At 74.7% G+C, this 115,343-nt stretch carries 54 protein-coding genes and 1 pseudogene (2 of these 55 cut by a window edge); 33 read left to right on the top strand and 22 right to left on the bottom strand.

Annotated features, from left to right (window positions below):
* The 8 genes from DER29_RS32060 to DER29_RS32025 form a co-directional block, all read right to left on the bottom strand.
* Positions 1-18,304, bottom strand: partial view of a non-ribosomal peptide synthetase gene (locus DER29_RS32060; RefSeq protein ID WP_121401349.1) — the 5' portion only. The gene continues 5,036 nt to the left of window position 1, outside the view; only the first 18,304 of its 23,340 coding nucleotides appear in the window; it begins with the start codon at positions 18,302-18,304; its stop codon lies off the left edge, out of view.
* Positions 18,301-23,313, bottom strand: a complete 5,013-nt coding sequence (locus DER29_RS32055; protein ID WP_121401348.1) for a non-ribosomal peptide synthetase — start codon at positions 23,311-23,313, stop codon at positions 18,301-18,303. The genes DER29_RS32060 and DER29_RS32055 overlap by 4 nt, the downstream gene beginning before the upstream one ends.
* Before the next feature lie 66 nt (positions 23,314-23,379).
* Positions 23,380-23,586: an MbtH family NRPS accessory protein gene (locus DER29_RS32050; protein ID WP_121401347.1), complete on the bottom strand. Its 207-nt coding sequence runs from the start codon at positions 23,584-23,586 to the stop codon at positions 23,380-23,382.
* Positions 23,583-24,620, bottom strand: coding sequence for a 2,3-diaminopropionate biosynthesis protein SbnB (gene sbnB, locus DER29_RS32045; protein ID WP_121401346.1), 1,038 nt, complete (start codon positions 24,618-24,620; stop codon positions 23,583-23,585). Before sbnB ends, DER29_RS32050 begins: the two co-directional genes overlap by 4 nt.
* Positions 24,614-25,594: a 2,3-diaminopropionate biosynthesis protein SbnA gene (gene sbnA / locus DER29_RS32040; protein ID WP_121401345.1), complete on the bottom strand. Its 981-nt coding sequence runs from the start codon at positions 25,592-25,594 to the stop codon at positions 24,614-24,616. The genes sbnB and sbnA overlap by 7 nt, the downstream gene beginning before the upstream one ends.
* Before the next feature lie 98 nt (positions 25,595-25,692).
* The gene (locus DER29_RS32035) at positions 25,693-27,054 is read right to left on the bottom strand and encodes a condensation domain-containing protein (protein ID WP_121401344.1); all 1,362 of its coding nucleotides are present in this window, start codon (positions 27,052-27,054) and stop codon (positions 25,693-25,695) included.
* Entirely contained in the window at positions 27,051-27,290 is a 240-nt protein-coding gene (locus DER29_RS36035) for an acyl carrier protein (protein ID WP_101410848.1), read from the bottom strand. Before DER29_RS36035 ends, DER29_RS32035 begins: the two co-directional genes overlap by 4 nt.
* Before the next feature lie 24 nt (positions 27,291-27,314).
* Positions 27,315-28,271 carry a beta-ketoacyl-ACP synthase III gene (locus DER29_RS32025; protein WP_121401343.1) on the bottom strand — a complete coding sequence of 319 codons (957 nt, stop codon included), beginning with the start codon at positions 28,269-28,271 and terminating at the stop codon, positions 27,315-27,317.
* Between the two features lie 179 nt (positions 28,272-28,450).
* Here DER29_RS32025 and DER29_RS32020 point away from each other — a divergent pair, with 179 nt between their 5' ends.
* Positions 28,451-29,287, top strand: coding sequence for an SDR family oxidoreductase (locus DER29_RS32020; protein ID WP_121401342.1), 837 nt, complete (start codon positions 28,451-28,453; stop codon positions 29,285-29,287).
* Here the strand turns inward: DER29_RS32020 and fabG are convergent.
* The 4 genes from fabG to DER29_RS32000 form a co-directional block, all read right to left on the bottom strand.
* Positions 29,259-30,005, bottom strand: coding sequence for a 3-oxoacyl-ACP reductase FabG (gene fabG, locus DER29_RS32015; RefSeq protein ID WP_121401341.1), 747 nt, complete (start codon positions 30,003-30,005; stop codon positions 29,259-29,261). The two genes, DER29_RS32020 and fabG, sit on opposite strands and share 29 nt — an antisense overlap.
* Positions 30,002-30,514 carry a 3-hydroxyacyl-ACP dehydratase FabZ family protein gene (locus DER29_RS32010; RefSeq protein WP_121401340.1) on the bottom strand — a complete coding sequence of 171 codons (513 nt, stop codon included), beginning with the start codon at positions 30,512-30,514 and terminating at the stop codon, positions 30,002-30,004. The genes fabG and DER29_RS32010 overlap by 4 nt, the downstream gene beginning before the upstream one ends.
* Before the next feature lie 5 nt (positions 30,515-30,519).
* Positions 30,520-30,885: a hypothetical protein gene (locus DER29_RS32005; protein ID WP_148710164.1), complete on the bottom strand. Its 366-nt coding sequence runs from the start codon at positions 30,883-30,885 to the stop codon at positions 30,520-30,522.
* A gap of 67 nt (positions 30,886-30,952) precedes the next feature.
* Positions 30,953-32,770: an AfsR/SARP family transcriptional regulator gene (locus tag DER29_RS32000; RefSeq protein ID WP_121401338.1), complete on the bottom strand. Its 1,818-nt coding sequence runs from the start codon at positions 32,768-32,770 to the stop codon at positions 30,953-30,955.
* A 308-nt stretch (positions 32,771-33,078) separates the two neighbouring features.
* On the opposite strand from DER29_RS32000, the gene lanM reads away from it, so the two are divergent.
* The 6 genes from lanM (at position 33,079) to DER29_RS31970 (ending at position 44,930) form a co-directional block, all read left to right on the top strand.
* Positions 33,079-36,396 (top strand): type 2 lanthipeptide synthetase LanM family protein, encoded by a 3,318-nt coding sequence (gene lanM, locus DER29_RS31995; protein WP_233600292.1) that lies wholly within the window; start codon positions 33,079-33,081, stop codon positions 36,394-36,396.
* Between the two features lie 85 nt (positions 36,397-36,481).
* On the top strand, positions 36,482-36,718 hold the full coding sequence (locus tag DER29_RS31990; protein ID WP_121401337.1) for a hypothetical protein: 237 nt from the start codon (positions 36,482-36,484) through the stop codon (positions 36,716-36,718).
* 81 nt (positions 36,719-36,799) lie between these two features.
* Complete coding sequence (locus tag DER29_RS31985) at positions 36,800-39,700, top strand: AAA family ATPase (RefSeq protein ID WP_233600291.1); 2,901 nt, start codon at positions 36,800-36,802, stop codon at positions 39,698-39,700.
* 168 nt (positions 39,701-39,868) lie between these two features.
* Entirely contained in the window at positions 39,869-41,695 is a 1,827-nt protein-coding gene (locus tag DER29_RS31980; RefSeq protein WP_233600290.1) for a right-handed parallel beta-helix repeat-containing protein, read from the top strand.
* Positions 41,696-41,835: 140 nt separating this feature from the next.
* Positions 41,836-43,275, top strand: coding sequence for a hypothetical protein (locus DER29_RS31975; protein ID WP_121401335.1), 1,440 nt, complete (start codon positions 41,836-41,838; stop codon positions 43,273-43,275).
* A gap of 260 nt (positions 43,276-43,535) precedes the next feature.
* Entirely contained in the window at positions 43,536-44,930 is a 1,395-nt protein-coding gene (locus DER29_RS31970) for an N-acetylmuramoyl-L-alanine amidase (protein WP_148710163.1), read from the top strand.
* 49 nt (positions 44,931-44,979) lie between these two features.
* Here the strand turns inward: DER29_RS31970 and DER29_RS31965 are convergent, their stop codons facing one another.
* Positions 44,980-45,879 carry a serine hydrolase gene (locus tag DER29_RS31965; RefSeq protein WP_121401333.1) on the bottom strand — a complete coding sequence of 300 codons (900 nt, stop codon included), beginning with the start codon at positions 45,877-45,879 and terminating at the stop codon, positions 44,980-44,982.
* 115 nt (positions 45,880-45,994) lie between these two features.
* Between DER29_RS31965 and DER29_RS31960 the strand changes: the two genes are divergently transcribed.
* Positions 45,995-48,256 carry a catalase gene (locus tag DER29_RS31960; RefSeq protein WP_121401332.1) on the top strand — a complete coding sequence of 754 codons (2,262 nt, stop codon included), beginning with the start codon at positions 45,995-45,997 and terminating at the stop codon, positions 48,254-48,256.
* Between the two features lie 109 nt (positions 48,257-48,365).
* On the opposite strand, the gene DER29_RS34980 is transcribed toward DER29_RS31960, so the two are convergent.
* Both DER29_RS34980 and DER29_RS36440 read right to left on the bottom strand, forming a co-directional pair.
* On the bottom strand, positions 48,366-48,629 hold the full coding sequence (locus DER29_RS34980) for a peptidoglycan-binding protein (protein WP_199729637.1): 264 nt from the start codon (positions 48,627-48,629) through the stop codon (positions 48,366-48,368).
* Positions 48,630-48,811: 182 nt separating this feature from the next.
* Positions 48,812-48,952 (bottom strand): annotated as a pseudogene (locus tag DER29_RS36440) (M23 family metallopeptidase); the annotation flags it as partial.
* Between DER29_RS36440 and DER29_RS34970 the strand changes: the two are divergent.
* Positions 48,951-49,268, top strand: a complete 318-nt coding sequence (locus DER29_RS34970; protein ID WP_199729636.1) for a hypothetical protein — start codon at positions 48,951-48,953, stop codon at positions 49,266-49,268. The pseudogene DER29_RS36440 and the gene DER29_RS34970 sit on opposite strands and share 2 nt — an antisense overlap.
* Positions 49,269-49,370: 102 nt before the next feature.
* Here the strand turns inward: DER29_RS34970 and DER29_RS31950 are convergent, their stop codons facing one another.
* The 3 genes from DER29_RS31950 to DER29_RS31940 all read right to left on the bottom strand — a co-directional run bounded on the left by DER29_RS31950 (position 49,371) and on the right by DER29_RS31940 (position 55,111).
* Complete coding sequence (locus DER29_RS31950) at positions 49,371-49,793, bottom strand: hypothetical protein (protein ID WP_121401331.1); 423 nt, start codon at positions 49,791-49,793, stop codon at positions 49,371-49,373.
* A 243-nt stretch (positions 49,794-50,036) separates the two neighbouring features.
* Positions 50,037-54,380, bottom strand: coding sequence for a S8 family serine peptidase (locus DER29_RS31945; protein ID WP_148710162.1), 4,344 nt, complete (start codon positions 54,378-54,380; stop codon positions 50,037-50,039).
* A 200-nt stretch (positions 54,381-54,580) separates the two neighbouring features.
* Complete coding sequence (locus tag DER29_RS31940; protein WP_121401482.1) at positions 54,581-55,111, bottom strand: adenylate kinase; 531 nt, start codon at positions 55,109-55,111, stop codon at positions 54,581-54,583.
* 360 nt (positions 55,112-55,471) lie between these two features.
* Here DER29_RS31940 and DER29_RS31935 point away from each other — a divergent pair, with 360 nt between their 5' ends.
* The gene (locus DER29_RS31935) at positions 55,472-56,554 is read left to right on the top strand and encodes an esterase-like activity of phytase family protein (RefSeq protein ID WP_233600289.1); all 1,083 of its coding nucleotides are present in this window, start codon (positions 55,472-55,474) and stop codon (positions 56,552-56,554) included.
* 135 nt (positions 56,555-56,689) lie between these two features.
* Here DER29_RS31935 and DER29_RS31930 read toward each other — a convergent pair whose 3' ends face one another.
* The gene (locus tag DER29_RS31930; protein ID WP_121401328.1) at positions 56,690-57,841 is read right to left on the bottom strand and encodes a M20/M25/M40 family metallo-hydrolase; all 1,152 of its coding nucleotides are present in this window, start codon (positions 57,839-57,841) and stop codon (positions 56,690-56,692) included.
* A gap of 98 nt (positions 57,842-57,939) precedes the next feature.
* On the opposite strand from DER29_RS31930, the gene DER29_RS31925 reads away from it, so the two are divergent.
* The 14 genes from DER29_RS31925 to DER29_RS31860 all read left to right on the top strand — a co-directional run bounded on the left by DER29_RS31925 (position 57,940) and on the right by DER29_RS31860 (position 101,616).
* Entirely contained in the window at positions 57,940-58,638 is a 699-nt protein-coding gene (locus DER29_RS31925; RefSeq protein WP_121401327.1) for a GNAT family N-acetyltransferase, read from the top strand.
* Positions 58,639-58,641: 3 nt separating this feature from the next.
* On the top strand, positions 58,642-59,277 hold the full coding sequence (locus DER29_RS31920) for a MurR/RpiR family transcriptional regulator (RefSeq protein WP_121401326.1): 636 nt from the start codon (positions 58,642-58,644) through the stop codon (positions 59,275-59,277).
* Between the two features lie 93 nt (positions 59,278-59,370).
* Positions 59,371-60,501 (top strand): o-succinylbenzoate synthase, encoded by a 1,131-nt coding sequence (menC, locus tag DER29_RS31915; RefSeq protein WP_121401325.1) that lies wholly within the window; start codon positions 59,371-59,373, stop codon positions 60,499-60,501.
* Between the two features lie 138 nt (positions 60,502-60,639).
* Positions 60,640-61,941, top strand: coding sequence for an MFS transporter (locus DER29_RS31910; protein WP_121401324.1), 1,302 nt, complete (start codon positions 60,640-60,642; stop codon positions 61,939-61,941).
* 70 nt (positions 61,942-62,011) lie between these two features.
* Positions 62,012-62,230, top strand: coding sequence for an MbtH family protein (locus tag DER29_RS31905; protein WP_121401323.1), 219 nt, complete (start codon positions 62,012-62,014; stop codon positions 62,228-62,230).
* Between the two features lie 21 nt (positions 62,231-62,251).
* Positions 62,252-67,729 carry a non-ribosomal peptide synthetase gene (locus tag DER29_RS31900; RefSeq protein WP_121401322.1) on the top strand — a complete coding sequence of 1,826 codons (5,478 nt, stop codon included), beginning with the start codon at positions 62,252-62,254 and terminating at the stop codon, positions 67,727-67,729.
* 1 nt (position 67,730) lies between these two features.
* Positions 67,731-71,036, top strand: coding sequence for a non-ribosomal peptide synthetase (locus DER29_RS31895; RefSeq protein WP_121401321.1), 3,306 nt, complete (start codon positions 67,731-67,733; stop codon positions 71,034-71,036).
* Positions 71,033-71,704, top strand: a complete 672-nt coding sequence (locus tag DER29_RS31890; protein WP_148710161.1) for a SpcZ — start codon at positions 71,033-71,035, stop codon at positions 71,702-71,704. Before DER29_RS31895 ends, DER29_RS31890 begins: the two co-directional genes overlap by 4 nt.
* 129 nt (positions 71,705-71,833) lie before the next feature.
* A complete protein-coding gene (locus tag DER29_RS31885; protein WP_158619128.1) occupies positions 71,834-85,432 on the top strand; it encodes a non-ribosomal peptide synthetase in 13,599 nt (4,532 codons plus the stop codon).
* On the top strand, positions 85,429-89,487 hold the full coding sequence (locus tag DER29_RS31880; RefSeq protein ID WP_121401318.1) for a non-ribosomal peptide synthetase: 4,059 nt from the start codon (positions 85,429-85,431) through the stop codon (positions 89,485-89,487). Before DER29_RS31885 ends, DER29_RS31880 begins: the two co-directional genes overlap by 4 nt.
* Positions 89,487-98,987, top strand: a complete 9,501-nt coding sequence (locus DER29_RS31875) for a non-ribosomal peptide synthetase (RefSeq protein WP_121401317.1) — start codon at positions 89,487-89,489, stop codon at positions 98,985-98,987. The genes DER29_RS31880 and DER29_RS31875 overlap by 1 nt, the downstream gene beginning before the upstream one ends.
* Positions 98,984-100,060, top strand: a complete 1,077-nt coding sequence (locus DER29_RS31870) for a GSCFA domain-containing protein (protein WP_121401316.1) — start codon at positions 98,984-98,986, stop codon at positions 100,058-100,060. The genes DER29_RS31875 and DER29_RS31870 overlap by 4 nt, the downstream gene beginning before the upstream one ends.
* Complete coding sequence (locus DER29_RS31865) at positions 100,023-100,718, top strand: hypothetical protein (RefSeq protein WP_199729635.1); 696 nt, start codon at positions 100,023-100,025, stop codon at positions 100,716-100,718. Before DER29_RS31870 ends, DER29_RS31865 begins: the two co-directional genes overlap by 38 nt.
* A gap of 22 nt (positions 100,719-100,740) precedes the next feature.
* Entirely contained in the window at positions 100,741-101,616 is an 876-nt protein-coding gene (locus DER29_RS31860; protein ID WP_121401315.1) for a TauD/TfdA family dioxygenase, read from the top strand.
* Positions 101,617-101,780: 164 nt separating this feature from the next.
* On the opposite strand, the gene DER29_RS31855 is transcribed toward DER29_RS31860, so the two are convergent.
* Positions 101,781-102,836 (bottom strand): NAD(P)/FAD-dependent oxidoreductase, encoded by a 1,056-nt coding sequence (locus DER29_RS31855; protein WP_121401314.1) that lies wholly within the window; start codon positions 102,834-102,836, stop codon positions 101,781-101,783.
* Between the two features lie 272 nt (positions 102,837-103,108).
* Between DER29_RS31855 and DER29_RS31850 the strand changes: the two genes are divergently transcribed.
* The 6 genes from DER29_RS31850 to DER29_RS31825 are packed head-to-tail and all read left to right on the top strand — an operon-like array spanning position 103,109 to position 108,212.
* Positions 103,109-103,750 carry a hypothetical protein gene (locus tag DER29_RS31850; protein WP_121401313.1) on the top strand — a complete coding sequence of 214 codons (642 nt, stop codon included), beginning with the start codon at positions 103,109-103,111 and terminating at the stop codon, positions 103,748-103,750.
* Positions 103,723-104,766 carry a transglutaminase domain-containing protein gene (locus tag DER29_RS31845; RefSeq protein WP_121401312.1) on the top strand — a complete coding sequence of 348 codons (1,044 nt, stop codon included), beginning with the start codon at positions 103,723-103,725 and terminating at the stop codon, positions 104,764-104,766. Before DER29_RS31850 ends, DER29_RS31845 begins: the two co-directional genes overlap by 28 nt.
* On the top strand, positions 104,763-105,035 hold the full coding sequence (locus DER29_RS31840) for an acyl carrier protein (protein ID WP_121401311.1): 273 nt from the start codon (positions 104,763-104,765) through the stop codon (positions 105,033-105,035). Before DER29_RS31845 ends, DER29_RS31840 begins: the two co-directional genes overlap by 4 nt.
* A gap of 2 nt (positions 105,036-105,037) precedes the next feature.
* Positions 105,038-105,289, top strand: coding sequence for an acyl carrier protein (locus DER29_RS31835; RefSeq protein WP_121401310.1), 252 nt, complete (start codon positions 105,038-105,040; stop codon positions 105,287-105,289).
* Positions 105,286-106,839, top strand: coding sequence for a long-chain-fatty-acid--CoA ligase (locus tag DER29_RS31830; RefSeq protein ID WP_121401309.1), 1,554 nt, complete (start codon positions 105,286-105,288; stop codon positions 106,837-106,839). The genes DER29_RS31835 and DER29_RS31830 overlap by 4 nt, the downstream gene beginning before the upstream one ends.
* A 59-nt stretch (positions 106,840-106,898) precedes the next feature.
* Positions 106,899-108,212, top strand: a complete 1,314-nt coding sequence (locus tag DER29_RS31825) for an SDR family oxidoreductase (RefSeq protein WP_121401308.1) — start codon at positions 106,899-106,901, stop codon at positions 108,210-108,212.
* Between the two features lie 58 nt (positions 108,213-108,270).
* Here the strand turns inward: DER29_RS31825 and DER29_RS31820 are convergent, their stop codons facing one another.
* Positions 108,271-109,212, bottom strand: coding sequence for a LysR family transcriptional regulator (locus DER29_RS31820; RefSeq protein ID WP_121401307.1), 942 nt, complete (start codon positions 109,210-109,212; stop codon positions 108,271-108,273).
* Positions 109,213-109,340: 128 nt separating this feature from the next.
* Here DER29_RS31820 and DER29_RS31815 point away from each other — a divergent pair, with 128 nt between their 5' ends.
* From DER29_RS31815 to DER29_RS31805, 3 genes are all read left to right on the top strand, one after another.
* Positions 109,341-110,588 (top strand): MFS transporter, encoded by a 1,248-nt coding sequence (locus DER29_RS31815; RefSeq protein WP_199729634.1) that lies wholly within the window; start codon positions 109,341-109,343, stop codon positions 110,586-110,588.
* 997 nt (positions 110,589-111,585) lie between these two features.
* A complete protein-coding gene (locus DER29_RS36145; RefSeq protein WP_121401306.1) occupies positions 111,586-112,737 on the top strand; it encodes a SagB/ThcOx family dehydrogenase in 1,152 nt (383 codons plus the stop codon).
* Between the two features lie 136 nt (positions 112,738-112,873).
* On the top strand, positions 112,874-114,148 hold the full coding sequence (locus tag DER29_RS31805; RefSeq protein ID WP_148710160.1) for an MFS transporter: 1,275 nt from the start codon (positions 112,874-112,876) through the stop codon (positions 114,146-114,148).
* 78 nt (positions 114,149-114,226) lie between these two features.
* Here DER29_RS31805 and DER29_RS31800 read toward each other — a convergent pair whose 3' ends face one another.
* On the bottom strand, positions 114,227-115,343 hold the 3' portion of the coding sequence (locus DER29_RS31800; RefSeq protein ID WP_233600288.1) for a cellulase family glycosylhydrolase. It continues 1,013 nt past the right edge of the window; the window shows 1,117 of its 2,130 coding nt (coding positions 1,014-2,130); its start codon lies off the right edge, out of view; its stop codon occupies positions 114,227-114,229.

The raw sequence follows: 115,343 nt of genomic DNA, 5'->3' as shown, positions 1-115,343 counted from the left end.
CCCGGGTGATGCGGTGGTAGGTGGAGTAGACGGTGGTCTCGGTGATCCCGTACATGTTGACCAGCGCCACCCGGGCCAGCCCGAGGCGGGCGGCCCACGGCGCGAGGTCGGCGAAGTCGAGCTTCTCCCCCGCGACCACCACCGCACGCAGCGACAGGTCCCGGATGCCGGGGGCGTCCTCGGCGGCGAGCCGGACGAGCCCGCGCAGCGCCGTCGGGGTCTGCGCCAGCATGGTGACCCGCTGCCTCACCAGCAGGTCCAGCAGGTCCTGCGGCACCCGGGCCACCTCGCGGGGCACCAGCACCAGCCGGCTGCCGTGCAGCAGCGCCCCCCACAGCTCCCAGACGGAGACGTCGAAGGCGTACGAGTGGAACAGCGCCCACACGTCGGTCTCGTCGACCGCGTAGTGCTCCTGCGCCGCGTCGAGCAGGCGCAGCACGTTGGCGTCGCTCACGCAGACGCCCTTGGGCCGGCCGGTCGAGCCGGAGGTGTAGATGACGTAGAGCAGGTCGTCCGGGTCGCGGGCGACGCCCGGATCGGTCTCCGGCTGCCCGGCCAGGTCGCCGGCGTCCAGCAGCACCCGCCGCCCGTCGAAGCCGGCGAGCAGCTCGGCCTGGGCGGAGGTGGTGACCACGGTCCGCGCCCCGGCGTCGGCCAGCATGTAGGCGATCCGCTCGGCGGGCTGGGCCGGGTCCAGCGGCAGGTACGCCGCCCCCGCCTTGAGCACGCCGAGCAGCGCGGGCACCAGGTCCGCGTCCCGGTCGAGGCAGACCCCGACGACGGTCTCCCGGCCGGCGCCGGCCGCGCGCAGGTGGTGCGCCAGCCGGTTGGCGGCGGCGTCGACCTGGGCGTACGTCAGCTCGACGGTGCCGGCCACCACCGCCACGGCCTGCGGATCGCGGGCCAGCTGGGCCTGGAACAGCTCGACCACGGTGCCGGTGACCGGCTCGTCCGCGCCGGTGTCGGTGACGCCGAGCAGCCGGTCGCGCTCGCCCCCGGGCACGCAGACCGCCTGGCAGTCGCCGTCGGGGTCGGCGACCATCGCCTCCAGCACCGCCCGGTACATGCCGGCAATCCGGTCCAGGTTGGCCTGGCTGACCAGCCCCGCCCGCGCGGAGAGCGCGTAGCGGCCCCGCTGGGCGAAGCAGGAGAGGTCGAACTCGGTGGCGCCCTCGCCGGCGTTGCCCGTGACCACCGGGCCGGAGCCGTCGCCGCCCTGCGTCGCGCGGGTGAAGTCCTGGTAGTTGAACAGGACGTGCAGCAGCCGGTGGCCGGCCTCGCGCTGCATCTCGGCCAGCGGGAACCGCCGGTGCGGCCACATCGCGACCTCCCGGTCGAACACCGCGGCGACGAGGTCCCGCCAGCTGCGGGCGGACCGGTCGTACGGGAACGGCACCGTGTTGAGGTACATGCCCTGCACCCGGTCGGCGCCGAGCACCTCGGGCCGGGCGTCGCAGACGAGGCCGGCGTGGAAGCCCGGCTCGCCGGTGAGCTGGCTGAGCACCTTCAGGTGCGCGGCGTGCAGCACCGCCTTCACCGACACGTCGGTGTCGCGGGCCAGGGCGCGCAGCGCCTCGTCCAGGTCGGTGAAGTCGACCGTGGCGTCGACCGTGGCGTCCGGCGCGTCCGGCTCGCCCCAGCCGGTGGGCAGGGTGAACGGGGCGCGCCCGTCCCACACGGACCGCCAGTGCTCCCGGTCGGCGGTCGACTCCAGCGCGGCGAGCTCGGCGGCGATGAAGTCGGCGTAGCGCACGGGCGGCACGTCGCCCGACGCCGGGGTACGGCCGTCGACCAGCTCGGCGTAGGCGTCGAGCACCTCGGTGACCAGCCGCGCGCTGCTCCAGCCCTCGGTGACGACGTGGCTGATGGTGAAGGTGAACCACCAGCTCTCGTCGCTATCCGGGTGCGCCGTGACGCGCAGCAGCGGCGCGGTGGAGACGTCGAACGGGCGGGCCCGCTCGGCGGCGACGAACTCCGCGAAGAGCGCGGCGTGCCGCTCGGCCGGGACGTCCCGGCCGTCCTCGACGCGCACGTCGGGTTCGGCGTGGGCGTGCACGAGCTGCATCGGCACCGAGTAGCCGACCAGGTCGAACGACGTGCGCAGGATCTCGTGCCGGGCGACCACGGCGCGGACCGCGCCGCGCAGCGCCTCGGCGTCGAACGGCCGCCCGTCGCGGACCTGGTGGGCCAGCACGCTGTGGTAGACCGCGCGGTCGCCGCTGACCGCCGACTCCACCAGCATGCCGAGCTGGGTGCGCGACGCCGGGTAGGCGTCGACCAGGCCGCCGGGCAGCCGGGCCCGGTCGGCGGAATCGATCAGCGCGTACGGCGCGACCGGGCGGAACTCGTCGGTGTCGGCGTCGCCCAGCGCGGCGGCCAGCCGGCGTACGGTGCGGTGCGCGAAGACGTCCCGCACGCTGGTGCGGTGCCCGGCGGCGCGCAGCGTGCCGACCAGGGTGACCGCGAGCATCGAGTCGCCGCCGAGGTCGAAGAAGCTGTCGGTGACGCCGACGCGGGCCACGCCGAGCACCCGCGCCCAGATCCCGGCGATCTCCTCCTCCACGTCGCCGGCCGGGGCCTGGTACTCCCCGGTGGCGTACGAGCCGGCGTCGGGGGCCGGCAGCTGGCGCCGGTCGACCTTGCCGTTCGGGTCCTTCGGGATGGCGTCGACGGTGACGTAGGCGGCCGGGACCATCGCCTCGGGCAGCGCGGCGAGCAGCCGCTCCCGCAGCCGGGCCGGGGCCGGCGCGTCGCCGGTGGCGGGCAGCACGTACCCGACGAGGGTGCGGCGGCCGTCGTGCTCGCGTACGGCGGCGACCGCGTCGGCGACGCCGGGGCAGGCCCGCAGGGCCGTCTCGATCTCGCCCAGCTCGATCCGTACGCCGTGCAGCTTGACCTGCGAGTCGAGCCGGCCCAGGAAGTCCACGGCGCCGTCCGGTCGCCACGCCGCCGCGTCCCCGGTGCGGTAGAGCCGCGACCCGGGCGGGCCGTACGGGTCCGGCACGAACTTCTCGGCCGTCAGTCCGGGCCGGCCCAGGTAGCCCCGGGCCAGCCCCGTCCCGCCGACGCACAGCTCGCCGGGCACGCCGACCGGCACCGGGTCGAGCCGCCCGTCGAGGACGTACAGCCGCAGGTTCGGGTGGGGCGTGCCGAGCGGCACCCGGGACAGCCCGGCCAGGGCGTCGGCGGTGCACCGCCAGCTGCTCACGTCGACGGTGGCCTCGGCCGGCCCGTACGTGTTGTGCAGCTCGCAGCCGGGCAGCGCGGCCAGGAACGCCCGCGCCACGTCGACGGCGATCTCCTCGCCGCCGACGGCCACCGACCGCAGCGACCGGCACCCGGCCAGCCCCTCGGCGAGCAGCGCCGGGAGCATCGACGGCACGAAGTGGACGGTGGTGACGCCCTCGCGGGCCATCAGCTCGCACAGGTACGCGGGGTCGCGGTGCCCGCCGGGGCGGGCCACCACGATCCGGGCGCCCGCCGACAGGGCCGCGTAGACCTCTCCCGGCGAGACGTCGAAGCCGATCTCGGTCTTCTGGAGCACGACGGCGTCGGAGTCCAGCCGGTAGACCTGCGCGCCGACGTGCTCGGTGCGGTTGACCAGGGCCCGGTGCGACAGCAGCGAGCCCTTGGGGCGGCCGGTGGAGCCCGAGGTGTAGATGACGACGCTGCCGTTGTCGGGGCCGGTGAGCGGTTCCGGGTCGGTCGGCGGCCGGTCGGCCCCGGCGTCCGGGTCGTCCAGCAGCACCACCGTGGCCTCGACCGGCGGCAGCTGCGCCCGCAGGTCGGCGGTGGTGAGCAGCACCGGCGCCGCCGCGTCGGCGAGCATGAACGCCAACCGCTCCGCCGGGTACGACGGGTCCAACGGCAGGTACACCCCGCCGGCCTTGTGCACCGCCAGCATCGCCACGACCTGCTCGACCGAGCGGTGCGCACACACCCCGACCAGGACCTCCGGCCCCACCCCCAGCTCGCGCAGGTGGTGCGCCAACCGGTTCGCCCGGCCGTTGAGCTGCCCGTACGAGAACGACACGCCCTCGGCCGTGATCGCCACCGCGTCCGGCCGCCGCGCCGCCTGCGCCTCGAACGCCGCCGGCACGTACCCGCCGACCTCGACGGTCCGGCCCGGGGTGAACCGGGCGATGTCGGCACGCTCCCCCGCCGGCAGGCGCGGCGCCGCCGCGTCCCCGTCCGGGGCGGTCACCATCGCCGTCAGCACCTCGCGGAACATCGCCCCGATCCGCACCAGGGCGGCCGGGTCGGCGCTCCGGCTGTCGCTGACCAGGCGGACGGTGCCGCCGCCCGCCCCGACCGACAGGCCGAACTCGGTGGCCCCGGGCCCGCCGACCTCGACGAGGTCCGTGCCGGGCGCCTCGGCCGCCGCGCCGCCGTCCTGCCGGGTCTCGACGTAGCCGAAGACGACGTCGATCGGGCGGGATCCGGCGTCGGCCAGCCGCGCCACGGCCGGCAGCGGGTACCGCCGGTGCGGCCACAGCTCCACCTCGCGGTCGAAGACCGACCGCACCAGCTCCCGCCACGTCCCGGCCGTCCGGGCGTGCGGGAACGGCAGCACGTTGATGTACATCCCGTGCACCCGCTCCGCGCCCCGCACCTCCGGCCGGGCGTCGCACACCAGGCCCGTGTAGAAGGCGAACCCGCTGGTGAGCTGGCTCATCACCTTCAGGTGCGCGGCGTGCAGCACCGCCTTGACCGAGGTGCCGGTGTCGCTGGCGAGGCGTCGGACCGCCGCGTCCAGGTCGTTGACGTCCACGGTGTACCGGCAGACCACCGCCGCGCCGGAACGGTCACCGAACGCGTCCGGGAGGGTCAGCTTCGGCCGACCGGTCACCACCGCCCGCCAGTGCTCGGCGGTCTCCGGCGAGCGCAGCGCCGCCAGCTCGCCGGCGACGTGGTCGGCGTACCGGACGGCGGGGGGCTCGACCGGCGTCGGCGCCTCGCCGCGGCTGCGCCGCCCGTACTCGCCGAGCAGCTCGGCGAGCAGGGCGTTGAGGTCCCAGCCGCCGGTGACCAGGTGACTCACCGCGAGGGTCAGCCACCAGGCCCCGGCGCCGTCGGTGTGCGCGGCGACCCGCAGCAGCGGGGACTCCGACTCCAGGTCGAAGGGGGTACGCCGCTCGGCGGCCAGGTGCTCGGAGTGGCCGGCGGCCGGGTGCACGGCGACCGGCACGGCGGCGCTCGCGCGCACCAGCTGCATCGGCACCGAGTAGCCGGTCAGGTCGACCGAGGTACGCAGCGTCTCGTGCCGGGCGACCAGCGCGTCGACCGTCGCCTGGAGCGCGTCGGCGTCGCACGGCCGCCCGTCGTCGACCCGGATCGACTGCACGATGTGGTACAGCGACCTGTCGGGGTCCTTCTGGATCTCCACGGCCATGCCGACCTGGGCCTGCGTCGCCGGGTAGGCGTCGACCAACCCGGCCGGCAGCTTGGCCCGGTCGGCGGCGTCGATCAGCGCGTACGGCTCGACGGGGCGAAAGGCCCCCTCCTTGGGGGTCTCGGCCTCGGCGAGGGCGGCGACCAGGCGGCGGATCGTGCGGTGCGCGAAGATGTCCCGCACCGTGACGTCGTGGCCGGCCGCGCGCAGCGACCCGACCAGGGTCACCGCGGTCATCGAGTCGCCGCCGAGGTCGAAGAAGCTCTCGGTGACGCTGACCCGGTCGAGGTCGAGGACCCAGGACCAGACGCCGGCCATCGCCGACTCGACCGGGCCGTTGGGCCGCTCGTAGCGGCCCCGGGCGTAGGACTTCGCGTCCGGCGCCGGCAGTTGCCGCCGGTCCACCTTGCCGTGCGGATCCACCGGTACGGCGTCGATGGCGACGTAGGCGGCCGGGACCATCGCCTCCGGCAGCTCGGCCAGCAGCCGTTCCCGCAGCTCACCCGGGGTGGGCGCGGAGCCGCCGTCGGCGACGAGGTAGCCGACGAGGGTGCGCCGGCCGTCCTGCTCGCGGACCGCGGCGACCGCGTCGGTCACCCCGGGGCAGGCCCGCAGGGCCGTCTCGATCTCCCCCAGCTCGATGCGTACGCCGTGCAGCTTGACCTGCGAGTCGATGCGGCCCAGGAAGTCGACGGTCCCGTCGGGCCGCCACGCCGCCGCGTCCCCGGTGCGGTACAGCCGCGACCCGGGCGGGCCGTACGGGTCCGGCACGAAGCGCTGCGCGGTCGTGCCCGGCGCCCCGAGGTAGCCCCGGGCCAGTCCGAGTCCGCCGACGCACAGCTCGCCGCGCACCCCGACCGGCACCGGTTGCAGGTCCTCGTCGAGCACTCGGACGGTGAGGTTGGTGAACGGGGTGCCGAGCGGCACCCGGGACAGCCCGCGCAGGGCGTCGGCGGTGCAGAGCCAGCTCGTGACGTCGACGGTGGTCTCGGCCGGGCCGTACGTGTTGTGCAGCTCGCAGCCGGGCAGCGCGGCCAGGAACGCCCGCGCCACGTCGACGGCGATCTCCTCGCCGCCCACCGCCACCGACCGCAGCGACCGACACGCGCCGATCCCCTCGGCCAGCAGCGCCGACAGCATGCTCGGCACCAGCTCGACGGCGGTGACGCCCTCGCGGACGATCAGCTCCCGCAGGTACGCCGGGTCCCGGTGCCCGCCGGGACGGGCCACCACGATCCGGGCGCCCGCCGACAGGGCCGCGTAGACCTCGGCCGGGGAGACGTCGAAGCCGATCTCGGTCTTCTGGAGCAGCACCGCCCCCTCGTCGAGGCGGTTGATCCGGCGGCCGGCGTACGCGGAGCGGTTGACCATCCCCCGGTGCGGCACGAGGACGCCCTTGGGCTGGCCGGTCGAGCCAGAGGTGTAGATGACGTAGCAGCCGCTGTCGGCGTGGGTGCGCGGCTCGGGGTCGGTGGCCGGCTGGCCCGCCCAGGCGTCCGGGCCGTCCAGCAGCACGGTGACCGCCTCGGCCGCCGGGAGCTGACCGCTCAGCTCGGCGGTGGTGAGCAGCACCGGGGCCGCCGCGTCGGCGAGCATGAACGCCAGCCGCTCCGCCGGGTACGACGGGTCCAACGGCAGGTACACCCCGCCGGCCTTGTGCACCGCCAGCATCGCCACGACCTGCTCGACCGACCGGTGCGCACACACCCCGACCAGGACCTCCGGCCCCACCCCCAGCTCGCGCAGGTGGTGCGCCAGCCGGTTCGCCCGGGCGTTCAGGTCCCGGTAGCTCACGCGGGTGCCGTCGCAGGTGAGCGCCACCGCGTCCGGCCGCCGCGCCGCCTGCGCCTCGAACGCCGCCGGGGCGTACCCGCCGACCTCGACGGTTCCGCCGGAAGACCAGCCCTCGATCTCGTCGCGCTCCGACGCCGGCAGCCGGACGGCGACCGCGTCGCCCTCGGGGTCGGCAACCATCGCCGTCAGCACCTGGCGGAACATCGCCCCCACCCGGGCCAGCGCGGCGGGGCCGAAGACGTGGCTGTCGCCGACCAGGTCGAGGAAGCCGCCGGCGGCGGTCACCTGGAGGGCGAACTCGGTGCCGCCCTCCCCGGCGATGGCCTCGAAGTCGACGGACTCGTCGGCGACGGCCCCGGCGCGGCGGAACTCGGTGTAGTCGAAGACGACGTCGATCGGGCGGGATCCGGCACCGGCCATCCGCTGCACCGCCGGCAGCGGGTACCTCCGGTGCGGCCACAGCTCCACCTCGCGGTCGAAGACCGACCGCACCAGCTCCCGCCACGTCCCCGTTGTCCGGGCGTGCGCGAACGGCAGCACGTTGATGTACATCCCGTGCACCCGCTCCGCGCCCCGCACCTCCGGCCGCGCGTCGCACACCAGGCCCGTGTAGAACCGTCCCTGGTCGGTGAGCTGGCTCATCACCTTCAGGTGCGCGGCGTGCAGCACCGACTTGGGCGACACGTCGAGGGTCGACGCGAGCGCGCGCAGCTTCGGCTCCAGGTCCTGGTAGCTGACCCGGGTGCGCAGGCTCTCCCGTGGGCCGTCGGTGCGGCCCCAGCCGTCCGGCGTGGTGAAGCCGGCGTACTCAACGACGACGCGCCGCCAGTACGCCTCGTCCTCGCCGCCCTTCAGCGCCGCCAGTTCGGCGGCGACGAAGTCGGCGTAGCGCACGGCGATCGGCTCCGGCGACTCGGGCACCATGCCGGCGCTGCGCCGCTCGTAGCAGCCGATCAGCTCGACCAGGAGGGTGTTCAGGTCCCAGCCGCCGGTGACCAGGTGGCTGACGGCGACGGTGAGCCACCAGCCCCGCCCGTCGGTGCGGTGCGCGGCGACCCGCAGCAGGGGCGCCGGCTGGTCCAGCTCGAAGGGCCGGGCCCGCTCCGCGTCCACGTACGCCCGCAGCCGGGCCTCGACGTCCCCGCCGGTCAGCTCCGTCACCCGCACGTCGACAGGCGCCTCGGCGTGCACGAGCTGCATCGGCACCGAATAGCTCGTGAGGTCGAACGAGGTACGCAGGGTCTCGTGCCGGCCGACCACGTCCCGCACCGCCGCCCGCAGCGCGTCGGCCGAGAACGGCCGTCCACTGTGCACCCGGAAGCAGCGGACGATGTGGTACAGCGACTTGTCCGGGTCCTTCTGGATCTCCACCGCCATGCCGACCTGCGCCTGCACGGCCGGGTACGCGTCGGCGAGCCCGGCGGGCAGGGCGGCCCGGTCGGCGGCGGTCAGCAGGGAGAAGGGCGCGACGGCCTGGAAGGCCGGCGCCGCCGGGGCGGCGTCCTTGGCGCCGAGGTGCCCGGCCAGGGCGGCGACCGTGCGGTGCACGAAGACGTCCCGGACGGCCACCCCGAAGCCGGCCGCCCGCAGCGCGCCGACCAGGGCGACCGCGCGCAGCGAGTCGCCGCCGAGGTCGAAGAAGCTGTCCTGGGTGCTGACCTGTTCGAGGTTGAGCACCTGGCCCCAGATGCCGGCCAGCCTCTCCTCCAGCTCGGTGGCCGGGGCGACGTGCGCCCGCGCGACCGGCACCGCGGCGTCCCAGAGGGCGGCCCGGTCGACCTTGCCGTTGGCGTTGAGCGGGATCGTCTCCACGGCGACGAAATCGGCCGGGATCATGTACTCCGGCAGCTGTTCCGCGCACCGCTGCCGTACCCGGTCGAGCAGACCGGGGGTCGCCGGCAGGGTCGGCCGGTAGAACGCCACCAGCCGGGCGTCGCCCTCGGCGGCCGAGCCCGAGACCAGGGCGACCGCGTCGCCGACCCCGTCGGTGCCCTCCAGGACCGACTCGATCTCGCCGAGTTCGATCCGGTAGCCGCGGATCTTCACCTGGTGGTCGATCCGGCCGACGAACTCCACCGCCCCGTCGGGCATCCGGCGCACCAGATCCCCGGTCCGGTAAAGCCGCGCCCCGCCACCGGCGCCGGCCTCGTCTCCGGCTGCGGCGAACGGGTCCGGCACGAAGCGCTCCGCCGTCAACGCCGGTTGGCCCGCGTAGCCCCGGGCCACACCCACACCACCGACGTACAACTCGCCGACCACACCCACCGGGGACAGGTGCAGATCCCGGTTCAACACGTACATCGTCATGCCCGGCAACGCCCGACCGATCGGCACCACCGGACCCGCCTGCTCGGCCACGACCGGGAAGATGCAGGTACCCACACTCGCCTCGGTCGGCCCGTACTCGTTGACCAGACCGCCCGGACCCAGAAGCGTCAACCACCGGTTCGCCAACGCCGCCGGCAACGCCTCACCAGCGACCACCACCACCGCCGCCAACGACGCCAACGCCTCATCCGACAACTGCCGACCAAGAATCTCCAGATGACCCGGCGTCAACTTCAAGAAACTGAACGGCCCCGACGACGCCAACACCGCACCCAACTCGGCCAGGTCCACATCCTGACCCACCATCACCACCCGCTGACCCGCCACCAACGGCGCCCACAAATTAGGCACCTGCAAGTCGAACGCCACCGACGAGAACACCGCACAACCACCCGCACCACGCGACGCCAACTCACCCGCCGCCCACCGCACATGATTCGCCAGCCCCCGGTGCGTCACCTGCACACCCTTCGGCCGACCCGTCGACCCCGACGTGAAAATCACGTACGCCAGATCGTCCAGGTCGATCGGCCCGGGCAGGGCCGCGCGCGCGGCACCGTCGGCAGTGGCCTCCTCGACGCCGTCGTCCAGGGTCTCGTCCACCCGGAGCACGTCGACCCCGGCGCCGGCGAACCGGTCGGCGTACCGGTGCGAGGTCACCGCGACCCGGGCACCGGCGTCGGCGAGCATGGCGGCGATGCGGCCCGGCGGATACGACGGATCCACCGGCACGAACGCCGCACCCGCCTTCCACACCCCCAGCATCGACGCCACCAACTCCACACCACGGTCCAGCAGCACACCCACCACCGCACCGGCACCCACACCCTGGCCGACCAGGCGCCGCCCGATCACGGCGGCGCGGGCGTCCAGGCCCGCGAAGTCGACCGACCGGTCGCCCGGCTCGGACACGGCCTCCGCCGACGGCGCCTCGGCCACGCGCGCCTCGAACTCCGCCAGCACCGAACGCGACACGGGCTGCACCGCCGACGCCCCGTCGGCCAGCACCACCGACACCTCACCCGCCGGCAGGCACACCACCGACGCGTCACCGTCCACGTCGGCGGCCATCGCCTCCAACACCGCGCGGTACATGCCACCGAGGCGCAGGACGTTGGGGTAGCTGACCTGGTGCGGTCGGGCCAGGATGTTGAGGACGCCGCCGAGCGTGGAGACGTGCAGGCCGAACTCGCCGCTGGCCTCGTAGATCGCGTCGTCGAAGTCGACCCGCTCGGTGTCGACCTGCTCGAAGTCGAGGTAGTTGAAGAGGATCTCGATCGGCCGGCGCCCGTCGCCGAGGCGCTGCACGGCCGGCAGCGGGTAGCGGCGGTGCGGCCACAGCTCCAGCTCCCCGGCGTACGTGCCCCGGATCAGCTCGCGCCAGGTCCGCGCGCCCGCGTCGTGCACGAACGGCAGCGTGTTCAGGTGCATCCCGTAGACCCGGTCGGCGCCGGTGACCTCGGGCCGGCCGTGGCTGACCAGCCCGCTGGTGAACACGGGCTCGGCGGTGAGCTGGCTCATCACCTTCAGGTGCGCCGCCAGCAGCACGCTCTTCAGCGACGTGTCGGTACGGCTGGCCAGCACGCGCAGGTCGTCCATCAGGTCGTGCAGGGGCACGCGGGTGCCGCACTCGTACTCCGGGACCGACTCGTCCTCGCCCCAGCCGGCGGGCAGCTCGAAGACCGGCCGGGCGACGACGCCCTGCCAGTAGTCGCGGTCCTCGGCCGACGCCAGCGCCTCGATCTCGCCGGCCACGAAGTCGGCGTAGCGGACCGGGGGCGCCTCGAACGCGGCCGGCGCGCCGGTGTCGCGCAGGCTGCGGTAGTTGTTCAGGATCTCCATCAGCAGCGAGTGGTGGCTCCAGCCCTCGAGGATGCCGTGCGACATGGTCAGCACGAACCACCACGTGTCGTTGCGGCCGGCCGCCCCGGCGATGCGCATCTGCGGGACCTCGTCGGGGGTGAAGGGCCGGGACCGCTCGGCGGCCAGGTACGCCCGCAGCCGGTTCTCGGCCTCCTCGTCCGTGCCGTCGCGCAGGTCGAGCAGCGTGACGTCGACGGGCGCCTCTGCGTGCACGAGCTGCATCGGCACCGAGAAGCCGGTCAGGTCGAACGACGTACGCAGGATCTCGTGCCGGTCCACGACGGTCCGCACGGCCCGGCGCAGCGCGTCGCCGTCGAAGGCGTGCTCGTCGCGGATCGGGAACGCCGACACGTTGTGGTAGGTGCGTCGCTCCGAGTCGGAGAGGGTGACCACCAGCATGGCGAGCTGCACCTGCGCGCACGGGTACGCGTCGGCGAGCCCGGCGGGCAGGGCGGCCCGGTCGGCGTCGTCGAGCAGGCTGAACGGGGCGACCGCCCGGAAGGCGGGCGCGGCCCCGACGTCGTCGCCGCCGGTGAGGTGCTGCGCCAGGGCCGCGACCGTGCGGTGCACGAAGACGTCGCGCACCGAGACCGGGTGCCCGGCGCCGCGCAGCGCGCCCACGAGCGCGATGGCGCTGATGGAGTGCCCGCCGAGGTCGAAGAAGCTCTCCTGGGTGCTGACCTGCTCCAACTGGAGCACCCGACCCCAGATCTCCGCCAGCTGTGCCTCCAGCTCCGTCGCCGGGGCGACGTGCTGCCGGTGCGCCGGCACCGCGGCGTCCCACAGGGCGGCCCGGTCGACCTTGCCGTTGGCGTTGAGCGGGATCGCCTCCACGGCGACGAACTCGGCCGGGACCATGTACTCGGGCAGGTGCTCCGCGCACCGCTGCCGGATCCGGTCCGCCAGCTCCGTGGCCGGCGCGCCCGGCCGGTAGAACACCACCAGCCGGTCCGACTCGCCGACCAGGGCGACCGCGTCGCCGACCCCGTCGGTGCCCTCGACGACTGACTCGATCTCGCCGAGTTCGATCCGGTAGCCGCGGATCTTCACCTGGTGGTCGATCCGGCCGACGAACTCCACCGCCCCGTCGGGCATCCGGCGCACCAGATCCCCGGTCCGGTAAAGCCGCGCACCCGCCGCACCGAACGGGTCCGGCACGAAGCGCTCCGCCGTCAACGCCGGCTGGCCCGCGTAGCCCCGGGCCACACCCACACCACCGACGTACAACTCGCCGACCACACCCACCGGGGACAGGTGCAGATCCCGGTTCAACACGTACATCGTCATGCCCGGCAACGCCCGACCGATCGGCACCACCGGACCCGCCTGCTCGGCCACGACCGGGAAGATGCAGGTACCCACACTCGCCTCGGTCGGCCCGTACTCGTTGACCAGACCGCCCGGACCCAGAAGCGTCAACCACCGGTTCGCCAACGCCGCCGGCAACGCCTCACCAGCGACCACCACCACCGCCGCCAACGACGCCAACGCCTCATCCGACAACTGCCGACCAAGAATCTCCAGATGACCCGGCGTCAACTTCAAGAAACTGAACGGCCCCGACGACGCCAACACCGCACCCAACTCGGCCAGGTCCACATCCTGACCCACCATCACCACCCGCTGACCCGCCACCAACGGCGCCCACAAATTAGGCACCTGCAAGTCGAACGCCACCGACGAGAACACCGCACAACCACCCGCACCACGCGACGCCAACTCACCCGCCGCCCACCGCACATGATTCGCCAACCCCCGGTGCGTCACCTGCACACCCTTCGGCCGACCCGTCGACCCCGACGTGAAAATCACGTACGCCAGCTCGTCGAGATCCGTGGCGCGGACCGGCAGGGGCGCGGTGCTCTCCCCGATCTCCTCGACGCGCACCACCTCCACGCTGACCGGGGCGAACCGGTCGGCGTACCGGTGCGAGGTCACCGCGACCCGGGCGCCCGCGTCGGCGAGCATGGCGGCGATGCGGCCCGGCGGATACGACGGATCCACCGGCACGAACGCCGCACCCGCCTTCCACACCCCCAACATCGACGCCACCAGCTCCACACCACGGTCCAGCAGCACACCCACCACCGCACCGGCACCGACACCCCGGGCGGCCAGCCACCGGGCGACGTTCTCCGCCCGCGCGTCCAGGGCCGCGAAGTCGACCGAGCGGTCGCCCGGCACCGACACGGCCTCCGTCGACGGCGCCTCCGCCGCCCGCGCCTCGAACTCGGCCAGCACCGAACGCGACACCGGCGCCACCGCCGACGCCCCGTCGGCCAGCACCACCGACACGTCACCCGCCGGCAGGCACACCACCGACGCGTCACCGTCCACGTCGGCGACCATCGCCTCCAACACCGCCCGGTACATGCCACCGAGGCGGGCGACCTGCGCGACGCCGAGGTGGCGCAGGTTGGCCTCCAGGGTGATGAAGCCGAGCCGGCTGATCACGCCCAGCGGGAACTCGTTCGGGCTGTCGTCGATCGAGTCGGCGTAGTCGATCTCGTCGGTGTCGATCTGGTGGAAGTCGTGGAAGCTGAACCGGACGTCGAGCATCCGGCCGCCGTCGCCGACCTCCCGCTGGAGCACCGGCAGCGGGTACCGGCGGTGCGGCCACAGCTCCAGTTCCCCGGCGAACGTCCGGGCGATCAGCTCACGCCAGGTCCGCGCGCCCGCGTCGTGCACGAACGGCACCGTGTTCAGGTGCATCCCGTAGACCCGGTCGGCGCCGGCGACCTCGGGACGGATGTTGCACACCAGTCCGGTGAAGAAGGAGCCCGATTCCGTCAGCTGGCTCATCACCTTCAGGTGCGCGGCCAGCATCACCGACTTGAACGGCACGGCGGTCTGGCGGGCCAGCGCCCGCAGGCCCGGCTCCAGGTCGTGCAGCGGCACCCAGTGGTCGTACTGGGCGCCCTCCTCGGCGGCCGGGTCGCCCCAGCCCTCCGGTAGGACGAACCGGTCCCGGCCGGCGACCCGGTCATGCCAGAAGGCGCGGTCGGGTCCGTCGCCGGTGGAGCGCAGCTCGGCGGCGACCGCGTCGGCGAAGCGCACCGGCGGCGCCGGGCGCGGCTCGACCGGCAGCCCGTCGCGGATCCGGTGGTACGCGCCGACCAGCTCCATCATCAGGGAGTGGTAGCTCCAGCCGTCCATGATCGGGTGGCACTCGGTGAGGGTGAGCCACCAGCTGCCGTCCGCGCAGACCCGCGCGTGCAGCCGGAACAGCGCCGGCTGGCCGAGGTCGAACATGTCGGCCCGCTCGGCGGCGATGAAGTCGCGCAGCTCCCGCTCCAGGCCGGCCCGGTCGGTGGCCTGCGCCCGGTCCATGCCGACGGGCATCTCGGCGGTGGCGTGCACGAGCTGCATCGGCACCGAGTAGCCGGTCAGGTCGAACGACGTGCGCAGCACCTCGTGCCGCCGCACCAGCAGCGCGGCGGCTTCACGGAACGCGTCGAGGGAGAACTCGCCGGAGTCGGGGATGCGGTAGGTGGTGGCGTTGAGGTAGTGGTTGTGCTCGTCGGCGAGCATCTCCGCGAGCATGCCGAGCTGCACCTGGGTGCACGGGTACGCGTCGACGACGCCGTCGGGCAGCGCGGCCCGGTCGGCCTCGGAGATCAGCGCGAACGCCTCGACAGCCGGCTCCGGCGCGGCCGGCGCGGGGCGGCCGGTGAGGAACTCCGCCAGCTCGGCGATGCTGCGGCGCTCGAAAAGGTCGCGCACCTGCACGTCGAAGCCGGCGGCCCGGATGGCGGCGGCGAGCGCCACGGCGCGGATCGAGTCGCCGCCGACGTCGAAGAAGCCGTCCTCGACGCCGACCCGCTCCAGGCCGAGCAGCTCCGCCCAGATCACGGCGAGCCGCTCCTCCACCTCCGTACGCGGCGCCAGGTAGGGCCGGTCGGTGGCGGTGACCGTACGGTCGGGCGCGGGCAGCGCCCGCTTGTCGAGCTTGCCGTTGACGGTCAGCGGCAGCCGGGCCAGCGGCACGAACGCCGACGGGATCATGTACTCGGGCAGGGTGCGGGCCAGCGCCGCGCGCACCTGCCCCGGCCGGGGCAGCTCCGCCTGCTCGTCGACGACCGAGTACGCCACCAGCCGCCGGTCGCCGGGGGTGTCCTCGCGGACGACCACCACGGCCTCCCGCACCCCGGGCAGGGCCGAGATGGCGGCCTCGATCTCGCCCAGCTCGACCCGGTAGCCCCGGATCTTGACCTGGTCGTCGATCCGGCCGACGAACTCCAGGCTGCCGTCGGCGCGCCGGCGGGCCAGGTCGCCGCTGCGGTAGAGGCGGGCGCCGGGCGGGCCGAACGGGTCGGGCACGAACCGCTGGGCGGTCAGCCCGGGCCGGTTCAGATAACCCCGGGCCACGCCGGGCCCGCCGACGTGGATCTCGCCGGTGACGCCGACCGGCACCGGATTGCCGTACGGGTCGAGCAGGTGGATGCTCAGGTCGGCCAGCGGGACGCCGATCGGGTTGGCGGTGCCGGCCAGGTCGTCGGGGCGCACCTCGTAGTAGGTGGCGTGCACGGTGATCTCGGTGATGCCGTAGAGGTTCAGCAGCCGGGGCGCGGTCAGCCCGCGACGGGCCACCCAGGGGCCGAGGTCGGCGTACTCCAGCCTCTCCCCGGCGAAGACGACCGCGCGCAGCGCGAGCCGGTCGATGCGGGGGTCGCCGTCGCGGGCCAGTCCCACCAGGCCGCGGAAGGCCGTCGGGGTCTGGTTGAGCACGGTGACCTGCTCCTCGACCAGGAGGTCGAGCAGGTCCCCGGGGGAACGGGTGACCTCGCGGGGCACCACCACCAGGCGACCGCCGTGCAGCAGGGCGCCCCACAGCTCCCACACCGACACGTCGAAGGCGTAGGAGTGGAACAGCGGCCACACGTCGGCGGGGCCGAAGTTCAGCTCGTCCTGCGCCACGGTCGTCAGGCGCAGCACGTTGGCGTGCGTCAGGAAGACGCCCTTGGGGCGGCCGGTCGACCCGGAGGTGTAGATGACGTAGATCAGGTTCTCGGGGTCGACGGCGACGCCCGGGTCGGTGCCGGGACGGCCGGCGATCTCCCCGGCGTGGGCGGGGTCGTCCAGCACCACCACGACGCCGTCGAAGTCGGCGAACCGCGCCCGGTGGGCCTCGGTGGTCACCACGATCCGCGCGCCCGCGTCGGCGAGCATGAAGTCGAGCCGGTCGGCGGGGACGCCGGGCTCCACCGGCAGGTACGCCGACCCGGACTTCAGCACGCCGAGCAGGGTGGAAACCAGCTCCGCGCGGCGGTCCAGGCAGACCGCCACCAGCCGCTCCGGGCCGGCGCCGAGGGCCCGCAGGTGGTGCGCCAGCCGGTTCGCGGTGGCGTCCACTTCGGCGTACGTCCAGCGTCGCGCGCCGTCCACGACGGCGGTCGCGTCGGTGTGGGCGGCGGCGGTGGCGGCGAAGACGCCGTGCACCGTGCCGGTCACCGCGGCGGCGGGGCGGGCCGGGGCGGGGGTCGCCGCCGCCAGCTCGGCGTCGTCGAGGATGCGCAGCTCGGAGATCCGGGCGTGCGGGTCGGCCCCGACGTGCTCCAGCAGCCGGCCGAGGTGGTCGGCCATCCGCCGCACCGTGGCCCGGTCGAACAGCGCGGTCGCGTACTCCAGGTGCCCGCGCAGCCGGCCGTCGGCGCCCTCGACGACGTGCAGTTGCAGGTCGACCTTGGCGACCCGGGTGGGCAGCCAGAGCGTCTCGGCGGCGAGGCCGGCCGGCCAGGTACCGCCGGGGGCGTCCTCGCCGAGGGTGAAGGCGACCTGGTAGAGCGGGGTGCGGGACAGGTCCCGTTCCGGTTCGAACTCGTCGACCAGCAGCGCGAACGGCACGTCGGCGTGCGCGAAGGCGTCCCGCACGGTGGCGCGGGTGCCGCGCAGCAGGTCGGCGAAGGTGGGGTCCCCCGTCCAGCTGCCCCGCAGGACCAGGTTGTCGATCCCGTACCCGACCAGGTTGCGCAGCTCGGCGCGGTCGCGCACGGAGGTCACGCTGCCCACGGGGATGTCGGTCCGGCCGGTGTGGCGCGACAGCAGCGCCTGGAAGGCGGTGAGCAGGGTGACGAAGAGGGTGGTCTCCGCGCCGCGGGCGATCTCCCGCAGCGCGGTGGAGAGGTCGGCGGAGAGCGCGAACGGGACCGACGCGCCCCGCCAGTCGCGCACGCGGGGCCGGGGCCGGTCGGCGGGCAGCTCCAGCGGGGCGATGCCGGCGAGGCGGTCGCGCCAGTGCTCCAGGTGCCGCTCCAGCGGCTCGCCGCGCAGCCGGTCGCGCTGCCACGCCGCGAAGTCGGCGAACTGCACGGCCGGCGGCGTCAACGGCGACCGCTCGCCCCGGACGAACGCGCCGTACAGCTCGGCCAGGTCGCCGAGGAGCACCGCCGTGGAGGGCGCGTCGCAGGCGATGTGGTGGATCACCAGCACCAGCAGGTGCTCGGCGGGACCGAGGCGCAGCAGCGTCGCCCGTACCGGCCACTCGGTGGCCAGGTCGAAGCCGGTGGCCGCCAGGTCGGTCATCAGCGCGACGGCCCGGTCCTCCCGTTCGGCCTCCGGCACGGCGGTCAGGTCGACCAGCGGCAGTTCCTGCGGCCGGGGCTCGTCGACGACCTGCACCGGCGTCAGGTCGGCCATCGCGTACCGGGTGCGCAGGATCTCGTGCCGGGCGATCAGGGCGTTCCACGCCCGGCCCAGCGTGGCCCGGTCCAGCGGGCCGCGCAGCCGCAGCGCCGAGGAGACCAGGTACTCCGGGCTGGTGGGGTCCAGCCGGTTGAGGAACCACATCTGCTGCTGGCCGAAGGAGAGCGGCAGGTCGCCCGAGCGGTCGACGGTCGGGATCCCGGCGCGCCGACCGGCGGCCCTGCCCGCCAGCCGGCGTTGGACGAGCGACTCGCGCAGGTTGGGCTGGTTCGCGGTCGAGGTCATGCCTGGTGCTCCTTGGTCTGCCGCAGGTCTTCGGTCAGGTCGGCGTCGGAAAGTGCGTCCACCTCGGCCCGGATGAGGTCCTCCACCGCGACCGCCATCGCCTCGACGGTCGGGTGCTCGAAGACGAGCCGCAGCGACACGTCGAGGTCGAACTCCTCCTGGAGGCCGGCGACCAGCCGGCCCGCCAGCACGGAGTGCCCGCCCATGGCGAAGAAGTTGTGCCGCACGCCGACGGGCACGCCCAGCAGGTCGCTCCAGATCGCGCAGAGGCGTTCCTCGACGACCGTGCGCGGCGCGACGAGGGCGTCCTCGGCGCCGGCGGCGCCGGTCGACACGGCGTGGGAGAGCAGGTCGAGCAGGGCGGCGCGGTCCACCTTGCCGTTGGCGTTGAGCGGGATCTCGGCCACCGGCACGAGCAGGCTCGGCGTCATGTAGTCGGGCAGCAGCCGGGCGCAGTGCGCGGCCAGGTCGGGCGCCTCGCCCCGGTGGAAGGCGACCAGCCGTTCCTCGTGGACGATGACCGCGCACCGGGTCACCCCGGGGTGTTCCTCGACGACCGCGCGGATCTCGCCGAGTTCGATCCGGTAGCCGCGCACCTTCACCTGGTCGTCGACCCGGCCGACGAAGTCCATCACCCCGTCCGGGCGCATCCGGACCAGGTCCCCGCTGCGGTAGAGCCGGCTGCCCGGCGGCCCGTACGGGTCGGGCACGAACTTCTCCGCGGTGAGGTCCGGTCGGCCGGCGTACCCGGTGGACAGGCACTCGCCGCCGATGTACAGCTCACCGACGACCCCGACCGGCAGCAGCCGCAGCGCGTCGTCGAGCACCCGGACGGTGGTGTTCGCCATCGCCCGGCCGATCGGCACGATGTCGGTCGTCTGCGGCGTCCGCACCGGGTGGGCCGTCATGATGACCGTGGTCTCGGTCGGCCCGTAGCTGTTGGTGAGGCCACCCGGCCCGAGCCGGTCCAGCCACCGGTTGGCGATCTCCCCGCGCAGCGCCGCGCCGGCCGTCCAGATCAGACCGGAGAGCTGGCCCGCCTGCTCGTCGTCGAGCTGCTCGGTGAGCAGCTCCAGGTGCGGCGGAGTCATGATGAACCGGTCGAACGGGCCGGCCTTGACGAGCAGGGCGCCCAGCTCGGCGATGTCGAGGGCGGCGGGCAGCAGCGTCACCGACTGCCCCGAGACCAGCGGGCTGAACAGGTTGGGGATGGACAGGTCGAAGGCGATGGTGGTGAACAGCGGCGCGCCGTCGCCCCGCCCCGCGCGTGCCCCCCGGTCGCCCAGGGCCTCGGTCTCGACGGCGCAGGCGAGGAAGTTGGACACCGCCCGGTGCGGCAGGAGCACGCCCTTGGGGCGGCCGGTCGAGCCGGAGGTGAACAGCACGTAGGCCGTCTCGGCCGGGTCGGTGTCCCGGTCCGGCCGGTGGGTGGGGCCGGCGCAGACCATCAGCCGGTGGGTGTCCACGTGCAGGGTCGGCACGGTGAACCTGGGCGCGTACGCCGCCTGGGTGACGCCCAGCTCCACGCCGGCGGTGGCGAGCATGTGCCCGATCCGCTCGGCGGGGTACGACGGGTCGAGCGGCAGCACGGCCGCCCCCGCCTTCCAGGTGCCGAGGATCGCCGCGACCAGGTCGACACCCCGGTCCAGCAGCACGGCCACCACCGCGCCCCGGGTGACACCCGAGCGCCGCAGGTGGTGGGCGAACTGGTTGGCCCGGTCGTCCAGCGCCGCGTAGGTGGTGGTGAGGTCGCCGTGGCGCAGGGCCACCGCGTCCGGCGTCCGACGGCGCTGGGCCTCGAAGAGGTCGCAGACCGTCGCGGTGGAGCGGGGCACGGTGGGCCCGTGCGCCTCGTGCAGGAGCAGGTGCCGCTCGCCCGGCGAGAGCAGGTCGAGGTCGTCGAGCGGGGTCCGTGGCTCGGCCACCGCCGCGGCGAGCAGCCGGACGAAGTGGTCGGCCATCCGCCGGACGGTCGGCTCGTCGAACAGGGCGGTGGCGTACTCCAGGCTGCCGGCCAGGGTGCCGTCGGGGCGGGGCCAGACGTGCATGGTGAGGTCGGTCTTGGCGATCCGGGCCGCCCGGCGCAGCGCGTCCAGCAGGGCCTCGTCGTCGGTCGACTGGCCGGTGATGCCGCCCTCCTGGGCGTTGAGCATCACCTGGTAGAGCGGGGTGCGGGAGAGGTCGCGGACGTCGACGAGTTCGTCGACCACCCGCTCGAAGGGCAGGTCCTGGTGAGCGAGGGCGGCCAGGGTCCGGGACCGCACGGCCTGCACGGCCGCCTCGAACGGCGCGGCCGGGTCCAGGGTGCAGCGCACCACCACGGGGTTGAGGAAGACCCCGGCGATCTGCTCCGCCTCGGGGGGCCGGCGACCGGAGGTGGGCGCGCCGACGGCGACGTCCCACTGCCCGCTGTAGCGGGCCAGCAGCGTGGCGAAGCCCGCCAGCATGGTCATGAACGGGGTCGCCGAGCAGCGCCGGCCCAGCGCGGTCAGCTTCTCCGCGAGCTCCGCCGGCACCTCGAACTCGACGTGCGCCCCGCGCGGGTCGCGCTCGGCCGGCCGGGGCCGGTCCAGCGGGAGGGCCAGCTCGGGCACCCCCGCCAGGTGTTCGCGCCAGAAGCCGAGCTCCCGCTCGACCCGGTCGTCGGTGAGGTACCGGTGCTGCCAGGCCGCGTAGTCGGCGTAGTGCACCGTCAGCTCCGGCAGGTCGGGCTCCCGGCCGGCGGCGCCCGCCGCGCAGAGTTCCCGCAGGTCCCGCTCCAGGACCCCGGCGGTGGTCGCGTCGGAGGCGATGTGGTGCAGGGCCACCAGCAGCAGGTGGTCCGCCCCGGCCGAGGTGACCAGGGTGGCCCGCCACAGCGGCCCGGTGCGCAGGTCGAAGCCCCGGCCGAGCTGCGCGTCGACGAGGTCGACGAGCGGGGTCTCGGCCGCGTCGCAAACCGTGAGGTCGACGGGGCCGGGCGGATCGACGCGCTGGTGCGGCTCGCCGTCGCGGGTCAGGTAGCGGGTGCGCAGCGCCTCGTGCCGGGCCTCCAGCGCGGTCAGCGCCGCCCGTACGGTCTCGGGCGCCAGCGAGCCGGGCAGGCGCAGGTAGAGCGGCACCACCCACTCGGGGCTGCCCGGGTGCAGCTGGTCCAGCAGCCACAACCGCCGCTGGGCCGGAGAGAGTGGCAGGGGGCCGGTCCGGGGCACCGGGACCACCGCCGACGTCGCGGAGGCGCCGCCGGTCAGCAGGGCGGCCTGCGCCTCGACGGTGGTCGCGGCGAGCAGCTCCCTCAGCTCGATCCGCACGCCGGACTCGGCGGCGAGGCGGCTGGCGAGGCGGACGGTCACCAGCGACGACCCGCCGAGCTGGAAGAGGTCGTCGTGCACCCCCACCCGGTCGACGTCGAGCAGCTCCTGCCAGAGCCGGGCGACCAGCCGCTCGGCGTCGGTGCGCGGGGCCAGGTAGGCCGTCGCGTCGACGGTCTCGACGGGCGGCAGCGCGGCCCGGTCGACCTTCCCGCCGGTGGTGAGCGGGAACTCCGCCACCGGGACGAACACGGCCGGCACCAGGGCGTCGGGCAGCCGGTCGGTCAGGAAGGACCGCAGCTGCGCGGCGGTCAGGGGGCGCCGGCCGGCGACGTACGCGGCCAGCCGGGGGCTGCCGCCGGGCTCGGCGAAGCCGACGACGACCGCCCGCCGCACGTCCGGGTGGGCGGCCAGCGCGGCCTCCACCTCGCCCGGCTCGATGCGTACCCCATTGATCTTGAGCTGGTCGTCGGCGCGGCCGACGAACTCCAGGCTCCGGTCCGAGCGCCACCGGACCTGGTCGCCGGTGCGGTAGAGCCGCGCGCCGGGCGGCCCGTACTCGTCCGGCACGAACCGCTCCGCGGTCAGGTCGGGCCGGTTGAGGTAGCCGCGGCCGAGCCCGGCCCCGCCCACGTACAGGTCGCCGACCACGCCGATCGGCACCGGCCGCCGGTTCGCGTCCAGCGCCTGGAGGCGGAGGTTGTCCAGCGGCCGGCCGATCGGCACCGGCCCGGTGCGCTGGGCGAGGTCGACCGGCTGGGCGGTCACGTCGATGGCGCACTCGGTCGGGCCGTAGGTGTTCCAGACCCGTGTCGCGGGCGCCACCGCCAGCCGCTGGCACAGCTCGGCGTGCAGCGGCTCGCCGGCGGAGAAGACCAGCCGCAGCGAGGTGCACCTCGGCCAGTCCGGCTCCTCGGTCACCAGTTGCAGCACCGACGGCACGCCCTGGAGCACGGTCGCCCGGTACCGGACGACCGCCGCCACCAGGGCGGCCGGATCGCGTTCGGCGCCGTCCGGCGCGAGCGCCACCGTCGCCCCGCAGATCAGCGGGGCAAAGAACTCCCAGCCGGCGGCGTCGAAGCTCACCGCGGTCTTCTGCAGCACCCGGTCCGCCGGGGACAGGCCGTGCTGCCGGACCGTCCAGGCCACCCGGTTGCCGATGGCCCCGTGGGTGACGACCACGCCCTTGGGGCGGCCGGTCGAGCCGGAGGTGTAGATGACGTACGCCGCGTTGTCGGGGTCGATGCGGACCGGCGGCGCGGTGTCCGGTCCGGCCGCGATCCGGGACCGGTCCGCGTCCAGGCAGACCACGTGGGACGGCCCGGCCAGCGCGTCGTCGCGCAGGTCGGCCTGGGTGAGCACGACGTCCACCCCGGTGTCGGCGACGATCCACCGGCGCCGGTCGGCCGGGTGCGCCGGGTCCAGCGGCAGGTACGCGCCGCCGGCCCGCCACACCCCGAGCAGGGCGACCACGAGGTCGATCCCCCGGCGCAGGTACACGCCGACCGTCGACTCCGGACCGACGCCCAGCCCGACCAGGTGCTGGGCGAGCTGGTTGGCGCGCCTGTCGAGTTCGGCGTAGCCGACCCGTACGTCGCCGGCGAGCACCGCGGTCGCGTCGGGCGTCGCCGCGGCCTGGCGGGCGATCAGGTCCGGCAGGACGACGGGATCGACCGTGCCCGCTCCGGCGGCCGGCAGGGTGGACAGAGGGGTGCTCATCGGGGTGCTCCTCCGGGGTGGGGGGTCGATCGCGGACGGCCGGGGGTCACGCCTGCCGTGGGCCTGTCAGACGGACGCGCCGTCCATGCGCAGGCGCAGGCTCTTCGGCCGCATGTCGGTCCAGAGCTCGTTGATCCGGCTGAGGCACTCGTCGCGGGTGCCCTCGGTGCCCTCGGCCCGCCAGCCGGCCGGCAGCGCCCGGTCGCTCCACCAGATCGAGTACTGCTCCTCGTCGTTGAGCACCACCAGGTAGCTGCGGTCGTCGTCGCTCATGTTCTCTCCCTCGTGGGTTCCACGGTCGCCACGGCGGCGGCCGGTACGGGTGTGAAGTCGTCGATCCGCACGCCGAGGCCACGCCGGGCCGCCGTGCGGCGGACGTGTTCGGCCAGCGCGATGTCCAGCACGCCCAGCCCGAACGGCGAGACCACCACCGGTCCGGGGGCGTCGGCCGGGGGCAGCGCCGCACCGCCGGCCAACCGGCCGATCGTGGTGTGGATGAAGTCCCGGCCCCCGGTGAGCTGCTCGGCCAGGTGCAGCGAGGTGCGCTCCCGGCACACGTGGTCGGGGTCGTCGACGACGTTGCGGGCCGCCAGCACCGCCCGGGGGTGCAGGTCCCGCAGCGACAGGTGCAGCACCACGCTCTCCGGCTGGCAGGCGGTCAGCTCCAGGTGCGGTTCGCTGGCGGTGGTGGCGATCGAGACCAGCCGGTGGGCGGCCAGGGCCTGCTCGGCGCTCGCCACCACGCTGATCGTCGTGGCCGGCAGCAGGGCCGCCGCCCGCGCGGCGAACGCCTCGGCCCGGCGCGGGTCGGTGTCGTGCAGCACCAGCGAGGCCGGCGGCGCCAGGGCGACCGTCAGGAAGCGCAGCACCTGCTCGTTGATCAGCCCGCAGCCGATCAGCGCCAGGCCGTCCGGGCGGCGTCCGGCGGTCAGCAGCTGCGCGGCGAGGGCCGCGCCGGCCGCGGTACGCCGGGCGGAGACGACCGATCCCTCGATGACCGCCTCGGGCCGGCCGGTCTCCAGCGAGTTGAGCACGATGGCGGCGCTGGCGCGGTCCAGGCCCCGGTCGATGTTCGCGGGGAACGAGGAGATCCACTTCATGCCGGCGGCCGGCGGGTCGGCGCCCAGGTACGCGGGCAGCCCGATGATGCGGTTGCGGGCGTTGTCGGGGAAGCGCAGGAAGACCGAGTGCGGCACGCTCGTGCGGCCCTGCTCGTGCAGCAGGTACGCCTGCCGGACGAGGTCGATGACCCGGGCCTCGTCGCCGTCTAGCACGTCCCGGACCACGGCATAGCCGATGATCAGCATTTGTCGCCCTTCCACAGGTGGCTGACCTCGCCGAACTGTTCGGTCACCCAGCGATCGGAGTAGATGGTGTCGAGGTAGCGGTCGCCGTTGTCCGGGAAGATCAGGACGCTGGTGCTCCCGGCGGGCAGGTCCGCCATGCGGCGCCGCAGCGCGGCCACCGTCGCCCCGGAGGAACCGCCGGCGAGGATGGCCTCCCGCACCGCCAGCAACCGGCAGCCGACCACGCAGTCGAGGTCGGAGACGTGCAGCACCTCGTCCGGCCTGGCGTTGGCGGCCAGCGGGGGCACCACCGAGGCGCCGTGTCCGGGGATCAGCCGGGGCGCGGTCGGGTGGCCGAAGATCGCGCTGCCGACGGCGTCGACCGCGACGATCCGGGTGGGGTGGCCGTTCTCGCGCAGGTAGTCGGCGCAGCCGACCAGGGTGCCGCAGGTGCCGGTGGAGCAGAACAGGTAGTCGACCCGGCCGTCCAGCTCGGTCATGATCTCGGCCATGGTCTGCCGCTGGGCCCGGGCGTTGAGCGGGTTGGTGTACTGGTCCGGGCGGTAGGCGCCGGGCACGGTCTCCACCAGCTCGCGTACCCGGCGGCGCCGGACCGCGAGGTACTCGCCGGTCACCGGGTCGGGATGCTCGATCATGTCGATCTCGGCCTGGTACGCGGCCAGCACCGCCAGGTTCTGCCGGGTGGTCTTCGGGTCCACCACGCAGATGAACCGGATCCCGAAGTACGCGCAGATCTGGGCCAGGCCGATGGCGAGGTTGCCGGAGCTGGACTCCACCACCACGGACCGGCCGGGCACCAGTTCGCCGGATTCGATCTTTCCGCGCAGCATGTTCAGCGCGGCCCGGTCCTTGATGCTCCCACCCGGATTGAACTGTTCGAGTTTCGCGTACGCCCGGGCGGGAAATTCGGGAAACAACCGGTCCAGGCGCACCAGGGGCGTGTTGCCGACCGTGGAGAGAATTCCCTGATCCATTTCAACCCCCTCTCCGGGCTGACGGAAGGTCACCCGCATCCGCCGTGCGGGCGTCGAGCGGCGCCCCGTCGACGACGGGCGCCGGGTGACCGAGGTGCTCAGCTCATGCCGAGTTCGAGCAGCATCCGCTCGTCGACGTCGCCCGCCAGGCGGGCGTCGGCCACCGTGGCGGCCGGGTCGGCGCAGGCGGCGCCGAGCAGGGCCAGGTACTGGTCGAAGAGCCGCTCGACGGTGGCGCGGTCGAGCAGGTCCGTGTCGTAGTTGAACTCGGTGCGCAGGGCCAGGTCGGGCAGCTGGTGCACCGTCACGGCGAGGTCGAACTGGCCCTCGTCGTACGGCACCACCACCTGGCGGACCCGGTGCCCGACGAACCCGTTGCTGGTGTCGGACAGGGTGTCGCCGTGCTGCCGGGTGAGCAGCGTGATGGTGACCCGCACCAGCGGGTCCCGGTCCCGGCGGGCCGCCTGGACCAGCGGGAACGGGTAGGCGGCGCGCGCCACCCCGTCCGAGAGCTGGCGTCCCGCGGCGGAGATCGCCGCCGCGAAGGTGGTGTCCGGGGCGAACGACGAGCGCAGCACCACCGGGTTCACCAGCATCCCGACCACCTCCCGCAGCGCCCGTCCCCGCCGCACCGAGACCGGGCAGCCGATGGTGAACTCACGCTGCCCGGTGCACCGGTGCAGCAGCGCCTCGAAGACGCCGAGCAGGACGCTGAACGGGGTGACCGCCAGGGCGGCGGCCGTCGCGCGTACCTGCCGGGCGACGTCGTCCGGCAGCATCCGGGCCACGGACGCGCCCCGGTAGGACCGGGTGGCGGAACGGGGCCGGTCGGTGGGCAGGGTGGCGGCGGTGGCCCCGGCGCAGGTGCGGGCCCAGTGCTCGGCCAGCTCGGCGCTGCGGGGACCGGCCAGCATGGCCTGCTCCCGCGCGACGAACTCGTCGTAGCGGGGTCGCGTCGGCCAGTCGACCGCGCCCCCGCCCCGCAGCACCCGGTACGCGTCGCCGAGGTCCCGCCAGATCAGGTACTGCGAGAGCCCGTCGGTGGCGATGTGGTGGATGACCAGCACCAGCGCGCAATCCGTGCGCCGGCGCAGCAGCACCACCCGCAGGGGGCCGTCCTGTTCGAGCCGGAGCGGCTGCTCGCCGGCAGCGTGGATGAGCGTACGCAGCGCCGCGTCGTCCACGTCGCCGACGTCGCGGACCTCGATCGCGTCGGAGCCGATGGGATCGACCAGCCGCACCGGCCCCGCTCCGGTCTCGGCGAACCGGGACCGGAGCAGGTCGTGCCGGTCCTGCACGGCGACGAGGGCGGCCCGCAGCACGTCGGTGTCGAGGACCGGCTCGGCGAGCACGGCCGTCACCACGTTGCTGGTCGAGCTCTCGGGCGCGAGTCGGTACAGCGCCCACTGCGCGGCCTGACCGACGGACAGCTCCCGGGCGTCCCCGTCGCCGGCGTTCACTTGGCGCCGAGCACGAAGTCGGTCAGGTCCCGGACGCGGACGAAGTTGCCGACCTCCTCGTCCGGCACCTCGATGTCGAAGTGCACCTCGGCGGCGCCGAGCAGGTCGACCAGCTTGAGCGAGTCGAGGCCCAGGTCCACGAAGGTGTCGTCGGCGGAGATCGGCCGGTCCGGCTCCTCGGTCATCAGCTTGCGGGTCAGCTGCTCGACGTCGGCGGCCACCTGGTCAACGGTCATGTCAGTGTCCTTTCGGGAGGGTGTTCAGGGCATCCGGACGATCTGGCCGGCGTACGCGAGGCCGGCGCCGAAGCCGAGCAGCAGCGCCTTGTCGCCGGGCTTGGTCCGGCCGCTCTCGTGCAGCCGGCTCAGCGCGAGCGGCACCGAGGCCGCCGAGGTGTTCCCCGTGTCGATCACGTCCCGGGCGACCTTCTCCTCCGGGATCTCCAGGATCTCGGCGAGCTGCTCGATGATCCGCAGGTTCGCCTGGTGCGGCACGAACCAGTCGATCTCCGACAGGTCGATCCCGGCGCGGGCGCAGGCCTCCCGCGCGACCGGGGGGATGTTCTTGGTGGACCACCGGTAGACCAGCGGCCCGTTCATCGAGGCGTACTCCTTGCCGTCCTTGGCCCACTTCGTGCCGAGGATCGGGGCCCGCCGGCCGTCGCTGCCCCACACCACGGGGCCGATGTCCTGGTTCTCGGAGCGGGAGATCACCGCGGCGCCCGCGCCGTCGCCAAAGATGACGTAGGTCGCCGGGTCCTCGGGGTCGATGAACTCGGTGAGGTGTTCGGCGCCGACGACCAGCACGTTGCGCGCCTCGCCGAGGCGCACCGCGTTGGACGCGACCGACACCGAGTAGGCGAAGCCCGCGCAGGCGGCGTTCAGGTCGAACGCGCCGGTCGCCGGGATGCCGATCCGGTGGGCGACCTCCGGCGCGCCGCCCGGGATCCGGTCCCGCTTGGTGGCGGTGGCCAGGATGAGCAGGTCGACCTCGGAGGGGTCGACGTTCGCCATCGCCAGCGCCTTCGCGCCGGCCTCCGCCGACATCACCGGCACGGTCTCCCCGGGACCGGCGGCGTGCCGGGTCTTGATGCCCGTGCGCTCCTCGATCCACTCCGTGGTCACGTCCGTACGCAGTGCGATGTCCGGGTTGGTGACCACGCGGGTGGGCCGATAGGCGCCGAGCCCGGTGATCGCCGAACCGAAGATGCTCGACATCGTTCTCCCTTCGTCAACCCGGACGGCAGCCGCGTCGAGGACTGCCGGGAGAAAGGCTCGGGCAGCCGCCTCATAGCTTCTCTACATATCGACGCGGCATAGGAATGCCATAGCCGGCGGGGGAAGTCTGCGTCGGGCGCGGACCGCCGAGGCCCGAAGGCCGAGCGAGAAGGTCCAGGATGAGAGACTTCACTGACAGGGTGGCGGTGGTCACCGGCGCCGGCTCGGGCATCGGCCGCGCGCTCGCCGTCGAGCTGGCCGCCCGGGGGGCCCGGCTCGCCGTCTCCGACGTGGACGACGAGGGGCTGCGCGAGACCGTACGGTGCTGCGCGGGCCTCGACGGCCAGGTGCGCGGGTACCGGTTGGACGTGACGGACCGGGCCGCGGTGCTGGCGCACGCCGAGCGGGTCGACGCCGACTTCGGCCGCGCCGACCTGGTCGTCAACAACGCCGGGGTGACCCTGCTCGCCTCGGTCGCCGACGGGGCCTGGGAAGACCTCGAATGGGTGATGAACGTCGACTTCTGGGGGGTCGTGCACGGCACGCGGGCGTTCCTGCCGCTGCTGACGGCGTCGCGCGGGCACCTGGTCAACGTCTCCAGTGTGCTGGGGCTGGCCGGCGCGCCGATGCAGAGCGGGTACAACGCCGCCAAGTTCGCCGTCCGGGGCTTCACGGAGGCGGTGGCGCAGGAGCTGCGGGCCGACGGGGTGCCGGTCAGGGTGAGCTGCGTGCATCCCGGCCGGATCAGGACGAACATCATGCGCAACGCCCGCAACGACGGGCTGCGCGACTACCAGGCGGTGCGGGAGCACTTCGAGCGCTCGGTCGACATCTCGGCGGAGTACGCCGCCCGCGCCATCCTGCGCGGGGTGGCCCGCAACCGGGCCCGGATCCTGGTCGGGGCGGACGCCTACCGCACCGAGATCCTGACCCGGCTGCTCGGGCCGTGGTACCCGCGGGTGGCCGCCGGCCGTGGCCGGCGGCCGGTCACATCGACAGGCCGCCGTCCACGGTGACCACCTGACCGGTCAGGTACGACGCCCGGGAGGAGAGCAGGAACGCCACCACGTCGGCGATCTCCTCGCTGCGCCCGAGCCGGCCCAGGGCCACCCGGTCCCGGGCGATCGCGCCCAGCTCGTCGGAGAGGGCGGCGATCATGTCCGTGTCGACGTAGCCGGGCGCCACCACGTTCGCCCGGATGTCGTACCGGCCGACCTCCTTGGCCAGCGCCTTGGTGAAGCCGATGATCCCGGCCTTCGAGGCGGAGTAGTTCGTCTGCATCGCGTTGCCGGCCACCCCGGACACCGAGGAGACCGTGACGATCGACCCGCGACGCCTGCGCATCATCCGGCGGATCACCGCGCGGCAGACGTGGTAGGTGCCGTCGAGGTTCACCTCCATCACGGAGCGCCAGTCGGCGTCGGCCATCAGGGCCAGCGGCCGGTCCCGGATGATCCCCGCGACGGTGACCACCGCCTCGGGGTCACCCAGCTCCCGCTCGGCGGTCGACACGAAGTCCCGCACCGCGGCGGCGTCGGCGACGTCGACCGCCAGCGCGAGCACGCGCCCGCCCTCCGCGGCCGCCTGCGCGACCACCTCGTCGGCGGCGTCCTTGCTGGACTGGTAGCACATGGCCACGTCGTAGCCGTCCCCAACCAGCCGCAGCACCACCGCCCGGCCGATGCCCCGGGAGCCGCCCGTGACCAGGGCGACGGGCCGCCCACCGGCGCTCACCGCGCCGCCCCGGACGCCGCCGGGGCCGGCTCGGCCGGCTGCGCGGGGGCCGCCGCGCGGGACTCCCGGGTCGCCGCGTCGAGAGACGCCCGCAGGGACTCCACCGATCGCATCGCACCGACCAGGCGGCCCACCCGCAGCACCACGGTGGACCCGACGACGCTCTCGCCGGTGACGAAGGCGGTGTCGGCGACCAGCCGGTTCATGGTCACATGGTGCTCCACCGTCTCCCCGGGCAGCACCGGCCGCCCGAACCGGATGTGCTCGAAGACGCCGGCCACCGGCACGCCGTCGGTCAGCACGTCCGGCATCGGCCGGTCGTGCCGGATCAGCACCAGCGCCGCCTGCCCCCAGGATTCCAGCAGCAGCGACATCGGCAGCGCCCGGTCACCGGTGACGGTCAGCGAGCCCACCAGCCGCCGCCGGGGCACCAGCTCGGTGACCCGGTCGACCAGCAGCATCGGCGGCCGGTGCGGGATGATCCGCCTGATCTCCTCGATCCCCATCATGGGGCTCACTCCTCGCTCGCGTAGCGCAGCAGCACCTCGGCGACCGGCACCGCGGCGGCGGCGACCTCGCCCCGCCACAGGTCGCCGCTGCGGCGGATGGTCACGACGAGTTCGTCGTCGCCCCGGAAGGGCAGCAGGAACCGGCAGCTGACGATCTCGGTGAGCGTCAGCCCGGGGGCCGCGGCGCGGACCGCCCGGTGCACGAACTCGAAGATGTGGACCCCGGGCAGCAACGGAAATCCCGGGTAGTGGCCGGCGAAGACCGGATCGCCGAGGTCGGGGCGGATCCTGGCCACGATCGTGTCGGGTGCGACGTGCTCCACGTCGATGGGAACGGCCGTCGCGCAGTCGGCCGATGTCAGGGCTTTCACCAGGCCACCATGGGGTCGGCGGCTATATCTTCTCTACTGTCCCGGCCCGCCGTGGGCCGGCCTCGGGTCAGTTGCCCACCGCGCTCAGCGCCCCGGCGCCGGCCACCAGCACCCGGTCGGCCTGGTCGGCCTTCTCCCGGGCGAAGACGCGGACGAGGTCGTGGAAGCGGAACCGCTGCCGCCGGCCGCCGTCGGACTCGACGATCTCCAGCAGCCGGGCGTCGACCAGGTTCTCCCCCACCTCCTCGCCGGCGTGCCGGGACACGCCCAGCACCTCCGCGGTGCACCAGCTGGGGAAGGCCGGCGTGCGCAGCAGCGCCAGTCGGCGCAGGGCGAGCTGGCCCAGGTCGGCCAGCTGGTGGTAGCTGCTGTCCAGCCGTTCCCGGACGTCCATCGAGCCCAGCCGGAGCTCGTCCAGCCGGTACCGCTCGTCGGCGAGCCGGTCCGCCAGGTACCCGAGCGACCAGTGCGGGCGCGCCAGCAGCCGGGATCCGGCGACCCGGACGCCGAGCGAGAGCCGGCCGCACAGCTCGACGATCCGGCCGGCCGCCTCGGCCTCCTCGGCGACCCGCTGCGCCCCGATGATCCGGCCGAGCAGCGCGAGCGCCTGCCGCCGGTCGAGGGTGCCGACCTCGATCGACGTGGCGCCGGCCAGCTCGGGCATGCGGAGCCGGCTGGTGACGATGACCTGACAGCCGGGGTCGCCGGGCAGCAGCGGGCTCACCTGCGCGTAGTCCGCGGTGCCGTCGAGCATGACCAGCAGCCGCCGGCCGGCGAGCTGGCTGCGGTAGAGCCGGACCCGCTCGTCGAGCCCCTTCGGGATCGCCGACTCGGCGTGGCCGAGGCTGCGCAGGAACCAGCCGAGCACGTCGTACGGCTCGACGGCGTTGCCCCGCGCGCGACCGAGGTCGGCGTAGAGCTGACCGTCGGGGAAGGCGGTCCGGGTGAGGTGGGCAGCGTGCAGGGCGAGCGTGCTCTTGCCGACGCCGGCCATCCCGGTGACCACGGCGACCGGCGGGCAGGCCCTCGGCTCGGCGGTCAGCACCCGGAGCAGCCCGTTCAGCTCCTCCTCCCGCCCGGCGAAGTCACCGACGCCGGGCGGGAGCATCGCGGGCCGCACCCCGTGCCAGCTCGGCTCCGCGACGACCGCCGGGGCCGGGGGGCCGGCGAGGATCGACCGGTACGCCTCCGTGAGCAGCGGCCCCGGGTCGACGCCCAGTTCGTCGGCGAGCACCCGGCGGCCCTCGTGGTAGGCGGCCAGCGCGTCGGCCTGCCGGTCGCTGTGCAGCAGGGCGGTCATCAGCTGGCCCCGCAGCCCCTCGTGCAGCGGGTGCTTGGCGACGAGCTGGGTGATCTCGGGGACCAGCCGGACGTGGCGCCCCAGCCGCAGGTCGGCCTCGATCCGGCTCTCCAGGACCGCCATCCGCACCTCCGCCATGCGGTGCGCCTCGGCCGCCGCGAGGTGCTCGGTCACGTTGGACAGCGCGGGGCCGCGCCACAGCGACATGGCGGCGTGCAGCCGCTCGGCGGCCTCGGCGTGCCGCCCGTCGCGCAGTGCCTCCCGCCCGGCCTCGGCCAGGCGCTCGAACTCGTCGAGGTCGAGCCGGGCGGCGCCGATCCTGATCTGGTACCCCGACCACTGCCGGACGATGTCCACCTCGGCGCCGAGGTACTTGCGCAGCCGCGAGACGTAGTTGTAGAGCTGGGCGGCGAAGGTGGCCGGCGGGCGCTCCCCCCAGAGCAGCTCGCACAGCCGGGTGTCCGGCACGGTACGCCCCTCGGCGAGCAGCAACGCCGCGAGCACGGTGCGCTGCTTCGCACCGTCCAGCGCCACCTCCGAGTCACCCCTCCAGGCCCCCACCGGCCCCAGTACCCGAAACTCCATCCCTGGCTCCGTTCATCGCGCCGCCCCGGGTAGAACAGTCGCCCGAAGACTCATCGGCACCGGCACGGTCCACATGCGTGGGCGGCACTCAATTTCCCGTCGACGTCACGCTGACAGTTCAGTTGATCACTGATCGTGACTAGGATGGGGCGGGTCGCACGTGGAGCGGGAAGCCGCCGCCGACCCGGTCGGTCCCGCCGTCCGCGGGCCCCGGCGGGCTCGCGCGCACCGGCGCGGCCAGCAACGGGGCACGAATGTGAGTAGTTTCCACGCATGACCTCCGCGCTCCCCTCTGGCACCGTGCAACGGTGACCTCGACTCCCCTGGCCGGCGCCACCGATCACGCCTGCTCCGGCGTACGGCTGGCCCCGCACTGGTGGGCCTCGGGGCTCGCGCTGCACGAACGCGTGCCCGGCCCGGCCGGGGGCCCACCGGGCCGACGCCCCGCCGACGCCCGGCGCGACGCGGACGGCCCGGATGCGGGCGACCCGGGCAACGCCGACGCCGCGCGCGGCGCGGTCGGCACGGCCACCGACGGCCCCGACGGCACGGGCGACGCCGGAGGCGCGGGCGACGCCGGAGGCGCGGGCGACGTCGACCGGCGGCTGGCCCGGTGGCGGGACGGGCACGGGCCGGGCCTCGGGGCGCGCCTCGCCGAGGTCGGCCTGGACGAGGCGGCGCTGCGCGCGCTGCTGGCCGAGGACCGGTCCGCGCTCGCCGCCAGGACGACCCGCCCGGGATGGGCGCATAGCGTCGAGGCGGCCCTGGCCGCCGCGGCCACGCCCCGGCCGCCGGCCGACCCGGCGGACTGGCGGGCCGCCCTCGCCGCGCCCCTGCGGCCGTTCGTCGACGTCGCCGCCGACCGGTTCCTCGCCGGAGCCCGTCCGGTCGCGACGGAGCAGACGGTCGACCTGGCCGCCCTCACCGACCAGTTCGCCGCCGCGCTGGGTCGGCGCCTGCTCGCCGTCGCGGCCCGCACGCTGGTCTCGGAGCTGCACCGACGCCGGGCGGCCGGCCGGCTCGCCGGCGCCGACGGCCGGGCCCGCTTCGCCGACTTCGTGGCGCAGCTCTGCGACCCCGCCGGGCTGGTCGAGCTGGTCGACCGCTACCCCGTGCTGGCCCGCCTGCTGGCGCAGGCCGGCACGGCGGCCGCCCGGTCCGGGCTCGAACTCCTGACCCGGTTCGTCGCCGACCGCGACGACCTGGTGGGGACCCTGCTCGGCGGTGACGACCCCGGCCCGCTCGTCGCGGTCCGCAGCAACCTGGGCGACGCCCACACCGGTGGCCGTACGACCACCGTGCTGCGCTTCGCGAACGGCCGACGCGTCGTCTACAAGCCGCGCGACCTGGCCTCCCAGGTCCGCTTCACCGGGTTCGTCGACTGGCTGGAGCGGCGGGCGCCGGGGCTGGGGCTGCGCGGGGTCGCCGCCCTGACCCGGCCCGGCTACGGCTGGTCGGAGTACGTGGACGCGACGGCGCTGGGCCACCCGGGGCAGGCGGACGGGTTCTACCGCCGGCAGGGCGCCCTGGTCGCGCTGCTGCACGCCCTGCACGCCACGGACATGCACTACGAGAACCTGATCGCCGCCGGCGACACACCGGTCGTGGTGGACACCGAGACGCTGTTCCATCCCGCGCTGGGCGAGCCGGTGGGCAGCGGCGACCCGGCGGCGGACCTGCTGACCGCCTCGGTGCACCGGACCGGCCTGATGCCGGTGATCGTCGTCGGCGACCAGGGGGCGATGGACCTGTCCGGCGTCGGCGGCGACCGGGGCGGGACCGCACCCGTCAGCGCGCTCGACTGGGCCGACCCGGGCACCGACCGGATGCGGCTGACCCGCCGGGCCGTCGACTTCGCCGGCGGCCGCAACCGCCCCCGCGTCGGCGACTCCCCGGTCGATCCCGTCGCCCACGAGCCGGCGCTGCGGGCGGGGTTCCGGCGGGCGTACGAGACGATCCGGGCGCACCGGCGGGAGTTCACCGAACTGGTCGCGTCCTGCGCCGACGTCCCGGTACGGCTGGTCGCCCGGCCCACCTCGGCGTACCACACCCTGCTCACCGAGACCACCCACCCGGACGTGCTCGGCGACGCGCTGGAGCGCGACCGCGCGTTCGGCGTCCTCTGGTCCAGCGTGGACGGGCACCCCTTCCTCGCCCAGTTCCCGCGACACGAGGTGGCCGCGCTGTGGGCGGGCGACGTCCCGCTGTTCGAGGGCACTCCGGGCAGCCGCACCGTCCGGGTCGCCGGGGGCGGCGAACCGCTGCCCGTGCCGCTGGCCCGCTGCGGGCTCGACGCCGCGCTGCGCAAGATCGCCGCGCTGGACGAGGCCGACCGGCGGCACCAGGAGTGGATCGTCGCGGCGACGCTGGCGACCCGTCGCCCGGTCGACGGCCGGCACGTCGGCGCACCGACGTCCCGGCCGGTCGCGGACGCCGCCGCGTCGCCGGAGCGCCTGCTCGCCACGGCGTGCGCGCTCGCCGACGAGATCCAGGCCCGGAGCGTGACCGGCGCGGACCGGGTGAACTGGCTCGGCCTGGAGCTGGTGGACGACCGGCAGTGGCTCGTCCTGCCGATGGGGGCCGGGCTGGCCAACGGGCACCTCGGGGTCGCGCTCTTCCTCGGCCAGCTCGCCGCGGTGACCGGCACCGCCCGCTACGCCGAGCTGGCCCACCGGGCCGTCGCCGGGGTGCCGGGGCTGTTCCGGTTGCTCGGCGCGCGCCCGGACCTGACCGCCGCGATCGGCCCCGGCGGGCTGTACGGCCTCGGCGGCATCGCGTACGGCCTCGCCCGACTGTCCACCCTGCTGGCCGACCCCGGGCTCGCCGGACAGGCTCGCGTGGCGGTCGACCTGGCCGCCGCCGCCAGCGCGGACTCGGCGGCCCTGTCCTGGGCCGACGGCGGCGCGGGCTGCCTCGCCGCCATGGACGCGGTGCACGCCGAGCTGGGCCACGCGCCGGCGGCGGCGCTCGCCCGGGGCTGGGCCGACCGGCTCGTGGACGTGATCGAGCGGGACGACCTGCCGACGGAGCCGGGCTTCGCCGACGGGCTGGCCGGCATCGGCTGGGCGCTGGGCCGGTACGCCCGCACCGGTGGCGCCCGCTACGCCCGGGCGGGCCGGCGCGCGCTGCGCCGGGCGGGCACCCCCGGCGGCGACGGGCCGGCGGGGTACGGCTGGTGTCGCGGCGCGGCCGGCCTCGCGCTCGCCCACCACGCCCTCGCCCCCGACGCCGGCACCCCCGACGCCCCTGCGCCCGGCACCCGGGGCGTGGCCGACCGGGTCGTGCCGCCGGGCGGCGGACCCGGACCCGCGCCCGACGGGACGGTAGGCCTGCTCACCGACCGCCCGCTGCTCGACGACCTCAGCCTCTGCCACGGCGAGCTGGGCGTCGCCGAGGCGACCGGTGTCCTCGACGGCGGTGGCGCGGCGCGGCGACGTGCCGGTCGGATCCTGGACGCCGTCGACCGGTACGGGGCGTCCTGCGGGACCCCGGGCAACGTGTCCACCCCCGGGCTGCTCACCGGCCTCGCCGGCATCGGGTACGGGCTGCTCCGGCTCTCCGGGGCCGGGCCGGTGCCGTCGGTGCTGCTGCTGGAACCGACCCCTGAACCGGGCCCCACGGGTTGAGGACCGCCGGGCGAGCGACGACGATCTCCAGAGGAGCCGCCAGCTCCGCAGCGACCGACGAAGTCACCAACAGGAGGAATGACAGTTGTCCGAGAACCAGCTCCCCCCGTACCGCGTCGACGAGACCGACTCCGCGGCGCCCGTCGACGACCCGGCCGGAGCGATGTGGCTGCAGCCCGTCGTGACGTTCGGGATCCGTGCGGCCGCCCTCGCCAGCCTGGTCGTGCCCGTGGGCATGGTGATCGGCGGTCTCGTCGGTGACGCCGGCGCGGCGGCGGACGCCGCGCCCCTGACGACCTGCTGCCCCGAGAAGCCGATGTGATGACGGCGCGGTAGCCGCCCGGGGCCGCGTCGACCAGCACCGCGTTGGGCCGGGCCTGCCTCCTCGGATAGCGTGCGCAGTGTGTACCGCTCCTCGAAGTTCATCGGCAGGGACGCCGAACTGCGCGCGGTGCTGAACAGCCTCGAATCGGCGCGGGCGGGGCGGGGCGGCGCGGTCTTCGTGGTCGGCGAGAGCGGCGTGGGCAAGTCCCGCCTCGCGTCGAGGGTCGCGGAGCTGGCCACCGCGGCGGGCATGCGGGTGATGCGGGGCCGGGGCAGCACGATCGGTACCGCGGTGCCGCTGCGCCCGCTGACCGAGGCGCTGCTGTCGCTGCTCCGGTCCGGGCCGGTCGACCCCACCGTGCTCGGACCGTACGGCCCGATCCTCGGCCGGCTCGTCCCCGACTGGGGCCGGCCGCCGGCCGACCAGGAGAACGCGTCCCTGGTGATCCTGGCCGAGGCCGTCCTCCGGTTGACCGGGGTGGCCGGCGCGGGGCGGGGTTGCCTGATGCTGCTGGACGACCTCCAGGACGCGGACACGGAGACGTTGGCCGTGCTGGAGTACCTGATCGACAACCTCGCCCTGCAACCGACCCTGCTGCTGGGGGCGATCAGGGCCGAGCCCTGCGCCGCGTCGACGATCGCCCGGTCGGCCGCCCAACGCGGTCAGTGCACCCTCATCGAGTTGGGCCGGCTCGACGACGACGGGCTGCGGCAGATGGTCGGCGCCTGCCTCGACGCCGACCCGGAGCGGGTGCCGGCGGCCGCGCACGCCCTCGTCGCGACGGGCAGTGCCGGCAACCCCTTCCTGATCGAGGAACTCGTCGCCGGCATGGTCGACGGTGCGCTGCTGATCGGCGGCCCGCAGGGCTGGCGGCTGTCCGAGAAGCTGCCCGCCGCCCTGCCGAGCACCCTGGCGCGGGGCATGGCGCAGGGGGTCGAGCAGCTCGGTCCACAGGCCCGGGAGCTGCTCTCGATGGGCGCGCTGCTGGGCCAGCGGTTTCCGCTGGCCGTGGTGCAGGCGGCCACCGGGCTGAGCGACCACGACGTGCTCGACCACCTGTGCGGCGACGTCGCCGGGCGGCTGGTCACGGTCGACGACCAGCTCACCGACTGGTACGCCTTCCGGCACCGGCTCACCCGGGAGGCGTTGCTCAGCCTCCTCGGCCCCGCCGACCGCGCCCGGCTCGCCCAGCGGATGACCGACGCGGTGGAGGCGGTCTTCCCCGGTCTGCCTGGCGAATGGTGCCAGGTGTCGGCCACCCTGCACCTGGAGGCCGACAACCCGGAGGCGGCCGGCCGGCTGTTCACCGAGGCGGGCCGGCGGGCGATCGCGCAGGGCGGCGCCACCACCGCGGTCTCCCTGCTCGACCGCGCGATCGGCCTGCTCGGCGACAATCCCGTGGCCCGCGCGGCCGCCCTCGAAGCCCTGCTGCACGCCCTGGCGGAGGCGGGCCTGGTCGAGCGGGCACTCGCGTCGGTCAGCACCCTCGACCAGATCGGTGGCGTCGACCCGCGCCGGCGGGCGCAGCTGCACACCCGGCTGGCCTGGGCCGCGACGGTCGCCGGCCGCTCGGCCGAGGGGCTGGCACAGGTGGAGCAGGCGCGCGCCCTGCTCGGCCCGGACGCCGCCGCGGAGGACACCGCGCCGGTCGACGTGGTCGCCGCCCACCTGGTGCTGGACACCGCCGGGCAGGACCAGCTCGCCACCGCCGAGGCGCTGGCCCGCCGGGCCGCCACCGTCGCCGAGACCGTCCCCCTGCCGGTGGTGGCCTGCCAGGCCTGGCAGCTGCTCGGCGCGTTGATCCGGCACCGCGACCCGGCGGAGGCGACGCGGTGCCTGGAACGGGCCCTGGCCATCGCCGCGCAGCACCGGCTGCCGATCTGGGAGATCCACGCGCTGATCCGGCTCGGCAACGACGACGCGCTGCGCAACGCGCGCCTGGACCGGCTCGAACAGGCCCGGGAGCGGGCCTCGCAGGCCGGCGCGGTGACCGCGCGCCACCAGGCGGAGGCGAGCCTCGCCCTGCACGCCGTGCTGCGGGGCGACTTCGACACCGCGAACGCCCTCGTCCAGCAGGTGCTGGCCGCGACCACCCGGCTGAAGCTGCTGGAGACCACCCAGTACGTGCTGCTGGTCAGCGCGGTGCTCGCGGCGCACCAGGGGCGGCGTCGGGAGATGGAGCACGCGCTGGCCGAGTTCCGCCGGTGGAGCGGCGACCAGGCCCTGCACGCCTCCCGCGTACACGGGCTGGCCAGGGCCTTCTGCGCGCTGCTGGAGGAGGACCGGCCCCGCGCCCTCGACGAGTTGGCCCGCGCGTTCGACGCCGAGGCGCAGAGCCCGACGGTATTCCACCTCTCCGGCCGGCACGGCCTGCACGTGCTGCTCCAGGTCGCCTCCGGCGAGGCCGGGTGGCCGGCCTACGAGGCGGTGCAGGGCGACTCGGCGAGCAGGCTGCGCTGGGATCTGCAGTTCGCCCTCTTCGCGAAGGCGGTGCTGCTCGGCCGGTCCGGTCGGCAGGAGGAGGCGGAGGCGGCGGCGGCCGAGGCGATGCGGGCGGGGGCGCCGTACGCGATGGGCCGGCACCTCGCGTTGCGGCTGGTGTGCGAGTCGGCCCTCGCCGACGGGTGGGGGACGCCGGTGCAGTGGCTGCGCGCCGCCGAGGAGCACTTCCACCGCAGCGACGTGCCGGCCGTGGCCAGCGCCTGCCGGGCCCTGCTGCGCCAGGCCGGCGTACGCATGACGCAGCGCCGCTCCGGTGCGGGCGACATCCCCTCCGGCCTACGGTCGGTGGGCGTGACGGTGCGGGAGTTCGAGGTGCTTCGGCTGCTTGTCGGGCGGCTGAGCAACCGGGAGATCGCCGGCCGGCTGCACCTCTCTCCGCGCACAGTGGAACGGCACGTGTCCAGCCTGCTCGGCAAGACGGGCCTGCCGAACCGGATCGCGCTCAGCGAGTACGCCGCCGAGGTGGAGAGCGGCTGAGCGGCCACGCGGTGCAACATTCCTGCAATCGACAAACGTTGACGTCGATGTCCGGGCGGCTCTAGCGTCACGGAGGGAAAGCCCTTTCCCGCATGGTCCGGCTCCCCGCCGGACGGCGCACCGCCGCCGCCGGCCAGCCCGGACCGCTCCCGCACCAGGAGGACCCCCGTGCGTGACAGGCGCATCAGACGTACCCGCGGCGCGGCCGCCGCGGTCGGCGTGTCGGCGACCGCGCTCGCCCTGGCCGCGACCGTGGTCTCGACGGCCCACGCCGCCACCCTCTTCTCCGACGACTTCGGCGACGGCGACAGCGGCGGCTGGTCGAAGTCGGGCGGAACCTGGTCGGTGACCACCGACGGTTCGCCGGTGCTCCGCCAGTCGAACACCGGTAGCGAGCTGGCCCGGATGTTCGCCGGGCAGACGAGCTGGACCGACTACGAGGTACGGGCCCGGGTCAAGCCGGCCTCGTACGGGCCCGGCGGTCTCGTCGCCATCGCCGCCCGGGCCAGCAGCTCCACGAAGATGTACCGGCTGTCGCTGCTGGCCGACGGCCGCGCGGAACTCCAGGCCGTCAACGGCAGCGCGATCACCGTGCTCGGCTCGGCGGCCGGCGTCGGCGCCACCGGCGCGTGGCACACGCTGCGGATCGAGGCCGCCGGCAGCACCGTGCGCGGATTCGTCGACGGCGTGCGGGTCGGCGACGCGAACGGCACCCTGACCGGCGCCGGGCGGATCGCGCTGGTCACCGCTCACGCCGGCGCGAGCTTCGACGACGTGGTGGTCAGCTCCGGCGGCACCGGCCCGACCACCCCGCCGACCACCGCCGCCCCGACCACCGCTCCCCCGACCACGCCCCCGCCGACCACGCCGCCCCCGACCACGCCGCCGCCGGCCGCCGGCACCCTGGTCGTCGCCACGAACGGCGACGACGCCGCCCCGGGCACCCTGGCCCAGCCGCTGCGGACCATCCAGCGCGCCCACGACCTCGTGCAGCCCGGCGGGACCATCGCCGTGCGCGCAGGCACCTACGCGCCGGCCAGCACCATCAAGATCCTCAAGGACGGCACTGAGTCCCAGCCGATCACCCTCACCGCCTACCAGGGCGAGCGCGTGATCATCGACGGCGAGAACATGCCGTACACCCCCGGGGCCGTGGGTTCCTCGATCCCCCGCGCCGACCGGGGCGCCTTGCACGTCGAGGGCGACTGGTGGCGATTCGTCGACCTGGAGATCGTCAACGGCCCGTACGGCATCTTCGGGGTGGACACCAACAACGGCCGCTACGAGCGCCTGGTGACCCGGGACAACTACGAGACCGGCCTGCACCTGCAGGGCGCCTCGTCGGGCAACCACGTCGTCGATCTCGACAGCTACGGCAACCGCGACCCGCGCAAGAACGGCGAGAGCGCGGACGGTCTGGCCATCAAGGAGGGCTCCGGGACGGGCAACGTCGTCCGGGGCGCCCGGCTGTGGCGCAACGCCGACGACGGCTTCGACGCCTGGCTGTTCCTGTCGCCCGTGCTCATCGAGAACAGCGTCGCCTACGACAACGGCTACAACTACTGGGGCCTGCCCGACTACACCGGGGACGGCAACGGGTTCAAGAACGGCGGCGGCACGGATCCGCGCCCGGCGGTCGCCCACGTCACCCGCAACAGCATGGCCTGGGGCAACTCGGCCGGCGGGTTCATCGACAACGGCAACCCGGGTTCGCTGGTCTTCGAGCGCAACACCGCCTGGGACAACGGCAAGGACGGCTTCAACGTGTCGCGCTCCGCCTCGGTGCTCACCCGCAACCTCGCGGTCGGCAACACCACCGACGTGTCGCTCGGCGCCTCCACCGGCTCCGGCAACTCGTGGAACCTCGGCGGGACGTGGTCGCTCGTCAGCACGGACCCGGCCACGATCACCGGCCCCCGTACGGCGGACGGTGCCATCCCCACCTCCTCGTTCCTGCGCCCGGCCAACGGCGCGGACGTCGGCGCCCGGATCTGAGCCGGACCGGCCGGGGCGGTCGGCGGTGGCTCCGCCGGCTCCCCGGCCGCCCGGCGGCCTCCCGCACCGGCGCGGGACCGTGCCGTGCGGGTCGCCCGTCGGGGCCACCGTCCGGCGCCGCGCGCTGGCAGGATGACCGGATGGACCTCGACACCGGCGCCGGGCTGTTGCACCGGCTGACGTCCTACGAGCCGAGCCGCGAGTGGGACGTGCCCGTGGACGACCCGCGCGTCCGCCAGGACCTCGTCCCGAACGACCCCGAGACCCTGCCGCCGCCCATGAAGGGCTACCCGGAGGGTCCCGCCGTCCTCGCCCTGCCGCGCGACCTGCCCGACCCCGGCGTCCCCGCGACCGCCGTGCTGGCCGGCGTCGCGTCCCCCGCGCAGCCGCTCGACGCGGCGCAGCTCGGCCGCGTGCTCTTCCTCGGCGCCGGCGTCGTGCGCACCGCCGAGCGCAACGGCCGCCCCTTCCTCTACCGCGCCTCCGGCTCGGCGGGGGCGCGGTTCCCGCTGGAGGTCTACGCGAGCACCCGGGGCGTCGCGGGGGTGCCGGACGGCGTGCACTGGTACGACGCGCGGCGGCACGCGCTCGTCCAGGTGGCCCCCGCCGCGACCGGGGCGGTCACGACGCTGGTGGTCACGGGCGTGCCGTGGCGCACGGGCTGGCGCTACGCCGAGCGCGGCTGGCGGCACCTCTACTGGGACGCCGGCACGCTGCTGTCCCAGTTGTCGGCGGCCGCCGACAGCGCCGGCCTGTCGCCGCGGCTGCGGTCGCTCTTCCCGGACGCCACCGTGCGCGCGCTCGTCGGCGCGGACGGGGTGCACGAGTACCCGCTGGCCCTGCTGTCCCTCGGCGACGGTGCGCCGGCGATCGGGCCCACCGGGCCGGCGGTCCCCGGTGAGCTGCCGCCGGTCGAGCTGCCGCTGTGCACCGCCGCCCAGCGCGCGGGCGACCGGGACGTGCTCGGCGCGCCCTGGCCGCGGGCGGAGCCGCTGCCGGCGCACCCGCCGTCCGACCCGCTCGACGAGGTCGTCCGGCGGCGCGGCTCGCAGCGGCGGATGGACAGGTCCCGGACGCTGCCGCGCGCCCTGCTGGAATGGCCCCTGGCGGCGGCCCTGCGCGGCGTGCCGGTGCCGCACTGGGTCGCCGTGCACGGGGTCGACGGGGTGCCGCCCGGCCTCTACCGGTGGCCCGACCTGTCGGCGCCGCTGCGCACCGGTGACCTGCGCGACGAGCTGCTCCGGGTCTGCCTGGACCAGGCGCTCGCCGGCGACGCGGCCTACGTCGTCGTCGCCGCCGCGCCGCTGTCGACCCTCGACGACCGCGGCTACCGCGACGCCCAGCTCGCCACCGGGCTCGTCGAGGGCCGGCTGCACCTCGCGGCGTACGCCCTCGGCGCGGGCGCCTCCGGCATGACCTTTCTCGACTCGGACGTCCCAGGGCTGCTGGGCGAGCCGGACGACCTCGCGGCGCTGCTCTTCACCTGCGTGGGCGTCCCCGAGTACCGGTCGCGCGCGGGCGGGCGACCGGGCGCCCCGGTCGCGGTCCGCCCGGTCGTGCCCCGCGTCGGCGGTTCGTGACGCCGCTCAGCAGGGCGCGCACCGCCGCAGGCACCACCGGCCGGCGGTAGCTCAGCAGGTCGAGGGGGCCGGGACCGCGCCGCCGCGCCCGCTTCCTCGGTGCGCAGGCGCCCACGGACGGCTCGACGCGTCCGCCGATGAAGGTTTCCGCCATCCAGTTACATCGGCCTGGCACCCGTTTACATCAACACCCGTCGCGGTGTACGGTACCGCCACCCGCCGATATTCATCGATGGCGGCGGATATCTGGAGGGGTGCAGATGACTGCTCGACCCGCCGCGCGACGCAGGCGTGGGCTGCTCAGCGCCATGCTGGCCGCGACCCTGGTCCTGACTGCCGAATCAGCCCTGGCCCCCGCGCCGGTGTCGGCCGCCCCGGAGGGTGCCCCACCGGCGTCCGCCCGGCTGGCCACCGCCTTCGACACCGCCGCCGGTCGGTACGACGTCCCCCGCGACCTGCTCGTCGCCCTCGGCTACGCCGAGACCCGCCTGGACGGACACGGCGGCGCCCCGAGCGCGGCGGGCGGCTACGGCATGATGCACCTGGTCAGCAACCCCAGGCTGCACACCCTGGACGAGGCGGCCACGCTGACCGGGCTCAGCCGTGCCGCGCTGCGCACCGACCCCGCCGCGAACATCGCCGGAGCGGCCGCCGTCCTGCGCTCCTACGCCGACCGGGCGGGCCTGACCGCGGCCGAGCGCGACGACGTCGACGAGTGGTACGCCCCGGTCGCCCGCTACGGCGGCGCGTCCCAACCGTCGCTCGCCCGCCTCTACGCGGACGCCGTCTACGACCTGCTCGGCGCCGGCTTCGAGACCGGTCACGCCGGGGTGGCGAAGGTCCCCGGCCGCCAGGTGGCCCCGGAGCGGGACCTGCCGGGCGCCGCGTCGGACGAGGTCGGGATCCTCAGCACCGACTACGGGCCGGCCGCGTGGGCGCCGGCGAGCACCAGCAACTACACGGTGGCCAGCCGACCCACCAGCCACTCCGTCAGGTACATCGTCATCCACGTGACGCAGGGCAGCTACGCCGGCTCGATCAGCTGGTTCCAGAACCCGGCCGCCCAGGCCAGCGCGCACTACACGTTCCGCTCCTCCGACGGGGCGGTCACCCAGTCGGTGCGGGAGAAGGACATCGCCTGGCACGCGGGCAACTGGACCTACAACACCCAGTCCATCGGCATCGAGCACGAGGGGTACGTCGACAACGCGGCCTGGTTCACCGACGCGATGTACCGGGCGTCGGCGACGCTGACCCGCAGCCTCGCCAACAAGTACGGCATCCCGAAGACCAGGACGCACATCATCGGCCACAACGAGGTGCCCGGGGCCACCCACACCGACCCGGGCCCGAACTGGAACTGGGCCTACTACATGCAGCTGGTGAACCAGCAGACCGGTGTCGGCTCCGGCACGGTGAACACCGAGGGGGTGAGCCTCAACGTGCGCTCCGGGCCCGGCACCGGCTACGCCGTCGTGGGTACCGTCGCCGACGGCGCGACCGTCAGCATCTACTGCCAGGCCGTCGGCACCACGGTGACCGGCCCCTACGGCACGAGCAACGTCTGGGACCGCATCGGCACCAACCGGTACGTCTCAGACGCGTACGTCCTGACCGGCCACGACGGCTTCATCCCCGGCGTGCCACGCTGCTGACCACCACGCCCGGTGCCGTCCACTCCCGCGGGTGGACGGCACCGGCGCGTCACAGCCGCGCGACGACGAGTTCGTGGATCGCGGCGAGCAGCTCCTGGTCGCGCTCCGCGTGCGCGGTCACCGTGACGGCGGCCCGCCGCGCGGGGCTGACCACCACGTACTGGCCGTAGCGGCCGTCCAGCCGGTACGTGTCGGCCGGGTCGATCCACACGCCCAGCCCGTATCCGTGGGTGTACGGCTCGCCGTACGTGACGGCGCTCGTGTCGACCCGCTCCCCCGCCATCCGCCGCACGTACCGCGCGGGCAGCACCTGCCGGCCGTTCCACCGGCCCTCCTGCACCAGCAGCTGGGCGAAACGCGCGAGTTCCTCGGTACGGAGGAAGAGGTCGCTCTCCGCGAGGGGATGACCCAGCGGACACGTGTGCCAGGGCGGGTCGTGCAGGTCCAGCGGCGCGAACAGGCGCGGCAGCAGGAACGAGCGCAGGTCGGCCCCGGTGACCCGGGCGACCACCCGACCGAGGGCGTACGGGCCCGAACCCGTGTAGGCGAAGCGGGTGCCGGGCGCGGCGGTGAGCGGCGCGGAGACGATCTCGTGGAGCAGGTCGGCGGCGGTGATCCGCTCGTCGGCGAACCAGCGGTGGCTGGTGCCGCTGGTCATCGTCAACAGTTGGCGGAGCGTGACCGCACCGAGCCCGTCGGCGGCGATCGGCCGCAGCTCGGGCAGGTGGTCCAGGAGGCGGTCGTCGAGACTCAGCCGCCCCTCCGCCTCGGCCAGCCCCACGGCCACGGACGTGAACGTCTTCGCGACGGAGTACAGGTTCACCCGGTCGTCGGAGCGGAAGCGGTGTTCCACGGGCGGGCGGCCCTCGCGGTGGACGCGGATGCCGTACGTGCCCAGCGCACGGTCGCGGTCCGCCCGCACGAAGTCGTCGAGTAGGTCGGCGCTCACGGGCGGACGATACGCGAGACCGCGGTCCGCCGGCGCGTCCCCGTTTCCGCCGCCCGGCTCGGGGTACGGGCCAGGACGCCTGCTCAACAAACGTTTTCGTGGAGGAACTCGCCAGATGGATGCCAGCAAGCCCGCCAAGGCGGTCAAGGACGTGGTGGAGGCCGCAGCCGGGAAGGTGGCCGACGCGCTGACCCCGGACGTGCCCGGCGCGCCGGGCAGCGCCCCGCCAAGCGTCGAGGAGCCGACGACGCCACACGATCCGCTGCCGCCCAAGAAGGAACAGGGCGCCCCGGAGACCCGTACGCCGACCGGCGCGGCGACCGGCGCGCCGACGACGGCGAACGGTCAGCAGGGCGCCTTCCTCACGACGTCGCAGGGGGCGCGGCTGCGCGACACGGACCACTCGCTGAAGGCCGGGCCGCGCGGTCCGGTCCTGCTCCAGGACCACCACCTGCGCGAGAAGATCACCCACTTCGACCACGAGCGCATTCCCGAGCGCGTCGTGCACGCGCGTGGGGCCGGCGCGCACGGCGTCTTCGAGGCCTACGGCACGGCCGAGGGTGTGACGAAGGCCGGCTTCCTGGCGAAGGGCAGGTCGACCAACGTCTTCGTGCGGTTCTCCACCGTCCTCGGTTCGCGCGGCTCGGCCGACACGGTCCGCGACACCCGCGGCTTCGCGACGAAGTTCTACACCGACGAGGGCACCTTCGACCTGGTCGCCAACAACATGCCGGTCTTCTTCATCCAGGACGCCATCAAGTTCCCCGACATCATCCACGCCGGCAAGCCGCACCCCGACCGGGAGATCCCGCAGGCGCAGAGCGCGCACGACACCTTCTGGGACTTCGTCTCCCTGCACACCGAGGCGCAGCACCACACCATGTGGAACATGTCCGACCGGGGCATCCCGCGCTCGTACCGGATGATGGAGGGCTTCGGCGTCCACACGTTCCGGCTCGTCAACGCCGCCGGCGAGACGGCGCTGGCCAAGTTCCACTGGAAGCCCAAGCTGGGCGTGCACTCCCTGACCTGGGAGGAGGCGCAGTTGCTCGGCGGCGTGGACCCGGACTTCCACCGCCGGGACCTCTACGACGCCATCGAGGCCGGCGCCTTCCCCGAGTGGGAGCTGGGCCTCCAGGTCTTTCCCGACACTCCCGAGGAGACCTTCGCCGGGATCGACCTGCTCGACCCGACCAAGATCGTGCCGGAGGAGCTGGCGCCGGTGCAGCCGGTCGGGAAGCTGACGCTCAACCGGACGCCGACGAACTTCTTCGCCGAGACCGAACAGGTCGCCTTCCACGTCGGCCACCTGCCGCCGGGCATCGACGTCACGAACGACCCGCTGTTGCAGGGCAGGCTCTTCTCGTACGTCGACACGCAGCTCACCCGGCTGGGCGGGCCGAACTTCTCGCAGATCCCGATCAACCGCCCACACGCCCCGGTCAACGACATGCTGCGCGACGGCTTCCACCAGCAGGCCGTCCACGCCGGGGTCGCACCGTACCGGCCGAACTCGCTCGACGGCGGCAACCCCTTCCCGGCCGGCGACGAGGACGGCGCGTTCGTCGACGTGCCGGTGACGGTGACGGAGGCGCCCAAGGTACGCGCCAACCCGGTCTCGTTCGACGACCACTACAGCCAGGTCCGCCTGTTCTGGCTGAGCATGTCGCCGGTCGAGAAGGAGCACATCGTCCGCGCCTACACCTTCGAGCTGGGCAAGTGCTACCACCAGGCGATCCGGGAGCGCCAGCTCCGGTGCCTCGCCAACATCGACCCGGCGCTGTGCGCGGAGGTCGCCACCGGGCTGGGTCTGCCCGCGCCGGAGCCGACCGTGCCGCTCGTCGACCCCGCGCCCAGCCCCGCGCTGTCGCAGGTGGGCAGGCAGTGGCCGGCCGACGGCCGCACCGTGGGCATCGTCGTCGACCCCGCCGCCAGGCTCGACGGCGTCGACGAGGTACGCGGGGCGGTCCTCGCGGCCGGCATGGTGCCGCTCCTCGTCGCCCCGCACGGCGGCCTGGTGGGCGGCCTGCCCGTGCAGCGGACCTTCGCCACCGGCCGCTCGGTCGAGTTCGACGTGCTCCTGCTGGCCGGGGCGCCGGCGCCCGCGCCGGACGCGTCGCCGGCGCGCGACGCCAAGGCCGGCGCGGCGGACGCCGCCGCCGTGGATCCGCGGGTGCTGCTTCTGGTCGAGGAGTGCTGGCGGCACGCCAAGGCGATCGGCGCGTGGGGCGCCGGCGTCGACGTGCTGCGGCAGGCGGGGGTCGCCGGCACGCCCGGCGTCGTCACGGGCGGCTCCGGCGCCGAGGTCCTCACCGCCGTGCAGCAGCTGCTGGCCGCCCACCGGGTGTGGGAGAGGTTCCCCGCCTCGGTCGCCTGACGCGCTCGTCCGCCGACGAGGGCCGTCCCCCGCAGCACCGGGAGGACGGCCCTCGTCGCGTCCGCGCCGCGCCGCCGCCCGTGCGGTGGGTGCGGCGGGGCTGTCGCGGTCAGTCCCACCTGTCCTGGTTGAGGAAGCGGGCGAAGCCGCGCCACGAGTTGGGCCCCATGACCCCGTCGATCGGGCCGGTGTAGCCGTGGCCGGAGGCGAGGCGCTGCACGGCGCGCCAGGTGTTCGGGCCGGGCTGGCCGTCGATCGGTCCGGTGTAGCCGTAGGCCCGCATGGCCCGCTGGAGGGCGGCGTAGGTGCCCGGCCCGGGCGCGCCGTCGATGGGGCCGGTGTAACCGGCGGTGAGCCGCAGCCAGTTCTGCATGCGCTGGTAGAAGATGGTGCCGGGGATGCCGTCCTGCTCGGTGGAGGTCTTGGGCAGTCGCCCGGGTGCGGGGTTCTGACCGATGTAGGCCAGCGGGTTGATGCGTACGCCGGCGGGTTGATCATGTGCCAGTGGACGTGCGGCCCGGTCGACGAGCCCGAGCCCGGCGCGCCGGCCGCGCCGCCGGAGAGACCGACGACGGTGCCGCTGGACACGGCCGCGCCGTTGCCGAGCAGGAACTGCGACAGGTGCATGTACTGGCTGCGGTACCCGTCCGCGTGCTGGATGGTGACCGTGTGCCCACCCGTACCGTTGTACGGGATGTTCTGGATGGTGCCCGCGCCGCAGGCGGGTGCCGACCGGCATGCCGAAGTCGACGCCGCCGAGCGAACCCCGGTTCAGGTGGTCCTGCCAGGTGCCGGTGACGGGGTAGCCGGAGAAGGGGTTGTGGATGGCGGGCGCGGCGTACGCGCGGCCGGGAACGGCCAGCCCGGCCAGGGCGCCCGCGCCGAGGGCGGCGCCGAGCAGCACCACGCGGCGGTCGACACCGGCGGCCGCCGGGCCGTCGCCGCAGCATCCGGGTTGGTCGAGACGGTCCATCGCGTGCTCCTGCTGATCGGTACGCCGGTCGGCCAGTGACAATACATAGCCACAAATGAATCTGTCGACCGCCCGCTCCGCCACCGCGTCGGGTCACGGGCGACGTCCCGTCCGGTGCCGCAACCCGCACCGCCAGGCCGCTCAGCCGCCCGGGCAGCGGTTGTCACCGCCGCTGTGCTCCTGGCAGGTCGTCGGCGCCGGGACGGGCGCGGCCGGCGGCCTGAGGGTACGCGCGGCATCCACGACCGCCGGCGTGAGCGCCGCCGCGACCACGACGGCCAGGAACAGGTAGACCAGCCCGGTGCGGCGGTACCGGCAGCCGAACGCCAGCAGCGCGATGACGGCCGGCCCGCCCGCTGCCGTCGCCGCCAGGAACAGCAGCGCCCGGGCGGAGCGCCGCCCGATCTCCGCCGCCCGCGCCCCACCGTTCGAGTGGTGGTCGGCCCACCCTTCCATGCCGATGGTGAACAACCACCACAGCAACGCCAGGCACGCCCCCACCCAGACCACCGTCAGGAGCACGACGGCGTACCGGGACCGGGCGGCGGGTGTCGACGAGGTCATGCCGTACAGCCTGGCGGAGGCATGGCCGCGGGACGTGAGCCCGCGTACTCACCGCGCGGGCGGATCCTTCGCACCCGGGCGCACGCGCGGGGGCCGGGTCGGCGGTGGCCACGTGTCGGACGGCGGTCGTTGCGGCGGGAAGGGCCGCCGCAGTCGAGGACGGCGGCCCGCCGGTGCGGTCGCGACGGCGATCGCACCGGCGGGCCTGGCCCCGTCACCGACGGGCCGGGTCGGGAGGTCCGCTCACCACCCGCGGCACTGGCCGGACGTCGGGCCGCTGACCGTGTTGGCCACCCCGCCGTCCACCGGTGGCGGCTGGTTGCCGACGCACCGCAGCGGCCCGTCGATCCGGTTGCCGGACACCACGACCGGCGTGTCGCCGGTGCGGCTGTCGACCACGCTGACCGGCCCGGTCACCCGCGTCCCGCTGATCAGCACCGAACCGGTGACGCCGGTGACCGACAGCGGGCCGTCGACCGTGCTGCCCGTCAACTCCACCACCGTGGCCCCGGTGGCGGTCACCGGGCCGCTGACGCTGGCGTCGAGCGCGATCAGGCCCGCGCCCTTCGCGACGTTGACCGGTCCGAACACCGTGGCGCCCGGCGCGAGGCAGGTCACCCCACCGTTGACCGGCAGCGGACCCCGACGCTCACCGCTGACGACCTGGGCGCAGGTCTGGTCGGTGACCTCGAGCGTCACCGGCAACGTCGTCAGCGGGTTGGACGGGTCGTCGCTGGTGACGCAGAGCTGGGCCCGGTAGGTACCGGCGGCCAGCCCGGTGCTGTCCATCGAGAGCGTCACCTCGGTGGACCGGCCGGCACCGGTGCCGGCCGACGTGCGGGACGCCGTCAGCCACGGCACCTCGTCGGGCGTCACGCACGGCTGCAGGTCGGGCAGCCGGACGTGGGTGATGAACCGGGCAGCACCCTTGTCGTTCTCGACCTCGACCAGGCGGCCGGAGCGGTCGATCTCGTGGACCCCCTTGGAGCTGGTGGTCAGGATGTTGCCGTTACCGAGCGGGTGGACGCCCTGGTATCCGCTTCCGCCGGGCGGCGTGTAGACGCCGATCAGCTTGCCGTCGCGGTCCATCTCCCAGACTCCCGGGGTGGAGCCGCTGCCCCAGCTCGCCGCGAGCACGTTGCCGTTCGGCAGCTCCACGAGCTGGCCGGGCCAGCTCAGCCCCTGGAAGAAGCGGGCGTTCGCGGCGGAGCCGTCCTTCTTGAAGCTGTGGATGGCGTCACTGTCGCTGGCCGAGACGAGCACGTCGTCGCCGCGGAACAGGATGCCCCACGGTCCCTTCAGCCCGTCGGCCCCCGGCGCGACGAACGTACCCAGGAACTTCCCGTCGGCGTCGAACTCGACCACCGAGTTGGCGTTCGCCTGGGAGGCGACCGTCACCAGCACGGTGCCGCGCGGCGAGAGCGCGATGCCCCGGGTGTTGCCCATGACCGTCGGATCTCCCGCACCGGCGGCGGGGGCGAAGACGCGCCGGAAGCTGCCGTCCAGGCCGTGCTCGGTGACCACCGAGTTGACCTGGTCGGACATGAGGAAGCCGCTGCCGTCCGGCTTGGCGACGACCTGGAACGGCGTGTAGAGGTTGCTGGTCGGGTCGAACTTGAAGTGCGGGATGAACTGCGGGTCGATCTGCTTGCCGGTCTGCGGATCGAACGCCATCACCCCACGGGTCGCGCTGCCCGAGTTGGGGATCAGCAGGACACCGTCACGCAGGAGCTGGATCCGCTCGTCGCTCGGGCCGGCGTCCGGGTCGTCCAGCCGCCAGTCCAGCACGCCGTGCCCGGCGTTGCGTACCGCGAACTTCTGGCTGGTGACCAGCCCGGCCGGCTGCCGTGCGGAGAGCGACTTCGGTGCCACCTCGATCTTCGGCACCGGCACCACCGTCAGTTCCAGCGCGATCGTCGTCGTCGGCTGGTCCTGGTCGTTGCTGGCCAGGCACAGGTCGGCCCGGAACACGCCACCGTCGTCCAGGCCGGTCGAGTCGAGCGTGATCTGGATGTCCTGGCTCTTGAACGCGCCAAGGGTGCCCTGCGCCGGGGTCACCTTGACCCAGGTCGGCCAGGCGCAGTCGGCGCCGTCGCCGGTCGCCCGCCAGGTGAGTTCGGCGCCGCCGGCGTTGCCCACCTTGACGGTGTGGCTCTCGTTCTGCGCGACGTCCATGCTGGAGCTCAGCTCGGTCTTGTCGACCGTCAGGTCCGGGGCCGCGGGAAGGACGGCGACCGGGAAGTGCGCCTGGGCGATCGGCTGCCCGTCCGGCGCGTGCCGGGCGTCGGTGGTCAGGTCGATCGCGCCGAAGAGCCAGTTCTTGCGGGCGGTCCCGGTGACGTCCACGGTGACGGTCAGCTGCTGGCTGGCGCCGGGCGCCAGGGTGAACCGCGTCGGCGCGACCGTGATCCGCGCCCCGGTCGGGGCCTGCGGCGCCACCTGGTAGGTCGCGGCCACCTTGGCCACGCTGGACACCGTCCGGGTGAAGGTGCAGACCTTGAGGCAGTGGTGCTCGACTACGGCCGGCAGGTTCAGCGCCTGCGGGTCGCCACCGGCGTCGGGGTTGGCCGCGACGAAGTTCGCGGCGGTCTCGTCGAGCACGATGCCGGTCCGGGCGGCCTGGGCCAGGTTGATCCGGCCGGAGCCGATGTCGAACGCGTCGGCCGGCGTGCGGCCGTCCTCCTTGACCACCCCGTCGCGGTCCGCGGTGACCGCCAGCGCGGACCGGATCCGCGTCGGCGACCAGTCGGGGTGCAGCGCCGCCAGCAGCGCGCCGGCGCCGGCGACGTGCGGCGACGACATGGACGTGCCCTGCATGAAGGCGTACGTGGCCGGGTTGTCCTTCGCCGCCATGGTGGCGGCGAGGATGTTGCGGCCCGGGGCCGCAACGGTGGGCGCGAGCATGTCGAACTTGCTGGGTCCGCGCGAGCTGAAGTCGGCCACGACGTCGGTCCAGTCGCCGTCGCGCAGCACCTCGCTGCCGGGGTCGACGCGCACGGTGACGGGGCCGTCGGTGGCCGCCGCGTGGTCGCGCAGCCGCTGCCCGTCGGCGAGGGAGACCATCACGGCGGGGATGCTGGTCCCGGCGAGCGCGCCCATCGTGATCGGCGGGCCGCTGTACTGGTTGTGCACGACCACGCCGGTCGCGCCGGCGGCGGTGGCGTTCTTGACCTTCACGGAGAAGTCGCAGCCGCCCCGGGGCAGCAGGGCGACCTTGCCGCTGAACGCCGCTGCCGGGAACGGAACGCAGGCCTGCACGTTGTTCGCGTCGACGGTGCCGGAGTACCGGATCTCACCCTCGATGGGCGGGTTCGGCGAGTTCTCCCCGATCACGGCGGCGATGCCGGTGAGCGCCGCCGGGACGGGCGTCGGGCCCGTCACGTCGAGCCGGTGGGCGATGACCCGCTCGTGGCTGACCGCGGCCACGGACATGTTCCACGGCGCGGTCTTCGCGACGGTGCTGGCGCCCGGGCCGCTGTTGCCGGCGGAGGCGGCGACGAAGATGCCGGCCGAGTACGCCTCCAGGAACGCCTGGTCGACGAGGTCCTTCCACGGGTCGTCGCGACCGGAGATCGAGTAGTTGAGGACGTCCACGCCGTCGGCGATCGCCTGGTCCACGGCGGCGATCGTCGCCGAGGAGAGGCAGCCGAGGGCCATGCAGACCTTGTACGAGATGACGTTGGCCCGCGGCGCGACCCCGGAGACGGTGATCTTGTGCGTGCTGGTGCCGACGGTCATGGTCGCCTCGTGCCGGTTGCCGGCGGCGGTCGAGGCGGTGTGGCTGCCGTGGCCGTTGTCGTCCCGGGCGTCGGTGCCGACCATCGACCAGGCGCCGATCAGCTTGTCGTTGCAGATCGCCTTGTGCTGGGGATGGGTCGGGGCGCAGACGCCGGTGTACGTGCCCGCGCCGTACGGGTTGGTGTGCCGGTAGCCGTCGCCGTCCACGGCCGCGAACGACGGGTGCTCGGGGTTGATGCCCGAGTCGAGGATCCCCACGATGGCACCCTCGCCACGGGTGCCGACGTTCTCCGCCGTCCTGCCCTCCCACACCGCGGGCGACTGGATCAGCGCGTTGCTGGTGTCGGTCGTCAGCTCCAGGACCTCGTCGGGTACGACCGCGCTGACCCCCGGCAGGCCGGACAGGTGCGCCGCCTCGTCCGCGCTGACCTCGACCGCCAGGCCGTTCACCACGTTGCGGTAGGTGTGGGCGACCCGCACCGAGCGGCCCAGGATCGCCTCCATCTCGTCCACCAGCGTGTCCTGCTGCCGCGCCAACTCCTGCGCGTAGGAGGTGCTCGCCGCGGACCGGGTGTCGATCCCGCCGGTGCGTGCCGGCCTCGCCTGCGAGGCGGCCACCACCGACGGCTTGTCCATCTTCACCAGCCAGAGCCCGCTCTTGGGCTGCGCCTTGCTCGACGCCGGGCGGGCTGACGCCTCGGCTGTCGTGTCGCCCGCCGGCAGCGGTGCCGCCACGGCCGGGACGGGGGCCACGGCGAGCAGCATGGTGCTCGCCGCCACCGCCGCGACCAGACGGGCCGGTGTCCGCCGACGGGAGGGGAACCTTCTTCGGAAGGGGGAATGTGCCACGGTGAGCTCCTAAGTCACTGAGCGGCGCGATCGGTGCTGTCTCGCTGCCTCGCCAGAGCCGGGGAGTGCTCGGTGCGGCTGGGTGCGATCGTGTGAAACCTAGGTGATCACGCAGGCCGAGGCAATGGCGTCCGTCCATCCGCGCACCTCACCGGGGGCGCGCGGGGGAACACCGCCCGCCGGGCCCGCGGGACGGGTCCTCATCGTCGGGTCAGTTCGGACAGCCAGCGCTCCAGGGCCGCCGGGGAGCGGAACAGCAGCACCGGCGGTCCGGCCGGATCGGCCTGCCAGGCGCGCATCCGCCGCCGGGCCCGGCCGAACGCGGTGACGTGCCACAGCAGGATCGAGTCCCGGGACAGCACGCTGCGCAGCGACTCGCGGTTGCCGTTGCAGATCTCCTCGCCGCTGACCAGCCGGTGGGCGGTGCGCCGCAGCAGCCGCCAGAAGGAGAGCCAGCGCGGGTAGTCCAGGCCGACGACCAGGTCGGCGCGCGCCAGCACCACGTCGCGCCAGCCGTGGTACGCCCCGTCGAGGATCCAGCGGTCGCGTCGGCAGACCTCCTCGATCCGGCTGCGCTGCTCCGCGACCGGCACCTCCACCCAGCCCGGCTGCCACAGCAGGTCGTCGACCGGGTGCCACGGCGAGCCGAGGCGCTCGGCCATCCGCGCCGCCAGGGTGGACTTGCCGGCGCCGTACACCCCGTAGACGAGGACGCGGGCCGGTGCGGTCATCGCGGCAGCGTACGCCGCCGACGCCGGTCGGGTCCCGGCCCGGTGGCGCCTCGATCCGGGCGGACGCGGGCGGGCGGTGGCGCCACCGGTTCCGGTCGCGGCGACGGCGGTCCGGGTCGCCGGCACGGCGTCGCGGCACGGCGGGCCGCGACCGGGGCCGCGCCACCGGGTCATACACTCATCTCCTGGTCACGCGCCCGGACGCCGCTCACGTCGGGGCCGACGACGCACCGGAGCCGGGCGGACGGCAGCCGGTCCCGGCACACGGCGTGACGCCCGGGTCGGCAGGAGTGGATCGCCGGTGCGCGCACCGGCACCGAATCGCCGGACGGGGCGGACCGGCACTGAAAGGGACTGCTGGTGAGGCGACGAGGCAACGGGACCCGGCGGCTACGGGTCGCGGCGGGGACGGTCGTCGTCCTCGCCGTCGCGACGGCCCCCGGTGGTGCCGTGGCCGACCCGACATCCGCACCGGCCCCCGGGACGCCGGTGTGCGAGGTGCGTGGCGGCCGGCTGAGCGAGATCTCCGGCATGGTCGCCACGGACGACGGCTTCGTCATGATCAACGACGGCGCGGACGACGAGGCCCGCCGCCGCATCTTCTTCCTGGACGATCGGTGCTCCGTCGTGCGGACCGTGTCCTATCCGTCCCGGCCGCGCGACACCGAGGATCTCGCCGTCGGCGCGGACGGCACGGTCTGGGTGGCGGACATCGGGGACAACGACCGGTCGCGGCAGACGATCGCGGTGTGGAAGCTGCCGCCGGGAGCCGACCGGCCGGTGTTGTACCGCATGGCCTATCCGGACGGTCCGCACGACGCCGAGGCCCTGCTCGTGACCGGCGACGACCGGCCGGTGGTCGTGACCAAGTACTCGGCCAACCTGTACGCGCCGAGCGCCGCCCTGCGTACGGGTGCGACGGCGCCGCTGGTGAAGGTGGGGCAGGTCCGGCTGCCGGCCTCCACGACGAGCAACCCGTTCGGGGCGCTCGGTCGCACGGCGGTCACCGGCGCCGCCACCGCACCGGACGGGCACCGGATCGTCCTGCGCACCTACGCGGACGCGTACGAGTTCGACGTGACCGACGGCGACGTGGTCACTGCGTTGACCGGCGGGACGCCACGGATCATCGCGCTGCCCGACGAGCCGCAGGGCGAGTCGGTCACCTACAGCCGCGACGGGCGGTCGCTGCTCACCGTGTCCGAGACCGCCGACCAGCCGCCGGGGACGATGCCCGCGGTCCGGCGCTACCCGCTGCCGGCGGCCGCCGGGTCCCCCGCCCCGTCCAGCACGCCCGGGCCGACGGCCCGCGCCGCCGACGACGGAACCGGTCGCCCCGGCGCCGTGGGGACCTACCTCGTGGCGGCCGGAGCGCTCGGGCTGGCGCTGATCGCCGTGGGGCTGCTCGCGTTGACTCGCGCCCGGCGCGCCAGGTCGCGCTGACCCGCGACCGGGTACCCGGGTCGCGCCGACCCGGACGCGGCGGGTCAGGTCCCGCCACCCGGTGCGCCGGGTGGCGGATCCACGCGGCGGGCCGGGTCGTGCCAGCCGCTGCGGCTTCCGGGGTGCGCGCCCGGGTCAGGCTCCGTCCCCCCGGGACGGAGCCGCGGTGTGCAGGCCGGTGAACAGGGCGGCCAGCAGGTCGCTGCGCGCGTCGATGCCGGCCGCCGAGACCCACTCCTGTCGGGCGTGTGCGCCGCCACCGGGCGGGGCGAGCCCGTCGACGGTGGGGCGGCCGAGCGCACCGGTCGTGTTGGTGTCGGCCGCACCGTCCGCCGGGCGACCGGCGAGGCTGCCCTGACCGAGGTCGGCGGCGATGCCCACGATCCGGTCGAGCAGGTGCGCCCCCGCCTCGTCCGGCCGCCAGGTGGGCCGGTGCGAGAGCAGCCGGGTGTCGAGCCGGGCGCGGTCGCGCACCGGGCGCAGCGACCGCAGGCCGGCGAGGACGGCGTCCTCGTCCGCCGGGTCGCTGAAGCGCAGTCCCAGTTCGACGTGGGCCTCGCCGGCCACCACGTTGGTCCGCCCCCCGCCGGCGATGGTGCCGGTGTTGAGCAGGACCGGCCGGCCCCGCACGAGTGCGCGGAGCCGCACGAGCTGGTCGACGAGCTCGTCGATGGCGTTGACTCCGGCGTCCGGGTCGAGCGCGGCGTGCGCCTCGATCCCGGTTACCTCGATGCGGACCCGGGTGCTGCCGCGTCGGCCGGTCTTGAGGTCGCCGCCGGGGTGCGGCGGCTCCAGGCCGAGCACCGCGCGGGCCCGGGCCGCCTCGGCCCGGACCAGTCCGGTGGCGGTGGGCGAGCCGATCTCCTCGTCGGCGACGACGAGGACCCTGATCTCGGGGCGCGGGGCGCTCTGCCGCTCGACGCGTGCCGCCGCCGCGAGCAGTGCGACGATCCCGGCCTTGGTGTCGTACACGCCCGGGCCGCGGACGACGTCTCCCTCGACGGACCACGGCATGCCGGACAGCGTGCCGACCGGCCAGACGGTGTCGTAGTGGGTCAGCAGCAGCACCGGGTCGCCCGGGATCCCCCGCGCGGGGAGGGTCCAGACCAGATGGTCGCCGCTCGGGTGCGGCACCCGGGCGGTGTCGAAGCCGGCGCGGGCCGCGTCGGCGTCGAGCACGTCGGCCAGCGCGGCCAGCGCCCGCCGGTCACCGGTCGGCGACTCGTGCAGCGTGTAGCGGTGCAGCGCGTCGAGCGCGGCGCGGGAATCTGACGGCGAGGACGACACATACGGACCGTATGGTTCACCATGAGGCCTTGTCAACGGGGTCGAACATCGGCAGCATTGGACACATACGATCGCTATCTTTCACATGGGAGTGGCCGATGACCGCTGACCCGCAGGGGATCGTGGCGCGAGACCTCGCCGGGCTCGCCGAGTGGACGGCGGCCTCGGCGCTCTACCGGGCCGTCTTCGGTTACGAGGGCCCCGAGCACGCCGTCAGCCCCCGCCTCCTGGCCGCGCTGCGCGAGAACGCCGGGACCGCGGTCGGCGCGTTCGACGGGGACGGCTCCCTCATCGGCTTCTGCTACGGCTTCACCGGCGTCGAGCACGGCGAGCTGTACCACTACTCGCAGGCGGCCGTCGTCGACGCGCGGGCGCAGGGGCGCGGCGTCGGGCGCCTGCTCAAGCACGCCCAGGCCGAGGCGGCACGACGCGCGGGCGCGCACACGATGCGGTGGACCTTCGACCCGTACGCGCTGCGCAACGTCCACTTCAACCTGAACGTGCTGGGCGCCGTCGGGATCCGCTTCCTGCCCGACTTCTACGACGACGGCGACAGCGACCGGGTCCTGGTCCGGTGGGACCTCGACCGCCCCGGGGGCGGCACCCGGGCGCCCGGGCACGGGCCCGCGGCCGTGGACTCGCCCGCCGACGACCGTACCGCCGCGCGGAGGCCCGACGACCGGGCGCGACTGCGCCAGGAGCTGGCCGACCGGTTCGCCGCGGGCGGGCGGCTCGTCGGCGTCGCGCGGCGGGCGGAGCGCCCCGGCCGCGTCAGCTACCTGTTCGCACAGGATTGAGGCATGAGCACGAAAAGATCGACGCCCTCGGAGCGCTTCGACCGCAACGTGCAGCGCAGGTCCGCGCAGGTGCTCAAGCAGCGGGTCCTGGAGCAGCAACGCACCGAGTTCGCCACGGCGCTGGCGTGGGCCGCCGAGCAGGACGCCATCGAGCGGGCCGCGGCGCTCATCGTGTCGGCCCGGCGACGGTACCTGCTCGGCCACGGCAAGTCGCTCGGCTTCGCGTCCCTGCTCGCTTCCGACCTCAGCGCCGGGCTCTCCGGCGTCCACCTCGTCGACGGCGCGGCACTGCGGCCCCTCGACCTGCTCAGCGACATCCGCCAGGGCGACCTGCTCGTGGCCGTCTGCATGGCGCGCTACCGGCGCGAGACCATCGACGTCGCCTCCGCCTACGTCCGGCACGGCGGTCAACTGGTCCTCGTCACCGACGCCGAGGACGCGCCGCTGGCCGAGAGCGCCGCCGTCCGCATCGTCATCGGCACCGGCAGCGCCTCCTACGCCAACTCCCCCACCTCGGTGGTGCTCGCGCTGCACCTGCTCGCCACCCTGACCATCGCCAGCTCGAAGGGGGCCGGCCGCCGCCTGCGCGAGCGCGACGCCCTCGCCGCCGAACTCGATCTCTACCAGGAGGAGCCGTGACCGACCGCAGGCGAGGCGGAGGGACCGCCGACGGGCCGCCCGGGACGACCGGGACGACCGGGACGATCACGCCGGGCGCGGCGAGGTGACGGCGTGAGGCGGATCGAGGCGGTGGAGCTGCGCCGGGTCCGGCTGCCGCTCGTGCACCGGTTCCAGACCAGCTCCCACGCCAAGCGCGAGCTGGAACACATCCTGGTCGCGCTCACCGACACCGACGGCGCCGTGGGGTGGGGCGAGATCGCCTCGCCGAGCGGCCCGTTCTACTGCGCCGAGACCGTCGAGAGCTGCTGGGCGGTCGCCCGTGACCACCTCGCGCCGATGGTCCTGCGTACCGGCTGGGAGCACCCGGCGGACCTGGCCGCGACGCTCGGCAGGGTCCGGGGCAACCACTTCGCCCGCGCCGGTTTCGACATCGCCGCCTGGGCGTTGTGGTCGGCCGCCGAAGGCACCTCCCTCGCGCACGCGCTGGGCGGCACGCGCCGCAACGTCGAGGCGGGGGTGTCGCTGGGGATCGAACCCACCGTCGACGACCTCCTCGCGCAGGTGCGGCTGCGGGTCGACGAGGGCTACCGCAGGATCAAGCTCAAGATCGCGCCCGGCTGGGACGTCGATCCGGTGCGGGCCGTGCGCGCGGCACATCCGCGCGTGCCGCTGCACGTCGACGCCAACGGCGCCTACGAGGACACCCCGGAACACCGGGCCGTCCTGGCGGAACTCGACGGCCTGGGCCTGCTGATGATCGAGCAGCCGTTCGCGCCACGGGCGCTCGTCGCGCACGCCGCCCTCCAGGAACGCATCGACACCCCCGTCTGTCTCGACGAGTCCGTCGAGGAGCTGGACGACCTCGTCACCGCGCTGCGCCTGGGCGCCGTACGCGTGCTCAACGTCAAGGTCTCGCGGATGGGTGGGCTGACCCACGCCGTACGGGCGCACGACCTCGCGCGCGAGCACGGCGTCCCGGTGTGGTGCGGCGGCATGCACGAGTTCGGGATCGGACGGGCCGCCAACGTCGCGCTGAGCGCGCTCGCCGGCTTCACGCTCCCCTCGGACGTCTCCGGTTCCGACAAGTACTACGCCCGCGACGTCACCACCCGCCCGATCGTGAGCGCCGACGGGCTCGTCGAGGTGCCCGCCGGGCCCGGGCTCGGGTGGGACGCCGACCTGACGTACATCGGGGAGAGGACCACCGACCGGCTCGTGCTGCGCGCGGACGGCGCGGCGTGACGGGCCCGGCGCGGCTGACGCCGGCGGGCCGGCACGCCGGCCGGCGGTGCACGCCTTCCCCACGGCACCGGGCCCGGGTCCGCGCGCCGGGCCGGCGACGCCACCGGAGGCGACCACCCGGGTAGCCTGACCGGCACCATGGACGGTCACCGATTCGCCGTGTCCCGGCTCCTGCCGCCGCCCGGGCTGCCCCGGGCGATCGCGTACCAGTCCGCCATGGTCGCCGTCGGCAGCGGCACCTTCCTCACCGGCAGCATCGTGTTCTTCACCGAGGTGCTCGGGCTCAGCGCCGTGCAGATCGGGGTCGGCTTCTCGATCGCGGGGCTCGCCGGGGTCGCCACCTCGCTGCCGCTGGGCGCGCTGGCCGACCGGATCGGCGGGCAGCGGTCCTGGGCCGTGGGCGCGCTCGGCTCGGCGCTGACCTTCGCCGCCTATCCGCTCGTGATGTCCTTCGTGGGCTTCGTGGTGCTGATGGTGGTGGCCGCCGTGACCGACTCGTTCGCCAACGCCGGGCGCACCATCTACACCGCCGACGCCATGCCGGCCGGGGACCGGGTGCGGACGATGGCGTACGCGCGCTCGTACCTCAACGCCGGGTTCACCCTCGGCACCGGGCTCGGCGCGGTGGCGCTGGCGTTCGACTCCGCCGCCGCGCTCGTCGCCATGGTGCTGCTCAACTCCGCGTTGTCCCTGCTCAACGCCGGCCTCGTGACCCGGCTACCGGCCGCGCCGGTGGTACGCCACGACCGGGCGGCCACCGCCTCGCGGTGGGCGGTGCTGAAGGACCTGCCCTACGTGACGACCGCCGTGCTCCTCGCCGTCATGATGTTCCACTCGGTGATCCTCGTCGAGATCCTGCCGCTCTGGGCGATCACCCACACCGACGCCCCCAAGCCGCTGCTCGGCGCGATGCTGGCCCTCAACACGGTGCTGGTGATCACGTTGCAGGTGCCGGCGTCGCGCGGCGCGGACTCGCTTCCCGGCGCGGCCCGCCTGATCCGCCGGGGCGCCCTCGTCACCGCGCTCGCCTGCCCGGTGGCCGCGCTCGCGGGCCGGACCGGCGGCGGATGGACCGTCGTCGCGCTCCTCGGCGTCGTGGTGCTGGTGACCACCACCGAGTTGTGGTTCTCGGCGGCGCTCTGGTTCGTCCAGACCAACGTGCCGCCCGCCGCGTCGCGCGGGGTGTACCTCGGCACGGCACAGACGATCAGCTCGGCCGCGGACGTCTTCGCGCCGGTGGGCCTGACCCTTCTGGCGATCCAGACCGGCGGCTGGGGCTGGTGGGTCGTCGCGGCGATCTTCGTGGGCTGCGCGCTGGCCGCCGGCCCGGCCGTCGGCTGGGTCGCCCGGACGTCGCGGATCGACGCCGGCGCCGACGCGCCGCCGCCGTCGTCGTCCACACCGGACTCCGAGGCGGCCGTACGGCCCACCTCCGCGTGACGTCGGAAGATCGACCGATCCTTGACACGGAATCGACGTGGCTGAAATCCTTCCCGGCGAAGGGGGTCCGATGAGCGCTGACGACGACACCCGGACGTACGCCGTGGTCGTGAACGACGAGGAACAGTTCTCGATCTGGTGGGACGACCGTGAACTGCCCGCCGGCTGGCGGCGTGAGGGCACCACCGGGACACGCGGCGAGTGCCTCGCCCGGATCGACGAGGTGTGGACGGACATGCGGCCGCTGTCGTTGCGGCGTTGGATGGACGAGCACGCCGCCACCGGCTGACGCCGCACCGGACGAGGGCGCATGAACGACAGTTGCCAGCGGTATCCGGCCCTCGCCGTGCAACGCGGGATGGTGCTGCAGACCCTCCGGCAGCCCGCCGGAGGGGTGGACGTCCAGCAGGTCACGATCAGGTGGGACGGTCCGCCGGACCGGGACGCGTTCACCGCCGCCTGGCAGGCCGCGACCCGGCGGCACGCGGTGCTGCGTACGGCCTTCGAGGTCGACGGTGACCACGGCGTCGCGCAGGTCGTCCGGTCCACCGTGGCGCCGGACCTGCGGTGGCGGGAGACGACGCTCGATGACTTCCTCCCCGCCGACCGGCACGAGCCCTTCGACGTCGGCCGGGCGCCCCTGCTGCGGGTCACCGCGCTGAGCGACCACCACGTCGTCGTCACCTTCCACCACGCGATCCTCGACGGCCGCTCCACCCGGATGCTGCTCGACGAGGTCCTCGCCGACTACGCCGCGCGCCGGGCCGGCCGGGCGCCGGACCCGCCGCGCCGGCCGCCGTTCGCGGACTTCGTGCACTGGTGGGGCACGCGCGACCCGGGCAGCGGCGACGCGTTCTGGAAGGGGTACCTCGGCGGCGCCCCGATGCCCCGGGCGCTCCCGGGCCGCCTCGACGCGGACCCCGACGCGCGCGGCGTGCCCGTCGCGCACGAGGTCGCCCTCACCCGGCCGGAGTCCGACCGGCTCCGCGCCGCCGCCGCGGCGGCGGGCGTCGGCGTCAGCGCCGTGGTCCACGCGGCCTGGGCGCTGCTGCGCGGCGGCTACGGCGGGGTCGACGACGTCACCTTCGCGGTCACGAGATCCTGCCGGTACGACAGCATCCCGGACGCCGAGAAGATCCTCGGGCTGCTGCTCAACACGGTGCCGCTGCGGATCCGCCTCGATCCACGGTGGACGGTGCGGCGGTTCCTGGCCGACGTGGCGGACCGGATCCGGCGGCTGCGCGAGCACCAGCTCACGCCGGTGCACACCATCCTCGACCAGGCCGGCCTGGCACCCGACACGCCGCTGCTGGACAGCCTGGTGGTCTTCGAGCGGCAGCGGCTGGCCACCGCCCTGGCCGAGGGCGGGCCGGAGAGCGCCCGGCGCTCGGCCCGCGTGCACCGCATGCCCGGCTATCCGCTGACGGTACACGCCTTCGACGAACCGGAGCTGCGCCTCGGCGTGACGTGGGACGGCACCAGGCTGCTGGACGCGTCGGCGCGGCGGATCCTCGCACAGTTGCACGGCACCGTGCGCGAGTTGGCGCAGCGACCGGACGCCCGCCTGGCCGACCTGGACCTCGGCGTCGCCGGCGAGGCGCCCCTGCGCGCCGCCTGGAACGCCACCGGGCGGCCCTACCCCCGCGACGCCTCCGTCCCCGAGGTCTTCGCGACCCGCGTGGCCGGCGACCCGGCCGCCACCGCGCTGGTCCTCGACGACCGCACCGTCTCGTACGCGGAGCTGGACCGGGCGGCCGACCGGCTGGCCTGGACGCTGCGCCGGCACGGGGTCGCCGGGGAGACCCCCGTCGCCGTGCTGCTCCCCCGGGGCGAACCGCTGATCCGGGCCCTGCTGGGCGTGCTCAAGGCCGGCGGGGCCTACCTCCCCGTGGACCCGGCCGCCCCACCCGCCCGGATCGCGGGTCTCCTCGCCGCCAGTGGCACCCGCCTGCTGCTGACCACCTCCGCGACCGCCGCCGGCCTGCCCGATCTGGGCCCGGTCCGGGTGCTGGACGTGGACGCGTCCGCCGGGGAAGCGGCGCCGGCCGGCCCGCCGCCGGGGCGGAGCCACCCGTCGCAGCTCGCCGCCGTCCTGCACACCTCCGGCTCGACCGGGGCGCCCAAGCGGGTCGGGATCACCCACCGGGGCGTGGTGCGGCTGGTGACCGGCCCGGACTTCGCCACCCTCGGCCCCGGCGAGCGGGTGCTCCAGTTCGCCCCGACCGCGTTCGACGCGTCCACCTGGGAAATCTGGGGCGCCCTGCTGACCGGTGCCACGGCGGTGGTCGCGCCGCCGGACCCGGTGGACCTCACCCGGCTGACCGCGTTGATGCGTACCGGCGGGGTCACCGTCGCCTTCCTCACCGCCGGGCTGTTCCGGCAGCTCGCCGAGGAGGACGTCACGGCGCTGGCGGGCGTGCGGCAGCTGCTCACCGGCGGCGACGTGGCCGACCCGGGCGCGGTCCGCGCCGTGCTCGCCGCGCGCGGCGGGCTTCCGCTGGTCAACGCGTACGGGCCGACGGAGAACACGACGCTGACCAGTTGCCACCTGATGAGCGGCGCCGGGCCGGTGGGCGACCGGGTGCCGATCGGCCGTCCCGTGCCGCAGAGCACCGTCCACGTGCTCGACGCAAGCGGCCGGCCGGTGCCGGTCGGGATCGCGGGCGAGCTGTACACCGGCGGCGACGGGCTGGCCCGCGGCTACCTCGGCGACCCGGCGGCGACCGCCCGGGCGTTCGTGCCGGATCCGCTGGTGCCCGGCGGGCGCCTCTACCGGACCGGTGACGTCGTCCGCTGGCGCGCGGACGGGGTGCTGGAGTTCCTCGGCCGCCGCGACGACCAGGTGAAGATCCGGGGGTTCCGGGTCGAGCCGGGCGAGGTGGAGGCGGTACTCAGGACGCACCCGCAGGTCGCCGCGGCGGCGGTGGGCGTACGGGGCGACGGGCCGGAGCGGCACCTGGTCGGCTACGTCACGCCGGCCGGCGCGGCGGTCCCGAGCGCGGCGGGCCTGCGTGAGCACGTCGCCGCCCGGCTGCCGGCCCACCTGGTGCCGGCCGCGTTCGCCGTCCTCGACCGGTTGCCGCTGACCGCGTACGGGAAGGTCGACCGGGCGGCGCTGCCGGCGCCGGGCCTCGCCAGTCCGGATCCGGACGTCGCCGGGCCCGCCACGCCGACCGAACACCGGCTGGCCGGGCTCTGGTCCCGGCTGCTGCCCGGCGGGCCCCCGCCCGCGAGCATCGGGCGGGAGACCGGCTTCTTCACCCTCGGCGGCAACTCGCTGACGGTCACCCGGCTGATGTTCCGGATCCGCGAGGCGTTCGGCGTGGAACTGGGCGTGGGCCCGTTCTACCGGGCACCGACCCTGGCCGCGACGGCGGCGGCGATCGACGCGGCGACCGGATCGGCGCCGGGCGGCCGGGTGGGGACGGGGCCGGCGCTGCGCCGCCGCGACCGGGTGCCGCACCGCAGCGAGCGGGACCTGCCCGCGCACCTGGCCCGGCTGACCGACGGATGGGCCCTGTGGCGGACCGTCTGCCTGCGGGGCGCGGGCCTCCCGGTCGACCTGCTCGCCCCGCTCGGCGACGCGGCGCTCGCCGCCGCCGCGGACCGCGTGGTGGCGGCCCGGGCCGACGGCGACCCGGCCGGCATCGCCGGCGCCGAGGCGGCGTACGCGGCCGCCTACCCGGGGGCGGTCGACCGGCTCACGGTCGCGCTGCACGCGGTGGCGGCCCACCCCCGCTTCCGCGAGGCGGTGGCCTGGCAGAACCCGCACGCGCTGCGCACCGGCGTCGACGCGCTGCTGCGCCGGGGCCCCGGCAACCCGACCCGCAACACCAAGCACCGCCAGCACGAGGCGCTGGTCACCAGCTACCTCCAGCGCTACTGCGCGAAGAACGACACCATCGGCTTCTTCGGGCCGGTCGGCTGGGCGCGGATCGAGCCGGGCACCGGCGTGCGGGTCGACCCCGCCGACCCGCCGGCGCTGCTCGCCGGGCGAACGGTCTACCTGGAGGGGTGGGCGGTCGCCGCGGTGCTGGCCCCGTACGCGGAACGGCTGCGCCCGTGGCTCGTACCCCGGCTCATGCCCTTCCTGGAGCTGGCCGGGACGACGCTGCGGGTGCCGCTCGCCCCGCCGGTGGCGCTGACCGACGCCGAGGCGGCGGTGCTGCGCGCCTGCGACGGGGTCCGCGACGCCGACGAGGTCGCCGGGGCCGTGCTGGCCGAGCCGGGTTCGGGACTGCGGTCGACGCGGGAGGTGCACGAGGTGCTGGAGACGTTGGCCGGGGCCCACCGGATCGCGTGGCGGCCGGAGGTGGCGCCGCACGACACCCGGCCGGAGCGGACCATGCGGGCCCGGCTGGCCCGGGTCACCGACGAGGCCGTGCGCGGGCCGGCGCTAGCCGCCCTGGACGAGCTCTGCGCCGCCCGGGACGCGCTCGCCTCGGCGGCCGGCGACCCGGAGCGGCTGACCGGCGCGATGGCCGACCTGGAGGCCACCTTCACCCGGCTGGCCGGCGTCCCGGCCACCCGGCGCGCCGGCACGATGTACGCCGGCCGCACCCCCGTCTACGAGGAGTGCCTGCGCGCCGGCACGGTCGGCGTCGGCGAGGCGGGCCTGGACGGGATCCGCGACGCGCTCGGCCTGGTGCTGGAGAGCGCGCGCTGGTTCACCGCCGCCGGCGCGACGCTATACCGGCGCCTCTGCGCGGACATCCACCGGCGCCGGGCCGCCGAGCTGGGCACCGACGTGGTCCCGCTGGCCGACTTCTGGCTGCTGGCCGGCGAGGCGCTGTTCCACCCGCCGCAACGGCTGACCGCCCTGCTGACCGCCGCGCTGCACCGGCGCTGGGCCGACGTGCTGCCGCTGCCGGCGGGCGGGCGACGCGTCCGGCTCACGGCGGCGGAGCTGGCTCCGGCGGTGGCCGCCGCCTTCCCGCCGGGGCGGCCCGGCTGGCCGACCGCGCGGCAGCACAGCCCGGACCTGATGCGGGCCGGCGACGAGTGGGTCCTGGGCGAGCTGCACCCGGGCGTCAACACCCTGCGGTACGCCACCTGGGTCGCCTACCACCCGGAGGTGGACGCGCTGCGCGCCGCGCTGGCCCGGGACGTGGGCACCGCGGCGGTCTATCCCGCCGAGACCGGCCAGGAGGGCGGCGTGCCGACCAGGCAGAGCAACGCGCTGACCGGACCCGACGACATCCGGTTGGTGTTCGCGCACGACTCGTTCGGGCACGACCCGCGCCGCAGCCTGCGCGTCGGCGAGTGCGACCTGGTCGACACGCCCGGCGGGCTGCGGGTACGGTCGCGCGACGGGCGGTTCGACGTGGACCTGATGCACGTCCTCGGCGACGTGGTCGGCGCCGGGCTGTCCCAGCTCTTCCGCGTCCTGCCCCCGGCGGCGCACCAGCCCCGGATCACCATCGACTCCCTCGTGGTCAGCCGCGAGGCGTGGACGTTCGCCGCCGCCGACCTCGCCTTCGCCGACACCCGCGACGAGGCGCTGCGGTTCCGGCAGGCGCGGGCCTGGGCGGGCGCCCACGGCCTGCCGCGTCACGTGTTCCTGCGCTGCGCGGGCGAGCGCAAACCGGTCCACGCCGACCTGACCAGCCTCGCCTCGGTCGACCTGGTGTCCCGGTCGGTCCGCCGGGCCCGCCGGCACGCCGGCGACGACGCCACGGTGGCAGTGGTGGAGATGCTGCCGGCGCCGGACCAGCTCTGGCTGACCGGTCCCGACGGCCGGTACACCGCCGAGCTGCGGGTCGTCGCGGTCGACGGGCAGGTGCGTTGAGATGGCCGTCTTCGAGTTCCCGGCGTCGGCCGCGCAACGGCGGATGTGGCTGCTCGACCAGCTCGATCCGGGCCAGCCGACCTATCACGTCGGGTGGGCGGTGTGGCTGGACGGCCCGCTGGACACGGCCGCGCTCGACGGGGCCTGGGCGGCGGCGGTCGAGCGGCACGAGATCCTGCGCACCACCTTCCGGGCCAACGGCGGGCGGCCGATCCAGGTGATCGACGACTCCGCCCGCGCGAGCGCCATCGAGGTCGTGGCCCTGGACGAGCTGCCCGAGGCGGACCGGGAGGCGGCGGCCCGGGTCGCGCTGCGGGAGCACGCCCGCACCCCGCTGCCGCTGGAGCGTGGCCCGCTGACCCGGGTCACGCTGCTGCGGCTCGCCCCGCAGCGGCACGTCCTGGCGCTGGTCGCGCACCACGCGATCGTCGACGGCTGGTCGTTCCGGCTGCTCTTCGACGAGATCTCCGCCGACTACGAGGCGCTGCGCGCCGGCCGGCCGCCCGTCTCGGTCGAGCCGCCCCTGCAGTACGCGGACTTCGCCCTCTGGGAGCGGGAGCACGACGACGCGGGCGGTCACGCCGAGGCGGAACGCTTCTGGCCGGCCGAGCTGGCCGGTGCCCCGCCGGAGGTGCCGCTCCCGGTCGATCACCCGTACCCCGACCGGCTGTCGCCAGCCGCCGGCGAGGTGGCGGTGCCGGTCGACGGGGAGCTGGCCGGGGCGCTGCGCCGCCTGGCGGGGGCGCGGGGCAGCACCCTCTTCACCGTGCTGCTGACCGCGTACGCGGCCCTGCTGTCCCGGCTCAGCGGCGCGGACGAGGTGCTCGTCGGCGTGCCCGTGGCCGGGCGCACCCGGATCGAGACCGAGCCGATGCTGGGCCTGTTCGCCAACACCGTCGCGATCCGGGCGGCGCTGCACGGCGAGCCGACGCTCGCCGAACTGCTCGACCGGCTGCACGCCGCCACCGCGCGCGCCCAGGCCCACCAGGATCTGCCGTTCGCCCGGGTGGTCGAGCTGTGCCGGCCGCAGCGGCAGCCGTCGCGGGCGCCGCTGGTGCAGGTGATGTGCACGGTCGAGGAGGCCCTGGCGCCGCTGGAGCGGGGGGAGCTGCGCTGGCGGCCGGAGCTGGTGCCCACCGGCACCGGCAAGTTCGAGCTGGAGCTGGCCGCCGTCGCCGGCCCCGACGAGCTGACGGTGCGCCTGCGGTACCTCACCGACCTCTTCACCCCGGACAGCGCGGGCCGGTTCGCCGACGCCCTGGGCGCGATCCTGACCGCGCTGGCGACCGCCCCGCAGACCCGCGTCTGCGACGTGGACGTCCTCTCCCCCGCGACGGCGGACCTCGTCACCCGGGTGTGGCCGGCCGCCCGGTCCGGGTCGGTCCCGCCGCCGGGCAGCACCGCGGCGGCGCTCGTGACCGGGATCGACGCCGGCGACCGGGTGGTGATCGCCGGCGACGACGCGACGCTGACCGGTGCCGCGCTGCGCGGGCTCGCGGGCCGGATCGCCACGGGGCTGCGCGGGCTCGGCGTACGGGTCCAGGAGACCGTGGGCATCGTCCTGCCCCGGGGAGCGCGTCCGCTCCCGGCGCTGCTGGGCGTCTGGTGGGTCGGGGCGGCGTACCTGCCGCTCGATCCGACCCACCCGCCGGGGCGGCTGCGCGGGATGCTCGCCGACGCCGGGGTGCGGGTGGTCGTCACGGACAGCGGCGGCGTCCCCGCGCCGCTGCTGGCCGAGCTGGCCGCGTCGGTGACCCTGCTGGACCTGGCCGGGCCGGAGCCGACCGGCGCGGGGACGCGACCGGTGCCGCCGCCGTGCGCGGTGCCGGCGTCGGCGGCGGCGTACGTGCTGTTCACCTCGGGGTCGACCGGCCGGCCGAAGGCGGTCACCGTCACCCAGGGCGCGGTGGCGCACCTGCTGCACGCGTTCCGCGGGATGATCCCGCTGGGGCCGGCCGACCGGGTCCTCTCGGTGAGCCCGTTCGCGTTCGACATCGCCCTGCTCGACCTGCTCCTGCCGCTGCTGTGCGGGGCGCCGGTGGTGGTCGCCGGCGACGACGACGTGATCGACGGCAACCGGCTGCGCCGGCTGCTCACCACGGCCGGGGCCACGATGCTCCAGGCGACGCCGACGACCTGGCGGATGCTGGTCGCGGCCGGCGGGGTGCCGGCGGGGGTGCGGCTGCGCCTCAGCGGCGGGGAGGCGCTGCCCCGGGCCCTCGCCGACGCCCTGGCCGAGCCGGGCACGCGCCTGTGGAACCTCTACGGCCCGACCGAGACGACCGTCTACTCCACCGGGGCCGAGGTCGCGCCGGGGTCGGCGCCGCCGGACCTGGGCCCGGCCCTCGCCGGCAGCCGGGTCTACGTGCTGGACCGGTGGCTGCGGCCGGTGCCGCCGGGTGTCGTCGGCGAGGTCTGCATCGGCGGCGCGGGGGTCGGCCGGGGCTACGCCGGCGCGCCCGGCTGGACCGCCGAGCGGTTCGTGCCCGACCCGTTCACTCCCGGCGGACGGCTCTACCGCAGCGGCGACCTGGGGCGCTGGCTGCCGAGCGGGCGGATCGAGCCGCTGGGGCGGGCCGACCGGCAGGTGAAGGTGCGGGGGTTCCGGGTCGAGACGGCGGAGGTCGAGGCGGTGCTGCGCGGCCACCCGCAGGTCCGCGACGCGGTCGTGACGACCGCGTCCGACGTGGAGCACGACGGCGTGCGGCTGGTGGGGTACGTGGTCACCGACCCGCCCGGGACCGATCCGCCGGCGGGGCTGGCCGAGCACGCGCGCCGGTTCCTGCCCGCGCACATGGTGCCGGCGGTCTTCGTGGCGCTGCCCGAGGTGCCCCGGACCTCGCGCGGCAAGCTGGACCTGCGCGCCCTGCCACCGCCCGGCAGGGGTTCCGGCTCGGGCGAGGCGCCGGTGGCCCCGCGTACCCCGTTGGAGCGGGAGCTGGCGGGGTTGGTGGCCGACCTGCTGGGCCTGCCCGGCCCGGTCGGGGTCGCCGACAACTTCTTCGTCCTGGGCGGGCACTCCGTCAAGGCCACCCAGCTGATGGCCCGGGTCTGGACGACGTACGGGGTCGACCTTCCGGTCCGGACGCTTTTCGACGACCCGACCGTGGCCGGGCTGGCCGCCGCGGTCACCGCCGCCGGGGCGGGCACCCGCGCGGGGTCCGACGCGACACCCGCGGGCGCCGCAGCGGCGGGGGCCGGCGCTCCGGCTCGGCCCGACGGCGCGGGATACCTCGACACGTTGACCGACGACGACGTCGACGACCTCCTCGCCGGCATGGACGGGCCGTCGAGGTGGGACGGGTGAGCGGTCCGCCGCAGCCGCCGGCCTGGCTGGCGGCGGTGCTCGCCGCGCTCGCCGAGGGCCACGACCCGGCCGCGAAGCCGGCCTGGCGTCGGCGGGTCGACGTTGAACTCGACCGGCTCGCCGGCCGGGTGCCGTTCCCGGTCGTGCACGACTGGCACGCGCGCGTGCTCGCCTCGACGCCCGGCGGGGACGCCGGGCGGCTGGTGGGTGACCTGCACCGGCGGGCGCTGGCCGGCGACCGGGTCGGGGCCGACGAGTGGCGCGGCGCGCTCGGGCCCGCCCTGCGTGAGCTGTACCGGGCCGCCTACCCGTACGCCGAGGCCCGGGCGGTCGCGTACGCCAACGCCGAGGTCTACGCGAGCGCCAACGGCTACGGTCCCGACGAGGTGGTCGAGTTCGCCGCGCACTACGCCGACCTCAGCACCGGGGCCAACGCCGAGGCGTTCGCCGACGCCAACGCCCTCGCGAACGCCGACGCGCTGGCGGGCGCCCTGGCGCGGGCCGACGCGGCGGCGTACGCCGAGACGTACCCGGCCGCCCTGGTGCGCGCGTACGCCCTGGCGGCGGCGAACCGGGCCGGCGCGGCGGGTGCGCCGTACGTGCTGCGGGCGGCGTACGGACGGCTCGCCGACGCGCTGGCCGAAAGTCTGAGCCGCGTGTCGGATTGAGGTCTCCGGACCGGTCCGTCGGTCCCTGGTCTCGGCTTGTCGAGTCGTCTACTGTGGATCCACTTCGGCCGATGTCAGGTGGCGCAGTCAGGTGGCGCGGCGGGCCGGCGGGGAATCGAGGGGGCACACTTGCCGGACGACAAACCGACCCGTGTTTCGGCCCCCGGTCGCGTCCCACCGGCACGGACACCCGCCGAGGTCGAGCGCCTGCCGGACCGGTCCGGCCTCCTGCCGCTCTCCTTCGCGCAGCGGCGGCTGTGGTTCCTGGAACGCCTCGGCAGGGTCGGTCACGCCTACCACATGCCCCTCGCCCTCCAACTCGACGGCCGGCTCGACAGGGACGCGCTGCGGGCGGCCCTGGACGCGCTGGTCGCCCGGCACGAGGTCCTGCGTACCCGCATCGTGCCCGACGGCGCCGAGGCGGGCCAACGCATCGACCCGCCCGGGGCCGCGTTCCCGCTCGGGCTCGACGACCTGACCGGGCACGCCGATCCCGGCGCCGCCCTGGCCCGGCTCCAGCAGGAGGAGAGCACCGCCCCGTTCGACCTGGCGGCCGGCCCGCTGTTCCGGGGCCGCCTCGTCGTCCTCGCCCCGGACCGGCACGTGCTCCTGCTGACGATGCACCACATCGTCAGCGACGGGTGGTCGCTGGGGATCCTGACCCGTGAGCTGGGGGTGCTCTACGCCGCGCACCACCACGGCCGGCCCGATCCCCTGCCGCCCCTGCCCGTGCAGTACGCCGACTACGCCGCCTGGCAACGCCAATGGCTCACCGACGGCACCCTGCAACGCCAGGAAAACCACTGGCGACACACCCTCGCCGACGCACCCACCCTGCTCGAACTACCCACCGACCGCCCCCGCCCCACCGAACAGGACCACCACGGCGCCCACCTACCCGTCACCATCGACACCCACCTCACCACCGCCCTGAAAACCCTCACCACCCAACACGGCGGCACCCTCTACATGACCCTGCTCACCGCCTGGGCCATCGTCCTGTCCCGCCTCTCCGGACACCACGACCTCATCATCGGCACCCCCACCGCCAACCGCCGCCGCGCCGAACTCGAAAACCTCATCGGCTTCTTCGTCAACACCCTCGCCCTACGCATCGACCTCACCGACAACCCCACCACCACCCAACTCCTGCACCGCGTCCGCGACCTCACCCTCACCACCCTCGACCACCAGGACCTCCCCTTCGAACAGGTCGTCGAAGCCGTCAACCCCACCCGCAACCTCGCCCACACCCCCCTGTTCCAGGTCATGTTCGCCTGGCAGAACAACGAGGACGTGGACCTGGACCTGCCCGGTGTCGAGGTGACCGCCCTGGCCAGCCCGTGGACCAGCGCCAAGTTCGACCTGACCCTCTCCCTGGCCGAGCACGACGGCCGCATCACCGGCAGCCTGGAGTACGCCACCGCCCTGTTCGACACCGCCACCGCCCAGCGGCACATCCGCTACCTGCGCCACGTCCTCACCCAACTCGTCGCACACCCCGACCAGCCCATCGACCAGCTGACCCTGCTCGACCCGGCGGAGCGCCGCGAACTCCTCGCGGCCTGGGACGACGCGACCGCGTACCCGGTCGGGCGGACGATCCCCGCGCTGTTCGCGCAGCGGGCCGCCGCGACCCCCGACGCGGTGGCCGTGACGTTCGAGGGAACCTCGCTGACCTACCGCGACCTCGACGCGCGCGCCAACCGGCTGGCCCACCACCTGCGCGAGCACGGCGTCGGACCCGACACCCTCGTCGCGGTCTGCCTGGACCGCTCACCCGAGCTGGTCGTCGCGCTGCTGGCCGTCCTCAAGGCCGGCGGCGCGTACGTGCCGCTCGACCCCACCCATCCGGCGGAGCGCCTCACCGAGCTGCTCCGCGACAGCGCCCCGGTCGCCGTCCTCACCCACGCCGCGACCCGCGCCACCCTCGACGGCCTGACCACCGCGCCCCTCGTCGACCTCGACGCCGACGCGCACCGCTGGGCCGACCGCCCCACCACCGACCCCGACCCCGGCACCCGACCCGACCACCTCGCCTACGTCATCTACACCTCCGGCTCCACCGGCCGGCCCAAGGGCGTCATGGTCGAGCACGCCAACGTGGTGCGGCTCTTCTCCGCCACGGCCGGGTGGTTCGGCTTCGGTCCGACGGACGTGTGGAGCCTCTTCCACTCCTTCGCGTTCGACTTCTCCGTCTGGGAGATCTGGGGGGCGCTGCTGCACGGCGGCCGGCTGGTGATCGTCCCCCGCCTGGTCAGCCGCTCCCCCGCCGACTTCCACCGGTTCCTCTGCGACGAGGGCGTCACCGTCCTCAACCAGACCCCCAGCGCGTTCCGCAGCCTGATCGCCGCGCAGGCCGACAGCGCGCGGGCGCACCGGCTGCGTACGGTGGTCTTCGGGGGCGAGGCGCTGGACCCGACGATGCTGCGGCCGTGGTATGCGGACGCGCGCAACGGGCGCACCGAACTGGTCAACATGTACGGCATCACCGAGACCACGGTGCACGTGACCCACCGGCCGTTGACCCCGGCCGACACCGAGCGACCGGGCGTCAGTCCGATCGGGCGGCCCATCGGGGACCTGCGGCTCTACGTGCTCGACGGGCGGGGTGAGCCGGTGCCGCCCGGGGTCGTCGGTGAGCTGCACGTCGGTGGCGCGGGGGTCGCGCGCGGCTACCTCAACCGGCCCGCGCTGACCGCGGAACGATTCCGGCCCAGCCCGTTCGTCGCCGGGGACCGGCTCTACGCCACCGGTGACCTCGTGCGCCACCGCCCCGACGGCGGTCTCGAGTACCTGGGGCGCAACGACTCCCAGGTGCAGATCCGTGGCTACCGCGTCGAGCTGGGCGAGATCGAGGCCCGGCTGGCCGCCTGTCCCGGCGTACGTGACGCGGTGGTGACGGTCACGACCGACGCCACGGGCGAGCCGCGCCTGGTCGGCTACTACACCGCCTCGGTGCGCCGGCTGACCGCCGAGGCGCTGCGGACCCGGCTGGCCGGTGTCCTGCCGGAGCACATGGTCCCGGCCGCGTACGTGCGGGTCGCCGAATGGCCGCTCACGCCCAACGGCAAGCTCGACCACCGGGCGCTGCCCGCACCCGACGGGTCCGCCTTCGCCACCCGGCACTACACCGAGCCGGTCGGTCCGACGGAGACCGCCCTCGCCGCCATCTGGGCCGAGGTGCTCGGCGTCGAGCGGGTCGGCCGGCACGACAACTTCTTCGCGCTGGGCGGGCACTCGCTGCTGGCCCTGCGGGTGCTGGAGCGGATGCGCCGCCAGGGCATGCCCGCCGACGTACGCGCGCTCTTCTCCTCGCCGGTCCTGGCCGACCTGGCCCGCGCGGTGGGTGCCGGCGCGGACCGGGCCGAGGCGACCCCGGACCCGATCCCGGTCGGCTGCGACCGGATCACCCCGGACCTGCTGCCGCTGGTGGAGCTGAGCCAGCCGGAGATCGACGCGGTCGTCGCCACCGTGCCCGGCGGGGCGCCGAACGTGCAGGACGTCTACCCCCTGGCCCCGGTGCAGGAGGGGATGCTCTTCCACCACCTGATGGCCCGCGACCGCGACCCCTACCTGGTCACCACCGTCCTCCGCTTCGCCGACCGGCACCGGTTGGACCGCTACCGCACCGCGCTGGAGGCGGTGATCGCCCGGCACGACGTGCTGCGCACCGGGGTGGTGTGGCACGGGATCAACGAGCCGGTGCAGGTGGTGTGGCGCCGCGCGCCCCTGCCGGTGGAGGAGGTCCCGCTCGACCCGGCGGGCGACGACCCGCTCCGGCAGCTCCGCGAGCACGTCGACCGGCGGTACGCCCGCCTCCCCCTCGACCAGGCCCCCCTGCTGCGGCTGCTGGTCGCGCGGGACCCGCGCGACGGCGCGTGGCTGGCCGTGGAGCTGATCCACCACATCGTCGACGACAACACCTCGCTCAAGCAGCTGCGGGCCGAGGTCCGCGCGTACCTGGCCGGCGAGGGCGACCGGCTGCCGCCGCCGCTGCCCTTCCGTGACTTCGTGGCGCGGATCCGGCGCGGCGCGGACCGGGCCGAGCAGGAGAGCTTCTTCCGCCGGATGCTCTCCGACGTCGACAGCCCGACCGTGCCCTTCGGTCTGCGCGACATCCACGGTGACGGGCACAGCATGCGGGACGCCCGGGTGTGGCTCGGTCCGGAGCTGACGCGGCGGCTGCGGCAGCGAGCCCAGGCCCTCCAGGTCGGGGTGACCAGCCTCTTCCACGTCGCCTGGGGGCAGGTGCTGGCCCGGGCCGGTGGCCGCCGGGACGTCGTCTTCGGCACCGTGCTCTCCGGCCGGATGGACGGCGGCGCGGGCAACGACCGCGTCCTCGGGCCCTTCCTCAACACGCTCCCCCTGCGGGTCACCCTCGACGACACCGGCGTCACGGAGTGCGTGCTGCGCACCCACGAGGCGCTGACCGGGCTGATCCGGCACGAGCACGCGTCGCTGGCGCTGGCCCAGTCGTGCAGCGGGGTGGCGCCGCCGACGCCGCTTTTCACCGCCCTGCTGAACTACCGGCACGCCGAGGTGCTGGCCGAGTCGGACGCCCCCGCGCCGGACCCCGACGCGGACGACCTGACCTACCTGGCCGCGCAGGAGCACGGCAACTACCCGCTCGCGCTGGACGTCGACGACCTGCGCGACGACGTCGTGCTGACCATCGCCGCCGCGGCCGGGGTGGCGCCCGACCGGGTCTGCGCGATGGTCGAGCGGGCCCTGGAGACGCTGGCAGACGCGCTGGAGCGGGCGCCGGACGCGCCGGTGGGCGGGCTCGACGTGCTGCCTCCCGCCGAGCGCCGCCGGCTCGTCGAGGAGGGCAACGACGCCACGGTGGCGTACCCGCCGGGGCGCTGCGTGCACCACCTCGTCGAGGCCCAGGCGGCCCGCGATCCGGAGGCGGTGGCCCTCGTCCTCGGCGACGAGCGGCTCACCTACGGCGAGTTGAACTCGCGGGCCAACCGGCTGGCCCACCACCTGCGCGCCCGGGGCGTCGGGCCGGACCGGCCGGTGGCGATCTGCGTCGAGCGGTCGCTGGACACCGTGGTGGGCCTGCTGGCCGTCCTCAAGGCCGGTGGCGCCTACCTCCCGTTGGACCCGGCCTACCCGGTCGACCGGCTCGCCGCCATGCTGCGCGACAGCACGCCGGTGGCGGCGCTGACCCACGGCCCGGCCCGCGAGCGGCTGCACGCCGCGCTCGCCGGACTCGACACGCCGGTGGTCGACCTGGACCTCGACGCGGCGGCCTGGGCGGAGCTGCCGTCGACCGACCCGGTCGTCGACGGGTTGGGCGCGCACCACCTGGCGTACGTCATCTACACGTCCGGCACCTCGGGCACCGCCAACGGGGTGCTGGTGGAGCACCGGCAGCTGGTGGCCGTCGCCGCCGCCTGGGAGCGCGTCCTCGACCTGCGTCCCGGCCTGGTGCACCTGCAGATGGCGAGTTTCTCCTTCGACGTTTTTACCGCCGACGTGGTGCGGGCCCTCGGCTTCGGCGGGCGGCTGGTGCTCTGCCCGCGTCCGCTGCTGCTGGACAGCGCGGGCCTGTACGCCCTGCTGCGCCACCACGACGTGGACTTCGCCGACTTCGTGCCGGCGGTGCTCAACCCGCTGCTGGACCATCTGGAGTCCACCGGCGGGAGCCTCGCCGCGATGGAGACGGTGGTCTGCGGCTCGGACGCCTGGACCGCCGCGAACGCCGCCCGGCTCCGGGCGCTGTGCGGGCCGCGGGTGCGGATCGTCAACGCGTACGGCGTGACCGAGGCGGCCGTCGACAGCACCTGCCACCTGCTCCCGGCGGACGGCCTCGCCGGGGCGACCTGCCTGCCGATCGGCCGGCCGCTGCCGAACGTGCGCGTCTACCTGCTCGACGTCGAGGGCGAGCCGGTCCCGGACGGGGTGGTCGGGGAGATCCACATCGGCGGCGCGGGCGTGGCACGCGGCTACCTGAACCGGCCCGAGCTGACCGCGCAGCGCTTCCGCGCCAACCCGTTCGTGCCGGGCGAGCGGCTCTACCGCACCGGTGACCTGGGCCGCCGGCTGCCGGGCGGGGAACTGGAGTTCCTGGGCCGCGACGACTTCCAGGTGAAGATCCGGGGCTTCCGCGTCGAGCTGGGCGAGATCGAGGCGCGGCTGGCGGCGACCGAGGGCGTCCGGGAGGCGGTCGTCGTGGCGCGCCCGGACGCCGGCGGCCACCAGCGGCTCATCGCGTACGTGCTGGCCGGGGCGAAGGAGGCGCCGGACGCCGCGCGGCTGCGGGACCGGCTCGCCGGCGAACTGCCCGACCACATGGTGCCCGCCGCGTACGTCCGGCTGGCCGCGTGGCCGCTGACGCCCAACGGCAAGCTCGACCGGGCGGCGCTGCCGGCACCGGACGGGGAGGCGTTCGGCCAGCGCGGGCACGTCGGGCCGGTCGGTCTACTGGAGGCCATGGTCGCCGGCGTCTGGGCCGAGGTGCTGGGCATCGAGCGGGTCGGCCGGCACGACGACTTCTTCGCCCTGGGCGGGCACTCGCTGCTCGCCATGCGGCTGGTGTCCAGGATCCGGCAGGTGCTGGGGCGGGAGGTCTCCCCGGCGGCGCTCTTCGCGGCGCCGGTCCTCACCGCGTTCGTCGCCCGGCTGACGCCGGACGGCCGCGACGTGCTGCCCCCGATCCGCCCGGTCGACCGGGCCGGTGCGCTGGAGCTCTCCTTCGCGCAGCGGCGGTTGTGGTTCCTGGAGCGCCTCGGCGGCCTCGGTCACGCGTACCACATGCCCCTGGCCCTGGAGTTGGCCGGCTGGCTCGATTACGACGCGCTGCGGGCGGCCCTGGACTCCCTGGTGGACCGGCACGAGGCCCTGCGCACCCGCCTCGTCCCCGCCGGCTCCGACGTGCACCAGCACGTCGACCCGCCCGGGGCCGGCTTCACCCTGCACACGCACGACCTCACCGGCGCGCCCGACGCCGCCGCCCGCCTGGCCCGGCTCCAGGACGAGGAGTTCACCGCCCCGTTCGACCTGACGGCCGGTCCCCTGATCCGGGGCCGCCTGGTGACCCTCGCCCCCGACCGGCACGTCCTGCTCGTCACGATGCACCACGTCGTCTCCGACGGGTGGTCCATCGGCGTCCTGACCCGTGAGCTGGGGGTGCTGTACGCCGCGCACCACCACGGCCGGCCCGACCCCCTGCCGCCCCTGCCCGTGCAGTACGCCGACTACGCCGCCTGGCAACGCCAATGGCTCACCGACGGCACCCTGCAACGCCAGGAAAACCACTGGCGACACACCCTCGCCGACGCACCCACCCTGCTCGAACTACCCACCGACCGCCCCCGCCCCACCGAACAGGACCACCACGGCGCCCACCTACCCGTCACCATCGACACCCACCTCACCACCGCCCTGAAAACCCTCACCACCCAACACGGCGGCACCCTCTACATGACCCTGCTCACCGCCTGGGCCATCGTTCTGTCCCGCCTCTCCGGACACCACGACCTCATCATCGGCACCCCCACCGCCAACCGCCGCCGCGCCGAACTCGAAAACCTCATCGGCTTCTTCGTCAACACCCTCGCGCTGCGCATCGACCTCACCGACAACCCCACCACCACCCAACTCCTACACCGCGTCCGCGACCTCACCCTCACCACCCTCGACCACCAGGACCTCCCCTTCGAACAGGTCGTCGAAGCCGTCAACCCCACCCGCAACCTCGCCCACACCCCCCTGTTCCAGGTCATGTTCGCCTGGCAGAACACCGACGACGGCGAGCTGACCCTCCCGGGCCTGCGGGTCACCGCCCTGCCGCCGCCCCACACCACGGCCAAGTTCGACCTCACGCTCGCGCTCGCCGAGCACGACGGCCACATCACGGGCAGCCTGGAGTACGCCACCGCCCTGTTCGACACCGCCACCGCCCAGCGGCACATCCGCTACCTGCGCCACGTCCTCACCCAACTCGTCGCACACCCCGACCAGCCCATCGACCAGCTGACCCTGCTCGACGAGCGGGAACGGGAGCAGGCGCTGCGCCAGGCCGAGCCGTCCCCGGTGGAGCGGGGCGTCGTCGACCGCTTCGCGCAGCGGGTCGCCGCGGCCCCCGACGCGGTGGCCGTGACGTTCGAGGGAGCGTCGCTCAGCTACCGCGACCTCGACGCGCGCGCCAACCGGCTGGCCCACCACCTGCGCGAGCACGGCGTCGGACCCGACACCCTCGTCGCGGTCTGCCTGCGCAGGTCGCCGGAGCTGATCGTCGCGCTGCTGGCCGTCGCCAGGGCCGGCGGCGCGTACCTTCCCCTGGACCCGGCCCACCCCGCCGAGCGCCTGGCCCACCTGCTGGCCGACGGCGCCCCGGTCGCCGTCCTCACCCACGCCGCGACCCGCACCACCCTCGACGGCCTGACCACCGCGCCCCTCGTCGACCTCGACGCCGACGCACACCGCTGGGCCGACCGCCCCACCACCGACCCCGACCCCGGCACCCGACCCGACCACCTCGCCTACGTCATCCACACCTCCGGCTCCACCGGCCAACCCAAGGGCGTGGCGCAGACCTGGCGGTGCCTGGACAACCTGATCGACTGGCAGCTCCGCTACGCCGCCCCGGGCAGCCCGGCCCCGGAACGGGTGCTCCAGTTCGCGTCGATCGGCTTCGACGTCTCCGCGCAGGAGATCTGGAGCACCCTCTGCCAGGGCGGCACGCTGGTGCTGATCGGCGAGGAGCGCGGCCGCGACCTCGGTCAGCTGCGTCACGTCCTCGCCGAGCAGGGCGTCCGGCGGGCGTTCCTGCCGGCGGCCGTGCTGCACCAGCTGGCCGGTCTCACCGGGGCCGTTCCCCCGCTCGCGCCCGGCTGCGAGATCGTCACCGCCGGCGAGGCGCTGCGGGTCAACGACGACGTCCGTGCCCTGGTGGCCGGGCTGGGCGGCCGGTACCTCTACAACCAGTACGGCCCGACCGAGACCCACGTGGTCAGCCAGTTCGCGCTGGCCACCGCGGCGGCGGCCGACTGGCCGGCGCTGCCGCCGATCGGCCGGCCGATCGCCAACGCCCGGCTCTACGTGCTCGACGAGCGGTGCGAGCCGGTGCCGGCCGGCGTGCTCGGCGAGCTCTACATCGGCGGAGCCAGCCTGGCGCGCGGCTACCTCAACCGGCCGGCGGCGACCGCGGCGCGGTTCCTGCCGGATCCGTTCGCCGGGCCCGGCGAGCGGATGTACCGCAGCGGCGACCTGGTCCGCCGCCGGGCCGACGGGACCGTCGAGTTCGTCGGGCGGGCCGACGACCAGGTCAAGGTGCGCGGGTTCCGGGTCGAGCCGGGCGAGGTGGAGAGCGCCCTGCGGCACGTTTCGGGCGTCCGCGAGGCGGCCGTCCTGCTGCGCGAGGACACCCCCGGCGACCCGCACCTGGTCGGCTACCTCGTCGGCGACGTCACCGCCGAGGCGGCCCGCGAGCAGTTGCGGCGCCGACTGCCCGAGCACCTGGTGCCGACCCGCTGGGTGGTGCTGGACCGGCTGCCGCTGACCGCCAACGGCAAGCTGGACCGGCGGGCCCTGCGCGCGCCGGAGCAGGCCGACGTCGCCACCGCCTACGTCGCGCCGCGCGACGACCGGGAGGCCCGGATGGCCGCCATCTGGGCCGAGGTGCTGCGCCGCGACCGGGTCGGCGCGCACGACGACTTCTTCGCGCTGGGCGGCCACTCGCTGCTGGCGACCCGGCTCGTCCACGCGATCAACGAGCGGATGTCGGCGCGGCTGTCGCTGCGTACCCTCTTCCAGAAGCCGGTCCTGGCCGACCTGGCGGCCGAGCTGGCGGGTGCCGGCTCCCCCGCCGCCGACGCCCTCCCGCCGCTCGTCGAAGACCCCGCCGGCCGGCACGAGCCGTTCCCGCTCACCGACATCCAGGAGGCCTACTGGGTGGGCCGCGGGTCCACCATCGAACTCGGCGGCGTCGGCGCGCACGGCTACAGCGAACTGCGGCTGCGCGACTTCGACGAGGAGCGCTTCACCCGCGCGCTGCACCGGCTGATCGACCGCCACGACATGCTCCGCGCGGTCTTCCACGACGGCGTCCAGCGGGTCCTGCCGAGCGTGCCGCGCTACGCGATGGCCCGGCAGGACCTGCGCGGGCTCGACGCGGAGACCGCCGAGCGCCGGCTGGGCGAGACCCGGGAGCGGATGTCCCACCAGGTGTTCGACGCCGGCCGCTGGCCGCTGTTCGAGTTCGCGGTGACGCTGCTCGACGGCGAGGTGCGGCTGCACGTCAGCCTCGACGCGCTGATCCTCGACGCGGCCAGCGGGCAGATCCTGGAACACGAGCTGGCGCTGCTCTACGCCGACCCGGACGTCGACCTGCCGCCGCTCGCGGTGACCTTCCGCGACTACGTCCTGGCCGAGCGGGCCCTGCGGCACACGCCGCGCTACGCGCGGGCCCTCGACTACTGGCGGGAGCGGGTCGGCACGCTGGCCCCCGCGCCGCAGCTACCGCTGGAGCGGCAGCCGGAGAGCGTCGAACGGCCGCGCTTCACCCGCTACGACGAGGTGGTGCCGGCGGAGCGGTGGAGCCGGCTGAAGGCGGTCGCCGGCCGGCACGGGGTGACCCCGTCGGTGCTGCTGGTGACCGCGTTCGCGCAGGTGCTGGCCCGGTGGAGCCGCCAGTCGCGGTTCACGCTGAGCCTGCCGCTGTTCAACCGCCTGCCGCTGCATCCCGGCATCAACGCGGTGATCGGCGACTTCACCTCGCTGGTGCTGCTGGAGGTCGACGTGGCGGCCGGGGTCGACTTCGTGACCCGCGCCCGTACGGTGCAGGAGCAGCTCTGGCAGGACATCGACCACTCGGCGGTCAGCGGCGTACGGGTCAACCGCGAACTCGCCCGCGCCCGGGGCACCCGCCACGCGGCCCTGCCGGTCGTGTTCAACAGCACGCTGGCCGAGGCGGCGCCCGACGTCGGCGACAGCGGCCTCGCGGCGGCGCTCGGCGGTGAGGTGCTGCACGGCATCACCCAGACCCCGCAGGTGTGGATCGACCACACGGTCCTGGAGGCCGGTGGGCGGCTGCACGTGAACTGGGACAGCATCGACGAGCTCTTCCCCGCCGGCCTGGTCGCCGAGATGTTCGCGGCGTACCGGACGCTGCTCGGGCGGCTGGAGGAGCCGGACGCCTGGTACACCACGGTGGACGGGCCGCTCGCCCCGCCGGTGCCACAGGCCCCGCCGGCCGGTCGTGGGCTCCTGCACGAGCTGGTCGACCGGCAGGCGCTGGCGACCCCCGCCGCGCCCGCGGTGCTCGCTCCCGACCGGCGGCTGGACCACGCGACGGTGCGCGTCGAGGCGCGGCGGCTGGCCGGGCGACTCCAGGACCACGGCGTCCGGCCCGGCCAGCTCGTCGCGGTGCTGCTCGACCGGGGCTGGAAGCAGGTCGTCGCCACCCTCGCGGTCCTGCACGCCGGGGGCGCGTACCTGCCGCTCGACCCCGACTGGCCGGCCGAGCGGGTGGCCCGGGTGCTCCAGCGGGCCGGGGCGGGGCTGGTCCTGGTGGAATCGGACCGGGTGGCCCTGCCCGAGGGCGTCGCGCGCCTGGTGGTGGACGCGACCACCGTCGGCGCGGGCGGGCCGGCGCTGCGGCCGGTCGACCTGGCGGAGACCGACGTCGCGTACGTGATCTACACGTCCGGGTCCACCGGCACGCCGAAGGGGGTGACGATCGACCATCGCGGTGCGGTGAACACGCTCCTCGACGTCACCGCGCGCTTCGGCGTCGGGCCGGCCGACCGGGTCCTGGCCGTCAGCGCGCTCAGCTTCGACCTCTCCGTCTTCGACATCTTCGGCACCCTCGCGGTCGGCGCGGCGGTCGTGACGCTCGACCCGGAGCTGGCCCGCGATCCCGCCCACTGGCGGGACGTGTCCCACGCCCACCGGGTCAGCGTGTGGAACTCGGTGCCGGCGCTGGCCGGCATGCTGCTCGACGACGCCGACGCCGGCCATCCGCTGCCGGCGTCGCTGCGGCTGGCCATGCTCTCCGGGGACTGGATCCCGCTCACCCTCCCCGACCGGCTGCGCAAGGCGCTGCCCGGGATCCGGGTCGAGAGCCTCGGTGGTGCCACCGAGGCGTCGATCTGGTCCATCCACCACCCGGTCGACGAGGTCGATCCGGCCTGGCGCAGCATCCCCTACGGCCGCGCGCTGGACCACCAGGGGGTCCACGTGCTGGACGACGCCCTGCGCCCCCGGCCCACCTGGGCCACCGGCGACCTCTGGATCAGTGGCGCCGGGCTGGCCCTGGGCTACTGGCGGGACGAGGCGGCGACGGCGGCCAGCTTCGTCGTGCACCCGGTCACCGGCGAGCGGCTCTACCGCACCGGTGACCTGGGCCGGCTGCGCCCGGACGGGACGATCGAGTTCCTCGGTCGCGAGGACGGCCAGGTCAAGGTGCACGGCTACCGGATCGAGCTGGGTGAGATCGAGGCGGCGTTGGAGGGCCACCCGCAGGTACGCGCCGCCGCGCTGCGGCTGCTCGGCCACGCGCAGGGCGAGAAGCGGCTGGCCGCGTACGTGGTGCCGGACGGTCCCGCGCCGGACCCGGCCGCCCTGGTCGCGTACCTGGAACGGCGGCTGCCGGCGTACATGGTGCCGGCGTCGTTCACCGTCCTCGACGCACTGCCGCTGTCGGCCAACGGCAAGGTCGACCGCGGCCAGCTCCCCGACCCGAAACCGTCGCCGGAGACCGTCGTCGAGGCGCCGGTGCTCACCGACCCGGCCGAGAACCGGCTGGTGGAGATCGTCGCCGAGATCCTCGACCTGCCCGTCGTCGCGCCCGACGCCAACCTGCTGCTGCTCGGCGCCACCTCGATCGACATCGTCCGGATCACCAACGCCCTCTCCGGGGCGTTGGGCTTCCGGCCGAAGCTGGCCCGGCTGATGCGCCAACCGACCCTCGCCGACCTGCTGCGGATGTTCCGCGAGCACACCGCCGAGCGGGCCGTCGTCGCGACCGCGCAGCGGGCCGCCACGGTGGTCGAGGACCCGGCCGCGCGCGCCGCGTTCACGGCGGACGGGCGGGGCCGTCGCGGCTTCGCGCCCGGCACCCCGGCGGTCGCGCTGGCCGCGCCGGCCGACCCGGCGTACGAGCGGCGCTACACCGACTACCGCTCGGTGCGCCGCTTCGACGCGGACCCGGTGCCGGTCGAGGCGCTCGGCCGGCTGCTGGCCGCCCTGCGCGAGCGGGAGGTCGACGGCCGAGCCAAGTTCCAGTACGGCTCGGCCGGCGGCACCTACGCCGTGCAGACGTACGTCCTGGTCCGGGCGGGGCGGGTCGACGGGGTGCCGGGCGGGGCGTACTACCACGACCCGGCGGCGCACCGGCTGCTGGCGCTCGGCCGCGACCGCGAGCTGAGCCCGGACGCCTTCGACTACTTCGTCAACCGGCCGGTCTTCGAGGCCGCCGCGTTCGCGCTCTTCCTGGTCGCGCAGCGCGCGGCCATCGAGCCGCTGTACCAGGAGCAGAGCGCGACCTTCACCGCCATCGAGGCGGGCGCCATGGCCCAGCTGCTGACGATGGCCGCCCCCGACCACGGTCTCGGCCTGTGCGGGATCGGCGCGCTGGACACGGCGGAGCTGGCCGCCCTGTTCGACCTGGAACCCTCCCACCGGCTGGTCTACGCGCTGCTCGGCGGCGACCGGCCCGGGACGGAGCCGCCCGGGCCCGACGCCGCGACCACCGACACGATCACGGTGGAACTGTGAACGCCTTCGAGCTGCTCGACACGCTCAACCGGCACGCGGTGGGACTGCGCGTCGACGGCGACCGCCTGCGCCTCACCGGTTCCCGCGAGGTCCTCACGCCCGACCTGCTGGCCGACCTCAAGCTCCACAAGGAAGAGCTGATCGCGATCCTGACCGGCGCCGACGCGGACACGATCCCCCGCCGGCCGCGACCGGAGGCGCCGGTGCCGGTCGCGTTCGCCCAACGGCAGCTCTGGTTCCTCGACCAGCTCTCCCCCGGCAACCCCTTCTACAACAACCCGGTGGCGTTCGACGTCGTGGGCGCCCTGGACGTGCCGGCGCTGGCCCGCGCCCTGACCGAGGTGGTGCGCCGGCACGAGGCGCTGCGTACCGTCTTCGCCCTGGTCGACGAGGAGCCCTGCCAGGTGGTGCGGCCGGCCGGGCCGGTCGCCCTGCCGGTCACGGACCTCACCGCGCTCCCCCACCCGCAGCGGTCCCGCCGCGCCGACGAGGCCGCCGAGGCCGAGGCGCGGGCGCCGTTCGACCTGGCCGCCGGCCCGCTGGTCCGCAGCCGCCTGCTCCGGCTGGCCCCCGACGCGCACCGCTGGCTGCTCACCGTGCACCACATGGTGGCCGACGGCTGGTCCGTCGGCATCCTGATCGGCGAGGTCGCCGCGCTCTACGACGCGTACGCGCGGGGCGAGGCCGCCGCGCTGGCCGAGCTGCCCGTGCAGTACCCGGACTACACACTGTGGCAGCGCCGGCACCTCGGCGGCGGCGAGCTGGAGCGCCAGCTCGGCTACTGGACGCGGACGCTGGCCGGTGCGCCCGCGCTGCTGGCCCTGCCGACCGACCGGCCCCGGCCGGCGGTGCAGCGCTACCGGGGCGAGACCCACGCCACGACGGTGGACGCAGCGGTGCTCCGCGGGCTGCGCGACGTCGGCCGGGCCGGCGACGCGACGCTCTTCATGACGCTCATGGCCACCCTGTCGGTGCTGCTGTGGCGCTACAGCGGGCAGGACGACGTCTGCGTCGGCACCCCGTTCGCCAACCGCAACCACCGCGACGTGGAGGGCCTGATCGGCCACTTCGTGAACACGGTGGTGATCCGCAACCGGCTGGACCCGGAGCAGCCCTTCGCGGCGCTGCTGGCCGACGTCCGCCGGCACCTGCTCGACGCGTACGCCCATCCCGACCTGCCGTTCGAGCAGCTCGTGGACGCGCTCAACCCGGAACGGCACACCAGCTACTCGCCGCTGTTCCAGGTGATGCTGGTGCTCCAGAACATCCCGCGCGGCCGGCTGGAGCTGCCCGGCCTGGTGCTGCGGCCCCTGTCGAGCAGCACCGGCGCGGCCAAGTTCGACCTGTCGGTCGAGGTGATGGAGCACGCCGACGAGCTGCACGTCCTCTTCGAGTACAACACCGACCTGTTCGACGCCGCGACGATCGCCCGGCTGGCCGGGCACTTCGTCCGCCTGCTCGGTCAGGTGGCGGCCGATCCGGCGGCCCAGGTCGGCGCGCTGCGGCTGCTCGGCCCGGACGAACGGCACCGCCTGCTGGTCGAGTGGAACCGCACCGCGCGACCGCTCACCGGGCCGGCGGACGTGGTGCGGCGGATCGCGGCGCAGGCGCGGCGGCACCCCGGCCGGCTCGCCGTGGCCGACGGCGACGAGCGGCTCGACTACGCCACGCTGGAGCGGCGGGCCAACCGCCTGGGGCACGCGCTGATCGCCCGGGGCGTCCGCCCCGACCAGGTGGTCGGCCTGCACGCGCCGCGCTCGGCCGGGCTGATCGTCGCCATCCTGGGCGTGCTCAAGGCCGGGGCCGCCTACCTGCCGCTGGACCCGGCCCTGCCGCCGGAGCGGCTCGCCGGCATGGTCGCCGACGCCGCGCCGGCGCTGGTGCTCGGCGAGGGTGACCTGGCCGCCGTCGAGGCCGAGGGGCGTTACGACGGCCCGCCCGGCGTCGTCGTGCACCCCGCCAACCTGGCCTACGTGATCTACACGTCGGGCTCGACGGGCCGCCCCAAGGGCGTCGCGGTCGCCCACGGCGGCGTCGTGAACCTGCTCGAGAACTGGGTGTCGCGGCTCGGCGCCGCCGAGGGGGAGGCGGCGGCGCTCTGGTCGAGCGTCGGCTTCGACGTCTCGGTGCAGGAGATCTTCCTGCCGCTGACCACCGGCGGGGCCCTGCACCTCGTACCCGAGGAGTTGCGCGGCGACCCGGTGGCGCTGACGGGCTGGCTGCGCGAGCACCGCGTCGTGCAGGCCTACCTGCCGCCGGCCTTCGTCCGGTGGATCGACGAGGACCCGGCGGCCCGCCTGGCCGGGTTGTCGCTGCGCCAACTGCTGGTCGGGGTCGAACCGCTGCCGGAACAGGGCCTGCACCGCATGCAGGAGGCCCTGCCCGGGCTGCGGGTCCTCAACGGGTACGGGCCGACCGAGACCACCGTCTACAGCACCGCCTACCTCGACCCGCAGCCGTCGGCCCGGCGGTGCCCGATCGGCCGGCCGGTGGCCAACACCCGAGTCCACCTGCTCGACGAGCGGCTGGAGCCGGTGCCGGTCGGGGTCACCGGCGAGATCCACATCGGTGGCGCCGGTGTGGCCCGCGGCTACCTGGGCCGGCCGGGGGCGACCGCCGAGCGGTTCGTCCCCGACCCGTTCGTGGCGGGGGAACGGCTCTACCGCACCGGCGACCTGGCGCGTCTCCTGCCCGACGGGAACATCGAGTACCTCGGCCGCCGCGACGGCCAGGTCAAGATCCGCGGCTTCCGCATCGAGCTGGGCGAGATCGAGGCCGCGCTGCGGGACCGGCCGGACGTACGCGAGGCGGCAGTGCTCGTCGACTCCGACGCCGCCGGCGAGCCGAGGCTGGTCGCCGGGGTCGCCCGGGGCGGGGCGCCGCCGTTGCTGGTCAGCGAGTGGCGTGAGGCGCTGTCGCGGCGGTTGCCCGGCTACATGATCCCGTCGCTCTTCGTGGAGCTGCCGCGGCTGCCGCTGACCACCAACGGCAAGCTCGACCGGGACGAGGTGCTGCGGCTGGCCCGTACCGCCGCGCCCTGGCAGGTCAACCTGGCCAGCCCGCGCGACCAGATCGAGCTGACCCTCTACCAGATCTGGAAGCGCCTGCTGCTGCACCCGGAGATCGGCATCAACGACCGGTTCTTCGACGTGGGCGGCACCTCGATCTCGGCGATCAAGCTGGCCCACGCGATCGGCGAGGCGTTCGGCGAACCGCTACCGGTCCACGAGATCATGCTGCACCCGACGATCGAGGCGCTCGGCGGCCGGCTGCGGCGTGGCGCGTCGGGCCGGCCACCCAGCAACCTGATCGAGTTCCGGCCGGGCGACGGCGCCGGACGGGTCATCTGCGTGCACCCGGCCGGCGGCACCGCGTTCTGCTACCTGTCGCTGGCCAAGGCGCTGCCGGAGTCCCTCGGCGTGTACGGCATCCAGTCCCCGGGGGTGAACCCGGGCGAGGAGTTCCTGCCCACGGTCGAGGCGATGGCCGAGGCGTACCTGGGGCAGGTCGCGCACCTGCTGGACGGGCCGGTGGTGCTCACCGGGCTCTCCTACGGCGGGCTGGTCGCGTACGAGATGGGACGCCGGCTGGCCCTCGCCGGGCATCCCGGGCTGAGCGTGGTGCTGCTGGACACCCTGGGCACCGACGACCCGGCCCACCGGGGCGCGATCGAGCCGGTGGACATGGCCGAGTTCCGCGACAAGCTCATCAAGTTCAACGGCATGTACCCGGGCATCGACGACGCGCAGATCGACCAGTACCACCGCGTCTACAACCACAACCGGTCGACCATGCGCGACTACCCGACCCCCGCGTCGCCGGCCCGGCTGGTGCTGTTGCAGGCCACCGCCGGGCGGGACGAGGCCTTCCTGCGCGAGGTGCGCGCCTTCTGGCGGCGACGCGGCGACGCCGACTTCCTGCTGGATCAGGTGCACTGCGACCACTGGGACATCTTGGAGAGCGCGGTGGTGCTGCGGGTCGCCGCGCTGCTGCGCGCCGAGATGGACCGGATCTCCGACGCCCGTCCGACGACGCCGGCCGTACGGGAGGCGTGATGGTCCCCGGTCCCGGTCTCGCCCACGCCGTGCTCGCCCAGGCCCGCCGTACCCCCGACGCGGTCGCGGTGGTCGACGGCGACCGGCGCCTCAGCTACGCGGACCTGGACGCCGCCAGCGCCGCCGTCGCCCGGTCCCTGCGCCGGGCCGGAACCCGCCCGGGTGAGGCCGTCGCGGTGCAGCTGCCGCGCGGCTGGCGGCTGGTCTGCGTCATGCTCGGCATTCTGCGGCTCGGCGCGACCGTGGTGCCGCTGGACCGGCAGAGCCCGCCCGCGCGCCGGGGGCACATGCTGCGCGACTCGGGCGCCGTGGCGGTGGTCCACGGCCCGGACGTGCCCGGCGGGCTTCCCGACGGGGTCCGGCCGCTGCCGGTGGCGGCGCTGCTCGCGGCGGACGCCCCGCCCGACGCGGACGGGCAGCCGACGCCGGAGGTCGCGCCCGCGCCGGTCGCGTTCGTCTTCTACACCTCGGGCACCACGGGCCGTCCCAAGGGCGTGGAGGTGCGCGACGCGGGCGTCCTGCGGCTGGCCCACCCCGGCTACGTCGCCCTGACCCCGGCGGCCCGCTACGCGAGCCTCGCCAACCCGGCGTTCGACGCGATCAGCTTCGAGGTCTGGGTACCGCTGCTGACCGGCGGCTGCTGCGTCGTGCTCGACGACGAGACGGTGGCGACGCCGCACCTGCTCGACGCCGCGCTGCGCCGGGAGCGGATCGACACGCTCTTCATCACGGTGGCGCTGTTCAACGCGGTGGTCGACGAGCTGCCGCACTGCTTCGCCGACGTCGGCCAGGTGCTGGTCGGCGGCGAGCAGCTCAACGCGCGGCTGATCCGCCGCTGGTACCGCGACAACCCCGCCAGCCGCACCCGGCTGCACAACGTCTACGGGCCCACCGAGGCGACCACGTTCGCCCTGTGCCATCCGGTCCCCCGCGACTTCGACGCGGAGGTGGTGCCGATCGGCCGGGTGCTGCCGGGCACCGACGCACACCTGGTGGTCGACGGCGACCGCCTCGCCGCGCCGGGCGAGGTCGCCGAGCTGTACCTCGGCGGCGCGGCGCTGGCGGCCGGCTACCGCAACCTGCCCGAGGAGACCGCCGCGCGCTTCGTCCGGCTGCCCTGGCTGGACGGCTCCGCCGGCCGCCACTACCGCACCGGCGACCTCGTGCGCGCCGACGCCGCCGGTCGCGTCGAGTACGTCGGTCGGGTCGACCGGCAGGTCAAGGTCCGCGGCTTCCGGGTCGAGCCCGGCGAGGTGGAGCGGCAGATCCTCGCCCACCCAGGGGTCCGGCAGGCGTACGTGTGCACCCGGCGGGACCCGGTGCACGGGACGAACGAGCTGCTGGCGTACCTGGTGACGGCCGCCGACCTGTCGTTCGCGGAGTTCGACCGGCACCTGGCCGCGGCCCTGCCGCCGTATCTGCGCCCGCACCGGGTCCACCGCGTCGGGGCGCTGCCGCTGACCGCGAACGGCAAGGTGGACTCCGACGCGCTGCTGCGGCGCGACGACCCGCCCTGGCGCGAAGGGCACGACGACCCGCACCCACGCGACACACGCGAAGGGCACGACGACCCGCACCCACGCGACGAGCGCGACGGCGGACCTGCCGACGCGGCCGGCGCGGCGTGGCAGCGGGCGGTGCTCGGGCTGGCCGGCGCGGTGCTGGGCGTGGCCGACCTGCGACCGGACGACCGGTGGATCGCCAGCGGCGGGGATTCGCTGAAGGCGCTGCGGCTGCGCTTCGAGATCCAGCGGCGCTGGGGCGCCGAGGTGCCGCAGGCGGTGGTGCTGGGCGGCGACCTCGCCGCGCTGGCCGCGGCGGTCGCGGCGGCCCGCACCGCGACCGGTTCGCCGTACCCGGTGCCGGCTGCCCCGGCCGGTGCCCGGTCCGCGCCGGCCACCTCGGAGCAGCAGCGGCTCTGGCTGTTGCAGCAACGCTCGCTGGCGTCCACCGCCTACCACGTGGGGCTCGCCTTCGAGCTGCGCGGCCGGGTCGACGTCGGCGCGCTGCGGCAGGCGCTGCGCCGGGTGGTGGCGCGACACCCGGCGCTGCGGACCGCCTTCCGGGCCACGCCGGAGGGCCTGCGCCAGGAGGTGGGCGAGCCCTACGACCCGTGGCGCGAGCCCACCGGGGGCGACGACGGCGACGCGGACGGGTGGCGCGAGCGCGCCCGCGCCCTCTTCGCCGCCCCCTTCGACCTCGGGCAGCCGCGCATGCTGCGGGCGTACTGGCTGGCCCGCGACGGCGGCGGGGTGCTGCTGCTGCACCTGCACCACATCGCGGTCGACGGCTGGTCACTCGACGTGCTGTTCCGTGGGCTGTCAGCCGCGTACGCGGCGGCGCTGGCCGGCACGACGGTGACCGAGGACGAGGACGAGCCCGCCCCGACCCCGCTGGACTACGCCCGGTGGCAGGCCGACTGGTTCGCCCAGCCGGCCTACCGGGCGCAGCGCGACGCCCTGCGCGGCCACTACGCCGACGTGGCGGAGGTCGCCGCGCCGCTGCGGCCGATCCGGCAGCGCGGCGGCACCGGGGACCACCTGCTGCGCACGACGATCGACGCGGAAGGCCGCGCCGCCCTCGACCGGCTCGGCGCCGAGCTGGGACTGACCCGCTTCCCGCTGCTGCTGACGCTCTTCGGCTGGGCCGTGTACGGGGTGACCGGCCGCACCCATCCGCGCGTCGCCAGCCCGGTGGCGAACCGGCCCGTGGGCGACTTCGAGGCCAGCGTCGGCATGTTCGCCAACACCGTGCTGCTCCCCCTGGCGCTGGCACCCCGGGAGGAGCTGCGGGCGCAACTGCGGCGACAGGCCACCGCCGTACGCGCGGTGCTCGACGCCCAGGACGTGGCGCTCGCGCACGCCGTCGCCGACCACGACTTCGGCGCCGACGCGCCGCTGTTCGACTTCCTCTTCGTCCTCGACAACACCGACTTCTCCACGCTGGCGCTGCCCGGCTGCGCGTCCCGCCCGGTCTGGCTGGCGCCGACCGAGGCCAAGTGCCCGCTCACCCTCTCGGTCGTCGAGCACGGGTCCGGCTTCGACTGCCTCTGGGAGTACGCCGACGACCACTTCGACGCCGCCGACGTGGCTGCGGCCGCCGACCTGTTCCGGCGCGGCCTCGACGCGTTGACCGGCGCCGGCACGAGCACCCTGGCCGAGCTGGTGCGGCCCTACCGCAGCGGCCTGCCCGAGCCCGGCCGGGGCCGGCGTACCCGGGTGGCCCTCCCCACCGTGGCCGAGGCCTTCGCCCGGCAGGTACGGGCGGAGCCGGCCGCGACCGCGCTCGTCGCCGGCGACCGCCGACTCAGCTACGCCGACCTCGACGCGTACGCCTCGGCGCTCGCCGCCGAACTGGCGCGGCTCCATCAGGTGTCGGCCGGCGACCGGCACCGCGTCGCCCTGTTCTTCGAGCCGTCGGTGGAGCACGTGGTGGCGCTGCTGGCGGCGGCCCGGCTCAACCTGACGGTCGTGCCGCTCGACCGGGCCTATCCGCCGGCGCTGCTGCGTCAGGTGCTGGGCCAGGTCGACCCGCTCTGCGTGCTGCTGGCGCCCGGCGACGAGCCCGCCCTCGACGTGATCGACGAGAGCGGTCACCCCCGGCACCCGGTGGTCCTGTCCTCCTCGACCAGGCCCGTCGCGCCGTCGTACGCCGGCCGCCCGCTGTACACGCTCTTCACCTCGGGCTCGACCGGCACACCCAAGGGGGTCCAGGTCGGCGACGCCCTGCTGGTCAACCTCCTGCGCTGGCAGAGCGAGGCCGGCGGCCTGGCGGGCGCGGCGGCGACCCTGCAGTTCTCCATGCTCTCCTTCGACGTCTCCTTCCAGGAGATCTTCGGCACGCTCTGCGGCGGCGGCACCCTGCACCTGCCCCGGCCCGGGTGGCGGCAGGACATGCCGGCGCTGCTGGCACACCTCGACGCCGCCGGCATCGAGCGGATCTTCCTGCCGTACGTCGCCCTGCAACTCCTGGCCGAGCACGGCGTACGCCTCGGCCGGTACCCGTCGCGGCTGCGGGAGGTCGTCACCGCCGGCGAACAGCTGATCTGCACCGACAGCATCCGCCGCTGGTTCGCCGGGCTGCCCGGCGCGCGCCTGTTCAACCACTACGGCCCGACCGAGACCCACGTGGTCAGCAGCCTCTGCCTCGACGGCGACCCGGCCACCTGGCCGGCCCGCCCGGCCATCGGCCGCCCGGTCGCCAACACCTGGCTGCGGGTGGTGGACTCCGCCGACGAGGTGGTGCCGCCGGACTGCCCCGGGCAGCTGCTGATCGGCGGGGAGCTGGTGGCGCCCTGCTACCTGGACGATCCGGCGCTCGACCGGGCCCGCTTCGTCGAGCTGCCCGGCCACGGCTGGTTCTTCCGCAGCGGCGACCAGGCCCGGTTCGACCGGGACGGTCTGCTGCACTACCTGGGTCGCGACGACCAGCAGGTGAAGGTCAGCGGGCACCGGTTGGAGCTGGGCCAGGTGGAGGCGGCCCTGCTGACGCACCCGGCGGTCGTCAACGCCGTGGTGGTCCGCGACGACCCGCACCTGGTCGCCTGTCTGGAGTCGCGGGCCGACCCACCGTCCCCGGAGGAGCTGACCGCTCATCTGGCGGGGCTCCTGCCCGCGTACGTGCGGGTGGACCGGTTCCGGCGGCTGGCGGAGCTGCCGCGTACCGCCAGTGGGAAGCTGGACCGCCGTCGCGCGTTGACCGCACCGGGCGAGGAGCTGCGGCCGGGCGCCGCCGCGCCGGCGCCGGTCATGTCGGCCCTGGAGGCACGGCTGGCCGGGCTCTTCGAGGAGGTCGTCGGGACACCGATCGGGCCCGACCGGCGCTTCTTCGACCACGGCGCGGGCAGCCTCGACCTCATGCGCTTCCACCTGCGCTGCGCCGCCGAGGGGCTGCCGCTGAGTATCCCCGACCTCTTCGAGCACGTCACCATCCGCCGCCTCGCCCGGTTCCTCACCGGACAGCGGGCCACCGCCGGCCCGGCGACGCCGGACGAACCGGCGGAGGTGGCGTCACCAGCCGCCGACACGGCAGCCCGGACGACCGAGACCGCGTCACCGGCCACCGATCCCTCACCACCGGCCACCGCGACGGCGCGGCGGGCGGCCGGGGTCGCGGCGACCGGGCGGGACGAGGCTGCTCAGGGCCCGACGGACGAGCCGGTCGCCGTGGTCGGGATGGCCGTCCGGCTGCCCGGCGCGACCGACCTGGCCGCCTTCTGGGCGATGGTGGAGGCGGGCGACCGGGGCATCGAGCACTTCGACGCCGCCGACGGCCTGGTCGGCGCCCGCAGCCAACTGGCCGGGGTGCTCGGCTTCGACCCGGGGCACTTCGGCATCAGCCGGCAGGAGGCGCGGCTGATGGATCCGCAGCAGCGGCACCTGCTGATGAGCTGTGTCGAGGCGTTGGCCCACGCCGGCATCGCCGACCCCGCCGGGCGACGGGTCGGCCTGCTCGCCAGCTGCGGCGAGAACACCTACTTCCAGACGATGCTGCGCGAGGCCGATCCGGCGCGGCTGCCGGACTCCTTCCAGTTGGCGCTGCACCACGAGAAGGACTTCCTGGCCACGAAGGTCGCCTACCACCTGCGCCTGACCGGTCCGGCCTTCACCGTGCAGGCGGCCTGCGCGAGCTCGCTGGTGGCGGTCCACGTCGCGGCCGGGCTACTGCGTCAGGGCGACAGCGACGTGATGCTGGTCGGTGGCGTGCTGGTGGATCCGTTGCTGAGCGCCGGCTACCGATACCAGCCGCAGCACATCTTCTCCCCGGACGGGCACTGCCGGCCGTTCAGCGACGACGCCGGCGGCACCGTCGGCGCCAGCGGGGTGGGTGTGGTCGTGCTCAAGCCCCTGCGGCTGGCCCGGCGCGACGGCGACACCGTCTACGCGGTGATCACCGGATCGGCCGTCAACAACGACGGCGCGGAGAAGGTCGGCTACGCCGCACCGTCGGTCGCCGGCCAGCGCGAGGTCATCCGTACCGCGCTGCGTCGCAGTGGACGGGCCGGCGGCGACCTGGGCTACGTGGAGGCGCACGGCACCGGGACGGAACTGGGCGATCCGGTGGAGGTGGCGGCGCTACGCCAGGCGTTCGACCTGGCCGAGCCCGACCGCATCGCGCTGGCCTCGGTGAAGAGCCAGATCGGTCACCTCGGCGCGGCGGCCGGGGTGGTCGGCCTCGTGCGCGCCGTGCTGGCCGTGCACCACGGGCTGATCCCGCCGAACGTCGACTTCCGTCGCCTCAATCCACGGCTCGGCCCCGATCCGGCCCCGTTCTACGTCCCCACGAAGGCCCGGCCCTGGCCCGTCGACCGGCCGCGCGTGGCGGCGGTGAGCAGCTTCGGCATCGGCGGCACCAACGCCCATCTGGTCTGCGAGGCGGTCGAGCCGGTCGGGGCCCCGGTCGACCAGCGCCGGCGGGCGGGGCGCGGCACCGACTCGGCCGCGCCACCGGGTGCCGGCGTACCGGTGATGCTGCTGGCAAGCGGCAGCGCGGCCGGTTTGCGCGCCGACGCCGCCCGCATCGCCGACTACCTGGCGGCCCGGCCCGAGGCCTACCACCGGGTGCTGCGTCACCTCCAGGCCGGCCGCACGCCGGGTCGGTGGCGGGCGGCGGCCGTCTGCGGCGACGTGGCCGCCGCCGTGGCCTGGCTGCGCACCGCGACCGCCGTCGAGGTCACCCCCGTCGAGGCGACGCCCGTCGCGGTCACCGGCCCGGCCGGTACGCCGCCGGCGGCCGACCTCGTCGCCGCCTGGCTGGCCGGGCGGCCGATCCGGTGGCCGGCCGGGCCGGCGCAGCCGCCCTGGGACTTCCCCCCGCCGGCGTTCGCGCTCGCCGACCACGAGTTCCCCCGCGCCCCGAAGGCGGGGCCGACACCCCCGCCCGGGTCGCCCCTGCCTACCGGAGCGGCATCAACCGGGGCGGCACCGTCCGTCGAGGTGGCACCGTCCGTCGAGGTGGCACCGCCCGCCGGGGCGGCACCGCCCGCCGGGGCCGTGCCGGCCGATCAGCCGTGGCCGGCGCGGCTGCCCGAGGCCGAGTGGCTGCACCAGCCGCACTGGGTGCGCTGGCGGCACGCGGAAGTCGACCCCGGGGCCCGCCGCCCGGAGACGCTCGTGGTCATGGCCGCGGAACCGCCGTCGCCGGCCGCGCTCCGCGCCTTCGCGGTGTCCCACACCCGGGTGGTGGCCGTCACCGCCGCCGACGGCTTCGCCCGGCTCGGACCGGACAGCTACCAGGTCGACCCGGGCGATCCCGAGTCGCTGGGCCGGCTGCTCGACGCGCTGACCGGTGCCGCCTCCCCGGCCGGCCCCGGGCGCAGCGGCGTCGACTGGCTCCACGCGCTGCCGTTGGCCGTCGACGGACCGGTCGACGCGGACGCGCTCGCCCACTCGTACCGGGCCTGCGTCGACACCCCGGCGGCGCTGCTGGCAGCCGTCGCCGCGCTACCCGGCCGGTCCCGGCTGCGGGCCTGGTGGCTGTCGCACCAGGCGCAACCCGTGGACGACGACGTACGCCGGCCGGAGCTGGGCCTGCTCGCCGGGGTCTGCGAGGTCGCACCCCAGGAGGGCGACGTCGAGAGCCACTGGGTGGACCTGCCGGGCCCCGATCCGGCCGACTGGGCGCCGGCGCTCGCGGCGCTGCTGACGGAGGAGACACCGCCACCCCGACGACTCGCGCTGCGCGGCAGCTACTGGTGGGAGCAGGCGCTGCTGCCGGTCCGCCCGCCGGCCGCGACGGCCACGGGTCCGCTGCCCGCCGGACCGGCCGTGTACGTGGTCCTGGGCGGCACCGGCGGCATCGGGCGGAGCATCGCCGCCTGGCTGTTGGAACAGGGCGACTGCCGGGTGATCCTGCTCGCGCGGCGCGGGCCGTTGCCGGTCGTGCTGGCGCCGTGGGCCGATCGCGTCGACCTCGTCGAGGTCGACCTGGCCGAGACCGGTCCCGACGAGTTGCTGGCCCGGCTCGACGACCGGACCCGACGGGTCGACGGGGTGGTCCACGCCGCGGGAATCGCGGCCGGCGGGCTGATCGGCCGGCGGGACGCGGCCGCGATGCGGCGGGCCACGGCCGGCAGGGCGCACGGCGCGCTGCTCGTGGAGCGGCTGGTCGCGCACCACCGGCCGGCGTTCGTCGTCTACTGCTCGTCCATGTCGGCGCAGCTCGGCGGCGTCGGCCAGCTCGACTACGCCGCCACCAACGGGCTGCTGGACGGCTTCGCCCGGCACCGGGCGACCGGGGCCGGCACCACGCTGCGGATCTCCGTCGGCTGGGACGTCTGGAACGAGGTGGGCCTGGCCCGGGACGCCCTGCCCACCGACGCCCGGCACCGGGCGCACCTGGCGGTCGGCCTCTCCGTCAACGAGGGACGCCGGCTCTTCGCCCAGGCCCTGCGGCTGCGGCTGCCGCACCTGCTCGTCTGCACCACCGCGCTGGACCGGGCGCGGGAGTTCTACGCGCCACCGGCCGGCCCGCAGGTCGCGACGCCGACCGTGCTGCCCCGGTCGGCGGCCGACCAGGTCGGCGATTGGCTCTGCGACTGGCTGGGCACCGACCGGCTCGACCCGGCCGCGTCCCTCTACGACCTGGGGGCCGACTCGCTGCTGCTGCTGGACCTGATCGACCGGGTCAAGGAGCACTTCGGCGTGAGCCTCGGCCTGTCCCAGCTGAGCCACCGGGTGAGCCTGGCCGAGGTGCTGGGGCTCCTCGGCGAGCCGGTCCACGCCGCCGAGGCCGCCGAGCCCGCCGTGGCGGTGGAGGTCTGGCAGGCGGGTCGGGGGCGTGCGGTGCTCTGCCTGGTCCATCCGGTCGGCGGCGACGTCCAGGCGTACCGGTCGCTGGTGTCGGCGCTCGACCCGGAGCTCACGGTCTGCGTCATCGCCGATCCCGCGCTGGTACGCCCCGGGCAGCCGGCCTGGTCGCTCGCGGAGCGGGCCGCGCGCTACCACGCCGCGCTGCGGGACCGCTTCCCCCGGGACGAGTGGCGCTGGCGGCTCGCCGGGTGGTCGTTCGGCGCCTGGGTGGCGCTCGGGATGGCGGCGGAGGCCGAGGCGGCCGGCCAGCCGGCGGACGAGCTCTACCTGCTCGACCCGCCGCCGCCGGACGCCGCGCCGGCCTTCCGGGCGTACGACGAGGAACGGCTCGCCGCGCTCTTCGCCCACGAACTGGGGGCGGCGACCGGCGCGAACACCGCGGCGACGGCGTACGCGGACGCGCTGGCGCGCTGCTGCCGGGCCAACCTGGCGAGTATGGCGCAGCACACCCTGCCCCGGCTGGCCGGGACGCCCGGGCGGCTCTGGCTCGCGGGCCGCCCGACGGCCGGCCTGCCGGCGCTCGGTCCACCGCAGGAGCAGGCCCGGAAGTGGCGGACGCACCTGACCGGGCTCGCCTGGCACCTCGTCGACACCAGCCACTACGGCATCGTCGGTGCCCCACACGTGGCGGCGGTGGCCGAGGCCATCAACGAGGCGGAGCCGGCCACCGACCCGAGGGCGGCGCGATGAACCCGTACCAGTCGTTGCCGTCGCGGTCGTTCTGGCGCACGGCCGTGGCCGAGCCGGAGATGCTGGCCATCGGTGAGGTGTGGACGCCGAAGTTCGGCCTCGACCCGGACGACGCGGTCCTCACCGCCGGCTCCTGCTTCGCCCGCCACCTCGGTCCCGCCCTGCTCGACGAGGGGATGAACTGGCGTGAGGTCGAGCTGCCCCCGCCGGGGCTGACCGAGGCCGAGCGGCGGGCCCGCCACTACGGCGCGTTCTCCTTCCGCACCGGCACCATCTACACCGCCGCCACCCTGCGACAGTGGCTGACCTGGGCGCTGGCCGACGACACCGGGCCCGACGAGGTCTGGCGCGAGGGTGACCGGTTCTTCGACCCGTACCGCCCGTCGGTCGAACCCGACGGGTACGACTCGGCGGAGGCGGCCCTGGCCGCCCGCCGGTCCACCCTGGCGGCGATGCGGGGGGCGATCGCCGAGGCGGGTTGTCTCATCTTCACCCTCGGGCTGACCGAGGCCTGGCGGGACGTGGTCACCGGCACCGTCCACCCGGTCTGCCCGGGCACCGTCCGGGGCACCTTCGACCCCGGGCGGCACGTCTTCCACAACTTCACTGTCGCCGAGGTGCACCGGGACCTCTCCGCCGTCGTCGCGCTGCTGCGCGCCGCCAACCCCCGGCTGACCGTCCTGCTGACCGTGTCGCCGGTGCCGCTCACCGCGACCGCCACCGGGGCGCACGCGCTGACCGCCACCACGTACTCCAAGTCGGTGCTGCGGGCCGCGGCTGGCCAGCTCGCCCAGGAACACGACCACGTCGACTACTTCCCCTCGTACGAGCTGATCACCGGTTTCCCGTTCCGGGGGGTGTTCTTCGCGCCGAACCTGCGCGCGGTGACGCCGGCGGGGGTGGCCTTCGTCATGCGCCACTTCTTCGACGCCCTCGAACGGCGACGCGAGGGAACCGGGCCGACACCGCCGACCGCGACGGCGTCGGACCGTCGCGTCGACATCGCCGACGCCGCCGACGGAGGTGAGCTCTACTGTGACGACGCCGTCCTCGACCACTACCGCGCCCGTTAGGTTCCTGCTGCTGGGCGACTCGCACGCCGGGCCGATCGCCCGCGCGGCCACGGCGGCCGGGGTGCCCTTCGTCGGCGGGCCGGTCGGCTCGGGGCGCGACTTCAACGTCGGCTTCTTCGACGTCCGCGACGACGGCCTGGTGTTCCGGGACGCCGCCGTGCAGGAACGCCACCGCGGCTTCCTGGCCGAGCTGGGCGTGACCCACATCGGGCAGCTCGCCGTTCCGCTGGTCTTGACGTTCGGGCTCAGCGCCCACTTCTTCGCCACCACCGAGAACTGGCGGATCTACCGGGCGGGCGACGGCGCCTTCCCGGCGGGTTTCCTCTCCGGCGGGCTCTTCGACGACATCGTGCGCGCCATGGCCCGCGACGCCCTGGCCTTCCACCGCCACGCCCTCGACCTGGGGCTGCGTGTGCTCGCGGTGCTGCCGCCGCAGCGGGTGCCGGGGATGTCCGACCCGCTGGTGTTCATGGCGGCCCAGGAGACGATCCGCCGCGCGCTCGTCGCGCTCGGCGTGGAGATCGTGGACCTGCGGGCCCGGGTCACCGACGGCACGGGCCGGCAGCGGGCCGCGTTCTGCGAGCCGGACGACCCGATCCACGGCAACCTCGCCTTCGGCCGGCTGATCGTGGCCGACCTGCTGGCCCGGGGCCTGTGACACCGAATCCAGGAGGGAACGAATGGAAGAGCACGTCCTTGCCGCCGTCGAGCGGGCGACGACCCGCCCGCCGGAGCGCTACGACACCATCACCGTCCGACCGATCTCTCCGGTCATCGGTGCGGAGGTCTCCGGCCTCGACCTCGCCACCGAACTGTCGGACGGGCAGCTGGCCGAGGTCAGGCGCGCCTTCCTCGCCCACCACGTGCTGGTCTTCCGCGACCAGGTGCTCACCGCCGAGGACCACAAGCGCTTCGCCGGCCACTTCGGCGAGCTGCGCCGGCAGCCCCTCGCCGAACTCGACGGCGGCGACCCCGCCGTGCTCGAGATCAGCGCCGGCCGGGAGTCGCGGTTCGTGGCCGGCGAGGACTGGCACACCGACGGCACGGCCGAGGCCGAGCCGTCGCTGGGCTCGATGCTCTACGTCACCAGGACGCCGGAGATCGGCGTCGGCGGCGACACCCTCTGGGCGAACATGCACCTGGCGTACGAGATGCTCTCCCCGCCGATGCGGGCCTTCCTCGACGGGCTGACGGCGATCCACGACGGCCTGATCCCGTGGCAGGGTCACACCCCGCCGCCGGAGTACGTCGTGCCGAAGAGCGAGCACCCCGTCGTCGTACGGCACCCGGAGACCGGCCGCAAGCTGCTCTTCGTCAACGCCGGCTTCACCTCGCACATCGTGCAGCTCTCCCGCCAGGAGAGCCGGGCGGTGCTGGACATGCTCTTCGGCTGGGTCGCCCAGCAGCCGATCCTGAGCTGCCGGGTCCGCTGGACGCCGAACACGCTGGTGTTCTGGGACAACCGCTGCACCCAGCACCACGCCGTGTGGGACTACTACCCGCACTCCCGCTACGGCCAGCGGGTGACCGTCAACGGCAGCCGGCCGGTGGGGTAGCCGGTCGGGCCGTCCCCGGCCGGTGGGATAGCCGGTCTCGGGCCGACCCCGGCCGGTGGAGCGCCGGCCGGATCAGCTCGCCCGCCGGTGGAGACGTCGGCCGGTGGAGACGCTGGCCGGTGGAGACGTCGGCCGGTGGACGTGGCGGCCGGTGGACGCGTCGGTCAGGCGCGCACGATCTGCTCGGTGTAGGCCCAGTCGTCGTCGAGGGCGGCGTCGCGTTCGTCGGTCAGGCCGGTCAGGTCCGCGCCCGCGACGCGGCCGGCGCCCGCGATCCGGTCCCGCAGGATCCGGGCCGTGACGACGGCGGCCCTGGTGCCCTGGGCGGTGACCGGGTCCAGGTGGTAGCCGGCGTCGCCGACCAGGCACCAGCCCGGCCCGCTCATCGGCCGGCGCAGCATGCGCATCCGGCCCGCGCCGCCGATCGACGTGGTCCGGCGGCCGGCGGCGACGGCCGGGCCGAGCAGCGGATCGTCGCGCACCATCCGCTCGAACGAGCGCGCGGGGTGCCGGCCGGTCTCGTCGATCAGGCTCTGGTGCAGGTCGAGCGCGACGCACCACTGCTTGTCGCCGCAGGGCGTCGAGATGAGGACGCTGCGGTCCTGCAACGAGAAGTAGGAGCGGTCGGTGGGCAGCGGCAGGTTCTCGTAGTAGGCCAGCAGCGCGAACCACGGTGACTCGACGACCCGGTAGGCGGTCGCCCCCACGCGTTCCGCGTTGCGCGACAGCCGGCCGTCCGCCAGCACCAGCAGGTCACAGGTGACCTCGCTGTCGACGGAACCGTGCCGGACGGTCACGCCGCGTACCCTGCCCGCGTCGACGGTGAGGTCCCGCACCCGGGCCGGGCGCCGCACGGTGACGTTGCCCCGGCCGCGCGCCGCGGCCAGCAGCGCCGGGTCCAGCACCTCGCGCGGCACGCTCATCCGGTACGAGTACGCGTCCTCGCGCGGGTAGACCCGCTCGACGACGTCCTCGCCGATGCGCTGGGTGTCGCCGTAGGTGCGCGGGGCGCCGCAGGCCAGGACCGTGTCCAGCAGGCCGAGCTCGGCCCAGGCGAGGTTGCCGGACCGGTCCCAGGTGGACTGCTGCGGCCAGAACGCGGTGGGCCGCGAGGCGTCGAGGACGAGGACCCGCTCCGCGTACGGCGCGAGCGCCCACGCGGTGCACGCTCCGGCGATCCGGCCGCCGACGACGACGACCTCCCAGTGGCCGGTGATCACGCCGGCACCGACCCGGCACGGTGCTGCTCCGGCGGGCTCCCGAGGTCGTCACGCGACACGACTCAGTCTCCCATCCGGACCCGACCCCGGGGAAGGGAGCAGCCCGGCGAGGGGCGCGTCCTCGCGGGCGGCGGGGCCGACGTCGCGCGCCGGCCCCCGCAGCCGCCGCAACTGCGGAAACCGGCGAAGGGATCTTCTTATTACTGGCCGATTACCCAAGACCATTAAATTCACCCAGGTCAGCGGGCTCCCGTCTGGACGTGGGGTGAACTATGAACAGTCGAACGATCGCGCGCCCGGAGCCCAGACTCGAGGTCCGGGACCTCGGGTGGCGGCAGCTGTGGGCAGGCGCCCGGTTGCTCGCCCAGGCGTACGAGAACGGCGCCATCTGGGCCGCCGCCGGCTCGCTCCCCCGGTGGCAGCGCAGGTCCGCGCTGACCGCGCTGTACCTGGCCGAGCTGGTGATCGCCCAGCTGATGAGCTCGGGCATCACCCTCGCCGCGTACCGCGCCGACCGGCTCGACGGGATCCTCGTCCTCTACGGCGACGAGCGCACGACGCCGTGGTGGGGATGGGCGCTGCGCTCGGTGGCGTGCCTGTTGGCCGGGCCGCGGGCCGTGACGGAGGCGGTGCGGATCTCCAACGCGCTCGACCGGATGCGCCCCAGCAGCCCGCACGTGTGGTTCGCGGTGCTCGGCCGGCGGGTCGACTCGGTCGGTGTCGGCTACGTCCTCATGCGCGCCGGCCAGAAGCGGGCCGAGGCCCTCGGCCTGCCCGGCTACCTGGAGACCTCGGCCGGCCCGGAGCAGGTGCAGATCAACGAGATGCTCGGGTGGACCTCCGTGGACGAGTACGTGCTGAGCACCGGAAGCGTCATCAAGACCATGTGGCGCGACAACCCGGCGCGGTCATGACGGCGGCCGGACTGTGCCGGGGGCTGGACACGCTCTACGCGGTCCCGCCGGAGCACCGGCTCGACGACGTCGACCGCGCCTCGGCGAGACAGGTCCTCGGCTGCGACGACCACACGCTCTCCACGTTGCTCGACCGCGGGCTGCCAGCCAGCGGTGACCCGGGCGAGGAGCGGTTCGACTCGCGCGACCTGTTCAACCTGGCGCTGTACTCCGGCACCGGCACGACGGTGCCGGAGCAGGCCTTCGCCTACTCGCTCCGGTGGATGCGCTCGTCGACCGAGGAGCTGCTCGCGCCCCGCGCCTCCCGGTTCGCGCTGCGCATCGCGTGTGCCGCCGACACGTGCGGCCCGCGGCCGACCAGCACGCTGGCCCTGCCGCGCCCCGAACGCTGCGGCGGCGCGGTGCGCGACCTGACGGTCGAGGACGCCGACGGCACCGCCGGGCCGAGCGGCGACCCCGGCGACACCGTCACCCGTACGGCGTCGCAGCTCGCCGTCACCGCCACCGTCCACACCCGCGGCGAGCTGGCCGAGCTGCGCTCCCCGGAGCTGCGCGCGATCGCCGCCGAGTTCGCCGCCATGGACCTGCGCTGGGTCAAGCTGCCCGAGGCCCTGCAGAACGACGTCGACCTGGTGACCACGCACGGCGTGGCGAGCTGCGACTCGGCGAGCCGGTACCTGGCTCAGCTCTGCCGCCGGGCCGGCATCCCGGCGGTCACCCGGATCGGCTGGGTGGTCGGCATGCTCGACCTGGTCCACGCCTGGGTCGAGGTCGAGGACGCCGACGGGGCGACCAAGGTCATCGACCCGGTCTTCGCGCTGTTCTCCGCCACCGTGCGCGACACCAATCCGCTGCTGCGCGATCCGGCCGTCGCACTGCGCACCAACCGGCTCATCCCGACCGGCCTGTCCACCGGACGGGCCGTGGCCGAACACCGGTGCGCCGACGAACCGACGGCGGCCCGGCTCACCACGAAGATCCTCCCCGCACCGACACGCCCCCAGGAGGGGTCATGAGTACGACCGAGACGGTTCCGGAGTTCCTCACCACGTTCCTGCGCGCCAGATGTCCGGACATCGACTCGGTCGGGCTCGACGACGACCTCGTGGACACGGGCGTCCTGAACTCGATGCACTTCGTCGAGCTGCTCTACCTGATCGAGGCGGAACTGGGCACGGAGATCTCCCTCGACGAGGTGAGCACGGACGACTTCCGCACCATCTCCCGGATCACGCGACGTTTCTTCACCCCGGGGCAGGGCCTCGGCGCGACACCCAAGGAGTAGCAATGTTGGAGACCCGCGTCCGCGAGGTGGTCGCCTCGGTGTTCGGTGTCGCACCGGACGAGCTGCCCGAGCAGCTGGATCCGGACACCGTCCCGGGCTGGACCTCGCTGCGCCAGATCCAGCTCATGATGGCGCTCGAGAACGCGTTCGGCATCGAGATCGACCCGAACCTGCTGCCGGCCCTCGCGTCCGGCCCGGCGATCGTGCGGTACCTCGAGGAGACGCTGGCGGTCCCGGAAGGGACGGGCCGATGACGGCGTACCACCCGCAGTTGCGCACGGTGCACGACGTCGTCGCATTCCACGCCGGGCAGCGGCCCGACCACCCGGCGGTGCACTGCGAGGACCGTTCGGTCAGCTACGCGCAGCTGCACCGGTCGAGCAACCGGACGGCGCACGCCCTGCGGCGCGCCGGGGTCACGGCCGGGCACCGCGTCGCCTACCTCGGCAAGGAGTCCGAGCACTACTACGACGTCCTGTTCGCCTGCGCCAAGACCGGCACCGTGCTGGTCCCCATCAACTGGCGGCTGCGCGCCGGCGAGATCCGCCACATCATGCGCGACTCCGGCAGCACGGTCCTCTTCTGCGACGAGGACCTCCTGGACACCGTCGACACGCTGCGGCCGGACCTGCCCGAGCTGCGCGAGGTCGTGCCGCTGGCCGGCTTCACCGGCTGGCAGGCCGACGAGGACGGCGACCTGGACCCGTCCTGGACCGAGGAGCAGCCCCTGGCCCAGGTGTACACCAGCGGCACGACGGGCAACCCCAAGGGGGTCGTGCTGGCCCACCGCAGCTTCTTCGCGGTGCGGGACGCGCTCGCCTCCGAGGGCCTGGACTGGATCGACTGGCGGCCGGACGACGTGAGCCTGATCGGCATCCCGGGGTTCCACATCGGTGGGCTCTGGTGGTCGATCCAGGGCTTCAGCGCCGGCATCACCAACGTGTCGGTCCGGGTGTTCGCCGGGCACGAGGCGGTCCGCCTCATCCGGCGGCACGGCGTCACCACTGCGTGCGTCGTGCCGGCCCAGCTGCAGATGATGCTGGCGCCGCCCCGGCCGAAGCGGGAGGACTTCGTCTCGCTGCGCAAGATCGTCTACGGCGGGTCGCCGATCTCCGAAGCGCTGCTCGGCCGCAGCATCGAGATGTTCGACTGCGAGTTCGCGCAGATCTACGGCCTGTCCGAGAGCGGCAACACCGCCGTCTGCCTGCCGCCGTCGGAGCACGTCGTCGGCGGGCCGCGCATGCAGGCGGCCGGTCGGCCGTACCCGGGTTTCGGCGTGAAGATCGTCGACGGTACGGGCCGGGTGCTGCCGCCGTACGAGGTCGGCGAGATCTGCCTGTCGACCCCGGCTCGGATGATCGAGTACCGGGGCCTGCCCGAGGCCACCGCCGCGACCCTGGTCGACGGCTGGCTGCACACCGGCGACGCCGGCTACCTGGACGACGAGGGCTTCCTGTTCGTCCGCGACCGGATCAAGGACACGATCATCGTGGCCGGCGAGAACGTCTACCCGGCGGAGATCGAGAACGCGGTCTGCGCGTACCCGGGCGTGGTCGAGGCCGCCGCCGTCGCCGTGCCGCACGAGCACTGGGGCGAGGTCGTGCACTGCTTCGTGGTGACCCACCCCGACCAGCCCGCGACCGCCCGCGATCTCACCCCGTTCCTGCGGGGACGGATCGCCGACTTCAAGATCCCGGCGAGCTTCGAGTTCGTCGACCAGCTGCCCCGCAACCCCAGCGGAAAGCTCCTCCGGCGGGAGCTGCGCGAGAGGTTCTGGCAGCACCTCGACCGGCGCGTGGCCTGAGCGCCGGCGCGGTCCCCGTCCGGCCCCCAAACACCCACCCTTCGTGCAAAGGCGGATCCATGCACATTTTCCTGCGACACAACAGCGACCGGATCGCGCTGTCGACAGGCAGCCCCAACCGGCTCTCGCTCGGCTACTCCGAGGACCCGCGAGCGGTGGCGAGCCGGCTCCCCCGACGCGGTGCCGACGAGCCGAAGAACGTGCTCCTGCTGGGCGCGAACGGATACGTCGGCATGCACATGCTGCGTGAGCTCCTCGGCGACGCCCGGGTGGCGACGGTCTACGCCCTGGTGCGCCGCAAGGGCGACAAGTCCGGCGAGGACCGCATCGCGCGGCAGCTGCGCAAGTACAAGATGGAGCTGCCCGACACCGGGAAGCTGTCGGTCCTGGAGGGCAGCTACCTGGAGCCGGCGATGGGGCTCGACCCCGCCGCCCACGACGAACTGCTCGCCGAGGTCGACGTGGTCATCGACGCCGCGGGGGCGACGACCCACGACTACCCCTACGCCCGGTACCGCCAGGAGAAGGTCCTGCCGACGCTCCGGCTCGCCGAGTTCTGCCTGCAGCAGCGGTTCAAGACGCTGCACGTCATCGGCTCGGTCGGCAGCGAGGTCTATCAGCAGCGGCGCGACTTCTACCGCAACAGCTTCTTCTACACGGGCTACAGCAGGATGAAGTGGGTCGTCAAGCACCTCAGCCTGCGGGCGAACCGCGACGGCGTGCCCATCCACATCTACCAGGCGCCGTTCGCGCTGGGCGGCGCGCCCACCGGGTTCAAGGACCCCGGTATGGAGTACTCGTTCTGGAACATGATCTCGCACATGCTGCAGCTGGGCCTGATCTGGGACTCGGAGGTCACCAGCCCGATCGTCGCCGGCGACGTGCTGGCCCGGTCGGTCGTGGACAACGCGTTGTCGGACGCTCCCCGGGCGATCAGCTACCCGGTGACCCCGGCGACCACCCGCGAGGTCGCCGAGCGGTTCGACCTGAAGCTGGTGCCGTGGCAGGAGTTCCGGCGCGAACTGCTCCGGCAACACCGGTTCCGGCTGGGCCAGATCGACTGGTCGAAGCCGATCACCAGCATCCGGCGCGGCCGGCAGCAGTCCAAGTTCGTGCGCTCGCTGTTCCCGCGGTCGTTCCACACGCTGCTGAGCAACATCCACCACGCCGCCGCCAACCCGACGATCGTGCGGCTCGACACCGACCTGCCGTCGATCGACGTCCTGGTCAACAACGCCAGGCGGATCCGCAAGCTCGGCAAGTACCTGCCCGAGGAGACGGTGGCTCCCGTCGCCGGCGCGGCGTCGGTCCCCGCTCCGCCACCCGCCGCCGAGCCGGCCCCCGGCGAGCCGGTGGCCGTCGGAGCCGTCTGACCCTTCTTCTCGCCCGACCGCGCCCCGGCCGACCCGGCACCGTCCAGGTCGGCCGGGGTCAGGCGCGCGGGCGGGCCCAGCCCGGCGTCCAGGCCTCGGCCACGGTGGCCCTCCGCGCCGCCACCAGGTGCCGGCGAAGGGCGGTGAGGCTGGGGTGCCGGTTGCCCGCGCGGCGTACGAACGAGTGGGGGTAGACCGGCGTCGGGCCGTGCAGCGGGATGCGGCGCAGGTCATGGGTGGCCGGCCAGATGTACCGGTCGCCGGTGCCCACGAGGGTCGCCAGGTCGGTGGAGTCGGCGATCGCGTCGAGCAGCGCCTCGGTGCCGAAGTTCGGGCCGATCGCGTCGATCCTCAGGTCGAAGGCTGCGGTGAGCTCGTCGTAGTAGGCGGCCCACTCGGTGCCCCGCCGGATGCCCGGGATCCAGATGCGGTGCCCGGCCAGGTCGGCCGGGGTCAGCGACCGGGCGGCGGCGAGCGGGTGGGACGGCCCGACGAGCAGTTGCAGCGGGTCGTCCAGGGCCCGTTCGACCACGATTCCGTCGGGTAGCGCGCGGTCCGGTACGGGCACGGCCCGGAAGGTCGCGTCGATCTCCCCGGCGCGGACCGCCTCGATGGCCGTCGCGGCGTTGGCGTCCGACAGCGTGACGACGTCCAACTCGATCGCCGGGTGCGCCCGGTGGAAGTCCCGCAGTGCCACGGCCGGGGCGATGCGGCGGTTCAGGACGTCCACGCGCAGCGCGCGTTCGCCCGGCCGGACCGAGGCGGCAGCCCGTTCGGCCGCTCGGAGCAGTTCGCGGGCGTGCGGAAGGAACGCCTGCCCGTCGAGGGTGAGCCGGGCGCCGCGGGCGGTACGGGCGAAGAGGGTGACGCCAAGGTCGCGTTCGAGGTTGGCGACGCGCTTGGAGACGGCCTGCTGCGTGATCCGCAGGTCGACGGCGGCTTCCTGGAACTGTCCCGCGTCGACGACGGCGACGAAGGTGCGCACGGCCTCGATGTCCACGCCCGGGATCGTACGACCCACAAACGTCGGTTGTGGCTCGCCGGCACGTCCGTTGTTGGACGCCAGCTCACCCGCCCTGGTCGAATCCCTGCCGTCAACGATCGGTTGTGACGGGGAGGGGCAGCATCGTGCCGCAGCGGTTGGGACGGTCGTTCGGGTGGTTGTGGTCGGCGTACGCGGCGAGCACCGTGGGCACCTGGCTGGGGTTCGGGGCGTTCCCGCTGATCGCGATCCAGGTGCTCGACGCCGGCCCGGCCGCGGTCTCCGCCCTGGCCGCGGCGGGCCTGGCGGTGGGTGCGGTGCTGGCCCTCCCGCTTGGCCCGTGGGTCGAGCGGCAGCGCCGGAAGCCCGTCATGGTCGCCACGGACGTCGTCCGGTTCGCGGCTCTGCTGAGCATCCCGGTCGCGTTCGGACTCGGGGTGCTGAGCTACACCCAGTTGCTGGTCGTCTCCGTGCTGGGTGCGGCGGCGAACATCGCGTTCAGTTCCGCGAGCGGGGCCTTCGTCAAGTCCGTCGTGCGCCCCGAGCAGTTGCTGGTCGCCAACGGACGCTTCGAGTCGACCACCTGGACGGCCACCGCCGTGGGGCCGACCCTGGGCGGGGCCGCCGTCAGTCTGCTGGGGCCCGTCGTCACCGTCATCGCCAACGCGGTCGGCTTCCTGCTGTCGGCGCTCGCGATCGGCATGATCCGTGAGCACGAGCCGCGCCCGGCGCACCGGACGGCGACCCGGCTGCGCGGCGCGGACCTGGTGGCGGGGTGGCGGTTCATCCTCGCCGACCGTGAGCTGCGCCCGATGTTCGCGAACACCGTAACCGTCAACGCGCTGATCATGGCGACCGAGCCGCTGTTGGCCGTGCTGCTCCTGGGCGACCTGGGCTGGCCCGCCTGGCAGTACGGCCTGGCGTTCGGGCTCCCCTGCGTCGGCGGCTTCATCGGCGCCCAGCTCGCCCCGCGGCTGGCGGCCCGGCACGGACGCCGCCGGGTCCTGCTGGTCTCGGGCGCGCTGCGCGCGGTGTGGCCGGTCGGCCTGTTCTTCGTCATGTCGGGCACGGCCGGCGTCGTCCTGGTGATCGCCGTCGAGCTGGCGCTGATCACCTGCATGGGTGTGTTCAATCCGCTGTTCGCGACCGGGCGACTCGAGCGCGTACCGGCCGAGAGGATCGGCCGCGTACTGGTCGCCTGGAACGTCACGGGCACCGGGGCGATCGCGGTGCTGACCGCGCTGTGGGGCGTCCTCGCCGCGGTCGCCGGGGTACGCGCCGCGATCGGCGTCGCCGGCGTACTGCTCCTGGCCACCCCGCTCCTGCTCCTCCGCACGGGCACGAGGACGCCGGTCGGCGAACCCGCGCAGCCGACCGTGGGCACTGCGGCGTGACCGGCGCCGGACCAGGGCGCGTGGCGGCCATTCGACCGTTCAATGCTTTGACGCGTCCGAATGCGTCATACCGGTTACGGAGTCGCTGCCGGGCGTGCAGGAACGGGAATACTCAAAGGCCACCCGAGGCCATACGCCAGGCCGTGCACGAATGGCCCACCCGCGACCCATCGAGGGGGAATCCCTTCCCGCCGGTCGGCTTTGCCCGCCCGGGGACCCGCGATTCGGCCCACCACCCCGAAGGAGCGCTCGCCCAAGGCGAAGGACCACCACAGCGCCCTGACCAACCGCCCGCGCGGCGGCACGCCGAACCCGGCCGAGGTCCGGCGGCACGCCCCGGCGAGCGCTCGTCAGCGGGATCGACTTCGCCCGGAACGAGGGCGCCACCTGCGCGGACGCTCGCGTCGGGTGCCCTGATCCGGCACGCCGGATCAGGGCACCCGACCGCGGCTCGGCGGTCCCGTCGCCCCGGCCGCGAACGCCGGCGCCCCGGTCGCTGCCGGCCCTGGAGGTCGCCTCGCATCTCCATTGATTCTCGCTGTAAGACGGTGGCAGAGCGACCGCCGACCCCTTGGCAGGAGGTCGACGCATTCGCTACCTTCTCTATTGCCGCAAGCGGGAACGGATGAGGGGAGTTGTCGTGACGGTGCGCCGCTCGGAGAATGTTTCCGAATTTCTCTTCCGGGGCCTCCGAAAGCTCGCCGCAGTCGACTTTCCTACCTCCTCCGCCCGACCGATCCGCATCCTGACTGCGTTGCCGCGGCACTGAGGTTCCCCCGAACGCCCGTCTCGGACGCAGCGGAGACGGTTCCGTCCAGGGGTGCACGAGTCCACCGCGCCCGAGAGGAGGTACACGCCATGGCCTTCGACATCGTGATCGTCGAGACGAACGAAGTTGTGCTGAACCACGGGGCCGTCTGACGCGCCCGGTGCCGGACCCGCATGCGGGTCCGGCACCATTCCGTCTGTCGTGCTTCGTCGTCGAAAGGGCATCGGAATGCGGGTACGTCGCCGCGACCAGCTCGTCTGCCGCTGGGACAGCGACGCGCTGATGGTCGCCCTGCCCGGTCAACGCCGGTGGCTGCGGGTCACCCCCGACCTGCTGAACCTGCTGCAGAGGTTGGACGACTTCACCGACGTCGACGAGATCGCCGCCCAGTTCCCAGGCGAGGCCGCCGACGCCGCCACCCAGGCGGTCCACAAGCTCCGCGACGCCGGCATCCTCGTCGCCGACACCGACGACGCCGGCACCCCGCCCGTCTGGCAGCACTGGGGCCCCATCGCGTCCCGCATGCACACCGAGGCGCGCGACGCCAACTACCTCGTGGATTCGCCGCAACGCGACGCCACCGCCACGCAGATCGCGGCCGACGGTGCACCTCCGGCGCCGTTCAAGCGGTATCCGGACGCCCCGGCGGTGCACCTTCCCCGACGCACCCTGCCGCTGCGTACGCCCGTCGAGGAGGTGTTCGCCGCCCGGCGCACCCACCGCGCGTTCGCCGGCACCCCGGTCGGCATCGACGCGCTCGCCACCGTGCTGTCCTGCACCTTCGCGCCCCAGCGATTCCTCGACGGCGGCGCGTTCGGCCCGCAGCAGGGACGCATCAGCGCCTCCGCCGGTGGCCGGCACGAGGTCGAGTGCTACGTGGCCGTCTACGACGTCACCGGCGTCCCGGCCGGCCTCTACCACTACGCGCCCGAGGTGCACCGCCTGGAACTCCTCGACGCCACCGTCGACCGCGAGCGCATCGCCGCCCTGGCCTACGAGCAGGAACCCTCCTACCAGGGGGCCTTCACCTGCCTCACCACCACCGTCGCCGCCCGCCTGTCCTGGAAGTACCGGCACCCCCGGGCCTACCGGCTGTGGATGTTCGACGCCGGCCACTACGGCCAGACCTTCGCGCTGACCTGCACCGCGCTCGGCCTGGCGCCGTTCCAGACCGTGGCGTTCCACGACAGCGGCGTGGAGGCGATGCTCGGCGTGGATCCCGACCACGAGTTCGCCACCTACCTGCTCTCCGCCGGCAATCCCGCGCCCGATGACGGCACCGGCCCCACCGGGCCGGGATACCCACCGCCGGCGCGCCTGGCCGCCAGCGCGCACCGGTCACCGGCCGACCCGCCCACCGGCCGGGAACAGCTCGGATGAGCCCGACCGGTCGCACCGGCGTCCCCACCGAGGCGTCCGGCACCGCCAGCCGCGGGGTCCCGCCCGGCCGCGCCACCAGCCCGGCGTCCCTCGTCGGCGCGCCGGCCACCGGCCACCGCCGGACGCGCCGCACGCCATGAGCGCATCCGCCAGCCCCGCCACCGCCGCCGCGCAGAAGCTGAGTCAGCATCCGCGGTTCCTGCGGGTGTGGGCCAGCCAGTCCGCCGGGGCCGTCGCCGACCAGATCCTGCCGGTCGCCTTCGCGCTGTACGCCGTACAACTCGGGGCCGGTGCCGGCACCATCGCCGTCATCCTCGCCGGGCGGGCCATCGCCCTGGTGGTCTGCCTGCTCGCCGGCGGCATCCTCGCCGACCGCGTCTCCCGGCCCCGGATCCTGTTCACCGCCGACCTGATGCGCACCGCCATCGTCCTCGGCACGCTGCTCGCCCTCGACGACCTGCCCCTGGCCGCGCTCGGCATCGTCACCGCGCTCTCCGGCGTGGCCGAGTCCCTGTCCCGGCCGGCCATGCGGTCGTTGATCCCGGCGCTGCTCCCCGCCGGCCTGCTGGAACGCGGCAACGCCATGGTCTCCGCCGTGCAGCGCTCCGCGACCCTCCTCGGGGCGCTCGCCGGCGCCGCGATCGTCACCGCCATCGGCATCCACGCCGCGCTGGGCCTGGCGGCCCTGCTGTTCGCGACCGGCGCCCTCGCGGTGCTGGGCGTACGCGACGTCGCCGCCGACAACCGGGCCCGGACCAGCATCCTGGCCGACGCCGCGGCCGGCATCGCCACCGTCCGGCGTCGCCCCTGGGTCGCCGCCGTCATGGCTGCCGTCGCGGTCCAACTCTTCGCCGGCACCGCGCCCAGCCTGACGCTCCTGCCGCTGATCGCCGCGGACCGCCTCGGCGGCGAACTCGCCTACGGGCTCGTCCTCGCGGCTGCCGCCGCCGGCGCCCTCCCGGCCATCGCGCTGGCCGGCCGGTGGCGGCCCCGACGGCCCGGCACGGTCAGCATGCTCGCCCTCACCACCTACGCCGCCCTGCCCGCCAGCCTCGCCTTCGCCCTGCCGCTACCGGTCACGGCGCTCTGCTTCGCCCTCGGCGGATTCGTCGTGGAGATCTACTTCATCTCCTGGCTCTCCGCCCTGCAACGCGAGATCCCCGCCGAGGTGCTCGGCAAGACCCTCGCCCTGGACCAGCTCAGCGCCTTCGCCCTGCTGCCGGTCGGTTACGCCCTCACCGGGCCGGCGGTCGCGGCGTTCGGGATCCAGCCCACCCTCGTCGCGGCGGCCGCCCTGACCGCCGCGGCCAGCGCCGTCACGCTGCTGGTCCCCGGCGTCAGCACCTTCAGCGACCCCGACCGCGCCCACGCCACCGGCTCGACGGCGGGCGGCGCGGACCGCAGCGGATGATCCCGTCGGGTACGCGGAACGGGCCGTGACGCCGCTGACGGTCACGGCCCGTTCCGCACGGTGGACACCGCCGTCGGGTCAGCCCACCCGGGCGGCGCCGGCGGTGACGCCCGTGACGCCGCTGCCCGACTTCGTGACGTGGTAGGTGACGGTCGTGCCGCTCCAGAAGTGGAAGGTGAGCGTCACCCGGGCGCCGTCGTCGACCTCGCCGAAGAAGGTGTCGGTCAACGTGATGCGGTTGCCGGTGTAGTCGGGGGCGAAGGCAACGTCGAACTCCTTGAACGACGTCCAGTCGTGCGGGCCGGCGTTGCTGCCGTCGGCGTACTTCGCCTCCATGGTGGCGAGCTGGTCACCCCGGAACTGGGTCGGCACGGCGAACGAGGTGGTGTTCCCGGTCGCGTTCGACAGCACCGGCGGGTCGTAGGTGACCACGTCGACCCGCCACGGCACCCCGGCGGAGAACCGCGCGTGCAGGGTGGCGTTCACGCCGTACGCCCGGCTGCCGACCAACCGGGTCAGCGCGCTCGCGGTGAGTGTGAGCTGGTTGCCCGACACGGTGTAGTCGGTGCCCCGCACGAGGGGGGTGCCGCCCTGGTACAGCCCCTGGAAGGTGGTGCCGTTCGGGTTCAGGGTCAGCGACCTGGCGGTGATCGAGCCGGTGCGCGGCACGTACACCTGGTCGGCGGAGGCAGTCCCGGACCGGCCGGTCCAGCTCGACCTGATCTGCGCGAACAGCTCCGGGTCCTTCCACCGGAAGCCGAGCCGGTCGAAGTGCTGCCCGTTGTCCCAGAGCTGGGTGGTGATCTGCCTGGTCTTCGCATACCAGCCGAGGAACTCGAAGAACTTGAGCTTCTCGCCCTGCTGGATCGTGCCGGTGTGCCGGTCGAAGCCGAGCAGACCGTACTCGCCGATGACCACCGGGATGCCCTTGGCGACGAAGGCGTTGTGCACCCGGTCGAAGGCGTCGGTCAGGTCCTTCTGGGTGGTGGCGTCGAACCGGGTGCCCCCGGCGACGTTCACGCTGAACGGCCAGTAGCCGTAGAAGTGCACGGTGGCGATGAGGTTGCGGTCGCCCAGCTGGGTGAAGGTGCTCGTCAGCTCGTCGATGCGGGGCTGCTCCGACGAGGTGTGCAGGGTCGGCAGCACGAGCATCCGGGTGGCGTTGTTGCCGCCGGAGGCCCGCACGATCCGGTGG

Origin of the sequence: Micromonospora sp. M71_S20 (genome assembly GCF_003664255.1) — a bacterium.
Taxonomy (GTDB): domain Bacteria; phylum Actinomycetota; class Actinomycetes; order Mycobacteriales; family Micromonosporaceae; genus Micromonospora.
The sequence above is the reverse complement of the archived record's forward strand: the minus strand, read 5'-3'. Positions and strand labels throughout refer to the sequence as shown.

Bases quoted from the DNA above. Each gene is read 5' to 3' on its own strand.
- DER29_RS32055 (WP_121401348.1), bottom strand. From the start codon at position 23,313: ATGAGCACCCCTCTGTCCACCCTGCCGGCCGCCGGAGCGGGCACGGTC.
- DER29_RS32050 (WP_121401347.1), bottom strand. From the start codon at position 23,586: ATGAGCGACGACGACCGCAGCTACCTGGTGGTGCTCAACGACGAGGAG.
- sbnB (WP_121401346.1), bottom strand. From the start codon at position 24,620: ATGCTGATCATCGGCTATGCCGTGGTCCGGGACGTGCTAGACGGCGAC.
- sbnA (WP_121401345.1), bottom strand. From the start codon at position 25,594: ATGGATCAGGGAATTCTCTCCACGGTCGGCAACACGCCCCTGGTGCGC.
- DER29_RS36035 (WP_101410848.1), bottom strand. From the start codon at position 27,290: ATGACCGTTGACCAGGTGGCCGCCGACGTCGAGCAGCTGACCCGCAAG.
- DER29_RS32025 (WP_121401343.1), bottom strand. From the start codon at position 28,271: ATGTCGAGCATCTTCGGTTCGGCGATCACCGGGCTCGGCGCCTATCGG.
- DER29_RS32020 (WP_121401342.1), top strand. From the start codon at position 28,451: ATGAGAGACTTCACTGACAGGGTGGCGGTGGTCACCGGCGCCGGCTCG.
- DER29_RS32010 (WP_121401340.1), bottom strand. From the start codon at position 30,514: ATGATGGGGATCGAGGAGATCAGGCGGATCATCCCGCACCGGCCGCCG.
- DER29_RS32000 (WP_121401338.1), bottom strand. From the start codon at position 32,770: ATGGAGTTTCGGGTACTGGGGCCGGTGGGGGCCTGGAGGGGTGACTCG.
- DER29_RS31975 (WP_121401335.1), top strand. From the start codon at position 41,836: ATGGACCTCGACACCGGCGCCGGGCTGTTGCACCGGCTGACGTCCTAC.
- DER29_RS31970 (WP_148710163.1), top strand. From the start codon at position 43,536: ATGACTGCTCGACCCGCCGCGCGACGCAGGCGTGGGCTGCTCAGCGCC.
- DER29_RS31960 (WP_121401332.1), top strand. From the start codon at position 45,995: ATGGATGCCAGCAAGCCCGCCAAGGCGGTCAAGGACGTGGTGGAGGCC.
- DER29_RS34980 (WP_199729637.1), bottom strand. From the start codon at position 48,629: ATGCAGAACTGGCTGCGGCTCACCGCCGGTTACACCGGCCCCATCGAC.
- DER29_RS34970 (WP_199729636.1), top strand. From the start codon at position 48,951: ATGTTCTGGATGGTGCCCGCGCCGCAGGCGGGTGCCGACCGGCATGCC.
- DER29_RS31950 (WP_121401331.1), bottom strand. From the start codon at position 49,793: ATGACCTCGTCGACACCCGCCGCCCGGTCCCGGTACGCCGTCGTGCTC.
- DER29_RS31940 (WP_121401482.1), bottom strand. From the start codon at position 55,111: ATGACCGCACCGGCCCGCGTCCTCGTCTACGGGGTGTACGGCGCCGGC.
- DER29_RS31925 (WP_121401327.1), top strand. From the start codon at position 57,940: ATGACCGCTGACCCGCAGGGGATCGTGGCGCGAGACCTCGCCGGGCTC.
- DER29_RS31920 (WP_121401326.1), top strand. From the start codon at position 58,642: ATGAGCACGAAAAGATCGACGCCCTCGGAGCGCTTCGACCGCAACGTG.
- DER29_RS31910 (WP_121401324.1), top strand. From the start codon at position 60,640: ATGGACGGTCACCGATTCGCCGTGTCCCGGCTCCTGCCGCCGCCCGGG.
- DER29_RS31905 (WP_121401323.1), top strand. From the start codon at position 62,012: ATGAGCGCTGACGACGACACCCGGACGTACGCCGTGGTCGTGAACGAC.
- DER29_RS31900 (WP_121401322.1), top strand. From the start codon at position 62,252: ATGAACGACAGTTGCCAGCGGTATCCGGCCCTCGCCGTGCAACGCGGG.
- DER29_RS31895 (WP_121401321.1), top strand. From the start codon at position 67,731: ATGGCCGTCTTCGAGTTCCCGGCGTCGGCCGCGCAACGGCGGATGTGG.
- DER29_RS31875 (WP_121401317.1), top strand. From the start codon at position 89,487: ATGGTCCCCGGTCCCGGTCTCGCCCACGCCGTGCTCGCCCAGGCCCGC.
- DER29_RS31870 (WP_121401316.1), top strand. From the start codon at position 98,984: ATGAACCCGTACCAGTCGTTGCCGTCGCGGTCGTTCTGGCGCACGGCC.
- DER29_RS31860 (WP_121401315.1), top strand. From the start codon at position 100,741: ATGGAAGAGCACGTCCTTGCCGCCGTCGAGCGGGCGACGACCCGCCCG.
- DER29_RS31850 (WP_121401313.1), top strand. From the start codon at position 103,109: ATGAACAGTCGAACGATCGCGCGCCCGGAGCCCAGACTCGAGGTCCGG.
- DER29_RS31840 (WP_121401311.1), top strand. From the start codon at position 104,763: ATGAGTACGACCGAGACGGTTCCGGAGTTCCTCACCACGTTCCTGCGC.
- DER29_RS31835 (WP_121401310.1), top strand. From the start codon at position 105,038: ATGTTGGAGACCCGCGTCCGCGAGGTGGTCGCCTCGGTGTTCGGTGTC.
- DER29_RS31830 (WP_121401309.1), top strand. From the start codon at position 105,286: ATGACGGCGTACCACCCGCAGTTGCGCACGGTGCACGACGTCGTCGCA.
- DER29_RS31825 (WP_121401308.1), top strand. From the start codon at position 106,899: ATGCACATTTTCCTGCGACACAACAGCGACCGGATCGCGCTGTCGACA.
- DER29_RS36145 (WP_121401306.1), top strand. From the start codon at position 111,586: ATGCGGGTACGTCGCCGCGACCAGCTCGTCTGCCGCTGGGACAGCGAC.
- DER29_RS31805 (WP_148710160.1), top strand. From the start codon at position 112,874: ATGAGCGCATCCGCCAGCCCCGCCACCGCCGCCGCGCAGAAGCTGAGT.